Origin of the sequence: Algibacter sp. 2305UL17-15 (genome assembly GCF_040720935.1) — a bacterium.
Lineage (GTDB): Bacteria > Bacteroidota > Bacteroidia > Flavobacteriales > Flavobacteriaceae > Jejuia.
Window position 1 is genome coordinate 57,672 of the sequence record NZ_JBFDAE010000010.1, and the last position, 112,010, is coordinate 169,681.

The 112,010-nt window shown below is 32.9% G+C and carries 95 protein-coding genes, 1 tRNA gene, 1 other RNA gene and 1 pseudogene (1 of these 98 only partly in view); 48 read left to right on the forward strand and 50 right to left on the reverse strand.

Going from position 1 to position 112,010, the window contains the following annotated elements; translation table 11 throughout:
* Nucleotides 1–604, reverse strand: the 5' portion of a protein-coding gene (locus ABXQ82_RS12075) for a proline dehydrogenase family protein (protein ID WP_367059798.1). 572 nt of this gene lie to the left of the window's left edge; the window shows 604 of its 1,176 coding nt (coding positions 1–604); its start codon is at nucleotides 602–604; the stop codon falls past the left edge of the window.
* Nucleotides 605–697: 93 nt separating this feature from the next.
* Between ABXQ82_RS12075 and aroB the strand changes: the two genes are divergently transcribed.
* Complete coding sequence (gene aroB / locus ABXQ82_RS12080) at nucleotides 698–1,765, forward strand: 3-dehydroquinate synthase (protein ID WP_367059801.1); 1,068 nt, start codon at nucleotides 698–700, stop codon at nucleotides 1,763–1,765.
* Between the two features lie 130 nt (nucleotides 1,766–1,895).
* Here aroB and ABXQ82_RS12085 read toward each other — a convergent pair whose 3' ends face one another.
* From ABXQ82_RS12085 to ABXQ82_RS12105, 5 genes are all read right to left on the reverse strand, one after another.
* Nucleotides 1,896–4,289, reverse strand: coding sequence for a polysaccharide biosynthesis tyrosine autokinase (locus tag ABXQ82_RS12085; protein WP_367059804.1), 2,394 nt, complete (start codon nucleotides 4,287–4,289; stop codon nucleotides 1,896–1,898).
* 4 nt (nucleotides 4,290–4,293) lie between these two features.
* The gene (locus tag ABXQ82_RS12090; RefSeq protein WP_367059807.1) at nucleotides 4,294–5,070 is read right to left on the reverse strand and encodes a polysaccharide biosynthesis/export family protein; all 777 of its coding nucleotides are present in this window, start codon (nucleotides 5,068–5,070) and stop codon (nucleotides 4,294–4,296) included.
* Between the two features lie 147 nt (nucleotides 5,071–5,217).
* Complete coding sequence (locus tag ABXQ82_RS12095) at nucleotides 5,218–7,176, reverse strand: nucleoside-diphosphate sugar epimerase/dehydratase (RefSeq protein ID WP_367059810.1); 1,959 nt, start codon at nucleotides 7,174–7,176, stop codon at nucleotides 5,218–5,220.
* On the reverse strand, nucleotides 7,173–8,303 hold the full coding sequence (locus tag ABXQ82_RS12100) for an aminotransferase class I/II-fold pyridoxal phosphate-dependent enzyme (protein WP_367059812.1): 1,131 nt from the start codon (nucleotides 8,301–8,303) through the stop codon (nucleotides 7,173–7,175). Before ABXQ82_RS12100 ends, ABXQ82_RS12095 begins: the two co-directional genes overlap by 4 nt.
* A 1,386-nt stretch (nucleotides 8,304–9,689) precedes the next feature.
* The gene (locus ABXQ82_RS12105; protein WP_367059815.1) at nucleotides 9,690–11,564 is read right to left on the reverse strand and encodes an Ig-like domain-containing protein; all 1,875 of its coding nucleotides are present in this window, start codon (nucleotides 11,562–11,564) and stop codon (nucleotides 9,690–9,692) included.
* Nucleotides 11,565–12,041: 477 nt separating this feature from the next.
* On the opposite strand from ABXQ82_RS12105, the gene ABXQ82_RS12110 reads away from it, so the two are divergent.
* The 8 genes from ABXQ82_RS12110 to ABXQ82_RS12145 all read left to right on the forward strand — a co-directional run bounded on the left by ABXQ82_RS12110 (nucleotide 12,042) and on the right by ABXQ82_RS12145 (nucleotide 21,779).
* A complete protein-coding gene (locus tag ABXQ82_RS12110; protein ID WP_367059818.1) occupies nucleotides 12,042–13,064 on the forward strand; it encodes an NAD-dependent epimerase in 1,023 nt (340 codons plus the stop codon).
* A 159-nt stretch (nucleotides 13,065–13,223) separates the two neighbouring features.
* Nucleotides 13,224–14,207, forward strand: a complete 984-nt coding sequence (locus ABXQ82_RS12115; RefSeq protein ID WP_367059820.1) for an SDR family oxidoreductase — start codon at nucleotides 13,224–13,226, stop codon at nucleotides 14,205–14,207.
* 277 nt (nucleotides 14,208–14,484) lie between these two features.
* Nucleotides 14,485–15,864: a nucleotide sugar dehydrogenase gene (locus ABXQ82_RS12120; RefSeq protein ID WP_367059823.1), complete on the forward strand. Its 1,380-nt coding sequence runs from the start codon at nucleotides 14,485–14,487 to the stop codon at nucleotides 15,862–15,864.
* Nucleotides 15,865–15,877: 13 nt separating this feature from the next.
* Nucleotides 15,878–17,158: a nucleotide sugar dehydrogenase gene (locus ABXQ82_RS12125; protein ID WP_367059826.1), complete on the forward strand. Its 1,281-nt coding sequence runs from the start codon at nucleotides 15,878–15,880 to the stop codon at nucleotides 17,156–17,158.
* A 29-nt stretch (nucleotides 17,159–17,187) separates the two neighbouring features.
* Complete coding sequence (locus ABXQ82_RS12130; protein ID WP_367059828.1) at nucleotides 17,188–18,636, forward strand: MBOAT family O-acyltransferase; 1,449 nt, start codon at nucleotides 17,188–17,190, stop codon at nucleotides 18,634–18,636.
* 10 nt (nucleotides 18,637–18,646) lie between these two features.
* Nucleotides 18,647–19,546 carry a hypothetical protein gene (locus ABXQ82_RS12135; protein ID WP_367059831.1) on the forward strand — a complete coding sequence of 300 codons (900 nt, stop codon included), beginning with the start codon at nucleotides 18,647–18,649 and terminating at the stop codon, nucleotides 19,544–19,546.
* A gap of 169 nt (nucleotides 19,547–19,715) precedes the next feature.
* Nucleotides 19,716–20,087: a diacylglycerol kinase family protein gene (locus ABXQ82_RS12140; RefSeq protein WP_367059834.1), complete on the forward strand. Its 372-nt coding sequence runs from the start codon at nucleotides 19,716–19,718 to the stop codon at nucleotides 20,085–20,087.
* A 6-nt stretch (nucleotides 20,088–20,093) separates the two neighbouring features.
* Nucleotides 20,094–21,779, forward strand: coding sequence for a sulfatase-like hydrolase/transferase (locus ABXQ82_RS12145; protein WP_367059837.1), 1,686 nt, complete (start codon nucleotides 20,094–20,096; stop codon nucleotides 21,777–21,779).
* A 36-nt stretch (nucleotides 21,780–21,815) separates the two neighbouring features.
* Here ABXQ82_RS12145 and ABXQ82_RS12150 read toward each other — a convergent pair whose 3' ends face one another.
* The gene (locus ABXQ82_RS12150; RefSeq protein WP_367059839.1) at nucleotides 21,816–22,697 is read right to left on the reverse strand and encodes a D-alanyl-lipoteichoic acid biosynthesis protein DltD; all 882 of its coding nucleotides are present in this window, start codon (nucleotides 22,695–22,697) and stop codon (nucleotides 21,816–21,818) included.
* Nucleotides 22,698–22,712: 15 nt separating this feature from the next.
* Nucleotides 22,713–24,155 (reverse strand): MBOAT family O-acyltransferase, encoded by a 1,443-nt coding sequence (locus ABXQ82_RS12155; protein WP_367059842.1) that lies wholly within the window; start codon nucleotides 24,153–24,155, stop codon nucleotides 22,713–22,715.
* Nucleotides 24,156–24,551: 396 nt separating this feature from the next.
* Between ABXQ82_RS12155 and ABXQ82_RS12160 the strand changes: the two genes are divergently transcribed.
* Genes ABXQ82_RS12160 through ABXQ82_RS12200 form a run of 9 tightly spaced genes read left to right on the forward strand, consistent with a single transcriptional unit; the run spans nucleotide 24,552 to nucleotide 36,366 of the window.
* Nucleotides 24,552–25,646 carry a glycosyltransferase family 4 protein gene (locus ABXQ82_RS12160; RefSeq protein WP_367059845.1) on the forward strand — a complete coding sequence of 365 codons (1,095 nt, stop codon included), beginning with the start codon at nucleotides 24,552–24,554 and terminating at the stop codon, nucleotides 25,644–25,646.
* 17 nt (nucleotides 25,647–25,663) lie between these two features.
* Nucleotides 25,664–27,004: a lipid II flippase MurJ gene (locus ABXQ82_RS12165; RefSeq protein ID WP_367059848.1), complete on the forward strand. Its 1,341-nt coding sequence runs from the start codon at nucleotides 25,664–25,666 to the stop codon at nucleotides 27,002–27,004.
* Nucleotides 27,001–28,137 carry an O-antigen ligase family protein gene (locus tag ABXQ82_RS12170; RefSeq protein WP_367059851.1) on the forward strand — a complete coding sequence of 379 codons (1,137 nt, stop codon included), beginning with the start codon at nucleotides 27,001–27,003 and terminating at the stop codon, nucleotides 28,135–28,137. Before ABXQ82_RS12165 ends, ABXQ82_RS12170 begins: the two co-directional genes overlap by 4 nt.
* A 5-nt stretch (nucleotides 28,138–28,142) precedes the next feature.
* Entirely contained in the window at nucleotides 28,143–29,231 is a 1,089-nt protein-coding gene (locus ABXQ82_RS12175; protein ID WP_367059854.1) for a glycosyltransferase, read from the forward strand.
* A 25-nt stretch (nucleotides 29,232–29,256) separates the two neighbouring features.
* Nucleotides 29,257–30,228, forward strand: a complete 972-nt coding sequence (locus tag ABXQ82_RS12180) for an ATP-grasp fold amidoligase family protein (RefSeq protein WP_367059857.1) — start codon at nucleotides 29,257–29,259, stop codon at nucleotides 30,226–30,228.
* Between the two features lie 24 nt (nucleotides 30,229–30,252).
* On the forward strand, nucleotides 30,253–32,109 hold the full coding sequence (gene asnB / locus ABXQ82_RS12185; RefSeq protein WP_367059860.1) for an asparagine synthase (glutamine-hydrolyzing): 1,857 nt from the start codon (nucleotides 30,253–30,255) through the stop codon (nucleotides 32,107–32,109).
* The gene (locus tag ABXQ82_RS12190) at nucleotides 32,084–33,277 is read left to right on the forward strand and encodes a glycosyltransferase (protein ID WP_367059863.1); all 1,194 of its coding nucleotides are present in this window, start codon (nucleotides 32,084–32,086) and stop codon (nucleotides 33,275–33,277) included. The genes asnB (ABXQ82_RS12185) and ABXQ82_RS12190 overlap by 26 nt, the downstream gene beginning before the upstream one ends.
* 11 nt (nucleotides 33,278–33,288) lie before the next feature.
* Nucleotides 33,289–35,187, forward strand: a complete 1,899-nt coding sequence (asnB, locus tag ABXQ82_RS12195; RefSeq protein ID WP_367059866.1) for an asparagine synthase (glutamine-hydrolyzing) — start codon at nucleotides 33,289–33,291, stop codon at nucleotides 35,185–35,187.
* Nucleotides 35,188–35,211: 24 nt separating this feature from the next.
* Complete coding sequence (locus ABXQ82_RS12200; RefSeq protein ID WP_367059869.1) at nucleotides 35,212–36,366, forward strand: glycosyltransferase family 4 protein; 1,155 nt, start codon at nucleotides 35,212–35,214, stop codon at nucleotides 36,364–36,366.
* A 55-nt stretch (nucleotides 36,367–36,421) separates the two neighbouring features.
* Here the strand turns inward: ABXQ82_RS12200 and ABXQ82_RS12205 are convergent, their stop codons facing one another.
* Nucleotides 36,422–37,447: a glycosyltransferase gene (locus ABXQ82_RS12205; RefSeq protein WP_367059872.1), complete on the reverse strand. Its 1,026-nt coding sequence runs from the start codon at nucleotides 37,445–37,447 to the stop codon at nucleotides 36,422–36,424.
* 741 nt (nucleotides 37,448–38,188) lie between these two features.
* On the opposite strand from ABXQ82_RS12205, the pseudogene ABXQ82_RS12210 reads away from it, so the two are divergent.
* Nucleotides 38,189–38,344 (forward strand): annotated as a pseudogene (locus ABXQ82_RS12210) (transposase); the annotation flags it as partial.
* A 459-nt stretch (nucleotides 38,345–38,803) separates the two neighbouring features.
* Here ABXQ82_RS12210 and ABXQ82_RS12215 read toward each other — a convergent pair.
* From ABXQ82_RS12215 to ABXQ82_RS12225, 3 genes are all read right to left on the reverse strand, one after another.
* Nucleotides 38,804–39,577, reverse strand: coding sequence for an SDR family oxidoreductase (locus ABXQ82_RS12215; protein ID WP_367059875.1), 774 nt, complete (start codon nucleotides 39,575–39,577; stop codon nucleotides 38,804–38,806).
* 147 nt (nucleotides 39,578–39,724) lie between these two features.
* Complete coding sequence (locus ABXQ82_RS12220) at nucleotides 39,725–41,014, reverse strand: carbamoyl-phosphate-synthetase (RefSeq protein WP_367059878.1); 1,290 nt, start codon at nucleotides 41,012–41,014, stop codon at nucleotides 39,725–39,727.
* Between the two features lie 313 nt (nucleotides 41,015–41,327).
* Entirely contained in the window at nucleotides 41,328–41,450 is a 123-nt protein-coding gene (locus ABXQ82_RS12225) for a hypothetical protein (protein ID WP_367060064.1), read from the reverse strand.
* Between the two features lie 199 nt (nucleotides 41,451–41,649).
* Between ABXQ82_RS12225 and rfbF the strand changes: the two genes are divergently transcribed.
* From rfbF to ABXQ82_RS12240, 3 genes are read left to right on the forward strand one after another with little or no spacing between them, the layout of a single operon-like run.
* The gene (rfbF, locus tag ABXQ82_RS12230) at nucleotides 41,650–42,417 is read left to right on the forward strand and encodes a glucose-1-phosphate cytidylyltransferase (RefSeq protein ID WP_367059881.1); all 768 of its coding nucleotides are present in this window, start codon (nucleotides 41,650–41,652) and stop codon (nucleotides 42,415–42,417) included.
* Nucleotides 42,411–43,466 (forward strand): CDP-glucose 4,6-dehydratase, encoded by a 1,056-nt coding sequence (gene rfbG / locus ABXQ82_RS12235; RefSeq protein WP_367059884.1) that lies wholly within the window; start codon nucleotides 42,411–42,413, stop codon nucleotides 43,464–43,466. Before rfbF ends, rfbG begins: the two co-directional genes overlap by 7 nt.
* A gap of 9 nt (nucleotides 43,467–43,475) precedes the next feature.
* Nucleotides 43,476–44,360, forward strand: a complete 885-nt coding sequence (locus ABXQ82_RS12240; RefSeq protein ID WP_367059887.1) for an NAD(P)-dependent oxidoreductase — start codon at nucleotides 43,476–43,478, stop codon at nucleotides 44,358–44,360.
* A gap of 87 nt (nucleotides 44,361–44,447) precedes the next feature.
* Here ABXQ82_RS12240 and ABXQ82_RS12245 read toward each other — a convergent pair whose 3' ends face one another.
* The 5 genes from ABXQ82_RS12245 to ABXQ82_RS12265 form a co-directional block, all read right to left on the reverse strand.
* Complete coding sequence (locus tag ABXQ82_RS12245) at nucleotides 44,448–45,662, reverse strand: glycosyltransferase family 2 protein (protein ID WP_367059890.1); 1,215 nt, start codon at nucleotides 45,660–45,662, stop codon at nucleotides 44,448–44,450.
* 8 nt (nucleotides 45,663–45,670) lie between these two features.
* The gene (locus ABXQ82_RS12250; protein WP_367059893.1) at nucleotides 45,671–46,480 is read right to left on the reverse strand and encodes an SMP-30/gluconolactonase/LRE family protein; all 810 of its coding nucleotides are present in this window, start codon (nucleotides 46,478–46,480) and stop codon (nucleotides 45,671–45,673) included.
* 13 nt (nucleotides 46,481–46,493) lie between these two features.
* Nucleotides 46,494–47,240, reverse strand: coding sequence for an SDR family oxidoreductase (locus tag ABXQ82_RS12255; RefSeq protein WP_367059896.1), 747 nt, complete (start codon nucleotides 47,238–47,240; stop codon nucleotides 46,494–46,496).
* A 317-nt stretch (nucleotides 47,241–47,557) separates the two neighbouring features.
* On the reverse strand, nucleotides 47,558–48,163 hold the full coding sequence (locus ABXQ82_RS12260; protein ID WP_367059899.1) for a sugar transferase: 606 nt from the start codon (nucleotides 48,161–48,163) through the stop codon (nucleotides 47,558–47,560).
* Between the two features lie 192 nt (nucleotides 48,164–48,355).
* On the reverse strand, nucleotides 48,356–48,847 hold the full coding sequence (locus ABXQ82_RS12265; RefSeq protein WP_367059902.1) for a hypothetical protein: 492 nt from the start codon (nucleotides 48,845–48,847) through the stop codon (nucleotides 48,356–48,358).
* A 326-nt stretch (nucleotides 48,848–49,173) separates the two neighbouring features.
* Here ABXQ82_RS12265 and ABXQ82_RS12270 point away from each other — a divergent pair, with 326 nt between their 5' ends.
* The 3 genes from ABXQ82_RS12270 to ABXQ82_RS12280 all read left to right on the forward strand — a co-directional run bounded on the left by ABXQ82_RS12270 (nucleotide 49,174) and on the right by ABXQ82_RS12280 (nucleotide 52,707).
* Nucleotides 49,174–50,025 (forward strand): aldo/keto reductase, encoded by an 852-nt coding sequence (locus ABXQ82_RS12270; RefSeq protein WP_367059905.1) that lies wholly within the window; start codon nucleotides 49,174–49,176, stop codon nucleotides 50,023–50,025.
* Between the two features lie 459 nt (nucleotides 50,026–50,484).
* The gene (locus tag ABXQ82_RS12275; protein WP_367059908.1) at nucleotides 50,485–51,168 is read left to right on the forward strand and encodes a sugar transferase; all 684 of its coding nucleotides are present in this window, start codon (nucleotides 50,485–50,487) and stop codon (nucleotides 51,166–51,168) included.
* Between the two features lie 492 nt (nucleotides 51,169–51,660).
* Nucleotides 51,661–52,707, forward strand: coding sequence for a peptidoglycan bridge formation glycyltransferase FemA/FemB family protein (locus tag ABXQ82_RS12280; protein WP_367059911.1), 1,047 nt, complete (start codon nucleotides 51,661–51,663; stop codon nucleotides 52,705–52,707).
* A gap of 200 nt (nucleotides 52,708–52,907) precedes the next feature.
* Here the strand turns inward: ABXQ82_RS12280 and ABXQ82_RS12285 are convergent, their stop codons facing one another.
* The gene (locus ABXQ82_RS12285) at nucleotides 52,908–53,387 is read right to left on the reverse strand and encodes a winged helix-turn-helix transcriptional regulator (RefSeq protein WP_367059914.1); all 480 of its coding nucleotides are present in this window, start codon (nucleotides 53,385–53,387) and stop codon (nucleotides 52,908–52,910) included.
* Nucleotides 53,388–53,457: 70 nt separating this feature from the next.
* Nucleotides 53,458–54,612, reverse strand: a complete 1,155-nt coding sequence (locus tag ABXQ82_RS12290) for a M14 family zinc carboxypeptidase (protein ID WP_367059917.1) — start codon at nucleotides 54,610–54,612, stop codon at nucleotides 53,458–53,460.
* A gap of 292 nt (nucleotides 54,613–54,904) precedes the next feature.
* Here ABXQ82_RS12290 and ABXQ82_RS12295 point away from each other — a divergent pair, with 292 nt between their 5' ends.
* Both ABXQ82_RS12295 and ABXQ82_RS12300 read left to right on the forward strand, forming a co-directional pair.
* Nucleotides 54,905–55,276 carry a helix-turn-helix transcriptional regulator gene (locus tag ABXQ82_RS12295; protein WP_367059920.1) on the forward strand — a complete coding sequence of 124 codons (372 nt, stop codon included), beginning with the start codon at nucleotides 54,905–54,907 and terminating at the stop codon, nucleotides 55,274–55,276.
* Nucleotides 55,277–55,314: 38 nt separating this feature from the next.
* On the forward strand, nucleotides 55,315–55,695 hold the full coding sequence (locus ABXQ82_RS12300) for a DNA topoisomerase IV (protein WP_367059923.1): 381 nt from the start codon (nucleotides 55,315–55,317) through the stop codon (nucleotides 55,693–55,695).
* A gap of 165 nt (nucleotides 55,696–55,860) precedes the next feature.
* Here ABXQ82_RS12300 and ABXQ82_RS12305 read toward each other — a convergent pair whose 3' ends face one another.
* Both ABXQ82_RS12305 and ABXQ82_RS12310 read right to left on the reverse strand, forming a co-directional pair.
* Complete coding sequence (locus ABXQ82_RS12305; RefSeq protein WP_367059926.1) at nucleotides 55,861–56,361, reverse strand: hydrolase; 501 nt, start codon at nucleotides 56,359–56,361, stop codon at nucleotides 55,861–55,863.
* 108 nt (nucleotides 56,362–56,469) lie between these two features.
* Nucleotides 56,470–57,231 carry an MBL fold metallo-hydrolase gene (locus tag ABXQ82_RS12310; RefSeq protein WP_367059929.1) on the reverse strand — a complete coding sequence of 254 codons (762 nt, stop codon included), beginning with the start codon at nucleotides 57,229–57,231 and terminating at the stop codon, nucleotides 56,470–56,472.
* 94 nt (nucleotides 57,232–57,325) lie between these two features.
* Between ABXQ82_RS12310 and ABXQ82_RS12315 the strand changes: the two genes are divergently transcribed.
* The gene (locus tag ABXQ82_RS12315) at nucleotides 57,326–58,807 is read left to right on the forward strand and encodes a TonB-dependent receptor (RefSeq protein WP_367059932.1); all 1,482 of its coding nucleotides are present in this window, start codon (nucleotides 57,326–57,328) and stop codon (nucleotides 58,805–58,807) included.
* Between the two features lie 149 nt (nucleotides 58,808–58,956).
* On the opposite strand, the gene bcp is transcribed toward ABXQ82_RS12315, so the two are convergent.
* Nucleotides 58,957–59,412: a thioredoxin-dependent thiol peroxidase gene (gene bcp / locus ABXQ82_RS12320; RefSeq protein WP_367059935.1), complete on the reverse strand. Its 456-nt coding sequence runs from the start codon at nucleotides 59,410–59,412 to the stop codon at nucleotides 58,957–58,959.
* Nucleotides 59,413–59,561: 149 nt separating this feature from the next.
* On the opposite strand from bcp, the gene nth reads away from it, so the two are divergent.
* The gene (gene nth, locus ABXQ82_RS12325; protein ID WP_367059938.1) at nucleotides 59,562–60,221 is read left to right on the forward strand and encodes an endonuclease III; all 660 of its coding nucleotides are present in this window, start codon (nucleotides 59,562–59,564) and stop codon (nucleotides 60,219–60,221) included.
* 26 nt (nucleotides 60,222–60,247) lie between these two features.
* Here the strand turns inward: nth and ABXQ82_RS12330 are convergent, their stop codons facing one another.
* The gene (locus ABXQ82_RS12330; protein ID WP_367059941.1) at nucleotides 60,248–60,394 is read right to left on the reverse strand and encodes a hypothetical protein; all 147 of its coding nucleotides are present in this window, start codon (nucleotides 60,392–60,394) and stop codon (nucleotides 60,248–60,250) included.
* A gap of 57 nt (nucleotides 60,395–60,451) precedes the next feature.
* Nucleotides 60,452–61,036, reverse strand: coding sequence for a sigma-70 family RNA polymerase sigma factor (locus tag ABXQ82_RS12335; RefSeq protein ID WP_367059944.1), 585 nt, complete (start codon nucleotides 61,034–61,036; stop codon nucleotides 60,452–60,454).
* Between the two features lie 236 nt (nucleotides 61,037–61,272).
* Here ABXQ82_RS12335 and uvrA point away from each other — a divergent pair, with 236 nt between their 5' ends.
* Nucleotides 61,273–64,056 carry an excinuclease ABC subunit UvrA gene (gene uvrA, locus ABXQ82_RS12340; protein WP_367059947.1) on the forward strand — a complete coding sequence of 928 codons (2,784 nt, stop codon included), beginning with the start codon at nucleotides 61,273–61,275 and terminating at the stop codon, nucleotides 64,054–64,056.
* Between the two features lie 277 nt (nucleotides 64,057–64,333).
* On the opposite strand, the gene ABXQ82_RS12345 is transcribed toward uvrA, so the two are convergent.
* Entirely contained in the window at nucleotides 64,334–64,912 is a 579-nt protein-coding gene (locus ABXQ82_RS12345; protein ID WP_367059950.1) for an outer membrane beta-barrel protein, read from the reverse strand.
* Nucleotides 64,913–65,123: 211 nt separating this feature from the next.
* Between ABXQ82_RS12345 and ABXQ82_RS12350 the strand changes: the two genes are divergently transcribed.
* Complete coding sequence (locus tag ABXQ82_RS12350; protein ID WP_367059953.1) at nucleotides 65,124–65,831, forward strand: hypothetical protein; 708 nt, start codon at nucleotides 65,124–65,126, stop codon at nucleotides 65,829–65,831.
* Nucleotides 65,832–65,895: 64 nt separating this feature from the next.
* Here ABXQ82_RS12350 and ABXQ82_RS12355 read toward each other — a convergent pair whose 3' ends face one another.
* The gene (locus tag ABXQ82_RS12355; protein ID WP_367059956.1) at nucleotides 65,896–66,672 is read right to left on the reverse strand and encodes a T9SS type A sorting domain-containing protein; all 777 of its coding nucleotides are present in this window, start codon (nucleotides 66,670–66,672) and stop codon (nucleotides 65,896–65,898) included.
* Between the two features lie 265 nt (nucleotides 66,673–66,937).
* Here ABXQ82_RS12355 and ABXQ82_RS12360 point away from each other — a divergent pair, with 265 nt between their 5' ends.
* Nucleotides 66,938–67,450, forward strand: a complete 513-nt coding sequence (locus ABXQ82_RS12360) for a hypothetical protein (protein ID WP_367059958.1) — start codon at nucleotides 66,938–66,940, stop codon at nucleotides 67,448–67,450.
* Between the two features lie 634 nt (nucleotides 67,451–68,084).
* Here the strand turns inward: ABXQ82_RS12360 and ABXQ82_RS12365 are convergent.
* A complete protein-coding gene (locus ABXQ82_RS12365; RefSeq protein ID WP_367059960.1) occupies nucleotides 68,085–68,423 on the reverse strand; it encodes a DUF4870 domain-containing protein in 339 nt (112 codons plus the stop codon).
* 195 nt (nucleotides 68,424–68,618) lie between these two features.
* On the reverse strand, nucleotides 68,619–69,461 hold the full coding sequence (locus ABXQ82_RS12370) for a universal stress protein (RefSeq protein WP_367059962.1): 843 nt from the start codon (nucleotides 69,459–69,461) through the stop codon (nucleotides 68,619–68,621).
* A 209-nt stretch (nucleotides 69,462–69,670) separates the two neighbouring features.
* On the opposite strand from ABXQ82_RS12370, the gene ABXQ82_RS12375 reads away from it, so the two are divergent.
* The 4 genes from ABXQ82_RS12375 to ABXQ82_RS12390 all read left to right on the forward strand — a co-directional run bounded on the left by ABXQ82_RS12375 (nucleotide 69,671) and on the right by ABXQ82_RS12390 (nucleotide 72,982).
* Nucleotides 69,671–70,426 (forward strand): DUF3108 domain-containing protein, encoded by a 756-nt coding sequence (locus ABXQ82_RS12375; RefSeq protein ID WP_367059964.1) that lies wholly within the window; start codon nucleotides 69,671–69,673, stop codon nucleotides 70,424–70,426.
* A gap of 12 nt (nucleotides 70,427–70,438) precedes the next feature.
* Nucleotides 70,439–70,780, forward strand: a complete 342-nt coding sequence (locus tag ABXQ82_RS12380; protein ID WP_367059966.1) for an FUSC family protein — start codon at nucleotides 70,439–70,441, stop codon at nucleotides 70,778–70,780.
* Nucleotides 70,781–70,900: 120 nt separating this feature from the next.
* Nucleotides 70,901–71,950, forward strand: a complete 1,050-nt coding sequence (locus ABXQ82_RS12385) for a M28 family peptidase (protein ID WP_367059969.1) — start codon at nucleotides 70,901–70,903, stop codon at nucleotides 71,948–71,950.
* 18 nt (nucleotides 71,951–71,968) lie between these two features.
* On the forward strand, nucleotides 71,969–72,982 hold the full coding sequence (locus tag ABXQ82_RS12390) for a M28 family metallopeptidase (RefSeq protein WP_367059972.1): 1,014 nt from the start codon (nucleotides 71,969–71,971) through the stop codon (nucleotides 72,980–72,982).
* Between the two features lie 7 nt (nucleotides 72,983–72,989).
* Here ABXQ82_RS12390 and ABXQ82_RS12395 read toward each other — a convergent pair whose 3' ends face one another.
* The 3 genes from ABXQ82_RS12395 to bshB1 all read right to left on the reverse strand — a co-directional run bounded on the left by ABXQ82_RS12395 (nucleotide 72,990) and on the right by bshB1 (nucleotide 74,778).
* The gene (locus ABXQ82_RS12395) at nucleotides 72,990–73,379 is read right to left on the reverse strand and encodes a hypothetical protein (protein WP_367059975.1); all 390 of its coding nucleotides are present in this window, start codon (nucleotides 73,377–73,379) and stop codon (nucleotides 72,990–72,992) included.
* 74 nt (nucleotides 73,380–73,453) lie between these two features.
* Nucleotides 73,454–73,529 (reverse strand) — tRNA-His (locus ABXQ82_RS12400).
* 532 nt (nucleotides 73,530–74,061) lie between these two features.
* On the reverse strand, nucleotides 74,062–74,778 hold the full coding sequence (gene bshB1, locus ABXQ82_RS12405) for a bacillithiol biosynthesis deacetylase BshB1 (protein ID WP_367059978.1): 717 nt from the start codon (nucleotides 74,776–74,778) through the stop codon (nucleotides 74,062–74,064).
* Nucleotides 74,779–75,123: 345 nt separating this feature from the next.
* Here bshB1 and ABXQ82_RS12410 point away from each other — a divergent pair, with 345 nt between their 5' ends.
* Both ABXQ82_RS12410 and pckA read left to right on the forward strand, forming a co-directional pair.
* Nucleotides 75,124–76,953, forward strand: a complete 1,830-nt coding sequence (locus ABXQ82_RS12410; protein WP_367059981.1) for an SLC13 family permease — start codon at nucleotides 75,124–75,126, stop codon at nucleotides 76,951–76,953.
* Between the two features lie 34 nt (nucleotides 76,954–76,987).
* A complete protein-coding gene (gene pckA / locus ABXQ82_RS12415; protein ID WP_367059984.1) occupies nucleotides 76,988–78,619 on the forward strand; it encodes a phosphoenolpyruvate carboxykinase (ATP) in 1,632 nt (543 codons plus the stop codon).
* 200 nt (nucleotides 78,620–78,819) lie between these two features.
* Here pckA and pyrF read toward each other — a convergent pair whose 3' ends face one another.
* Together pyrF and prfA are read right to left on the reverse strand one after the other, a co-directional pair.
* Nucleotides 78,820–79,632 carry an orotidine-5'-phosphate decarboxylase gene (pyrF, locus tag ABXQ82_RS12420; RefSeq protein ID WP_367059987.1) on the reverse strand — a complete coding sequence of 271 codons (813 nt, stop codon included), beginning with the start codon at nucleotides 79,630–79,632 and terminating at the stop codon, nucleotides 78,820–78,822.
* A gap of 126 nt (nucleotides 79,633–79,758) precedes the next feature.
* Nucleotides 79,759–80,835, reverse strand: coding sequence for a peptide chain release factor 1 (prfA, locus tag ABXQ82_RS12425; protein ID WP_367059990.1), 1,077 nt, complete (start codon nucleotides 80,833–80,835; stop codon nucleotides 79,759–79,761).
* Between the two features lie 451 nt (nucleotides 80,836–81,286).
* Between prfA and ABXQ82_RS12430 the strand changes: the two genes are divergently transcribed.
* Entirely contained in the window at nucleotides 81,287–81,898 is a 612-nt protein-coding gene (locus ABXQ82_RS12430) for an ABC transporter ATP-binding protein (RefSeq protein WP_367060066.1), read from the forward strand.
* Between the two features lie 378 nt (nucleotides 81,899–82,276).
* Here ABXQ82_RS12430 and ABXQ82_RS12435 read toward each other — a convergent pair whose 3' ends face one another.
* The 4 genes from ABXQ82_RS12435 to ABXQ82_RS12450 all read right to left on the reverse strand — a co-directional run bounded on the left by ABXQ82_RS12435 (nucleotide 82,277) and on the right by ABXQ82_RS12450 (nucleotide 89,872).
* Nucleotides 82,277–84,832 (reverse strand): adenosylcobalamin-dependent ribonucleoside-diphosphate reductase, encoded by a 2,556-nt coding sequence (locus tag ABXQ82_RS12435; protein ID WP_367059993.1) that lies wholly within the window; start codon nucleotides 84,830–84,832, stop codon nucleotides 82,277–82,279.
* A 186-nt stretch (nucleotides 84,833–85,018) separates the two neighbouring features.
* Entirely contained in the window at nucleotides 85,019–85,975 is a 957-nt protein-coding gene (locus tag ABXQ82_RS12440; RefSeq protein WP_367059996.1) for a DUF3078 domain-containing protein, read from the reverse strand.
* A gap of 76 nt (nucleotides 85,976–86,051) precedes the next feature.
* On the reverse strand, nucleotides 86,052–87,230 hold the full coding sequence (locus ABXQ82_RS12445; RefSeq protein WP_367059999.1) for an AIR synthase related protein: 1,179 nt from the start codon (nucleotides 87,228–87,230) through the stop codon (nucleotides 86,052–86,054).
* A gap of 455 nt (nucleotides 87,231–87,685) precedes the next feature.
* On the reverse strand, nucleotides 87,686–89,872 hold the full coding sequence (locus ABXQ82_RS12450; RefSeq protein ID WP_367060002.1) for a glutamine synthetase III: 2,187 nt from the start codon (nucleotides 89,870–89,872) through the stop codon (nucleotides 87,686–87,688).
* Between the two features lie 259 nt (nucleotides 89,873–90,131).
* On the opposite strand from ABXQ82_RS12450, the gene ABXQ82_RS12455 reads away from it, so the two are divergent.
* Complete coding sequence (locus ABXQ82_RS12455) at nucleotides 90,132–91,148, forward strand: glutamine synthetase beta-grasp domain-containing protein (protein ID WP_367060005.1); 1,017 nt, start codon at nucleotides 90,132–90,134, stop codon at nucleotides 91,146–91,148.
* A 389-nt stretch (nucleotides 91,149–91,537) separates the two neighbouring features.
* Here ABXQ82_RS12455 and ABXQ82_RS12460 read toward each other — a convergent pair whose 3' ends face one another.
* From ABXQ82_RS12460 to ABXQ82_RS12485, 6 genes are all read right to left on the reverse strand, one after another.
* On the reverse strand, nucleotides 91,538–92,089 hold the full coding sequence (locus ABXQ82_RS12460; protein ID WP_367060008.1) for a 1-acyl-sn-glycerol-3-phosphate acyltransferase: 552 nt from the start codon (nucleotides 92,087–92,089) through the stop codon (nucleotides 91,538–91,540).
* A 1-nt stretch (nucleotide 92,090) separates the two neighbouring features.
* A complete protein-coding gene (locus ABXQ82_RS12465; protein ID WP_367060011.1) occupies nucleotides 92,091–93,173 on the reverse strand; it encodes an iron-containing alcohol dehydrogenase family protein in 1,083 nt (360 codons plus the stop codon).
* Between the two features lie 98 nt (nucleotides 93,174–93,271).
* Nucleotides 93,272–93,976, reverse strand: coding sequence for an HAD family hydrolase (locus ABXQ82_RS12470; RefSeq protein WP_367060014.1), 705 nt, complete (start codon nucleotides 93,974–93,976; stop codon nucleotides 93,272–93,274).
* A gap of 42 nt (nucleotides 93,977–94,018) precedes the next feature.
* On the reverse strand, nucleotides 94,019–94,747 hold the full coding sequence (gene kdsB, locus ABXQ82_RS12475) for a 3-deoxy-manno-octulosonate cytidylyltransferase (protein WP_367060016.1): 729 nt from the start codon (nucleotides 94,745–94,747) through the stop codon (nucleotides 94,019–94,021).
* Nucleotides 94,748–94,800: 53 nt separating this feature from the next.
* The gene (locus tag ABXQ82_RS12480; protein WP_367060019.1) at nucleotides 94,801–95,361 is read right to left on the reverse strand and encodes a DUF4126 domain-containing protein; all 561 of its coding nucleotides are present in this window, start codon (nucleotides 95,359–95,361) and stop codon (nucleotides 94,801–94,803) included.
* Nucleotides 95,362–95,617: 256 nt separating this feature from the next.
* Nucleotides 95,618–97,045 (reverse strand): AAA family ATPase, encoded by a 1,428-nt coding sequence (locus ABXQ82_RS12485; RefSeq protein ID WP_367060022.1) that lies wholly within the window; start codon nucleotides 97,043–97,045, stop codon nucleotides 95,618–95,620.
* Between the two features lie 129 nt (nucleotides 97,046–97,174).
* On the opposite strand from ABXQ82_RS12485, the gene ABXQ82_RS12490 reads away from it, so the two are divergent.
* The 5 genes from ABXQ82_RS12490 (at nucleotide 97,175) to ABXQ82_RS12510 (ending at nucleotide 100,700) form a co-directional block, all read left to right on the forward strand.
* Nucleotides 97,175–97,912: a hypothetical protein gene (locus ABXQ82_RS12490; RefSeq protein ID WP_367060025.1), complete on the forward strand. Its 738-nt coding sequence runs from the start codon at nucleotides 97,175–97,177 to the stop codon at nucleotides 97,910–97,912.
* Nucleotides 97,899–98,711 (forward strand): DUF3822 family protein, encoded by an 813-nt coding sequence (locus tag ABXQ82_RS12495; protein ID WP_367060028.1) that lies wholly within the window; start codon nucleotides 97,899–97,901, stop codon nucleotides 98,709–98,711. Before ABXQ82_RS12490 ends, ABXQ82_RS12495 begins: the two co-directional genes overlap by 14 nt.
* A complete protein-coding gene (rsmD, locus tag ABXQ82_RS12500; RefSeq protein ID WP_367060031.1) occupies nucleotides 98,711–99,247 on the forward strand; it encodes a 16S rRNA (guanine(966)-N(2))-methyltransferase RsmD in 537 nt (178 codons plus the stop codon). Before ABXQ82_RS12495 ends, rsmD begins: the two co-directional genes overlap by 1 nt.
* 168 nt (nucleotides 99,248–99,415) lie before the next feature.
* On the forward strand, nucleotides 99,416–99,931 hold the full coding sequence (locus ABXQ82_RS12505; RefSeq protein WP_367060034.1) for a hypothetical protein: 516 nt from the start codon (nucleotides 99,416–99,418) through the stop codon (nucleotides 99,929–99,931).
* 28 nt (nucleotides 99,932–99,959) lie between these two features.
* Complete coding sequence (locus tag ABXQ82_RS12510; protein ID WP_367060036.1) at nucleotides 99,960–100,700, forward strand: hypothetical protein; 741 nt, start codon at nucleotides 99,960–99,962, stop codon at nucleotides 100,698–100,700.
* A gap of 69 nt (nucleotides 100,701–100,769) precedes the next feature.
* Here the strand turns inward: ABXQ82_RS12510 and rnpB are convergent.
* The 3 genes from rnpB to ABXQ82_RS12525 all read right to left on the reverse strand — a co-directional run bounded on the left by rnpB (nucleotide 100,770) and on the right by ABXQ82_RS12525 (nucleotide 102,588).
* An RNA gene (gene rnpB / locus ABXQ82_RS12515) (RNase P RNA component class A) lies at nucleotides 100,770–101,095 on the reverse strand.
* 361 nt (nucleotides 101,096–101,456) lie between these two features.
* Nucleotides 101,457–101,822, reverse strand: coding sequence for a DUF2200 domain-containing protein (locus tag ABXQ82_RS12520; RefSeq protein WP_367060038.1), 366 nt, complete (start codon nucleotides 101,820–101,822; stop codon nucleotides 101,457–101,459).
* 301 nt (nucleotides 101,823–102,123) lie between these two features.
* A complete protein-coding gene (locus ABXQ82_RS12525; RefSeq protein ID WP_367060040.1) occupies nucleotides 102,124–102,588 on the reverse strand; it encodes a hypothetical protein in 465 nt (154 codons plus the stop codon).
* A gap of 253 nt (nucleotides 102,589–102,841) precedes the next feature.
* Between ABXQ82_RS12525 and ABXQ82_RS12530 the strand changes: the two genes are divergently transcribed.
* Both ABXQ82_RS12530 and ABXQ82_RS12535 read left to right on the forward strand, forming a co-directional pair.
* On the forward strand, nucleotides 102,842–104,584 hold the full coding sequence (locus ABXQ82_RS12530; protein WP_367060043.1) for a DNA polymerase III subunit gamma/tau: 1,743 nt from the start codon (nucleotides 102,842–102,844) through the stop codon (nucleotides 104,582–104,584).
* 36 nt (nucleotides 104,585–104,620) lie between these two features.
* Nucleotides 104,621–105,202 (forward strand): tRNA-(ms[2]io[6]A)-hydroxylase, encoded by a 582-nt coding sequence (locus ABXQ82_RS12535; RefSeq protein WP_367060045.1) that lies wholly within the window; start codon nucleotides 104,621–104,623, stop codon nucleotides 105,200–105,202.
* Here ABXQ82_RS12535 and ABXQ82_RS12540 read toward each other — a convergent pair.
* The 4 genes from ABXQ82_RS12540 to ABXQ82_RS12555 all read right to left on the reverse strand — a co-directional run bounded on the left by ABXQ82_RS12540 (nucleotide 105,199) and on the right by ABXQ82_RS12555 (nucleotide 109,433).
* Nucleotides 105,199–105,726 carry a porin family protein gene (locus tag ABXQ82_RS12540; protein WP_367060048.1) on the reverse strand — a complete coding sequence of 176 codons (528 nt, stop codon included), beginning with the start codon at nucleotides 105,724–105,726 and terminating at the stop codon, nucleotides 105,199–105,201. The two genes, ABXQ82_RS12535 and ABXQ82_RS12540, sit on opposite strands and share 4 nt — an antisense overlap.
* Nucleotides 105,727–105,825: 99 nt before the next feature.
* Nucleotides 105,826–106,731, reverse strand: a complete 906-nt coding sequence (locus tag ABXQ82_RS12545; RefSeq protein ID WP_367060050.1) for an exopolyphosphatase — start codon at nucleotides 106,729–106,731, stop codon at nucleotides 105,826–105,828.
* A gap of 1 nt (nucleotide 106,732) precedes the next feature.
* On the reverse strand, nucleotides 106,733–108,802 hold the full coding sequence (gene ppk1 / locus ABXQ82_RS12550) for a polyphosphate kinase 1 (protein ID WP_367060053.1): 2,070 nt from the start codon (nucleotides 108,800–108,802) through the stop codon (nucleotides 106,733–106,735).
* 145 nt (nucleotides 108,803–108,947) lie between these two features.
* A complete protein-coding gene (locus ABXQ82_RS12555; protein WP_367060055.1) occupies nucleotides 108,948–109,433 on the reverse strand; it encodes a histidine phosphatase family protein in 486 nt (161 codons plus the stop codon).
* A gap of 585 nt (nucleotides 109,434–110,018) precedes the next feature.
* Between ABXQ82_RS12555 and ABXQ82_RS12560 the strand changes: the two genes are divergently transcribed.
* Nucleotides 110,019–112,010, forward strand: a 1,992-nt coding sequence (locus tag ABXQ82_RS12560) for an Ig-like domain-containing protein (protein ID WP_367060057.1), incomplete at its 3' end; no start/stop codon positions are given.

Genomic DNA, 112,010 nt, shown 5'->3' on the forward strand with positions numbered 1-112,010 from the left:
TTTGCATCATTTGAGTTACTACTTCATCGGCAGCATCCTGATACCAACTCTCTTCGGCATCTATTAAAACCGCAACGTCGTGTGCTTTTGCTTTCCTACAAACTATATCAAAACGCTCAACTACTTTGTGCCATTCTGCCTTTTCATTTTCATCCAATGCTACGCCTTTGTTTTTCTTTTCAAATAATTTAAAACGACCAAAACCAGAGGGTTTAAAAACGGCTATAGGTATTGCATCCAGAGCTTTCGCAAAATCAATAATATTTAAAACAATGGACAGGGCATTATCAAATTCGGTTTCGCTTTCTTTTCCTTCAACCGAATAATCTAATACAGAACTAACACCTTTTTCATACATTTTGTCAATTACCAGCAAACAATCTTCTTCATTAATACCACCACAAAAATGATCAAAAACAGTAGAGCGGATCAAACCCTCAATTGGCAAATTGGCTTTTAACGCAAAGTTTGTTGCTGCTGTACCAATCTTAACAAGTGGTTCAATTGAAATCATTTTAAATAAAAAATAAGCGCGCTCCAATTCTGAATCACTCTTTAAACTAAAAGCAACCTCAGTATTGTTAAAGGTATCTCTGCTGATCATTTCATTATAATTTCAACAAAGATAATTATTGCCGAAGTATCATTTTTGTTAAAATCTCCTTAATTTCGCAGTCAATTTAATTGGACTTATTTTATGGATTCCATAACTGCAAACAACGGAATAATTCATTTTAACGAATTATGCTACACCTCGCTAAATAATCATATTAAAGAGAATAATTTCTCTAAAATTTTTATTCTAGTCGATACAAATACGCACGACTACTGCTTACCTCGGCTTTTAGGTAATTTAGAAAGTAATCTTGCTATTGAAATTATTGAGATTGAAGCAGGAGAAATCCATAAAACCATAGATACTTGTGTTGGAGTTTGGAATACGCTTTCTGAATTAGATGGAGATAGAAAAAGTCTGTTAATTAATATTGGTGGTGGGGTTGTAACAGATTTAGGTGGTTTTGTAGCTTCTACATTTAAACGTGGCATTGCATATATAAACATCCCAACTTCATTGCTGGCTATGGTTGATGCCTCCGTTGGAGGGAAAACAGGGGTAGATTTAGGTACTTTAAAAAACCAGATTGGGGTTATAAGCACACCAGATATTGTACTCATAGATACTCAATATTTAGATACGTTACCCCAAGAACAAATGCGTTCTGGGTTGGCAGAGATGTTAAAGCACGGTTTAATTACTGGAGATACGTATTGGAAAAAGTTTGAGAATTTATCAGATTTATCACTAACGGATTTAGATGATTTAATTTACGAATCGGTACTTATAAAGAAGGCTGTTGTAGATGAAGATCCTTTTGAAAGTGGTTTGAGAAAAACACTTAATTATGGGCATACCTTAGGACATGCCATTGAATCTTATTTTTTAAGCAACCCTAATAAAACTGACTTATTACATGGTGAAGCCATTGCTATCGGCATGATTTTGGCGAACTATATATCTACTAAATTAGTTGGTTTTCCTGAAGAAAAAACACATGATATCAAAAAATTATTTACTAAGTTTTATGGTAAAGTAGTCTTTGATAAAAACGACTATGCGCCAATAATAGAATTGCTTAAATATGATAAAAAGAATTCTCATGGTAATATAAATTTTGTTTTACTTGAAGATATTGGGATTACAAAAATTGATTGTTTGGTGGATGAGGAATTAATTCTGGAGGCTTTTGAGTATTACGCTATCTAAAAATGAATCTTTGAATTAATTTATAATTCTCATTAAAATATAAGTCTTATCAAAAAACAGAAAAACCAAAACATTGCTGTTCTGGTTTCCCCAATTACTTGTTCAAGTACAAAACTTAAAATCTTAATATTTAAGAAGATTTCTTTCTAAATCTCCTAAAAAAACCCTTCTTTTCAGGAGCGCCATAGTAGCCATATTTTGCACCATACCCAAAATTAGATTGGTTCACATCATTAACCACTAGCATCATACCGTTCAACTTATCATCTGCATACAGTTCTTTGGCAAAATTAAGCACTTTTTTCTCTGTGTAATCTGCTCTAGTAACGTATATAGTGTATCCCGCATATTGACTAAATAATAAAGTATCGGTAACTAACATTGAAGGCGCTGTATCAACTATGACATAATCATAGTCTTTTGATACTTTTTCAAACAATTCTTTCAATCTATCACTCATTAATAATTCAGCTGGGTTTGGTGGCACCTTACCTGAAATTAAGAGATCCAATTTAATATTATTTACTTCGTGTGATTTAATTACATTGTTCAACGAAATAGAATCATCAGACAAATATTCGGTTAAACCTATTTTTGCTATTTCCGATTTTTGAGCATCTAAAATAGTATGGGTTTGAGGATTTCTTACATCAGCACCAATTAAAAGTACTTTTTTACCAGTATTTGCAAAAGTAAGTGCCATATTTAAACTCACAAAAGATTTTCCTTCTCCATTGATTGTTGAAGTTGTAAAAATCACATTGCTATTTGGCTTTTTCACGTCCCGTCTTCTAACATAATCTAAGTTTGTTCTTACTATCCTGAAAGATTCTGATAATATTGATCTATCATTGCGCTCAACCAGCTTTTTATTACTTCCAGAGATTCTAGGAATTTCTCCTAGTACTGTTATGTTTTTTATTTCTTTTTCTAAATCTTCTTTATTATGAATTTTATTGTCAAGAACATTTTTAACATAGATGATTCCAAATGGAATACAGAGACCTACAATAAACCAAGTAAAATATATGATAATTATATTAGGGGCAACAGGTATATAGTTAGAATGCGCTCTATCAATAACTTTTGCATTTGGTTGCTTTGATATTTGCGAAATTGTTGCTTCCTCCCTTTTCTGTAACAAATAAAGATATAGTGATTCCTTAACACCCTGTTCTCTTTGAATATCCCTAGACTGTTTAACTTGACCAGGAACTGCATAAATCTTTGAATTGATTTTAGCAGCTTGATTTTCAAGGCTGTTAATTTTTAATCCAATTGTTTTACCCGAATTATTTAAACTTTGTCTTAAATTATTTTTTACATTTTTAATTTGTTGATTTAAATTAACAATAATTGGGTTCTTTTCATTAGAACTCTTTAAAAGCCTATCTCTTTCATCTAATAACTCATTGTATTTTTGTGCCATTGAATTAATTCCACCATCTGCTAAACCAACATTGGAAGGTATTCTATCAAAAGAATCGTCAACAACTAGTTTTTTCATGAAATTAACCATATTGTATTCAGTACGGCTTTGGGCTAATTCTTGTTCGGTTTGAGCATTTGTAGTTAAATAAATATCTGCTTCAGAAGTAATATTTGTTAGTTTGTTTCCCTTTTTAAAATTTTCAATTTGACTATCTACTTTAGCCAATTCAGAGTTTATATAATTGATCCTTTTGTTAATAAAATCAGTAGCGTAAGTTGATTTAAGGTTTTTTTCATCTACAGATGTTTGTATATATTCATCAACTAAAGTATTCAATATAGTTTTTGCTCTACGAGGAGATGCATCTTTAAGTGATAAATTTAGTACTTTAGAAAATTCACTAACAGGTTTTATTAAAATAGCTTTTTTATAATATTCAGCTACGATATCAACAGGAGTTATTTTTACATAGATGGTTTGACCTATTAAACTCTTAATATTTTTTGCTTTTGGGGTTAATACTATATCTCCAATAATTGTAGGTATATTTTCTCCGAAAGATTTATTAATACCTTCTTCATCATCTTCAAAAAAATATTTAAAAGCAGTATTAGAAGTTACCAAAATACTAAAGGTGAATTTCGCTTTATGAATTATAGAATCAGAAGCTATAAAACTTAATTTAATAGGTGATTCCTCATTAGGAAAAAACTGTGTATCATGAAATTGTCCTTTTGCAAAATGCTTAATATTAAGATTTAATTTTTTAATCACACCTGTCATTAATGTTCTTGATTGTAATAACTGAATCTCATCTTCAATCTGTATTTCACCAGATCCAGAAATTTGTCCCAAATCTTTAAGGATTGTTTCTGCAGGATTTGATGCACCTTCATCGGGCATCACCATGATTTTCGAATAAGCACTATAAATTGGAGTTGCGTACCTTACCTTAAAAAAAGCTATCGTTGAAGTTATAATAACGGATAAAACAAACCACTTCCAATATTTTAAATAACTTAAAAGTGCTTTTTTAAAATCGAAATCTTCAACAAAAGTATTTACTTTATTGTTTTTAGGTGCTTTAGACATAAAATTAATTTCTTGTTAATAAAATTATTGTCGAAGTAATAAGAATTGAAGCTATTGAGATAGTTGCATTAAGCCTTCCATCAAGAAATGATTCGCTAATAGCAGATTTATTGGGTTCTACATACACCAAATCATTCTGGGTAAGATAATAGACTGGTGAGTTAAATATTTCTTTATTAGTTAGGTCTATTCTTGTAAATGTTTTATTTCCATTGAAATCACGAATTACCATAACATTTTTTCTTCTAGCTTTAGATTTTAAATCTCCTGCTAAAGCAAGTGCCTGAAGCAAAGTTACCCGCTCTCCAGAAACTTCGTATATACCTGGTCTGTTAACCTCACCGTGAACAGATATTCTAAAATTCAATATTCTTATATTAACAATAGGGTCTTTTAAATAATCCGCAAGCTTTTCTTTAAAAAGATTTTTTGCCTCTTCTACTGTAAGACCAATAATTTTAACTTTACCCAAAACAGGGTAATCTATATTTCCTTGTATGTCCACTAGATAATCAATATATTCAAGACCCCCATTTTGAGACCTTCCTTTAAGAAGATTAAAAGGTTTAACCGCTTCTAAATCAAAGGTAGAAACATATATACTTACAATGTCATTTACTTTAAATCGAGGCTCGAAGGTGTCAGTATCCACTATGGTTTCAAAATCTTTAGCGTCTTGAAAATACACTACTTTTTTTCTGGATCCACATGAAGATAACAACAATGAAAAAACTATAAGACAACATAATGTGAATCTTTTTTTTGTAAAAAATGTATTCATTTCAATAATTTATTTGGGGCTATAAAACATGAGTTAAGAATTATTTTGAAATAATTTCCAAACTCCAAATCTAGTCAATATAATGCTAATATCATATTATTAGCATTATATTGACTTAAATTTATATTTATCTAAAAAATAATTTTTCTATATTGACTTGTATTCTATATTATTTGCAGAGTTATTTTCTCTAATACCTTTTGCTTTTTGATAGATTTTAACTCTTGAATCAAACTTCTCATATTCAGAGTTATTTGACTTATATTCAGGAATTAAAGTCTTCATCTTCATTACGATATTATTATTTTGAAAACGATTTGTAATACATAGTTCCTCAATTTGAGCTTTAATTTTATCGTATTCTAAATCACGCGTTTTACTTATCAATATCTTCTTGTGATACGTAGATAATGTATTTTCACCGTTCGCTAGAAGTTCTTCATAAAGCTTTTCTCCCGGTCTTAATCCTGTAATTTCAATATCAATATCTTCAGGGTATTTTAATCCTGACAGTTTAATCATATTTTTTGCAAGATCAAAAATCTTAACAGATTCTCCCATATCAAATATAAAAATCTCTCCTCCTTTACCCATAGTCCCTGCTTCTAGAACGAGACGAGAAGCTTCAGGAATAGTCATAAAATATCTAGTAATCTCCCTGTCTGTTAAAGTTAACGGACCACCTTTTTCTATTTGTTTCTTAAATAATGGAATAACAGATCCATTAGAACCTAATACATTACCAAAACGCGTTGTAATAAACTTAGTTTTGCTTTCTTTTTGTAAACAAGAAATATACATTTCTGCCATTCTTTTTGTTGCTCCCATTACACTTGTTGGGTTTACAGCTTTATCTGTTGAAACAAAAACAAACTTTTTGATATTATAGCGAGATGCTGTATCTGCTAATAACTTAGTTCCATTTACATTAATTTTAATCGCCTCATAGGGTGATTTTTCCATTAATGGCACATGTTTGTAAGCTGCTGCATGAAAAACCATTGTAGGCGCATGTTCTTGAAAAATACTATCAATTCGTAAACCATCTCTAATATCAGCTACAATTGCTACAAAATTCGTTTTGTTATTTCTAACTAATTCTTGTTGCAAATCGTAAAGAGCTGATTCTGCTTGATCTATTAAAACTAATTTTCTAGCATCAAAATTAGCCAATTGCTTTACCAATTCGCTACCAATAGAGCCAGCTGCACCGGTAACAACAATAGTTTCGCCATTAAACTCATTTAATAAATTAGGGTTATCTATACTAATTGGAGCTCGGCCTAATAAGTCTTCAACTTCAAACTTTTTAATTTGATTCGTATTTAATTCTCCATTAATCCAACTTTCAAATGGAGGTACTTTTTTAATCGTTATATCGTAATTAATTAAACTGTCCACAAGTGAAATTAACCTGCTTGAGTCTATACTTTGAGAAGCTATAATAATTTCATCAATACCATTGGCAGAAACAAAATCATGGTTTAGTTTTTCAAGTGTAAAAATCGGTGTTCCGTTAATTAACTTACCTTGTTTTTGCTCATTATCATCCATAAAACAAACTATGTTGTAGCTTACTTTAGTGTTGTTCAATAATGCATTGTAAGTGATAATTCCAGAATCTCCTGCACCATAAATGATAATGTTTTTAGTAGATAATAACTGAAACTTTAATTGCTTGTATAAAATTTTGAATAATAATCTAGATCCAGCTAAAGCAACAAAACTAAATAGTGCATGAGTAACAATAATTGACTTTGGAATTGTAAACTCAGGAATTAAATTTGTAACTCTATTTGTTAAAACGAATAAAATAGACAAAACGGCCATAGATACAACCGCCTTAAATACGTTCATAACATCTGTAAATCCAGTATGGCGAATAACACTTTTGAAAGAACCAACTGCTAAAAAGCTAATGGATGCAATAAAAAGAATCAAAGGAATCTGAATTGCTAATTGACTTGAATCAAAATCAAAAGTAAAGTTAAATCTTACACAATAAGCTAACACAAAAGTGCTTAAAATGATTGATAAATCAATACCAAAAACAAGCCATTTTGAGGCATATTTTTGTGAGTAGTGGGTAAAGTAGTTTTTTATCATGGGTTTGGGATTTTTGATATTATATTTGAAATTCTTTCTAATTCATTTAAAGTTAAGTTTGAGCCACTAGGTAAACACAGCCCTCTATCAAATAAATCTTCAGAAGTTCCATTACTAAAATGTAATTTATTTTTAAATACTGGTTGAACGTGCATTGGTTTCCAAAGGGGTCTTGATTCTATATCGTCTTTTAAAAGCTCCAGACGTATTTTTTCGCGCATCTCGAAAGAAGGTGTTAAAATACAAGTTATCCATCTGTTACTATAAAAACCGTTTGGCTCTTCTAAAAATTCTATATGCTCTAATTTTCCTAAATTTTCTTTATAAAACTCGAAATTTTTGCGTCTAGCATTAACTCTTTCATCTAAAACCTGCATTTGTCCCCTCCCAATACCGGCCAATACATTACTCATTCTGTAATTGTAACCAACTGTAGAATGCTCGTAGTGAGGTGCATTATCTCTAGCCTGTGTAGATAAAAATATAGCGCGCTTTTTATAATCTTCATTAGCGGCAACGAGCGCACCACCTCCCGAAGTTGTAATTATTTTATTTCCATTAAACGATAATATTCCTAGAGTACCTAAAGTGCTACAAGGCTGGTTGAAGTAATAACTACCAAATGCTTCGGCACTATCTTCTACAACCGGAATATTATATTTTTCTGCTATAGCGTTTATTTCTTTTGCTTTATACGGCATTCCATATAAATGAACCGCAATAATTGCCTTTGGCTTTTTATATTTTTCAATTCTATCTTTAATAGCTATCTCAAGAAGTTCTGGAGACATGTTCCAAGTTTCTTTTTCACTATCAATAAATACAGGTGTTGCTCCTAAATACATAATTGGATTTGCAGAAGCTGAAAACGTAAAACTCTGACATAATACTTCATCTCCTCTTGTTACATTAAGCAACTCTAATGCCAAATGTATTGAAGCAGTTCCAGAACTTAAGGCTGCAACGTGTTTGTTACCTCCAAGATAATTATTAATATCATTCTCGAAACCATCAACGTTAGGGCCAAGTGGCGCTATCCAATTGGTGTTAAACGCCTCTTCAACAAAACTGCGTTCTGTTCCTCCCATATGTGGAGACGATAAATATATTTTCGTTTTTGTAAGCATAAATTTTCAATCTATATTAAAAAACCAAATTATTTGGTCCAATATATTTCTCCAGCTTAATATTCGTATTGTTATGATTCCCCCAAATAGAAAAGAAGTCAAAATCAATAATTAATATTCAAAACTTTCAAAACTTTAATATGTAAAAGCTACTATATACAATCAATATCCTATTGAGGGAATAGAAAAGTTATATATTATTCACAATTACAGTTAAAATCAATATTTTGCTACTAATCAATTTAACTTTGTGTTTTACGGTGTAAATTTAATAATTGTTTTAATTGCACAGGTGTAGAATTTACATAATTCGCTAAAAGCATAATTAAAATCGGCTAACTGCATAGCGAATTATTTTGGTGGATAATCTTGACATATCGTCGATTGTTTCTACTTCAAAATATGCTTGAAATGGCAAACTTTTTAAGTAAAGCGCTATATATCATGTAAAAAACAAGTAATTAATTGATATCACTAAGATGAAGTAAAATTTTACGGTATAATTTTTCAGAAAAACACTTAGAATAACGCTAAGTCACTAGTGTCCACTAAAAAGACAAAAAGACCACTTCGTTACAAGACATAAGACGTAAGACTTTCCCAACTTGCTAAAAAAAAGCACGTTATAAAATATACCTATTGATTTTTTTGTAATATTCATTGAAATCGACACGACATCAAAAAAGGATATAAAGTGTTTTTTATCAAGTTTTTACATAGATTTCTTATTGATTTAAGTGGACACTAGCAACCCTAAGTGTATTTATAAAAAGTTTAGCAAACTATTAAATAGCCAGAAGGATTGTAAATAAACTAGTCGGGGCAAGCCCACGGGAATTAAAATTCCAAAAAAGAAAAAACTAAATTCCAAAAAGAAAAACGAGGCAAGCCTCGGGGTATTAAACCCTAAAAAATAAATAATCCCTAAATTATATTGGTGGACAAGTTTAAATTTTTCTCAACACTTCCAATATTCTTGTGCAATTTGCATTTAAGTTTTTCATAATTAAATTTTTTATGACTAAAACAAATTACTGGTTATCAGCAAAATGAACAACTTTTTTTATTCTAAATCATAATTCACAAGGGGTAATTTAAATTTCTTTTGTAACAGATCAATATAGAATAATTACTATTAGGGAAGAAAGAAAATAAAAAATATTGCGAATTGAAATACTTTCTAATTTCGGGAATATATTACTTCATAAAGAGAGTGAATATGTGCCATGTAGCACCACAAGTTATCAAAAAACTCGTTATACTACCAAAATTGTCTATCTACAAAAATACCATTGGCGTATTTATAAATACGCCAATGGTATTAATTGATTAGCATTTAGACAAAAAACTAAAAGAACTAACTTTTTAAATTTATCTACTTATCTACTAATATAAAAACTCCTCTAAATTAGTATAGCCATCTCCATCTTTATCTTCACTGCTATCATTGACATTTGGATCGAATCCCATAGAAACTTCCCATACATTTGGCATACCATCCTTGTCCGTATCATAACCTTCGGGGCGTGTGTTTCTTGGGGTAGCAGGAATAGAAACATTTGCTCTTCCAGATTTATCATAAAGATTTGCTGCCGACCCTGTTCTTTTTGCCGAACCATCGTCTTTTACTAAAGCAACCGCTTCTATATCTAAAGCATCTCTATAAAATCCAACTGAACCATCAGCATTTAGATATTGAGAAGCTCCTACCGTTGGTAACAATTCTGCTTTTAGGCTTTCATTATCTAAAATAGTTGGTGCTATTCCTTTTAAAGCTAGTTGAGAATTAGCGAGCCACCCTAACTTTACTGGTTTTGTTGCAGTTGATGGAAAGCTAGACCATGCAGAGCTTTCATCTGTATTTTCATCATAACCACTTAACGAATAAGCATTTAAAATATCTTGGTCTATATGATTATATCTACTCCAAATTTGGGGACTTGATGTACCGTTTCCTGTTGAAACTTTATGAATACCTTGACCGGTGCCACCTGAACTAGCTACAGTATTATTTCCCGATTGATAGTAATTACCTATTAAGTTTAAAGTAAAACTTTCCGAAGATACAGAGGCATCTAAACGCAATGTCCTATATCGCCAATTGTGTATTAAATTATTAATAACATCTAATTTTACAGCCCCATTTGTTTTTGGAAATCTATGACTTGTATTCGATATTACATTTCTTAATATGGAAAACTCTCCACTTCCGCTAGTAGGTGTTCCTCCTAAAAGTATTCCTGTTTTACATTCATAAAGTAAGCAATTTTGAATGGTTATATTTCCGTCATTTTGACTTGAATCAAAATCAATAGATTCATCACCACCCAAAGCAAAAGAACAATGGTCAATAATAACATTCGAGCATTGTGGCATTGTTATACAATCACCCGTTTGGCTTGCTGAACCGTTTCTAAACCTAATATTTTTAATTATTATATTATCAGCAAAACTAATATATATTCTAGAACCCGTAAGTGTTATTCCACCTTCTGGTGCTGTATGACCTGCAATGGTAAAATTACCAGAACCAGCACTTAAATTTGATGTGTGGTTTATTTCGCCAGAGACATCAAAAACAATAATCCTAGGATAAGTTTGGGCTAGAGCATCTCTTAAACTTCCTGGGCCACTATCGTTTAAGTTTGTTACATGAATAACTTCACCACCTCTACCACCAGTTGCGTTTGCTCCAGCTCCATAAGCAGTCGGAAATGCTTTTAATTCGGTTGCAATATCATCCACAATTTCCACAACTTCCTCAACGACTATAGTAACAATCGCCGTACTACAATTTTCAGGAGTAGCGGCATCACATAAAGTATATTCAAAAGAATCAATTCCAAAATAATCAGGATTTGGTGTATATAAGATAATATCATCCATCGGATTATCTGGAGTATTATTATCATTCAGGCTTAAAATACCATTAGCTGGATCAGTTCTTGATATTGTTGCTACACTTGTGAGATTTTTATCATTAATATGAACATCTAATTGTAGCTCTGTATTTTCAAGAGTTGTATAATTATCGGCAATAGCTTCAGGAGCTGGCAGCTGGTTTTCATCTTCATTATTTGGTTCTTCTTCTTCTTCTTCTTCTGGAATTTCTTCAATTAATAAATTTTCTTCAACAACATAAATCTCCTCATTATTGCATGAGGGTAAGAACAAGGCTAGAAATAGAAGGATAATCAAAACTTTAAAATTTGGAAGTAGGGTAAGCAATAATCGTAGGTTAAGCGGTAATAGGTTTTTCATTGTAAAGTATTTTATATTGGGGTTTGCAAATATACATACTTAAAAACGATTATTTCTGCATTTCATCGAAAAGCAGCTAATTTTTAACAAAAAAAAATTCATAAAGCGCTTTTTATCTAAAATAAACGCACTTCATCGAACCATATACGATTTTTAATAAAAAAAACCCTACATAAATTATTTCATCGATTTTTAAGTAATTAAGTCTATATACGTCAACTTTAAAATAAAAGACCACGATAATATAAATTTTATATCGAGTTATAAATATTGGGACATCTTAAAACAGTTAAGTAGTTGATTTATATATTATTAACTATTTATAATAACTCAAAATAAATTTAAATTTTCATAAAAAAAAGCAATAATTTGTTTTTTAACAATCATTTTTATCGATAAATAAAATCTTTAACACTTTTTAGCTTAATATCAATAAAATTTTCATCTTTGCTGCGCTATTAAACAATTTTAAATACTATGAAAATACTTGTTACTGGAGCCGCTGGATTTATTGGCTTTTACACATCAAAAATTTTATTAAATAACGGACATACTGTTGTTGGCCTTGATAATATTAATGACTATTACGACACCAATCTTAAGTTTGATAGGTTGAAGGAATTAGGTATAGATAATAACGAGGCTTCAGAATTTAACACGACATGCAAAAGTAAAACAGATAACAGTTTTTCATTTGTAAGAATGAATTTAGAGAATCGTGAAGCCCTTCCAAAGCTTTTTAAGACAGAAAATTTTGATGTAGTATGTAACCTAGCAGCACAAGCAGGCGTAAGATATAGTCTAGAAAACCCGGAGTCTTATGTAGATTCTAATTTAGTTGGTTTTCTAAATATTTTGGAGTGTTGTAGAAATTTTGATATAAAACATTTGGTTTACGCAAGCAGCTCTAGTGTTTATGGTTTAAACAAAAAAATACCTTTCTCAACTGATGATAATGTGGATAACCCAATCAGTTTATATGCTGCCACTAAGAAGAGTAACGAATTAATGGCGCATACTTATAGTCATTTATTCAAAATCCCAACAACAGGTCTGCGTTTCTTTACAGTATATGGCCCTTGGGGAAGACCAGATATGGCTATGTTTTTATTTACTGATGCCATAGTTAACAATAAACCTATAAAAGTTTTCAATTACGGTAAAATGGAACGTGATTTTACATTTATTGATGATATTGTTGAGGGCGTGGTTAGAATTCTTGAACACCCTAATAAAGAACGTATTGAAAAAAACGATTTATACAAAGTATATAATATAGGTAACAATAACTCTGTAAAGTTATTGGATTTTATAAAAGAGATAGAATTGAACCTTGAAACCGAAGCAGAAAAAAACATGCTTCCAATACAGCCAGGTGATGTTGAACGTACTTGGGCAAATGTGGACGATTTAATTAATGACTACGATTATAAACCAAATACCTCTATTAAACACGGTGTAAAAGCATTTGTTGACTGGTATAAAAATTATTACAAATAGTTTATAATTAGTTGAATACCTTCTTTTTATCGATTAAACTCATTTAAAATTTATTACAATGATTTTCATCGTAAAAAACATCAACTTAGTATAATAATCGTTAGTGTTTGAATATTTTTTCACATATTTGTGCCTGCTATTAAAATAAACCCAAATTGAATGCTACAAAATCTACAAAATAAAACCGTACTGGTTACTGGTGGAGCTGGTTTTATAGGCTCTAACCTATGTGAAACATTGCTTTTAAATAATATTAAAACTGTTTGCTTAGATAATTTTTCTACGGGTAAACGTGAAAACATAGCACCTTTTCTAAGTGACAAAAACTTTAAACTTGTTGAAGGCGATATTAGAAACCTTGAAGACTGCCATAAAGCCTGTAAAGGTGTTGATTACATATTACATGAAGCTGCTTTAGGATCGGTACCAAGATCAATTAACGACCCAATAACAACAAACGATGTTAATGTGTCTGGGTTTTTAAATATGCTTGTAGCCGCTCGTGATGCAAAAGTAAAACGTTTTGTTTATGCTGCTAGCTCATCAACTTATGGAGATCATGAAGCATTACCAAAAGTTGAAGACGTTATCGGAAAACCACTATCCCCCTACGCTATTACTAAATATGTAAATGAATTATATGCAGATATATTCCAGAAAGCTTATGGATTAGACACTATTGGTTTACGCTATTTTAACGTTTTTGGGAGACGACAAGACCCAGACGGTGCTTATGCTGCGGTAATCCCGCTTTTTGTAAAACAATTTATCAATCATGAATCTCCTATGATTAATGGAGACGGAAGCTATTCAAGAGATTTTACATATATAGATAATGTTGTTCAAATGAATATGTTGGCTATCACAACTAATAATAAAGCTGCAATGAACACAGTTTATAATGTAGCATATGGAGACAGAACGACATTATTAGAGTTGACAACATTATTAAAAGAACATCTTTCTGCATTTGATGGAGTTATCAAAAACATAGAGATAAAACATCGCGAAAATAGAGTTGGTGATATTCCTCATTCTCTAGCTTCTGTTGCTAAGGCAAAAAAATTATTAAACTATAACCCCAAATATAATATTAATGATGGTATAAAAGAGGCTATTAATTGGTATTGGAAAAACCTATAACAAAATTGTTCATTTTAAAAGTCTTTTATCCGATAAATGTACTCAACAATATTTAACAATATTATTAAAATAATCGACAAAACGCTTGTTTTATTCGATTAATTACATAGATTTGCGATATGGAATACAGGAAATGTAGGACATTAACCATTCAGAAATGATAATTATTATGGCAATTACTGTAAAAAACACAATCCTTAAATTATAAACTGAAATACAATATTTAATGACAGCATAGAAGATGCTATAAATTGGTATTGAAAACATTAACAATAACATGAAAGTAACAAAAATTTGTTGTATTGGAGCTGGTTACGTTGGCGGCCCTACAATGGCAGTTATCGCAAAGAAGAACCCAAACATTAAAGTAACAATCGTCGATATTAACCAAGCTAGAATTGATGCTTGGAATGATCCAGATGTTTCTAAGCTACCAATTTATGAACCTGGTTTAGCGAAAATAGTAGAAGAAACCAGAGGTAAAAACTTGTTTTTCTCTACTGAAATTGACAAAGCTATTAATGAGTCTGAAATGATTTTCATATCTGTAAACACCCCAACCAAAACGTATGGTAAAGGAAAAGGTATGGCTGCAGATTTAAAATATGTAGAACTTTGTGCTAGAAATATAGCAGAAGTTGCTAAAACTGATAAAATTGTAGTTGAAAAATCTACGTTACCAGTAAGAACAGCACAAGCGATTAAAAGCATCTTGGACAATACAGGTAGCGCTGTTAAATTTGATATTTTATCAAACCCTGAATTTTTAGCTGAAGGAACTGCCATTCAAGATTTATTAAATCCTGATCGTGTTTTAATTGGCGGAGAATCAGAAGACGCTATTGAAAGCTTAGCAACAATATATGGAAGTTGGGTTGCTCAAGAACAAATTTTAAGAACTAACGTTTGGTCTTCAGAATTATCTAAACTTACTGCTAATGCATTTTTAGCGCAACGGATTTCTTCAATTAACGCTATTTCAGAGTTATGCGAAAAAACAGAAGCTAATGTTGACGAAGTTGCAAAGGCAATAGGTATGGATTCTAGAATTGGGTCTAAATTTCTTAAATCATCAGTTGGTTTTGGTGGCTCATGTTTTCAAAAAGATATTTTAAACCTTGTTTATATAGCTCGTAGCTATAATCTACAGGCTGTTGCAGACTATTGGGAACAGGTTATCATATTGAACGATCATCAAAAAAGACGTTTTGCAGACAACTTAATAAGCAGACTTTACAATACTGTTTCTGGTAAAAAAATCGGAATGCTTGGTTGGGCTTTTAAGAAAGACACAAATGATACTAGAGAATCTGCAGCAATTTATGTTGCCGATCATTTATTAAATGAACAAGCTAATATTGCTGTTTATGATCCTAAAGTATCCAACGAAAAGATGCAATCAGACTTAAACTACTTAAACACAAGATCTGAAGAAGAAAACAGTAAATTAGTTCAAGCGACTGAAACTCCTTATGAAGCTTTAAAAGATGCGCATGCCGTAGCTATTATGACGGAATGGGATGAATTTAAAACTTATGATTGGAAAAAAATATATACAGACATGAAAAAACCTGCATTTATATTTGACGGCAGAAATATACTTGACAAATCAGAAATGGAAAAAATAGGTTTTGAATATTCTTCAATAGGTCAATAATGTATAACATATTATGAACAAAGATAAAATAGCAATTATAGGATTGGGATATGTAGGTTTACCACTAGCCCGCTTATTCGCCACAAAATATTCAGTTGTTGGTTTTGATATTAATGAGAAACGAATTTCAGAATTACAACAAGGAAAAGACGTTACTTTAGAAGTTGAAGATGACGTTTTAAAGGCAGTTCTAAAAGATAGTGCTGATTCTAGCAACGGTTTATATTGTTCTTCTCATATGGATGATATAAATGATTGCAACTATTATGTTGTAACGGTCCCTACCCCTATCGACAAAAATAACAGACCAGATTTAACACCTTTGTATAAATCTAGTGAAACTGTTGGAAAAGTACTTAAAAAAGGTGACATAGTTATTTATGAATCAACGGTATATCCTGGTGTAACTGAAGATGAATGTGTGCCCATTTTAGAAAAAATAAGCGGACTTACATTCAATTCAGACTTTTTTGCTGGATATTCTCCAGAGCGTATCAATCCCGGCGACAAAGAACATACTGTTGATAAAATTTTAAAAGTAACTGCTGGTTCTACTCCAGAAATAGGAGTAAAAGTAAACGACTTATATGCCAGTATAATTACTGCTGGCACTCACCTAGCGCCTACCATTAAAGTAGCTGAAGCTGCTAAAGTTATTGAAAACTCACAAAGAGATATCAATATTGCTTTCGTAAATGAGTTAGCCAAAATATTTAATTTAATGGGAATTAACACTCATGATGTTTTAGAAGCAGCAGGTACCAAATGGAATTTCCTTCCGTTTAAACCAGGTTTAGTTGGCGGACATTGTATTGGTGTTGACCCTTACTACTTGGCTCAAAAAGCCCAGGAAGTTGGGTACCATCCAGAAATTATTTTAGCTGGCAGACGCGTTAATGATAGTATGGGACAATATGTTGCTAGCGAAGTTGTGAAAATGATGTTAAAAAATGATCTAAAAGTTAATGGAGCAAAAATCCTGATGCTCGGAATTACGTTTAAAGAAAACTGTCCGGATGTTAGAAACACCAAAATAGTTGATGTTATAAAACATCTAAAAGAATACGGGCTTGATATCACTATCTATGATCCATGGGTAAATTCAGAAGAGGTTAAACATGAATACAACCTAGAAGCGACTAATTCTATTCCAAAAGACACTTTCGATACTATTATACTAGGTGTTTCACATTCTGAATTTGTTGATATGAACTTTGATGATTTATTAGTTGAAAATGGACTAATTTATGACGTTAAAGGGGTTATTAAAAATAGAGTGTCCGGTAGATTATAAGATAAATATTTTAATTAGAAAGATATAGTATGCTTTTCAATTCCTTTGAGTTTGTAATTTTCTTCTCTATTGTTTTTTTTATTTATTATAAATCTTATGATAATTTAAAATTTCAAAATATACTCTTATTAGTTTCCAGTTATGTTTTTTACGGCTGGTGGGATTGGAGGTTTCTTTCTTTAATCTTTATTAGTTCAATAAGCGACTATTTAATAGGAAAAGCAATTGATGATAATGATAATGATAAACAAAGAAAAAGACTTCTTATTTTAAGTTTATTTATCAACTTAGGCATACTTGGTTTTTTCAAATATTATAATTTCTTTACTGAATCTTTTACAGACTTTACTGCCTTGTTTGGATTTGAAGCCAACCCTTTCCTGCTCAATATCATTTTACCAGTTGGGATTAGCTTCTATACCTTTCAAACCATGAGCTATACAATAGACATCTACAGAAAGAAGATGCACGCTAATAAGAATTTATTAGAATTCATGACTTTCGTGTCGTTTTTTCCTCAATTAGTAGCAGGGCCAATTGAAAGGGCATCTCATTTATTACCTCAGTTTGGGAAGAAAAGAAAGTTTGATGCATATGAATTTAAAGAAGGTGCAAAGCAATCATTATGGGGGCTTTTCAAAAAAATAGTGGTTGCAGACAATTGTGCCTATTATGCAAATCAAATTTTTGAAAACTCAGATGCTTATCCTGGTAGTGTTTTAGCAATTGGTGTTCTTTTATTTGCTTTTCAAATCTATGGAGATTTTTCTGGGTATTCTGATATAGCAATAGGTATTTCTAGAATGATGGGAATAGATTTAATGCAAAATTTTAAATCGCCGTATTTAGCAGAAAATATTCAAGACTTTTGGAGACGTTGGCACATATCCTTATCTACTTGGTTTAGAGATTATGTATATATTCCTTTAGGAGGCAGTCAAGTAGATTCTAGCTTTAAAAGATCTTTAAATATCATAATTACCTTTACTGTTAGTGGGTTTTGGCATGGTGCAAACTGGACATTTGTTATATGGGGAGCGTTACACTCTCTATTTTATTTTATTCAAACCGCATATAGTCGAAACTTAAAAACAGTTAAAATTTTACCCGCTAATGTGGTTAAAGTCTTTAATATCTTAATCACATTTTTAGCAGTTACTTTTGCTTGGATATTTTTTAGAGCGGCATCTTTTTCTCATGCACTTAACTATATTTCAGAAATTGCTTCTAGCACCATATTAATCAACCCTATTAGCTACTTTAAAGATATGGGATCATCAATACAGCCCGTTATCATTGTTATTAGTTTAATTTATTTAAGTGTTTTTGAAATTTCTAATAGAGATGCTTCTTATTCCTTTCAAGTTGGTCATTACAAAACTCCAATCAAGGTATTAATATATTGCTCGTTACTATTGGCGTTAATATTTTTCAGAGCTACACACGGTCCTATTGATTTTATTTATTTCCAATTTTAAAAAGACTTTTATGAAAAGTATATTAATTAAAATAACACCATATTTAATTGTCTTTTTTGCCATTAATATATTTATTTATAAGACAAGCCATTTTTATAAACAAGAGCATAAATACTTAAATAGAATAGATTCTGTTATTAATTCTAAACCCAAGGTAGTATTTTTAGGGGATTCACATTCTGAATCAATAAGACATTTAAATTTATCCGAAAACATAGGAAATCTAGCATTTGGAGCAGATGGTATCAAGGAAATGTATATTAAAACCCTAATAATGGATAAATATAATCCAGAATTAGAATGCGTTTTCATTACTACAGAGCCTCAAATGTTTAACAATAGTATTTCTTCAAATAGCACATTCTTAAACAAGTACTTGCTAAAATTAAATGACCCAAAAGATATTTATGATAAGTCAAAACTTAATCTGATAACAGAAAAAATACCGTTGTTTAATGATGATTATTTAAGATATTTTTTAAATGCAACATATGCTAAATTTAGAAATATTGAAAAAAACAAAGCACCTATAGAATGGTCTAAGGCATCAGATTTAGAAAAAGAAGAAATAGCATCTAATACTGGAGTAACTGACCATAATTCGATAATGAAAAATGTTGAGGATTTAGAAATTTACAAAGAAATAGTAACTAAATTAAAATTAAAGAACATAAAGGTGATAGGTATTAGATTCCCTGTTAATAAACACTATTTAAATCAATGCAATACAGAAGATTTAGATAAAGTAAACCGTTTTATAGACGACTTAAATCTAGATTATAATTTAGATTATTCGTTAAAAATAAATAACGATTCATATTTTGAAAATGAAGACCATTTAAATAAAACAGGAATGGAAAAATTATCTCAATTAATATATAACGATACCGGTATCAAGCTTAATAAATAAGTTCGTTTTAGTAAAATTAAAAATTCAGAACCATAGTTTTTTGGCATATGAATTACCAAAGACAATAAATTTACCGTAAATATAAGAACTTGACAGAGTTGTTTTTATTAATTAAAAAAAATAAAATATTTTAGCTCAAATCAAATTAACAACTAACTAATAGAGACCTATGAATAATAAAAATGAACCTTTCATTATACACAGATATAAAAGCATTGGATATGCTTTTAAGGGTATGTTTTTGTTGTTAAAAACAGAATCTAGTATTCAAGTCCAATTTTCACTAGCTATCTTATTAACAATTGCAGGTTTTTATTTTGAAATTACATCTTTAGAGTGGATCATACAGATTTTTGCAATTGTATTAGTTATGAGCGTTGAGGCTTTAAACACGGGCTTGGAGAAAATCTGTGATTTTGTGCATGAAGATTTTGAAGTTCGTATTGGTTTTATTAAAGACATTGCTGCAGGGGCTGTGGCCATATCATCTTTAGGAGCTCTGTTAATTACTTTAATATTATATATTCCTAAATTTTTATAAACACGCATGAAACTACCCATAAAAAGCATCTTGATTTTAGCTTACTTTGCTAAAGACTTTGATGTCTATTTAGATCGTATATACTATTTTGGGCTCTCAGCTTCTGGAGCCATATACCTTTTCTTTTTCTTTTTATTGGTTCTGAGTGCTTTTATAGTTGCTCATATCAAAAATAATTATACGCGCATTATTCTCGGTAGCATTTTCTTTATCTGTGTAGTTGCTTTCGATTCTTATCAAAGAATTATGCTGGAACCATTTGATTATAACGCATATATAAACATGATTGATGCAGCTGGTGCAGCTGGAGAGGCATTCCAACAATATACAAAGTCGTACTTAATATCCATAGGGTTTGGATTATTATTGCTTCTGGGAATAATTTTAAAGCCCAATAAATGGACAGTCAATAAGTTATACTTAAAAGCTGTCCCCGCGGTATCATTCATATTATTTACCTATTTAATTTTCTATAAAGGTGGTAGTGGTGCTTTAGGCTTGCCTTCTTTTTATACCCCTCTATCCTATTCTTCACTAGTTCTATATGAACTATCACAAGATGATTTTGGAACTAGGGAAGACATTAGTATTGACCGGGAAAATGTTGAGATTGGGCATGATATCATTTTTATATTAGATGAAAGTGTTGTTGCAAATTATCTGGATATAAATAATTCTAACGGAGTTAATACATCCTTGAATAAAGCATATTCAAATCTAGATATCATAAATTATGGTTATGCTGCATCTATAGCCAACTGTAGTAACCCTTCCAACTTAACACTTAGGTATGGAGGTACTAGAGAGCGCTACAAAAAGATAATCTATTCTAAACCATCCATATGGCAATATGCACAAAATGCAGGTTTAAAAACCGTGTATATAGATGCTCAACGAACAGGAGGCGAACTGCAAAATGGCATGACAACCACCGAACAAAAAAATATTGATGAATTTATTCAATTTGACAATATTAGTATTCAAAATAGAGATCAAGAAGTTGCAAATGTATTGACAGATTTGATAAACAATGATACTCATGAGTTCGTTTTTATTAATAAAATCGGACTGCATTTCCCCATACATGATAAATATCCTGATGAGTTCCTTAAGTACAAACCTGCATTGCCCAGAGGAAAATGGCTGGACGTTGCTGATACTGGGTTAAGAACTGGCTTTAATGGTAGTCCAGAAGAATGGGTTCAATACCGAAATTCTTATAGAAATACTTTGGAATGGAACGTTGGTGAGTTTTTTACGAAAATTCTAAATAATGCAGACTTAAATAAATCTGTAATTATTTATACATCTGATCATGGGCAAGATCTCCATGAACGGAAAAATCCAGGCATTAATACACATTGTAGTGCAGATCCAACTATGGAGGAAGGTTTGGTGCCTCTTGTCATAATTCAAGGTGAAAATTTAAATACTTTGAATTGGGAAAAAACAATAAATGATAATAAAGACAAATCTAGCCATTATAATATTTTTCCAACATTATTAAAAATAATGAAATATGATAGTGTTGAAGTAGCAAAAGTATATGGAAACTCTTTAGATGTTAAAACAAATGATGAATTTACATTTAATAAATATTGGAATGCGAGGTTAGGTGTTGAACCTAGATGGAAAAAAATCAATCTAGATGAAATAGTTTCCCCTCCAATCAGTGATTTTTCTAAAGAATAAAAATCATTAAATTATAATCACTTTAAATAAAAGTGATTATTTGAATTTCATTTCTTTAATTACATGTCTAGTAAACAATTCTGCTCCCTCGGCATTAAGATGGTCCATGTCTTGAAAGCCTTTATCTGGCATATCGAATTCTGAAAAATCTAAATATTTAAAATCAGATAATTCTGAATTGTAAAACTTTTTTAATGTTTCAAATTCTTTTTCCCTAAATTTATTGTATTCTGGATGTACAGGTGTACTAATAAAAATAAGTTCGATATCATTTTCTTTACAAAAATTAACAATATTAAATAAATACTTCATCTCAACATTCGAATATTCAAGAGATCTATGGTACTTGTTGTTTTTAAAATGTTCAATATCTTTCAATAAACTATTTCTTTGAGAAGGATGGAATTTACCTAAATCCCTTTCTATAAGTTCTCCATTGAAAAGTAATTTTATGGAATATTTTGGAGATTCAATAATGCCTTGAATAACAGCAGAAGGGTTCGATTTAAATAAAAACATAAAATCTGATAGATCCATTAAGTCGGTGTAAATTCTAAATTTACTCTTAATATGAGCTGTGTTGAAAATCCACCTTTCTTCATATTCCAATAATAAATTATGATTAGATAATGCTAAAAGTAACGTATCAATCTGGGGATTCTCTTTTTTCATTTTTCTTATTTTCAAATAAGAATAAAAATAAGAATCAGCACTATGTGATAAATTTACACTATTCTTAAAAACGGTATCGTCTAAAGCATATTCAGTATGCGAATCTCCAAGTATTAAAACGTTTTGATCTTTTTCAACTTTATACCCATAATTATTAAGCAGTAAAGAATTGAAAAGAAGAGAACCTAGACATATTAACAAAAATAGTCCTAAATATTTAAAACAATTACTAACGAAATTTCTCATGATATAAATAAACTATTAGAATTGGAAATAGATAAAATCTTGTTGTGTACCTCCATACCAAAATATGGAAAAAAATATAATTACATAAAAACTCCAACGAAGGGATCTTGAGATATTAGAACTTTGCAATTCTAAAGCATGCTCTTTATCCCTTTGTAACCATTCAACAAAAACCAATGTAAAAATAAACGCTAATGTTATAAGCCAATTGTTTAAATCATCAGGAACAGCAAAAATTGACGTGCTAAAAAGCCCCTTTAAATAAAGTAAGGCGTCAGTAACTGTAGGAGCTCTAAAAAACACCCAAGCTACCATAGTGAGTAAAAATGTAAAAATGATTTGCCTAAACTCAAAGAAGTTTGGAAATAAACCTCCTTCTGCTACATTATTTGTATTTACTCTATTTTTTTTCAATAACATCACTGGAAGAAAATACAATGCATTTAAAAATCCCCAAATAATAAAAGTCCAATTCGCACCGTGCCAAAAGCCACTGACAAGAAATATCACAAATACATTTCTGATTTTTTTTGCCGCCCCTCCTTTGCTTCCTCCAAGAGGTATATAAACATAATCTCTAAACCAAGTAGATAAAGATATATGCCAACGCCTCCAAAACTCGGCAATATCTCTGGAAAAGTATGGGAAAGCAAAATTCCTCATCAAATTAAACCCAAACAATCTGGAAGTACCAATTGCAATATCAGAATATCCAGAAAAATCACCATAAATTTGAAAAGTAAAAAACAAAGCTCCAAATACTAAAGTACTAGCCGATTGATCAGGATAGTTATCAAATATCTGATTTGCAAATGTTGCGCAATTATCTGCTACCACTACTTTTTTAAACAAGCCCCAAAGAATTTGTCGCATGCCATCTATAGCATTAGAATAGATAAATTTTCGCTTTTTATAAAATTGTGGTAGTAAATTTGAAGCCCTTTCAATAGGACCAGCTACAAGCTGGGGAAAGAAACTAACAAAAGCAAGAAACGATACAATGTCTTTTGTGGGTTCCAACTTTTTCCTATAAACATCTATAGTATAACTAAGGGTTTGAAAAGTATAAAAACTAATTCCTACCGGTAAAATTATATTAAGCCCTTGAATGCTTATACTTTTTCCAAATAAACTAAATGCATCTACAAAATTGTCAAGGAAAAAATTATAATATTTAAAAAACCCCAAAAAACCTAGATTGACAAATAAACTTAAAAGTAATAGAGCTTTACGTTTCGTTTTATCTTCATACTTACTAAGCCCAATACCTATTGAATAATCTAACAAACTACTAAATACTATTAGCGATAAAAACCTATAATCCCACCAGCCATAAAATAAATAACTAGCAGCAATTATTAAAAGGTTTTGTAATTTTAAGTTCTTTTGAGTTACAAACCAATATAGAAAAAAAACTATAGGTAAAAAAATTGCAAAATCAATTGAATTAAACAGCATAAGAACTGAGTAGTTTTAAGTTATTCATTTACGAAGAAGAGCTAAATTCTATTAAAGCTTTCAAGCCGCAATATATAAAAATATCCTTTTTAATCCTTGCAATTATTATTATTATAGTACTGTAATTATGATGAATAAAATGGACAGTATTTTTTTAAAAAGACTTCTTTTCTATAACCCATTTATAAAATGCAGTTTTCATTAAACCTATTATTTAATATCTAAGAGACCTTAAACCGAAAATATTAATATATTGGCGAAAAAATAAGACTAAACTTGTCTCTTTTTTAATCTTTACAAAATATTATTGAACTAAGAATTCTTTTTAATAAATTATAGTCATAGTTTTACCGATTAATTATGTTTTTTATAAAAGAATACTGCCAATTATAATTTATGAATAAAAAGAAAATTTCTTTTGTTATAGGTGCGTTAACCGCAGGAGGGGCAGAAAGAGTTGTTACAACACTTTCTAATCAACTTTCAGAAAAATATGAAGTACACATTATATTATTAACAAAATGTGAGCCTTTTTACAAACTAAACAAAAGTGTTAAAATATTTTCTTGTAGAGAAGAGTTTCAACCTAGCGATGGCATAATTCAAGCGCTAAGAGCAAACTATTCTCTTTATAAAACCATAAGTAAGTACTTAAAGGACAATAAAATAGATTTAGCTATTGGTTTTATAACTAGCGTAAATATTTTAACTATTTTAGCATCCCGTAAAAACAACATACCATGTATCATTAGTGAACGAAATTATCCAAAAAAATCAAGTACTCAACTCCAATGGCGAATATTGAGAAAATTGTTATACAAAAAAGCAGATTTTTTAGTTGTTCAAACTGATAAAATAAAAGAGCAATTTGAACCTATAATTAAAAGTAATAAAATAATCATTTTAAAAAATCCTATCGCCCCTGAACTTACTGAAGCCCGTGATATCAATTTTAAAAAAGAGAATATTATTTTAAACATAGGTCGTTTAACAAATCAAAAAGCCCAAGATGTATTGATCAAAGCTTTTGCTAACATAAATAATGATAATTGGAAACTAATTGTAGTTGGAAAAGGAGAAAAACAAAAAGAATATGAAGAACTGATAAAATTACTGAAATTAGAAAGTAAAGTGAATTTATTGGGTCAAACAAAAGACATTGCCCATTTTTATAATAAATCAAAAATTTTTGCCTTCACATCCATTTTTGAAGGCTCTCCAAATGCATTAATAGAAGCTATGCATTTTGGGCTTCCATGTGTTTCTACAGATTGCCCTACTGGTCCTTCGGAATTAATAACAGACGGTCATAATGGATATTTAATCCCTATTAATGACCAAGAACAACTAGAAGTACGTTTATCAAAACTAATAAACAATGAAAAGTTAAGAGAAAAATTTAGTATTAATGCGGTTAAAAGTGTTAAATCATTAGAAGCAGAACCTGTAACATTAGAGTGGATTCATTTATTTGAAAAATTATTAAATTAAGAAAAATAAGCCCCAAAATGAACTTTTTTGATTTAAAGAAACTTGTATTAACCTATTCAAAAAGTGCTGTACTAAAAAATATTCTTTTAGTTGGAGCTTTAACAGTACTGGTAAAGATAGTAGCCTTCTACAAAGAAACTGTTGTTGCCTCAGCTTTTGGCTTATCTGAACTACTAGACACCTTTTTCATTGCTATGCTTATTCCTGGTTTTATAAGCAATGTTTTTATAGGTGCCTTTGGAAGTGTTTTTATCCCAAATTATGTTAAAGCATCAAAATTAGATAATGATTTAAAAGCATTTCAAGCAACAGGGTTTTTAATTACTATTGTGGTTTCGACCCTTTTTACTATCATAGCAATACTGTTTACCGATACTTTTATTGAAACATTTTTTAGCGGTCATACAAAAACATACTATAGCTTAATAAAAATACAATTCTATTATATTGTTCCCTGTATTTTTATTTGGGGGTTAAACTCATTATTATCAGGTCTTTTACATATTAGTGGAGAATTTAAAACACCCACATTTATAGGAGTAATCACTCCAATATGCTTTTTAGTATGTATCACTTTTTTCAAAGAACAATTAGGGCAAAAAATTCTGGCTGTAAGTTTATTATTAGGTACTCTAATAGAGTTTCTATTTATATTATTAATTTCTTACAATAAGAAAATTATTAAATTATCAAAACCTAATTTTAAAAGTCCAGACATAAAAATAATGATGAAGCAAATTCCTGCTAAAGTCTCTTCTGGGTTTTTAACAGGGCTTATACCGGTTACCGACCAATATTTTGCTGCAAAACTAGCTATTGGTTCAATTGCCTCATTAAATTACGGACTGAAAATCCCTGCTTTTTTGACTTCGATATTAATAATTTCTATGGGTAAAGTTTTACTTCCGCATTTTTCCAAATTAGTTATTGAAGATAAAAAACTAGCTTTCGACAAACTATTTTTTGCTTTAAAACGCTTATTTATAGCTACTTCCTTAGCTGCGATATCTGTCATTTTAATATCACCGTGGTTGATTGAATTTTTATTTGAACGTGGGGAATTCACTAATAAAAACACCGAGATTGTTTCTCTTATACAAATTATTTTTTTAGTTTATGCACCATTTACAGTTTGTGGTATGGTAATAGTTAATTTTTTGACTAGCATAAACGAAAATAATTTTATGGCCAAAGTATCATTAATTGCAGTTATTTTAAATTTGGTGTTAGATTTTATTTTCATGAAATACTATGGCGTTTTTGGAATTGCATTATGTACCACTACTGTGTTTATTATTAGAGCCATCATATTATACAGATATACTTTAAAGCTTAAAAAACAACAACAATTAATTTGAAAAGAATACTAAGAATATTGATTTTAATTTTTATCATGTGGGGTTTCCCTACATTTGCGCTTTTTTATATAAGTATAGGGCTAGGTGCGATAACAAGTTATATAACAATACTTCTACTACTAGTTTATTTTGTGTTTTATGTCGATAATTACAGACAGCCACTATTGCCATTTATTTTTTTGGGCATTACATATTACACCATTTCTGGTCTCAACTTTTTGCCTACATACGGATTTGTAGAAGATTATCTTGTGTTTTTTATAAAATTCATCATAGTTGTTGTCTGTTGTACCGAAGTCGCAAAAGATTCAAAAATAGAAGAAATATTTATCGTTACCATTTTTGGCGCTTTAAGTATCGTTATACATGCGGTAGTTTTCCCTACTACTGATGCTACTTTTGGTGATTCTTATGGGAGGTTTAGTGGTTTTTATTTAAATCCTAATTACGCGGCAATTGTGAGTCTTGTTGGCTTTAGTTTAAGTTATGGAATAAAAAACGCTAAGCTAAAAATGATTGGTCAGCTTGTATTTTCATTTGCTGGAATATTAACCATGTCAAGATATTTTATTTTAATATGGGTACTCATTAATATTGCTGCTGCTATATCGAGTAGAAAAAATTTAGCAGCTCCTATTTTGGGAGCAATAGTACTTGCTTTTGTTTTATTGTCTGGCACATTAAAACTAAATACATCAAGATTTGAAGCACTAGAAAGTATATTTAGTGATGAAGTTAAAACTGAAACTATAAATGATGATAGTAGAACTGACACTTGGGCACAATTTACAGATATTATTTTGAGTAAACCCTTTTTAGGGAATGGTTTTCGTAATTTACAAGGACAAGGTTTTAGACTTAATACAGGAGTTCACAATTTATATTTATTAGTAATAGGTGAAGCTGGTATAATTGCTTTTGCTTTTTTAATATATATTATATTTTTTCTCATTACCAAAAGTATAAAATACTATCAATCTAACTTTTATTATATTTTTCTAACAATTACTGTAGCCACATCTTTTCTTGTAGGACATACATATTTCGAAAAATATTCAACTATATTTATCACAATTTTTGTATATCTAAAGTTATCGGATCTTGATAAGAAAAATAAACAATTATTAAAGTAACAGGAATGAACAGCCAAAAAACAAAAGTCATTTTCTTTTTGCCTTCCTTATCCGCAGGTGGAGCAGAACGCGTTATGTCTTATATTGCGCAACATATTAACAATCAAAAATATAACGTAACCTTGGCTGTGGTAGGTTTTGAAAAAGATAATGCTTTTGAGGTTCATAATATAGATGTGATATACCTAAATAAACCTCGGGTGTTAACTAGTTTAGTAGATTGTATTTTCTTAATTAAACGTTTAAAACCTAAAATTGTAATTAGTGTTTTAAATTTAAATACATATATGGGCTTTATTTCAATATTGTTCCCAAAATGCAAATTTATAGGGCGAATTGTTAATATAGGAAGTGTTTTAAAGCACCATCCTGAAAAAAGTAATAGATACTTTCCTTCTTTCTTAAATAAATACGGGGACAAGCGTTTAGATTATATTATTTGCCAATCGCAAGACATGTATAATGATGTTCTAAAACACTCTGGTTTTAAAAAAAGTAAGCTTGTTGTAATTAACAATCCAATTACTAAATCATTCGATGTTAAAAAAAATGTATCTCATCAAAGCCCAAATAGAACCTATAAATTTATTACTGTTGGCAGCCTAGAAAGAAGAAAAGGTCATTTGCGACTATTAAACGTTTTAAGTAAATTAAAAAACGTTAATTTCCAATATACAATAATTGGAAAAGGATCGCAAAAAGATACTATTTTCAGCAAAATAAAAGAACTTAATTTAGAAGATAAAATAACACATATCCCATATACAGATAAAGTTGCCAAATTTTTATCTGAAAGTGATTTTTTTCTTCAAGGATCTTTTGTCGAAGGGTTTCCTAACGCTCTTATAGAAACTTGTGCTGTTGGAACACCTGCTATTGCTTTTGAAGCTCCCGGTGGTATCAATGAAATTATTCAAGATAATGTCAATGGATTTATTGCGAATTCTGAAGAAGATTTTAAAAATAAAATTGATAAAGCCTTATCCAAGGCATGGGACCCTCAAATTGTACACGATTCTGTTTTTAAAAAATATAATTCCAATACTATTTTAGAAAAATACGAGTCATTATTTGATTCCTGTATTACCAAATAATCATTACCCAAATTTATTTTAAACAATGAAAAAAATATTAAAATTTTTCTACAAAAAAACGATAATAGGTAAATACTTAATTACAAAACTTATCAAGCTAAATGATTTTTATTTATTCTATATAAAACCAGAAAAAAAATATCTAACAGATAAATTTGAAGATAGTTTTGGTAGAAAAATAAACCTAGAAAACCCAATAACACTTAACGAAAAGATTATTTGGTTAAAGTTGTATGATAGAACACCATTACATACAACTTGCGCTGATAAATATGCCGTTCGAGAGTATATTATAGATAAAATTGGTGAAAAATATTTAGTGCCACTCCATTTTAAGACTGATGATCCTAAACAAATTATCCCTGAAAACTTACCAGACATACCTTTTATCATAAAAACAAATCACGATAGTGGGGGTGGAATAATTATTCATGACAAATATAAACCTGAAATAAATTGGAAAGTTATTAGAAAAGGGTTCAAGAAAAGAATGAAGGATAATTATTATTACAACTCCAAAGAATGGCAATATAAAAATATTAAACCCTGTATTATTGTTGAAAAATTACTTTTAAATAAGCAAGGCAACATACCTTTTGATTACAAAATTCATTGTTTTAATGGAAAAGCAAATATGATCCAGGTCGATATAGATAGAAATGCGGATAAACATTATAGAAATTGGTACAATACAAAATGGGAAAGAGAACCATATAAATGGACTTCAATAAAAGATGAGGGGAAAACTACAGAACCTTCAGACACAGAAGTAGATAAGCCAAAAACGCTGAACGAAATGATTACCTTATCTGAAAAGTTATCTCAAGATTTTTGTTATGTAAGAGTTGATTGGTATGATTTAGATGGAAAATTATATTTTGGCGAATTGACCTTCCATCATGATGGCGGTAATAGACCTATAATTCCTGAAAAATATGATAAAATATTAGGCCAGAAAGTAATACTCCCAAAAAAAAGTCAGGCGGCTCATAATTAAATATAAGAACAGAAATTATTCAGTATGTGTGGAATTTACGGTACAACTATAAAGTATTCAGATAATCAAATAAAGTCTAAACTTGAAAGGACAGCATATAGAGGCCCCGACAAAATGGGTTGGAACTCTTATAGCTACAATGATACTCATGTCACATTTGGACATAATAGGTTATCTATTATAGATTTAGACCCGAGATCAAATCAGCCCTTTAATTATCTAGATAAAATACAAATTGTTTTTAATGGAGAAATTTATAATTTTCAGGAATTAAGAAAAAGGTTATCACAAAAAGGTTATGTTTTTAATACCACCAGTGATACCGAAGTTATTTGCGCTGCATATTTAGAATTTGGCAAAAATTGTGTTGACCATCTAAATGGTATGTTTGCATTTGTTATTTATGATATTAATAAACAACAATTCTTTGGAGCAAGAGATAGACTCGGACAAAAACCATTCTACTATTATTTAAATGGTAAAGAGTTCGAGTTTTCTAGTCAAATTTCATCTATTCAACTCTTTAATGAAAAAAGGTTGACCATTTCAACCAATGCAATACGTGAGTATTTATCTTGGGGCACCATTCCAGACACCAATTCAATTTTTAACGAAATAAAAAAATTACAGGCTGGTCATTATTTTACCTATAATTTAAATACTGGCGAATTCCAAAACGAAGAATATTGGGATATCGATTATTTAGGTAAAAATAAATTTACTGGAACCTATGATGAAGCTACGTTAGAACTAGAGAAAATTGCTAAAGACGCAGTAAAAATGAGATTGTTTGCTGATGTTCCCGTAGGTGTTTTTCTTTCTGGAGGAGTAGATTCATCATTAATAGCAGCCTTAGCCACAAAAAGTACCAACGAAAAAATAAAAACGTTTTCTGTAAAGTTTAATGAAAAAGGATTTGATGAGAGTATTTATGCAAAGAAAGTTGCCGACCATTTAAATACAGATCATCATATCATTGAATGTAATTACAACGAAGGTATTGACCTCATTGATAATTTTCATCACTACTATGACGAGCCCTTCAATGACTCTTCTGCCATTCCTTCAATGTTGTTGGCAAAATACACAAAAAAGCACGTAACTGTTGCACTCTCTGGTGATGCAGGAGATGAGAGCTTTATTGGGTATCATAGATATAATTGGGTGAAATATATGAATAGTATTTATAAACTACCTAAACCTATTAGGCTTTTAGCAGCTAAAACTTTAAATGTTATGCCTAATTACAAGTTGAAGGTAATAGGCGGAGTGATACAAAACAAAAGTGTAAACGACGCTTATTTAAGCACTTTATATGGCCCAAAGTCTAATTGGTTTGAGTTTGAACAAACTAATGATTTTCAATTTGAAGAACTTAAGTACTTATTTCATGAAAATAAAAATGTATTTGAAAGAATTTCAGACTTTGATCTTAAAACCTATTTAAATTGGGATATCAACACAAAGGTAGATAGAGCTACTATGGCTTATTCTCTTGAAGCAAGGTCTCCTTTACTGGATTATAGGGTTGTTGAATTTGCAAGGTCCCTACCAACTGATTTTAAATTTCAGGATAAAAATCAAAAAAGAATTCTTAAAGATGTTTTGTACAAACATGTTCCTAAAGATATATTTGACCGGCCAAAAGCTGGTTTTACAATGCCTTTTAAGGAATGGTTTAAATCTGATTTAAAAGATTACGTTTTAACTGAATTAAGCTTTGAAAACTTAAGCGAGATTCCAGGAATAAAACCAAAAGAAGTCGTAAAAATGATTAACCAACATATGGATGGAAGTTGGAATCGTACCGAACTTATTTGGTCATTAATAATCTTAAGGCAATGGTTAAAAAATAATGGACAAGGATTTTCAATCAAATAATACAATTAAAGCAAAGTCTTTAGGTATTTTAATTTATTCATTATCTGGTGGTGGTGCAGAAAGAGCTGTTTCTCACCTCCTAGCCTATTGTATAGATAATAAAATTAAGGTACACCTTGTTTTGATGAACCCAACCATTAAATATCAAATACCTAGTGAAATCCAAATACATTACATAGAGCAATCCAGTCCTCATGAAAATGGTATTATCAAAACGTTAAAAATTCCTTTTTTGGCATACAAATATTCTAGACTTTTAAAGCGATTGGAAATCACTCACAGTTTAAGTTTTTTAACTAGGCCATCATTTATAAATATTATTTCGAGTAAACTCACAAGATACAGTTATAAGGTAATAACTAATGAACGTGCATTTCCAAGTCTTCAATATAGTTATCCAAGTTTTCAATCTTTTTTTAATAAAAAAATGATCCGTTTACTATATAAAAAATCTGATGTAGTAATATCGAATTCTCATGGAAACGCTAATGATTTAACAGAAAACTTTAGCGTACCGACCAATAAAATGAAGGTGATTCATAACCCAATAGATTTAGAAAAAATTGACAAAATAGAAGGATTAAATGATTTCTTTGATAGTAAAAAATTCAATATTGTAACCCTTGGTCGTTTGGATATTGGTAAAAACCATGGTATGCTCATAAATGCAATAAGCAAATTAAATGACCCAATATTAAGATTATACATATTTGGAGACGGAAATTTGAAAAAGGAGTTAGAATCTCAAATCAAGGAACTGAATTTAGAAAAACAAGTTATATTAGCTGGTTTTGACCCTAACCCTTATAAATATTTGAAAAAGGCCGACTTATTTATATTTGGCTCAAATCATGAAGGATTCCCTAATGTGTTACTTGAAGCCATGTCTTGTGGCCTGCCAATTTTAACTACAAATTGTCAATCTGGCCCAAGTGAAATCATGGAATTAAAAAACGTTGAAAATGATATCATGAAAACAGATTACGGCATCTTGGTACCTATTAAAAATGCTGAATTAATGGCAAAAGGAATCAACTATTTTATGTCTAACAAAGCATATCTAGATAGCTGTAAAACTAGTGTCTTAAAACGTGCAGAAGATTTTAGAAAAAATAAAATATTAAAAGAATATATAGATGTAATTAGTTTAACTGATTATACTAAATAAAAAGTAAACCCATGTGTGGAATTAACGGAATAATAAATAAAACAAGTTGTAGTGAAAACGAAATAACTGCAGCATTAACCAAAATGAATAATTTAATTATTCATAGAGGTCCTGATGAAGATGGTTTTATAGCTACCAAACAAGACAACTTTTCTTTAGGAATGGCAATGAGGAGGTTGTCCATTATAGATTTATCTACAGGAAAACAACCCATATATTCTGATGATAAAAAAATAGTCATTGTATTTAATGGTGAAATCTATAACTATAGGGAGCTCAAGTCAAAGTTGGAAGAATCAGGAACTGTATTTAAAACGAATAGTGATACTGAGGTTATTTTAAGGCTTTATGAAAAACATGGTGTTGAGTCATTTAAATGGCTAGATGGTATGTTCGGTTTCAGTATATATGATCAACATAAAAACAAGGTGTTTATAGCTAGAGATTTTTTCGGGGAAAAGCCGCTTTATTATACTAGCACAAGCAAACAGTTCATTTGGGCATCAGAATTAAAATCAATAGTTAATGTATTGGATTTTAAACCCGAAATATCAAAAAAGGGCGTGAATCTTTTTTTAAGGCTAACTTATATTCCTGCACCTTATTCCATATATGATAACATTTTTAAACTTGAAGCTAATCATTATATAGCGTATGATTTAAAAACCAATGCACATAAAGTTCACGAAATCTGTCAAGAAACGCTTCCTAAGGAAGAAAATATAAGTTTTGAGGATGCAAAAAAACATGTTAAGGATTTGGTTTACGAAAGTGTTAATAGCAGGTCTATTGCCGATGTGCCGTTAGGGACATTCTTATCCGGTGGTGTTGACTCATCAATAGTATCTCTTTGTCTTTCTCAATCTGCAACCAAAAAAATTGAAACATTTTCAATAGGTTTTAAAGAGGCAAAAATGGATGAAACGGCCAAATCTCAACTTGTTGCCAAAATGATTGGTAGTAACCATCACGAATTTAAAATTGGTGAAGACGATTTAAAAAACAATATTCATGAAATTTTATTAAACTTTGACGAACCATTTTCTGATACTGCTGCCCTACCCACTTATTTTGTTTCAAAAAAGACAAGAGATTATGTAAAAGTGGCATTAACCGGTGACGGTGGTGATGAAGTATTTGGAGGGTACAATAAATATTATGTTGGTAAAATGAATACACGCTACACCAATATTGTTCCCAAGCCTATTCATAACATATTATTAAACTCATCAAAATTTTTGCTAGCAACAAAAAATGATAATAGAGGAAAACGATTCAAAATAAAAAAAATGCTCAAATCTGTTAGTTATGAAGGCGATCAGTATTGGGATATTATTTCGTTAGCTAATACAGAAAAAGAATTATCCGAAATTTTAACACAACCCTATTACATAGATAATTTATATGGTGAGTATAAAGACACACTTTATAGTAATAAGGCTGAATCTTTAACAGAGTTTAGACATGTAGATAAGATTTTAAGTTTAGAAGGTGGTATGCTTGCAAAAGTTGATAGAACAAGTATGCAAAATTCTTTGGAATGTAGAGCGCCGTTTTTGAACAAAAAATTATGGGATTACACAAATACATTGCCAGAGAGCTATTTAATGAAAGGATGGAATAAAAAGCACATACTAAAAGAAGCCTTTAAAGATCAATTTCCTGATGAGTTTTTAGAAAAAAGTAAAAAAGGATTTGGATCTCCTGTCGGAAACTGGTTGAAATCTAGCTTAAAAAAAGAATTAGAATCATATATTGAACCTAATTATTTATCAAATCAAGGTATTTTTAACTTAGATATAATGATACCTTTAGTGCAAAATCATTTAGACAGCAAGCGCGATAATACGTTTAGGGTTTGGGCTTTTTATTGTTTCCAAAAATGGTACAGTAATATCTATTTAAACTAAAGCCATTATCTAAAACTATAAAACATGAACAATAAAAAAAGAATTTTGGTTTTGTCTTCATTGGACCATTCACTAATAAACTTTAGAGGCGACTTTATCAAAAGTCTCGTAAAAGAGGGTTATAAGGTTTATGCCGGTGCTCCCGAATTTGGTGAACAAAAACTTAAAGAACTTAAAGCCTTAGGAGCTATTCCCGTTAGCTATTACCTTCAAAGAACTGGTTTAAATCCCTTTAATGATTTAAAAACCATCTTTAACCTAAAAAAAATTATTAAAGAAAATAATATCGACTTAGTTTATTCATATACTGTTAAACCGGTTATATATGGCTCTATTGCAGCAAATATGAATAAAACCCCTGTTGTTTCTTTAATTACAGGCCTGGGATTTGCATTCACGGGTCTAACTTTTAAAGCTAGAACACTTCAAAGACTTAATGAGTTTTTATATAAATTGTCCATTAGAAAAAATAAGACAATTATTTTTCAAAATTCTGATGACTACCAATTGTTTTTGGATAGAAAAATAATATCAAAACATCAAAAAGTAGGTTTTGTAGGTGGTTCTGGTGTAAACCTAGAACAATTTAAAACTAGAGTCAATGAGAATTCAACAGATGTTATTAGTTTTATAATTGTTTCTAGATTAATAAAAGAAAAAGGTATCGAGCTTTATCTTAATGCAGCTCAAACGCTAAAAGTTAAATATCCTAAAGCAGAATTTCATGTTATAGGTGCGCCAGAAAATTCGCCTTCAGCTGTAGATTCAAAAAAATTAAATATGTTAAATGATGATGGAACAATAGTTTATCATGGCCCTCAAAACAATATTCCTCAGCATTTATATAAAAGGGATATTTTTGTGCTTCCAACTTATTATAGAGAAGGCGTTCCAAGATCTATACTAGAAGCTTTATCTGTTGGTTTACCTGTAATAACAACAAACACCCCTGGTTGTAAAGAAACTGTAATTAATAAAAAAAATGGTTTCTTAATTGAACCTCAAAACTTAGATAAGTTAATTGAGGCTATGGAATATTTCCTTATAAACAAAGAGAGCATTAAGGAAATGGGAATAAATAGTAGAAATTATGCCAAGGAAAAATTTGATGTTAACATTATTAACAAAAATCTTTTGAAAATGATTAACAACATTTTAAATCCAACAACAGCACACTAAAAATAACCTAAGCTATTGATGATATCACTATTACCGAGTTTAACATTTTCTAATTCTAGGAGATAAGCCTCTTAAATTTTAAACTGGAAAAAAGCAAAGCCTTGTTATTAAAAATTGGTACGGCGGTCATATTATAAATACGACTTGTTTTATCTCCTCCTATTCCACCAAGTTTCTTATTTATTGGATAAACACCTAATTTGTTTAACCTACTTAATATCTTTTTTAAATCTTCAAAACATAAGCTATTACATTTAAAAGCTTTAATTAATATGGTAAACACATAAGATTGCTGTTTTCTTTTAAAACTTTTAACGGCTTTACCGTAACTAGTATGCGACTTATCAAGGGTATTCATCAATAAATTAAGTTCTTCTATAGCTACGACTAAATCAAAAATAAATTTTTTTAGATGAGTATTATCGGTGCTTGTAGTGACAGAATTTTCAACCCTCACAAACCTATGTACATCCATGTTTTTCTTTGCCACCCTATTAGCCTTGACAAAAATATTAGATGTAAAAATTGAATCCTCCACCATGAACTTGCGCTCTACAAACCTCAAGCCTATATCAATTAAAAAGTCTTTCTTAATTAAATACCACCAGACTTCATTCCTATAATCACATTCTCCAATAAATGTAATACCATCCATTACATTTAAAGAAAAATCGTTAACCACAGGAGTAGAAGATTCGATCTTAGCATCATCGGTTCTATAAATACTATTAAAGCCGAGAATTTCTAAATTATTTTTCTCTGCCAATTTTAAAAGAATGTTTAAAACATTTTCGGCCAGATAATCATCAGCATCTATAAAATAAATATATTCCCCCTTTGCAACGTCAATGCCTTTATTTCGAGCAGCACTCGGCCCCAGATTCTTCTGGTTAAAAAGGTGAATGTTTGAATATTTTTTCTTATAAATCTCAACAATGCTTGCACTAGAATCCGTGGAACCATCGTTAATAATAATTATTTCGTATTCATGTAACGAAACGTCCTGATTTATCAAGCTTAACAGGCAACGCTCTATAAATTGTTCCTTATTGTATAAGGGAATTACAATACTTAATTTCATCGGTTTAGAGTTTTATTTGGTTCTATTTTATTTTAGTGTTGATACTGGGTTTGAATCCTTGCTACTTGAGCTTTGTATCAATATATGTTGCGTTCCAATCTTTGAAAAACCCCAAGACAGAAAAAAACCTATACTTTTATCTAGTCAAAGAACATTGTAATCTTTAATCGAAAACAATTTCCCGCATGCTTGCATCGGGGTTTCCGCTGAAATTGTCATTCCCGTGAAAACGGGAATCAAAATAATAGAATTTCGGTTTTTGACCCTGAGGTCATAATGAAACCAGCGAAATACCTCTGTGACTCGCCCTAAGGATAGTTGGTTTCAAAAAATTCTTTATTTATGTTACTAAAATATAATGGTTTATGGCTTTGGGAAATGACCTGAATCAGTTTCAGCATTTTTTAGCTAATTTTTCACACCCATCTGAAAGACAGTAATTTAAAATAGCTTGGGAATCCCTTGTTTTAGGTTTGCACACTAAAAATCATTGATTTTGTGCCACGCTTGGATGCTTACTCGTTGTGCTGAAACCTATGGTGGTGATAAAGGATGTGGTAGCTATTAGGCCTATGGACAATTTATAGCTTTAACTTTCAAACGGTTCAATAAATACTTTACATTAAATGATGCTTTTACAGGAATTAGGTTTCACAGACCTTTATTTCAGATTAGGGACTTTCTCAAAGCCCTGTGCGTTCTACGATGGAAATTATTATTACCGGTCAGTTAGATCATTCGGCCAGAACGATTGCAGATTTATATAAAAAGCGTTGGGACATAGAACTGTTTTTTAAACCCATTAAGCAAAACTTACAAATCAAAACCTCTGTGGGCACTAGTGAAAATGCTGTAAAGCCACAGATATATGTTGCCCTAATATCCTATCTGCTACTTCAGCACACAGAAAGAACGGTAGCAAATAAAAACATACACATTCCTTTAATTTTGTGAAGAAAATCAGGTCTGCTTAAATTTTTATCTCACATTAGACTACGCCCGAAATCACGTATGTAAAGGGACTAATAGCCTTAGAGGAAGGCCACAAACGAAACAGACTTGTTTTCTGGATAATTCCCTTTCTTGTTTAAAATTACTGTAAAAGAAAAGGATGGTTTTTTGTGTTATACTAAATAGATAAATAAAGCATAGCCGAAGTTACGGTTTCTTTTTATGTTGAAGTAGAAAGCCCCTCCCTACCGGCGGACAGCAAAGGGCATTTTATTACGGTTATTCTATATGAGCGACGGTATAAATCCTAGAAATCCTTTTTATGTACAATACGGACTATTTAATGGGGATTGTAAAAACTTTCGGATGGCTCTATGTTCTTGGATAAGAGAATAAAACTGTTATTTATCTACCCAAATAACCGCCATCAACAGGTATTACGCACCCTGTTATATAATCGCTTGCTGATGAAGCCAATAATACGGTTAATCCTTTCAAATCCTCACCGCTACCCCATCTTTTCATTGGAACTCTCATGAACACTTCGTCAGTTCTTTTCTTATCATTAATTAACGCGGTGTTCAATTGTGTATCCATATATCCAGGGGCGATCGCATTGACACAAATTCCCTTAGCAGACCAATCGTTCGAAAGCGCTTTTGTTAATTGCCCAACCCCTCCTTTAGAGGCGGCATATGCAGGAATTGTAATCCCTCCTAAAACACTCATTATTGAAGCAATGTTTATAATTTTGCCTCCACCATTTTTCAACATGGTATTACCAGCATATTTGCAATAATAAAATGTTGCATCTAAATTGATAGCTATAACCTTGCTCCATTCTTCCTCAGGAAAATCTTCACTTGGATATCTTCTTTGAATACCTGCTGAATTTATTAAGATATCAACAGTACCACCGAGTATATCTAAAGCGTTTTTGTACGATTCTCTTATTTGTTCAATTTTGCTTACATCTGCTTTTATCGGACTTACGTTAAGACCGCTTTTTTTGAAATTCTCACATATATCAAATACACGATCATCAAAATCAATGACCACGGTTTGTGCTCCAGCTTGCGATATTGCCTCAACCATCGCTTTTCCAAGATCTCCTGCTCCACCTACAACGATCGCCTTTTTTCCAGTTAAACTAAATGCATCTAAAATATTTGCTGCCATACTTTTTGTTTTATGTTATCAACAACTCTCAATGGACTTTTATGATTTGTAAGAACTATAGTTTTATAAATTGTAAATCACAGTACTTACTTCTTAAAATCTTCCTTTAAGATATGTTGTTTTTTTTAATATTTAAATCGAACTTTTCTAATTAACAATATAATCTTTTTCATTCCAAGGTTTTAACCATTCTAAAATCATGTTTTCCCCATTTGAATCTAAAACCTTTAACGTGTTTTTAAAATTTTCGATGATTTGGTTGACTTCAATAATAGAATCTGCATTAACATAAATTCTATAAATAATCTGCCTTTCTGTCCCCAAAAATTCTTCCTTAACCGTATCACCAACTTTAAATCGTTCAACAACAAAAACTACATTTTCATTAGATTTTATGTCATTAATACCTTCAACTTTATCAATTTCACCAGCTTTTAATAGAATCCAAATTGAGCTGGCAGATTTACCTCTAAACTTGTAATCATTTTTCTCTGGAAAATCATCGTCCCCAAAAACACCGGTAAATGCATAGTTAATGAGCATTTTTCTATGATCAAACCCATTTATAGCCTCAAGATGAATATGAGGTGCTTCCCCCTGTAATCTAAATCCTGGGTCATAAATATAGAACTCATCGTTTTCAACAAAAAACTGAATACAGAGTACCCCGGCCTTTATATTTAAGCCTTCAAACATTGTACATAATTTGGGGTGAACCTCTTTTACGAAACTGTCTGTATATTTAGAAGGATATACGGTACCTAGTGCTATAGGGCTGGAATCGCCTTGTAATCTTGTAAGCTGCCTGTCAAAAGTTGCTGAAAGATAAGGAATGCCATTTCTAAAAGTATAATACACTGCCATATCATCACAGTTTGTATCCATATATTTTTCCACTAAAACCACTCCTTTTTTGGAATATTTTAAGGCTGTTTCTACCGTGGCAATATAATCTTCTTCATCCCTACAAATCTTCACACCAACGCCCCCTCCGCTATCTACTGGCTTAACTATCAGGGGATAACTAATGTTTTGAGGTTTTTTAATTTCAGAATCGTTTGTTAAATAAATTCCAGGAATATCTTGAATATCATACTTTTCACAATAACGCTTAAATCCGTCTTTACTGCAAAATGCCTCTACGGCCTTCTCTGTAGCATAACAAGGAAAATTCAGTTTCTCACAAATTTCCCGATAAGGTTTTACTAGAATGTCGGCTACTCCAACTAAAACTGCATCTACTTTTCTTTCCTTGGCTACACTAACAATTTTATCGATATCAAAACCATCTATGTCGTGGGTCTCAGAGGCTCTTTTTTTTGCAGGGGCATTGGGATTTGGATCGATAACAATGGTATAAATACCCATAGACTCCGCAATATCTACCAAAACCCCTGTTTCAGGATTTCCGCCAAGTATTATTAGTTTTTTTTGCATAAACTATTATTTATTAATTTGTTGTTAACTCAAAATGAAAGGGTTATTGAACGAAAAAAAACTTTGACCAAACTAGTTCGTTGTTCATGGGTTGGGGCCTCTGCTTGTTGAGACTCACAAAGTATTCTAAAATCTTCCAATACCATGGTCGTATTTTTCGACAAAGATAGTTATTGTTTAAATTATATGAATAGAACACAGTCTTATTTTTTCTATGGTTTAAACTATTGATTTAACGATGCACTATTATTACCATCCGAAAGGTTGGTTTTAAAAAAAGCTGAAATCAGTTTTATGAAGGCCTTATAACCGATCAACAATTTGCTCTGAAATTCTTTGATATATACGAAAACAAACGATGTTCTATTTTGTTCCATTTAGGCGTTACGGTTTCTATTCTTTTTTTGACCAGTAAGTATCTAAATATCAGTATAATTGATCATAAGTAGCTGGTACACGTACATTTCATGCTGAAGTACAACGTGTGGCCACAAAGCTTTTTTTTCAAAAAAAGGAAGTGAATGGATGAATTGTTATTAAAAGTAAGTAAATTTGCATTAATCATGCTATGGTATAAATTGTTAAATTTATGCATAGATTAACCTATAAATTAATTTTTAATTTTTTTCTACAAAATGAAAGTTTTATTATTAGCAGGTGGACTTGGAACACGAATTTCTGAAGAAACGCATCTGAAGCCAAAGCCCATGGTTGAAATTGGAGGAAAACCAATTTTATGGCACATTATGAAAATGTATTCCCATTACGGTTTTAATGAATTTGTGGTCCTCTTGGGGTACAAGGGATATGTGGTCAAAGAGTTTTTCGCCAATTACTTTATGCACAATTCCGATGTTACTGTGGATTTGGCAGAAAATAAAATAACAATTCATGACAATAAGTCAGAACCTTGGAAGATTACGCTTCTAGATACCGGAATGCATAGTATGACCGGTGGGAGGATCCTTAGAGCCAAAAAGTATATTGGAGATGAGCCCTTTATGCTTACCTATGGAGATGGAGTATCTGATGTAAATATTAAGGCCTTAGAAGAATACCATCGAAGTCATTCAGGTTGTATAACCATGACTTCTGTTCAGCCTGACGGGAGATTTGGTTCCCTTAAAATGGATGGAGACCGTATTAGTCAATTTTTGGAGAAGCCTAAAGGTGACGGGGGTTGGATTAATGGTGGTTTTTTTGTTTGTGAACCTAAAGTTTTAGAATATTTAGATGGAGATGCAACCATTTTCGAAAGAAAACCTTTAGAAAGGATGGCAGAGGACAAAGAACTCTATTCTTTTAAACACACAGGTTTTTGGAAACCAATGGATACACTAAGAGATAAAAATCAACTAGAGGAAATGTGGGCCAACAATACAGCAAAATGGAAAACATGGTAGCATATGGTGATTTTTTTAAGGGGAAAAGAGTTTTTTTAACAGGACATACGGGTTTTAAAGGTTCATGGATGACGCTTTTGCTTCAGTCCCTTGGAGCAGAAGTAACAGGTTATGCACTTTCTCCCGAACAAGAACAAAACATATTCGATTATGCTGGTTTGGATAAAAAAATGTCTTCTCATATAGGCGACATACAGGATTTATCTGCTTTACAGGACGCAATGAAAAATGCTGATCCCGAAATAGTAATCCATATGGCTGCCCAACCACTAGTTATCGAATCCTATAAAAACCCTGTACATACTTATGGGACAAATGTTATGGGAACGGTGAATTTACTTGAAATAGTTCGCCAATTACCCAATGTAGCTGTTTGTCTTAATATCACCACGGATAAGGTTTACAAAAATAACGAATGGCTTTGGGGATATCGTGAAACAGATACTTTGGGGGGGCATGATCCCTATTCCAATAGTAAGGCTTGTTCCGAATTGGTTACCCAATCGTATCGCGATTCTTTTTTTACCGATTCCAATACCGTTATTGCTACGGCAAGGGCGGGAAATGTTATTGGAGGTGGAGATTGGGCAGATAATAGGCTGGTTCCCGATTTCATTAGGGCTATCCAATCTGGAGAGCAAGTGGTGATAAGAAGTCCAAAAGCTGTGAGACCTTGGCAGCATGTCCTTGATTGTCTAGGCGGATACTTACATCTCATTTGGCAATTATCAACAAACAAAAAACTGGCATCGAGTTATAATTTCGGTCCAGAGAATGACAATATTAGATCTGTTGAATCCCTTATAGATAAAGTCTGTAAGGCTTGGGGTAATTCAGCTTCATATAGAATTGAAGGCAACGACGCTTTTCATGAAGCAGGTTTGTTGCGATTGGATATTTCTATAGCCAGACAGGAATTGGGGTGGCAACCTAAGTGGGGAATGGATAAAACCGTAACACAAATTGTAGATTGGTACAAAGCATTTTCTGAGGGTCAAGATGCCTTGGGACTTTGCCAAAAGCAAATAAACGAATTCCTTCAACATTAATTTGATATCGTGAAGCAATCCCTTTTTATTACTGGGGCCGATGGCTTTTTGGGTCATCACCTAGTCCAACAATTGTCGAAAACCTACACCATTATTGGTTTAGTGAGATCTCCTCAAAATCTGAAACGCTTAAAAGCTGAACAGATAACGCTATATAGTACCAATGACCCTTTAGACGAAGTTTTTGACAGATACCGACCTATCGGAATTGTGCACACAGCAACCAAATATGGGAGAACTGATGAACCTGTACCCGGCTTACTTGATGTAAATGTTGATTTGCCAGTACATTTGCTAGAACTGTCCCAAAAATACAATTCCAAAGTATTCATTAATATCGGTAGTTTTATCACACAAGGCAAAGGGTATAATTATTTGCAGGATTACGCACTATCCAAAAAACAATGTTCCCAATGGCTTCAACTTATAGCCAATAAAAACGATACTTGTAAAGTCATCGACTTTACTTTATACCACCCCTTTGGTCCTGGGGATTCTGATTCTAAGTTCGTCAGCAATATGGTAAGAGCCATAAAAGAAAGAACCTCTTTTATAGACTTGACCCCTGGGGAGCAAAAAAGAGACTTTATCTATGTGGGCGATGTGGTGAATGCTATTGAATTGGCTTTAAACCGGTCTGCTGATTTGCAAACACCCTATACTCAAACAGATTTGGGTACAGGCTCATCCCATACGCTACGTTATTTTCTAGAAACTCTTAAGAAAGTGTCCGGAAATACCGAAACTGAACTTCGATTTGGAAAATTGCCCTATCGGGAAAACGAGATTATGGAAGCAAAAGCTGCTCCCGACTTACTTGTCTCTTGGGGCTGGAAACCTAATTATACCTTAGACCAAGGCCTTTTGCTTACCTTAGATCAAACGATAATCTAGGTTCGTCACCCTACTACCCTTTTCTAATACTGTTCAATATCCTGTTCAGTTCACTCTGCAAAATATCGAAATTATCAACTACTCCTTTTAGTCGTTGTCAAAACCTAATTGTTGCAACAGTTGACAGATTTCTTTTTCATCCGTATTGATTTGCACTATCTTTTTGGGGTCAGTTCCCATAAGTGCCAATTCTGCATGAATCGATTTAAAAACAGATGGATTGGTTGTGGCTATTATTAAAAAGTCATACTCGGCGTTGATAATGGAGCTAGGAGGATTAACAAAATTATCGCCAATATTCAGTTCATGGAAATCAATATCTATCCATTTGACAATTTGAAAAAAATTGCTTTTGCTAATCGATGATATAAGATGCCGTCCAAAAGAACCTGAACTGTAAACAATAACTTTGGAGTTCTTTTTTGTTTTTAAAAAAGGATTGAAAATAATATTTCCCGAGGCATCATGGATTAATCCTCCTGATCTTACCAAGATTAAGGAGTAAAGATAATATAGTATCTGTGTATTTAAGTTATCCTTATCAAGGAAAGGGCTTAATTTTAGTTCTAGAAAATTTTTCAACAGCCCCAATCTGTAATATTCTATTGTTGAGTTTTTAATGGATTTCAGAATGGAATCATGTCGTTGCCTGTAGTAATAAAGTGGTATTCTACTTATTGTAAGTTTTTTTGAAATAGATAAATAAGTATAGGTAATGGCAGCGTCCTCTCCCATTACAATTTCTCCGGGAACCTCAAATAACACTTCATTGAGCAACTCCCTTTTGAACAGTTTGCTCCATACATAGGTAGATATTTCGTGTTCACAAAAAGTACCATTATACATGGCTTTTGGAAGTATCGAATTTTTAATTTCAGGTTCCTCAAAAACACCAGTATAAGAGGGCTTTATTGTTTCAATTTTCCCGTCGAACTCCCTGAAATGTCCCGTCACAACGAGGTCGGACTCATTAACTTCAGCAAGTTTGAATAAAATATCAAGATAAAACTTATCTACCCAATCATCACCATCAATATAAGCGACATACTTACCCTTGGCGTTCTTAAGCCCTTCTTTTCTACCACTCAAAAGTTGTCCGTGTTCTTTGTGGATTACTTTAATCCGGTTGTCCTTACTTGCATATTCGTCGCAAATTTGAGGGCAATTGTCAGGGCTTCCATTGTCAACCAAAATCAGTTCAAAATCAGTAAAAGATTGGTCTAAAATGCTGTCAATACATTGAGGAAGATAAGCCTCTATCTTATATATGGGTACAATAACACTAATACTAACTTCATTCATAATCACAGTTAATTTAATTCAATATAAAAAAGCCCACCTCCGTACATATCATCTTTGGAAGACTTTGCAGTTGTTACATATAGGTTTAAATGATTGTCAATACAGCAGGATGTTACGTTTGGGCATGGCAATTTTCGCTCCTCTATTTTTCGACCATTTTCGGGATTCCATCGAGATACACGCCCTCCTCCCCATTCTGCAATCCATAACATGCCCTCATGGTCCATGCACATACCATCGGGACTTCCCTCTCCATTAAACGCTATCACGTAAGACTCAAATAATACATCCCCGTTTTTCATATCATAGGCATATTTGGCCACTTTCTTGGTGGGGGTATCAATGAAGTAAAGACTGCTGCCATCTTGTGAAAATGCCAGACCGTTGGAAATGGTCGTGTTCTCAATGATAACCTTGTGTTTTCCTTCTGAATATGAAAAGACCTTTCCTATGTTATCCTTGACTTCGGGAAATCCCATCGTTCCAATGATAAACCTTCCTTCGGGGTCTTTGATACCATCGTTATATCTAACGGAATTTGCTATATCAATTTGAAAAGAAAATTGCTTTTGCATGGTGTTGAAATCTATTTCAAAAAAACCATTTTTAGAGGCGACCATGATTCTTTTCCTATCCAACAAGAAAACACAACTCACGGGTGAATCTAATTTTACGCTCAAAATCTCCCTAGTAGATGGATTGTAACAAAAGACCAAGTAATCAAAAATAGATACAAAATAAAGGAGCTTTTCCTTGTGGTCAAAAACAGGGCCTTCTAAAAGTTCAGAATTAAGGTGAAAAATAAGTGACGGATTCATATATGCATACTAATTAAATATAATGTCCTCCGGTGATTCTTAATAACGAACCAGTTGTCATCGCCGATTCATCAGAAATTAAATGCATTACTGCCGGTATTGGGTCAAATTTATTTAACAAACGTCCCATAGGAATAATATTGCCTGCAATAGTATTCAATTCTTCTTCACTTACACCCTCTTCAGCTCTTAATTGAAGTTCTCCTTCGGTGTTAGTCCAACCCATTACCACATAATTTGATCTAATTCCATATTTTGCATAATGATGTGCAATATGATTTGACAGCGTATAAAGAGTACTTTTAGTAAGCGCATATGGCGCTCTATCAATATCACCATAATCCATATGAGGAGATCCAAAGAAAATGATTGAACCTACTTTAGATTTCATCATAGATTTTAAGACATGTTTTAACAAGAAAAATGGAGCTTTAAGATTAATGTTAAAAGCACTGTCGTAAATGTCCTCTTCGGTATCAATGATAGATGAAATAGGTGTTATTCCCGCATATAAAACTAATGCGTCTATTTTTCCGAATTTTTTTATGGTCTGTGTGTAATAATTTTCAATTTCCTGGATGCTATTCAGGTCAATCTTATGAAAATAAAGCTCATTTGCTGATTGTAATGATCGTATGATTTTAGTACCTTCATCAAGGTTTCTTCCACAAAAAGACACATTGTAACCTTTTTTTAAGCAGGATTTCAGTATCTCGTTACCAACACCCTTGGTCCCTCCTAAAATCATTACTGTTTTCATAGATGTGTAATTTTCTGGTTTTAATTTGTACTACTGCCCAAATCTAATTATTTATTACTAGGTTCAAAATTTTTTCCCCACATAATTGAAATAATATCGTTTAATGTACTAATGGGCGTAATAATCCTATGGTTTAAGCGATAAGAACTTGGTTGATTTTTAATGTTTATTCATTTTTAGGGTATAGCCAGCCCTGTCTACCGACAGGCAGGCGGCAGGCTGGTACCCCAAGGCTTGCCTCGTTTTTCTTTTTTGGAGTTTAGTTGTTGGTTTTTTTTGAATTTTAATACATCGTGGGCTTGCCCTGAGGTGTTTTATTAAGAGTTTCCATCCCAAAGACTAAACGAAGCTTGTTCAATGGAGGACATTGCCTCACGATTGAATATTTTTTGAATAGTTTTCAACAAGATTCTTAAATCGTTATAGAAACTTAAATGATCAACATACCATACGTCATGAGCAAATCGTTCGTTCCATGACAAGGCAGTACGACCATTTACTTGCGCCCATCCAGTAATACCTGGTTTGACCATATGTCTTCTTGCTTGTTCTTTGTTATATAACGGCAGGTATTCAATTAATAGCGGCCTAGGGCCAATGAGTGACATATCACCTTTCAAAACATTGACCAGCTGCAACAGTTCATCTAAGGAAGTCTTTCGAATAAATGCACCAACTTTTGTAATACGCTGCTCTTGATTAATTAATTCACTTTCATTGTTTTTAGGGTCTCTCATGGTCTTGAACTTTATGATGGTGAATATTTTTGTGTTTTTCCCAGGTCTCTTTTGGAAGAAGAACGGTTTGCCTCCATTGGCAAATAACAGTAGAATGATTAATGTAACAATCACAGGTGATAATAAAATCAACGCCACAAGCGATATTGAAAAGTCTAAAATTCTTTTAAAAAACTTTTTGTACATAACGAATTAATCATTTTAGTAATGGCTTCTTTTATAAAGCCTTCAAGATTTTGATATTTAAAGTCTTAAAAATTGATTTTAGCAAAACCTATAGCCTATTTAACTAGCGTTGAAGCCTGTGTACAAACTAACTTCACTATATTCTTAATTAACCCAATTATCGATTAGAACTATTTAAAAAAAAGAAATAATCTAAGGGAATTGCTGAAATTTCTTGTACCTATCCGGAACCGGAAATTCTCGTGTCACACCGTGCCAAAACATGTTTACAATCCACCATCTGTCTTGGTAGTAGGCCAACTGAATACTTTTCACATCTTGTTTGTAAGGTTTGTTGTTTGCCATATCTTCCTTGCTATGGAAAGCTTCGCAATGACTAAATGCATGACCAATGTTTGCATAAGTCTCTACCACCCTACCTATTTCTCTTTCGTAAAAAGCGGTTTCTCGAGTATTGTCAAACCAAAAGCCAATACGTTCAACGTAATCATTTGGGTGTATCCATTGGAGTCTTACATTACTGTTTATATCCTTTTCATAACCGATTTTGTAGGCTTGAGGATGAAATAAAAATCTAAAGAAATCCCAGTCTCTTTTTTCACCTGGCTCACCACCTAGACATGCATAAAATGCTGTTATTAAGTCGTCTATAGTTTGTACACTTTTCAAATATTCTTCTTTCATTTAAATTTGTTATTTCGGTTAAAGTTTTATTTAAATCAATCAAATATACCAACTCATATGAATTGGAGCAACTAAAGCGTATAAAATTAGGGCCATTATTTTAAAAGCTCCAGTTCCACAAGTCCTTATTCGACTAATAGCCTTTCTATAAACAGGAGATGGCCCCTATGGATTAGGCAAAAAAGTATTATCTTCGATGCTTCAAATTTATCAATTTACCTAAATTGATGAAAATTATCGAGACCTACTGGCCTTTGCTGCCAATTTTGGTCTCAATTACAGTCTGAATTCTGAAGATTGGATTTATGAACTTAAAAAAAAATGAGATGAAGCATAAAATTTCCGATATATCTGGCACTTTCACCTTGAACAATGGCGTGAAAATGCCCTATTTAGGTCTTGGAACATACATGCCAAAGGACAGTCAGGAAGTAACCAATTCTGTGCGATTCGCATTAGATAACGGATATCGACTTATAGATACGGCCGCTATTTATAGAAACGAAAACGATGTTAGATTGGGAATAGAAGCAAGTAGCGTACCAAGGGAAGAAGTTTTTGTCTCGAGTAAAGTCTGGAATAGTGACCAAGGTTATGACAAAACCATCAAAGCTTTCGAAAAGAGTCTTGCAAATCTCCAGATGGATTACCTGGACCTTTATCTAGTCCATTGGCCAGTAGTTGGAGAATATAAAGAAACTTGGCGAGCACTGGAGGAATTATACAAACAGGGAAAAATACGGGCAATAGGTGTATGTAATTTTTTGAAGCACCAATTAGAGGATTTAATGGAAGATGCAGAAGTGATTCCCATGGTAAATCAAATGGAATTTCATCCATACCTAGTGCAACAGGAATTGATTGATTTTTGCCAACTACATCATATCCAATATGAGGCTTGGTCTCCTTTAATGGAAGGAAAGGTTTTCGAGTTACCTGAATTCCAAAAATTAGCGAAAAAGTATGGTAAAAGCATTGCTCAAATTGTATTGAGATACGATTTACAAAAAGGTGTGGTTACCATTCCAAAATCTTCAAAAGAGAAACGCATTATTGCTAACGCCGATTTATTTGATTTTGAACTATCCGAAGCGGACATGGACTTTATTGACGCCATGGATCGTAACCATCGTTTTGGCCCGAACCCGGACAACTTTGAATGGTCTTATATTCTGTAAAAAAAAAGGCTTGAATTTCAGCATCAGCGAAAGGTCTTCAACATACAGAACAACGACTTCAACTGGAGAACGATGCTCCATTTGAAGAAAACACCGTCTGCCTGTCCAAATTTAAACCCTTTGAGGATTACTTGCGGATTTTGTATTTAGCCATCTCACGAAAATTAAATACTAAGGCTTTATCCCCCTGTATTTACAGGCTGTTTAAGGATCGAGAACTTGGAAAGACCATATAATCTCTTTAAAAATTTTCAAATCGAAAACATGCTGTAAAACAATAATTTGTGCTTGATACACCCCTCGTTCATTTTAGACAAATTTAAAAAGCAGAGAATGGCTAAATAGCTAATATATATCCTATAAATTGGGTTTTTTGTCGTCTAAACTGGCAGCGGTCAAATTATTTGTTTTTATTTGTAGAAATAAACAAGCCTAATTTATTCCTAAATCCATTACCTGATGTCCAACAATTTATACGCTACTTATTTCAAACGCCTTTTTGACTTCGCTGCTTCTTTATTGGGAGTTCTGGTCCTATCTCCTTTATTGATCATTATAACTATCGTTCTTTGGATTGACTTTAAGGGCTCTCCCTTTTTCTTGCAAGAACGTCCAGGCAAGGACGAAAAAATCTTTAAGATCATCAAGTTCAAGACCATGAAAGACCCGAAAAACAACGAAAGCGAATTAATTAATCAAGCACAGCGTATTACGAAAATCGGCACTTTTGTACGAAAAGCTTCCTTAGACGAACTGTTACAACTGGTCAATGTCATCAAAGGAGACATGAGCTTGGTAGGCCCTAGGCCGCTTGTGATCCAATATCTCCCGTATTACAATGAAACGGAACAAAAAAGACACCTAGTTAAGCCCGGTATCACGGGGCTGGCACAAGTAATGGGCCGCAATAGCCTTGCATGGGAGGAGCGGTTTTTATTGGACGTCGAGTATGTCGAAAACTTGAGCTTAGCACTCGATGTAAAAATCCTGTATAAAACTGTGCTGAAAATGTTATCAAAATCGGATGTTGTCATCGACCAAGATGAACACTTGGACATCTTCGACGTTTACCGAAGAAAACAGTGGGAAGCCGATAAAGCTCTTAAAAGCCCAAAAATGGAACACAACCATCCGAAAGTTTAGTTTTCAAGAAGACCTGAGGACCCTGTATTTTAGATTTTCGTTTTTAATTATCAAAATCGAAGACATAAGTAAGACCTGGTATTTCTGGTTGGACACAAGTAAATAATCATAATGCTATTTATTGGGATAATAACTTTATCAAGCAAAAACATCTTTCATTGGTCAAAGTAGATGACTATAACTCGCCCCGATTTATGCATCGCTATAAATGTTGGTTCGAATGCTACTTTAGGCAAAACCACCATATGCCTTCATATACTTTTTATAATAACTTGATCTCTGCAATTGGATAACTCGTTAACATTGATAATGGGTTACGTAATTTGTGTTTTTTAATTTAAAATTCAACTTTCTTAGATGAAATGAAATAGGGTTAATATAAAACCTACATATAGATTATATAAAACAAAAAGCTATGTGTTTCTATAATTTAATTATTATATTAAACAAAAAAAATTGCATTATGCGAGTATTTAATACAATTCGTAGAAGTTGAGTATTGCGGTCATAGAACATAAGAAAGACTGGAATGATTTTCTGTCTTTAGTTGAAGCCCATGATTGTTACCACACATATGATTATCATCAGCTATCTAAATCCCCTTCAGATGCTGCTGTATTGATTAAGTATGTTGAGGACGATGTAATTATCGGTTTACCTCTATTGATAAGGGAAATAAACGGCACGAAATTTTATGATGCCATTTCGGTATATGGTTATTCTGGACCAATCAGCAAAGGTATTTCATCAAATTTTAGTTTTAAAAACTACAAAGAAGCTTTAATGATGTTTTTTAAAACAAAAAATATCATTAGTGTTTTCGTGAGGTTAAATCCTTATTTACCCTATCAAAACATTGTTTTTCATAGTTTTGGGGAGCTTACCTATCTCGGTAAAGTTGTAAACATAAACCTTAGCTTAAGCTTAGAAAAACAAAGGCACAAATACCATAGAAGACTTAAAAACCAAGTTAACAAAGCGTATAGGGAATGTACTATAAAACCCGTTAAAAACTTTGAAGATTTTCAAATTTTCAAAAAAATATACTTTGAAAATATGGATCGTGTGAACGCAAAACAGTTCTACTATTTTGATGATATATATTTTAAAAGTATAACTAATGCCAAAGACTTTAAAACTTCTATAAAATTAGCATTTGATAACGCAACGGGAACGCCTGTTGCTGGATGTTTGTTCATTATGGTTAATGATATAGTGCAATACCACTTATCAGCAGCTTCAAAAGATTTTTTGCATTTGAACGCCACTAAATTATTAATTGATACTATGCGACTTGAAGCCACCGAAAAGGGTTATAAAAACTTTAATTTGGGTGGTGGATTGGGTGCTAATGAAAATGATTCTCTTTTTAGATTTAAATCGTCATTTTCAGATGAGTTCCGTCACTTCTTTATTTGGAAGTTGATTGTAAACAAAAGCAAGTACAATAAATTATGCAAGCAAAACAAAGTCATAAATAACACTAGTGGTTTTTTCCCTTTGTACAGGTATGAAGAATTCAATAAGCCATTACTTTAGCCAAAGATATCTTAATTACTCCTTAAAAACACATTTCATATTGAATCAGCTTTCTTATACAGCTTAGTTAAAATCTTTATTCAGATAAATTATTTAAAGCATGGACTGAAAACATAGGCCTAATAGCTTTGGAAACTTATTTTTCAAAAAAAAGCCCCTAAAAAAGGAGCTTTAAATTTATAAGGGAAAATATCATGTATTTACATCTCATTAAAGATGGAATGCATCAATCGTTTTTTGTCGTTTATGCTTTCTTCCAAAGAAATCATGGTTTCAGTACGATACACACCTTCTATTTCATCAAGTTTAAAGATAACCTCTTTAGCATGTTCTGTGTTCCTTCCTCTAATTTTACAGAAAATATTAAATTTCCCTGTAGTAATGTGGGCTACGGTTACAAAAGGAATTTCGTTAATACGCTCTAAAACAAACTGAGTTTGTGACGTATTGTTCAAATAAACCCCGACATAGGCTATAAAGGAATATCCTAATTTTTTATAATCAAGCGTTAATGACGAACCTCTAATAATACCAGATTCTTCCATTTTTTTTACACGAACATGTACTGTTCCTGCCGAAATTAAAAGTTTTTTTGCAATATCCGTAAAAGGAATTCTTGTATTGTCAATTAACATATCAAGAATTTGATGATCGATTTCGTCTAATTTTATTTTCGCCATAATTAACTTTTCTTAAATAAAAACCAAAAATACTACATTTTCACTAAAGATTACGCATATTTAATGCATTTTATTTTGAAAATAATGCGATTTCTTCATTATTCAATTTCACGAAAACGTTTTCGTAATCAATTTTCAATAGTTCATCATCAATAGTTGAAACCACGCCCCCACTAGCATCAATCTCCCGATGAGCGAAGTAATTGGGCAGGTTTTCAAGTTTTTTAACAATCGGTATAAATATGACCTCCCGCCCCATTAAACGCTCTTCAAATTGAATAGCAATATCAATAGTTTTTCTATCATTCACATCAAGCTTTGCATTTCTAATAATGACATCAAAAAAGAGTTTTCCGTTTTCAGGGATATCAAAGTAGGCTTTGTGATTGCTGCCATCAACTTCATTTTTAGCTATATAATATAAAGACGTTAAATATGAAATGTATATCAATTTACGCGTTTTCTCGCGCGCATAATCATTTGGAAAATGCCCCGCTTCAAACAAAATTGTTGGTACATTTTCACTTTGAAACGTATCTCCAACACAATTTAAATTAAAAGCATCATCATATACTCCTACTTGATTTGGTATGAATCCTTGCAATGTATTATTCATTTCAGCAATAATCTCCATGGCTATTTTTCTGGTAGGCGTCACAGTACACGCTTCGTCCTGTGCTGGTGCCAAAAATGATACCGTAGCCGATTTATTAGTGCTCCCTGCGCTAAAAATGGTGCGTTGCCCATGTAAATTATAGCAATAGTCTGGTTTAAACGCTTCAAATGCTTCTCTTAAAACTCTACTTTCTGGCTGAGACCGGTCTTGTGCATCCCTGTTTAAATCTACTTTATTTGCATTTATACGCGTATAGGCTTTTGCGCCATCAGGATTTAAAATGGGGATAATTAAAATGGTACAAGATTTTAAAATAGTATCTGTAAGAACGCTACCAGCAATACATGTGTTTAAAAAATCAAAAATTGCCTTTGTTGTTGTAGATTCATTACCGTGCATTTGCGACCACATTAAAATCTTTTTATTTCCAGTTCCAATTTTTATGGAATAGATAGCATCGTCTAAAACAGATTTTCCAACAACGTTTACATCCGCAAATTTTTTCAAATTAGGAAGTAGAGGCGCAATATTTTCATTGGTAATATACCGATGAAATAAGGTTGATTCTTTATGCTTTTGAAATAAGGATTGTTGCTCTTTAGCTGTCATAAATTATAATTAAAATACAAATGTAAACATTTACATTTTTACAATTGTAAACAGGGTTTTTAAGTAGTTTTGTACACAATTATAAACAGATTTGATGGAATATTCGGTAATTCAAATCGCATAAATTATCGAATATATTATTTAAAATATAAAGTATTATAATTCAGATATTTAAAACTTATTATTTAAATATATCGTTGACTAATATTATAAATATTTTTCATTATTAATATCAAAATTAAGACGAAATTATTACATTTGTAAAGCAAATCAGCCCCAAACATAATTTACAATGATAAACAGCGAGGATTTCATAAAACGGCTTCAAAAAATCATAGAATACTACGGGGAATCCGCCTCTTCCTTCGCTGAAAAAATAGGCGTGCAACGCTCAAGCATTTCACATATTTTAAGCGGTAGAAATAAACCCAGTTTGGAATTTGTATTGAAAATTTTAAATACGTTCCCTGAAGTAGAATTGTATTGGCTGTTAAATGGCAAAGGTTCTTTTCCCAAAAAAAAAGTTTCCGAAACCACACCTTCCGCCCTTCCAAAATCCAATGCGATTGAAAAGCAAAAGGACAGTAAAAAATCAAATGAAAAGAAAATTGACCGGATTGTGATTTTTTATTCTGATGGAAGTTTTGAAAATTTCGAGAAATAAGCAGTTAGTTTCATAGTTTTGCAAAAAAACTAAGCTAAATGAAAAAATTTATAATTATTTTATTCGCTATAACATTAACATCATGCTATGAATCTGAACGCAATTGCAAAGCCTACAAAACTGGGACATTTTACAGCGAAACGACAATTGATGGGGTTTTATACAAATCTGAATTCAACAGGTCTGAAACACTTCAAGTTGAAACCTATAACAACCATATAGATTCTTCGGAAGTACGGTGGATCAACGATTGTGAAGCTGTCTTTAGAACCATTAACCCAAAAAACATGACAGAACAAAAAGATATTCATTTTAAAATACTCACCACAACAGACTCCTCGTACACCTACGAATACTCTTATGTAGGCAAGACACAAAAAGAAAAAGGAATTGCTTATTCAGTAGGCAGTATTCAGTAAACAGTTTTCAGTAGGCCGTATTCAGTAAACAGTTTTCAGTCTTCAGTAATGTGTCTATATTTTATAATCATCCAAACTTCTCCACCAAAGCGAAAACTACCCGTCATCCGTCTTCCGTCTCCCGTCACCCGTCTTCCGTCACCCGTCTTCCGTCATAGCCCTCCGTTAATCAAAAGGGTACAAAAACGATTCTACCATTTCAAAATCAACAGTCCTATCCTTATTAACGTAGTATTTCACAAAAACTTCTCCCCAATATTCCCCATCTGAAAAATCGGCTATTATCCATTTGTGGTTCAATAATTTAACCGTGTTTATTAAAATTTTCCTACCTTCAGAAGACGCGTAAGGCACTAAGGGATGCTGACCTTTCACTTCATTAGTGGAGTATATTTCATCTTTAACATAAGGCATCAAATTATCTACATCATAACCTTCTCTTTCAAAATAACTTAGGGCATCTTCGTTTTTCTCTAAATTGAAATGCGCTTGACTTGAAATTTCAGCATTCAATTTTAAAATAGAATCTTTATATGTTTCAACTTTAAGGGTAGCGTTTTTCAGTTTTAAATCCTGATCTTCAAAAATACGCTTTGCACTCACATATTGGAACAATACCAATAATATCGAAAACACGAACAAATACATAAAAATTTTCTGTTTCATCTATTTTTAATTTTATAACAATCTATTATTTAATAATTCAATTACGCCCGGTATTACTTGACTTCAATTGCTAAATGCCCACTTGCCCGACGGTAGTCAGGTTATGGGCTAAATAGTGATTTCTAAATTATCGTACCCCAAAAACACGTTTTCAGGCAATTGGCGTTCAACTTCTTCATGAAAACCCAGCATATGACTTATATGGGTTAAATAAGCGCGCTCCGGATTCACCTTCTTTATAAACTCCAAAGCTTCCTCTAAATTAAAATGCGAATAATGAGATTCTAAACGCAATGCATTAATCACGAGTACTTTTACGTTTTTAATCTTTTCAACCTCTTCATCTTCAACTGTTTTCATATCTGTCAAATAAGCAAAATCATTAAAGAGGTAGCCAAAAACCTGTAATTCCATGTGCAACCCTTTTACCGGTACAACATCAATCCCCCCAATTGCAAACGGTTTATTTTTAATTTTATGGATTAAAACTGAAGGAGCTCCTGGATACTTATTTTTAGTGGAAAAAATATAATCAAACCTCTTTTTTAAAGATTTCAACACACGTTTGTGCGCATAAATCGAAATTGCGCCTTGCTTAAAATAAAAGGGCCTTATATCGTCCAACCCCAAAACATGGTCTGAATGTTCATGCGTAAACAAAATGCCATCAACTTTTTCGCATCCACAACGCAGCATTTGCTGTCTAAAATCTGGCCCACAATCAATTACATAACTATGATGACCCCATTCAATTAAAACTGAAGTCCTTAAACGCTTGTCCTTAGGGTTCAAACTTAAACATACGGGGTGCTTGCTCCCAATTACGGGGATGCCTTGAGATGTGCCAGTACCAAGAAAAGTAACCTTCAAAACGCTTAATTTTACAACAAAAATAGGTTATTTTTTTGTTTACCCTCCTTATTTAATATCTTTACCCTAAATTGTTACTAACCTATAATAGTTTATGGAAATTAGCATTCAAGGCGATAAAGAATTTGATGATATTCCTTCATTAAAATCAAAGGCACTTAAGATAAATTTAAACGAAAATATTTACGGCACATTTGCCGAAATTGGTGCTGGTCAAGAAACTGCTAGACATTTTTTTAGAGCCGGCGGGGCTTCTGGAACAATAGCCAAGGCAATGTCTGCTTACGACAAGGATTTTAGTGACGCCATTTACGGCATTGAAGACGACAGGCGCTACGTAACCGAATCTAGGTTGCGAAAAATGCTCACACATGAAATGGACCTCATGGAAAAGCGCATTACTCGCGATAAGCAACCCAATAAAATATTCTTTGCCTACGCCAATACCGTAGCAACCATAGATTTTGCGAAACAATTTAAAGGACACGGTTGGGTTGGTATAAAATATCAAGTTGAAGCAGGTGCAGATTATAACGAAATTATTTTACACATCCGTTTTAAGGAAACCGATGCAAGATTACAGCAGGAAACCTTAGGCGTTTTAGGCACAAACCTAATTTATGGCGCTTTCTATAAATATAATGAACCCAAGAGGTTATTGCGCTACCTATATGACCATTTAGACAAAGACCAACTTGAGATTGATACTATAAATTTTTCAGGACCAGTTTTCAAGAATATCGACAACCGACTAATGAGTTTGCAGTTGGTTAAAAACGGCATGACGGATGCCGTAATGTTTGGGCCCGACGGCACCAATGTTCTACCAGCTAAAATGTTTTATAAGAAAAATATTTTAGCACTTCGCGGAAGTTTTAGACCCGTAACGAGAGTAAACATGGCGATGTATGAGAAATCTTATGAAATGTTTATCAAAGAGAATAAGGTTGATGTAGATAAAACGGTTGTTGTTTTCGAAATTACATTATCAAATTTACGTGCCGAAGGAAAAATTGACGAACAGGATTTTATAGATAGAGCAGATTTATTATGCGCTCTAGGACAATCTGTTATGATAACCAACTTTCAAGAATACTTTAGGGTTGTTGAATACTTCTCTAACTACACAAAAGCCAGAATGGGCCTCGCTATGGGCGTGAGCAATTTGGTGGATATTTTTGATGAGAAGTACTATCGCCATATTAGCGGCGGAATTCTGGAAGCCTTTGGTAAATTATTCTTTAAAGACCTAAAGGTATATTTATATCCAATGTTCGACCCTAAAACTGGAGAACTTATTAATAGTGAAAATTTAAAAGTGTATCCACGTATGAAGGAATTGTATAAATTCTTTAAATACAATGGAAAAGTAATTGACATAACCGATTACGATGAGAGCATTATGAATATTTTCTCAAGAGAGGCACTAGAAATGATTGAAAATGGCGAACCAGGTTGGGAAAAGATGCTTCCTGAAGGTACTGCGGATTTAATAAAAGATTTTAGGTTATTTGGCTACACCCGAAGACCTTTAAAACCATTGACTTTAAAGAGGAGAACTATTAATAAGAAGTAAAATTCCAAAACAGATAAATAACTAAATTCCAAATAGAGCTTGTCTGAAAATCAAATTTAGCTTAAATTTCGTATTGATTGCACCCCATAGCTATATGTATCTGGAGCGCCTAGTTTGACAAACACTACTAACTTTTTTTTAAAAATTCCTTATGAATCTAGTATCTGAGCCGTATGTGCTTTCGTTTTTACTTTCGTAATTACATCTTCGACTACTCCAGTTTCATCAATAATAAAAGTGATTCTATGTATCCCATCATATTCTCTACCCATAAACTTTTTAGGCCCCCAAACTCCAAAAGCATTAATTACAGCTTTATCCGTATCTGCCAAAAGTGGATATTTAAATCCGTATTTCTTTTTAAAATTAGATTGTCGTTTTGCACTATCAGCACTTACACCCAAAATCTCATAGCCTTGAGATTGAAAACGCTCAAAATTATCATTTAAATTACAAGCTTCTACAGTACAACCAGGTGTGCTAGCTTTTGGATAAAAGAAAACTACTAGCCTTTTGCCTTTATAATCGCTTAACTGAACCGTATTTCCTTGCTCGTCCAGAGCTTTAAAATTTGGCGCCTTATCTCCTGCTTTCAATGTTGTCATATTTCCAATCTTTTTTTGATGTGATACTTTCGTGTGTTACTACTTATTGTTTTTGAAAAGTTACCCGTAACACCCTACAATCATTTTTATGTTTGACTATATTTTGGTCATGGATGTTTCATAACTTTGTTTTGTAAAAATACAACCGAATGACCAAACAAGAAAGTGTTGACTTCATTATTAAAACTTTAAACGAGTTATATCCAGAAATACCGATTCCTCTAGACCACAAAGACCCTTACACACTGCTTATTGCGGTTTTAATGTCTGCACAAAGTACCGATGTTCGCGTAAACAAGATAACACCATTACTTTTTGAAAAAGCGGACAACCCGTACGATATGGTTAAGCTTTCGGTTGAAGAAATTAGAGAGATTATAAAACCTGTTGGCTTATCCCCAATGAAAAGCAAAGGCATTTACGGTTTATCAAAAATTTTGATTGAAAAGCATGATGGCGAAGTACCAAAAACGTATGAAGCATTGGAAGAATTACCGGCAGTTGGTCATAAAACAGCTGCAGTAGTCTTATCCCAAGCCTTTGGAATCCCTGCTTTTCCCGTAGATACGCATATTCATAGATTGATGTATCGCTGGAATTTAACCAATGGTAAAAACGTGGTGCAAACAGAAAAAGACGCCAAACGCTTGTTTCCAAAGGAATTATGGAATGATTTACATTTACAGATGATTTGGTACGGACGCGAATATTCCCCCGCTAGAGGATGGAATTTGGAAAAGGATGTAATTACTAAGACTGTTGGGCGGAAATCGGTTTTGGATGATTATTATAAAAAGAAAAAATCCTGATTTTGAATCAGGATTTTTTTCTAATATTAGTTTAGAAGCATATCATACTTCTCATGTTTGCCTTCTACAACCTTATAAGCCTTTGAGTAATTCAATAGAAACTCAATGGTTTCCTTTTTAGGCTTTAAGTTTTTGGTTTTTTCAAATGAATTTTCAGAGTAAATTTTTGCCATTTCATTAATTTAAGGGTTAATTCAAACTAATAACGCAGCAAACTCAATAATATTGTATTAGTTGGTCAACACAATATTATGCTTCTCAATTATCTTTCGTAAATTAATCAATGCGTAGCGCATTCTGCCCAATGCCGTATTGATGCTAACGCCTGTTCGTTCAGATATTTCCTTAAAACTCATGTCTTGATAAATACGCATCATCAACACTTCTTTTTGATCTTCAGGAAGCTCATCTACCAAGCGTCTTACATCATGTTCAACCTGATCTTTTATCATGCTTTTTTCAGCATTTAAGGTGTTATCGCTCAATACAGAGAAAATACTAAACTCTCCTGCATTGTCAAACTTTGGCATCCTATTGCTTTTTCTAAAAAAGTCAATCACCAAGTTATGGGCAATTCGCATGACCCATGGCAAAAATTTACCTTCTTCATTATAAGCTCCTCGTTTTAAAGTACGTATCACTTTAATAAACGTATCCTGAAAAATATCTTCAGCGATATCCTTATCATATACTTTGGAGTAAATAAAACTGTAAATTCTTTGTTTGTGCCTAATAACAAGGGTTTCTAATGCACTTTCCTGTCCTTGAATGTAGTTGCTAACCAATATAGCATCGGTAATAAGTTCTCGTTGCATAATATTTACTTTTAATGCTTCGAAGTATATCTTCGTAGCTTGGGGTTATTTAATTTTAAAAGTAATAGTATGCTATATAGAAGTGTTTTTGAGGTTATTACGAGTTCAAATATAACAACAATCATTCCTAAAAAGCAAAAAATAATAACTTTTTTTAACAATTTACTTAACAACCCTTCATTTTTTATGCTCACTTACTTATGGTATCTTTGCAAAATTATTCTCTTTTAAAGCCTATGAATACTGCAATTACCGAAGTAAACCCAAAAGAAAACATCATCATAAAAGGTGCGAGATTACACAACCTAAAAAATATTGATGTGGTAATACCCAGAAACAAATTAGTGGTTATTACCGGTTTATCAGGCTCCGGGAAGTCCAGTTTAGCTTTCGATACGCTTTATGCTGAAGGCCAAAGGCGTTATGTAGAAAGTCTTTCCAGTTATGCCCGACAGTTTTTAGGGCGCCTAAACAAACCTAAAGTTGATTATATAAAAGGAATCGCCCCAGCCATCGCCATCGAGCAAAAGGTAAATTCTACAAACCCACGTTCTACGGTAGGAACAACTACCGAAATTTATGATTATTTAAAATTATTGTTTGCTAGAATTGGTAGAACCTACTCGCCCATTTCTGGAGAGGAAGTGAAAAAAAACACGGTTGCTGATGTTTTAGAATACATTTTCAAGTTTCCTGAAGGCGAAAAACTATTGCTCCTTGCTCCTATTTATTTAGAAGAAGGTCGGACCATGGAAGACAAACTCAAAACCTTGCACCAACAAGGTTACGCTAGGATTAAAGTAAATGATGCGGTGTTGCGGATAGATGAGATAAATTCAACTTCAAAAAAAGACACCTTTCAATTGGTGGTTGACAGGGTGATTACCAAAAACGAAGACGATTTTAAAAACCGATTAGCAGATGCCATACAAACAACATTTTTTGAAGGTAAAGGTGAATGCATTATAGAAAGCTTAACCGATACTAAACAACGTGTTTTTAGTAATAAATTTGAATTGGATGACCTGTTATTTTTAGAACCTAGTCCGCATTTATTCAGTTTTAACAATCCTTATGGCGCGTGTCCAAAATGCGAAGGTTACGGAGATATTATAGGTATTGATGAAGATTTAGTGATTCCAAACACAGGGCTTTCGGTGTATGAAAGTGCCATTTTTCCTTGGCGGGGCGAAAGCATGAGTTGGTATAAAGACCAATTGGTCAATAATTCCCATAAATTCGATTTTCCTATCCATAAACCATATTTTGAATTAACCGAAGCTCAAAAAGAACTCGTTTGGACTGGAAATCAACACTTTGAAGGTTTAAATTCATTTTTTGCTGAATTAGAATCTAAAGCCTATAAAATCCAAAACCGCGTGATGTTATCGCGATACCGCGGAAAAACGAAATGCAAAACCTGTAACGGCAAGCGATTAAGGCCTGAGGCCAATTATGTAAAAATAAATGGCATTACCATAACAGACTTGGTTGAAATGCCCATTAATAAGCTCATTCAGTTTTTTAGAGAACTGGAACTTAACGACCATGATACTCAAATAGCGAATCGTTTATTAAAGGAAATCAATAATAGACTGTCATATTTGGCCAACGTAGGCTTGGATTATTTGACTTTAAACCGAAAATCCAATACATTATCTGGCGGCGAAAGCCAGCGCATAAATTTAGCAACATCCCTAGGAAGCAGCTTGGTAGGCTCTATGTATATTCTAGATGAACCCAGTATTGGCTTGCACCCGAAAGATACCGAACGTTTAATTTCAGTCTTAAAATCGTTGCGGGATTTAGGGAATACCGTTATTGTAGTGGAGCATGATGAAGACATTATGAAAGCCGCCGATAGCATCATAGATATTGGCCCTGAAGCTGGAACTTTTGGCGGACATGTAGTGGCCTCAGGAACGTATCAAGATATTCTGGCGTCAGATTCCTTGACCGCAAAATATTTAAATGAAGATTTAAAAATTGAGGTTCCAAAAACGCGACGGACTTCAAAATATTATGTGGCTATAAAAGGTGCAAGAGAAAACAATTTAAAAAATATCGATGTGCGTTTTCCATTAGGTGTTCTTACCGTAATTACAGGGGTTTCTGGAAGCGGGAAAAGCACTTTGGTAAAAAAGATTTTATTTCCTGCATTACAAAAAGCATTGACCGACTTTGGCGATAAACCCGGTCAGTTTTCGGCTTTAGAAGGCAATTACGGTAACGTAAGTCATATAGAATTTGTAGATCAAAACCCTATCGGAAGGTCCTCCCGTTCCAATCCTGTGACTTATATTAAGGCTTATGATGATATTCGTGCGCTCTATTCGAAACAAAAACTAAGCAAGATTAGAAACTACCAAGCAAAACATTTTTCGTTTAACGTAGATGGCGGACGCTGTGAGACTTGTAAGGGCGAAGGTGAAGTAACCATTGAAATGCAATTTATGGCAGATGTGCATTTAGAATGTGAAACCTGTAAAGGCAAACGCTTTAAAAAAGAAGTGCTTGAAGTTGCATTTACCGGCAAAACCATAGATGATATTTTAAACCTTACCATTGATGATGCTGTTGCTTTTTTTGAAGCTACAGCACAAACTAAAATAAAAACCAAATTGCAACCACTTCAAGATGTTGGTTTAGGCTATGTGACTTTAGGACAAAGCTCCTCTACTCTTTCTGGTGGCGAAGCTCAGCGCATTAAACTGGCATCATTTTTAGGAAAAGGAAACACCAAAAGCAAAGCCCTTTTTATTTTTGACGAACCTACTACAGGATTGCATTTTCACGACATTCAAAAGTTATTAAAATCGTTTAATGCTTTAATAGTAAAAGGTCATTCTATAATAGTTGTAGAGCATAATTTAGAATTGATTAAATGTGCCGATTATATTATTGACCTTGGCCCTACAGGTGGGGAATATGGTGGAAACTTAGTTGCAACCGGAACTCCAGAAGAAATTGTTAAGATTAAAACTTCTGAAACTGGGAAATATTTAAAAGAGAAGATTTGAAGTAAGTTGCAGTTCCAATAGCTATCTGGAGCAGTCACAGTTAACAGTCTCACTCAAACGGAAAAAAACTTTTTCCGTTTCCGAAACGAGCTTCGAGGTACCAGCCTACTGCCTGCCTGTCGGCAGACAGGGTTGGCAGGTTAAACCTGAGATCCCGCTAAAAAGCGGGATTAGTTCCACCATCAAAACTTAATGCGCTACGCTTTTAAGTTTTGGGTTTCACTAAAAAAACGGCAGCAATATAGCCACCGTCAATGTATTTATTTCAAACAACAATTTAGAACTTATATCCAACTCCTATTTGAAAACCACTTAATTTTACAGAACTGTTCCCAGCGTTTTCCAGCAAATTAGTTAAGCCAAAGCCATATCTCGCATTAATATTAATTTTTTCGGCAACATCGTAAGCAGCTCCAATGTCTATTCCAAAATTTAGAGATTTAAAACCATCTCCAGCATCCAAAAGGTAACCTATATTAGGCCCTGCAAGAGCATTAATTTTATCGGCAACTTCATATTTTGCCAATATCGGTACTTGAATTTGATTAAAATCCTTAATCATAACAAAATCAATCTCTGGCTGTATCTCAAGCTTGTCCATCAATTCAATATCGGTAAAGTAAATCCCAATAAAAAAACCGGATTTTGACGTGCTGTTGGAAACATTTAGAGAGTTTGAGGCAGATGATTTAGCATTAGAAGACTTTTGAGCTTCAGCATTCACGTTCACGCCGCTGCTGCCGTTTGAAGAATAAGAAAAACTTTCAGATCCGTTATGATAACCGCCTCTAATGGCACAGGAAGTAAACAATAAAACGGTAAAACTAAATGAAATTAAGGTGTTAAAATTTTTCATGATTAGAAAGGTATTGGTTAGTTCACATAAAAATATAAAATAACCAACTAACAACCAAATAGTTACGGTTAGCCCTAGAAATCACAACAACCTAGATATCAAAATCTGATGATGAACCATTTACATATTTGGCACGCATATTGAAAACTTAATTCAATAAGGAAAGCCGAATAGCTAAAACATTCGGAATTAATAATTAAATCCTAAGATTATGAAAAGAGTATTACTAGTATTTACAAGTATGTTAATAGGATTAACAACTGTATCAGCAACAGAACTGAACCACCAAACGCAAACAAATACATTTGAAATCAAAAAAAATTACCACTACGCACAGCCCATAATATTTATGGAACGTGGTATTGAGTTTTTAATTTTCCCTGACGGAAGTTTTGATTTTAACACGAATGTCAATAACAACTATCGCAGCACTACTAATTATAGACGTAGCTCTAGAAGAAGTACTATAAATAGGTTTTACCATAGACCAAACGCAAGAATGAATTACAACCCTGGCAATAGAGGTGTTTACATTTCTCGAGATAGAAACGGAACCATAAGACGTATTGGTAATGTGTTTTTAAATTATGACAGACATGGACGACTTACCCGTGTCGGCTCTATTTTTATGAATTACAGCCGTGGCAAACATTCAAGTTTAAAACGTGTTGGAGGATTACAGGTGGATTATAACCGATGGGGCGACATTGAATATCTAAACGGTCAAGTAAATCATTTTTATAGAGATTACTGTAATTTTTGTGGCGTTCAGTCTTGTGGTATAACACATGACTTTGAAACTAAGAAAAAACACGGACAGAAACATAGGAATCGTAATGATGACATTTACCAAAATAACGACAATTATTATTACTATAAAGGTAATGGGAAAGTGAAGAAACACAAAAGAAAAAAATAGGAGGCATAAAAAAGGGTGGCTAAAAAGCCACCCTTAATACTTAAAAAGTTCTTTTTAAGTTTATTTATTGTTTGATGAATTTACTAACTCCAGAGTCAGTAGCAACAAAATACATACCTGCTGTTAATTCAGATACATCTAAGCTTCTTTGAGTAGCTTTAACTTCTTTTATAAGTGCACCAGTTACATTTAGTACTTTATAAGATTCAGTTTTAACATCTTTTCCAAAATAAATAACATCCTTTACAGGGTTTGGATACATGTTTATAGAAGACGTATTAAATTTAGTTGTGCTTAGAGTAGCAGATGTAGATTGTGTTAAATCATCTATGTAATAGGTACCTCCATTTTTATCAAAGAAAAAATCAAAACGTCCAATATAACCATCAGGTTCTCCCGATAAATCAAATTCTACTTCAAACCATTCATTTAATGTCACTCCAGAAAATGTTTGAGCCTGAGGATTAGTATCACTACCTCCAACCCAAGGTCTAATATTTATTGTAAAATCAGTTTTATTAGTAGATAAAACTTTAAGTTTTAAGAATTTACCATCAACTGCATTCAAAGTAATTCCCCCTGAACCAAATTGAAAAATTGGATAAGCCCATGGCTTAGCACCTACTTCTTCTAAATCTCTAACACAATTAGCACTCGTGTTTATTCCTGTAGTAACAGGGTTTGGCTCCCAAGAACCTATCATCTTTGGAGTTGCAGCTGGCCCATTGTTATCAATAAGATAATCATTAACTGATGGAGCCGCTTCAAAATCTTGCGAAAATTGCGCATAAGAAAATGTTGTTACTACTGAAAGTAAAAATAATAATGTAATTTTTTTCATAATATAAAATTGTTTTAGTTAATAATGATTCAAAAGTATATCATGTCTATTACTCTTTGGCAAACAAATGATTCGAAGTGTGAAACAAATGGTTTTGAAAGCTTTTTAAGTTATTTTGGCAGGTGTTTAAGAGTGGTGAACCCCTTATTGATGCTATACTGTTTGACAAAATAAAAAAACAAAAATCTTAATGGCTATTTTACTTCAATGATGACATTTTAAATTTCATGCGATGATTAGGTAAATAACTTAAAAACTAGTCCAAATGAAAAATCTTAAAAAAGTATGTATGCTATTCATCGCTCTCGCACTAATGGGTTGTAGCAAAGATGAAAACAATGACAATCCCGCAGATAATGCACAATTTACCGCAGCAATAAATGGTGGCACATTTACCGATTATAGTGCTAAGCTTGGTTTCTATAATGCTGAAAAAGGCATAGGCGAAAACACGCTTGTAATCTCCATTACCGATGAAAACAACAATATTATCCGCATTTTTTTGAACGGTACTGGGGGTTTGGGTAACGGCACCATTAAAAAAATTGGCAATGTAGATTCCAATAATTTTTCGACTAATGTTACCATTCGTGACCAAGCAGCACAAGTAACCTATTCTTCTACAAGTGGGAGCATAACCATTACTGATAGTAGAGCAAATCCAGCCGATTCAGGGTATCATTTAATTTCTGCAAGCTTTAACGTTACCACTTCTACCAATACGGGAACAGACGTTACAATGACCGGAACATTAAGCAATATGGAGTATTTAAACTAAATTTCCTGTAACCTTACAACACAAAAAGAGGCTGTCTAAAAAGTCAATATGTATTCTAAACGTCATATTGAACGCCCGACTGCCGGACGGACAGGCAGTCGAAATACTTTGATTTTCAAAATATTAAAACTTCGACTTGAGCCTGTCTTGAGCGGAGTCGAAAGGCTCAGTTTGACAAGAATTCAATACTTTTTAGACAGCCTTCTTGGTTTATCTCTTACTAAATATACTAACTAACCTGTTGTGCATTTTGAGAAAATTTTGTCAGTTTGAGTGAATTTTGCGATTGAAACGAGCAAAATTTGTATCGAGAATAAAAATTTTCGTTTTAGAAAATCTGTTCTCGATACAAAATTCTTTCAGAATTTCACTCGAACTGACATTTGTCTATTAAAAAGGGCCAAAATGCACAACGGGTTAACTAAATAAAATTAAGAGGAGATAATTCTATTTCATATTAATACATGACAAAAATGAAACATATATCTTAATTTTTGTTTGTTAATTAATTTGCAATCTTGAATTGATTTCAGACCCTTCAGGTTTTTTAAACCTGAAGGGTCTTATTTTTAGCAATATAATCTTCGCTTAACAACGACTAAACTATTTTCGTCATGTATTAAACTATTTCTTATTAATTTATAAAATTAATGCTCAGTGGGTATGTTGGAGTTTCGCCATTGCTAGCTTTTATAGCATTTATGATTGGGAATAGTATTGAAAAAACCCCTAAAACCACAAAGCCTAATAGCCCTAAACCGAATACTAAAATTAATGGCACACATATTAAACAGTAAACAATTAAACTCAATTGAAAGTTGATGATGTTTTTACCGTGTTCGTCCATTTCGTAAACCTTTTCTTTTTGTGTAAGCCATAGCACTAAGGGCAATAATAAACTCCCAAAACCAGTTACTAAAGTGATTAACTGACTTAAATGCATGATGACTAAAAGTTGCTTGTTTGTTTTCATGATGATTAATTATTGATCGATACCCATTTGACGCATAGAAATTAAAAATGTTACACGATTGAAAAGATTTGTTATTAGCGGAATTTATTAATTAAGCCTTCTTTCTATGTTTTTATTATGATGATCTTCAAATCGTTAGGACTTATTGAAAAGTGCTGGTTTGATTTTAATGGAGTTTCAATTTTTAAAAAAAACTTATTGGCTTAGTTGCATAACCAATAATGGAATGTCAATTTTAAAAGCAAATCTTTCTACCAAATGTGTTGTAAATAAACGCTCTAAAAAGGAATGCTTCTTATTCATAATTGCCAACATATCTATATTATTGCTTTCAATATAATCGTGAACCACATTAAACATATCTTCTTTTGTTGTGTCTATATATTCATGTCTAGGTTGACTAAAATGTTTGTTAAAAAAGTCTATGTTACCATCGGCATCATATACTAAATGATATTGATCTACAAGATGGAAGATTTGCAATGAAGATGAATTCATAATCATTATTTCTTTTAAAACTTCCAATTCTTCTATTTTAAACAGTTTAGAATTTGTGGTAGCAAAGGCAAGATGATCCACATTTTTAAAGCTGCATTCATTGGGGATCGCCAAAACGGGCTTTATACAGCGTTGCATTACCTTAACTGTATTACTTCCAAAAAGTACTTTTTCTAAGCTCGAAGCACCTTTAGTACCCATAACTATTAAATCTATGTCGTGATTTTCACAGGTTTGGTTTATGGCATGAATAAAATTATCATAATTTACAATTGAATGAAATTCATGACCACTAGTATCAAACTCTTCATTAATTGTTGAAATTATATTGCGAATAGATTTTTCAGCAGCATTTATTAATGTTTTATAAATAGTTGTGGATGAATTTACTACCATCATGTCGTCTGTAATAAAAGAAGATGTTTTCTGTACATTTAGTATATAAAATTGACACTTCTCTCCTTTTAGAAATTCTATAGCATAACTAATAGCGTTTATTGAATTTTTTGAAAAGTCTGTAGGTAATAATATGTTTTTCATGGTGACACAAAATTAATTACCTAGTAAACATATACTTAATAAAGATTAAAAACTATGACATAAATCAGTTAAACAAATACTTCAAATAAGAATAATAAATTAGCATAAAACTTTTATGCATTGTATTTTCGGCACAATAAATGCTTAACATTTCGTTATTATACCAAATGATTTTGAAGTTTGTTTGGTACTAACATAAAACAACTTATATGAAGCGTATTTTTATTGCTCTAATCTTTTTAGCGTCTTTTATTGCAAATGCTCAAAATACCGCTGTAGGTGCTGGCGAAAAGTTAGTATATTCTGCGTCTTACAACATGTCTGGCATACTTACAGATATTGCGCAGGTTACACTTGCGACTACCAATATAAAGACTTCTAAAGCTACGTTGTTACGTTTAAAATGTACCGCGTTAACATATAGCAGATGGGATAGCTTTTTTGAAATAAGAGACCTATACGAAAGCTATGTCAATCCAAAAACCCTAACCCCTTATTTGTACAAACGTGATATTAACGAAGGTGGTTATTACAAGGCTATGAAATATACTTATAGCCATAAAACGAATACAGTTAAAACAGTACAGACGAAGAAAAATAACTGGGTTGAGAATAAAACCATAAAGATTAGTTCTGGCACAAAAGACATTGTTTCTACATTATATAATATAAGATTGATTGATTTTGAATCTATGCAAGTTGGCGCAACCCAGACGCTTACCATACTTTTTGATAGAGAAGAAACCAAAGCACAAATCACCTATTTAGGAAAAGAAACGATAAATACCGCCATTGGAAATAAAAATTGTTATAAACTAAAAATAAGCAGTAGTCAATCTAGCGCACTTAAAGGCGACGTATGGCTTACTGCCGATGCCAACAAAATAATGGTTTACGGGAAATTTAAAATCCCTGTTGGTAACGGGGAACTTAAAATAAAATCAGCTACGGGATTAAAAAACTAACACTACACTATCATGAAACAACTTTTTACAGTACTTGCCTTAATTACATCAATCTTGGCTATTATTCTATCTGTATTACCAGTATCTAATCTGGCTATATTTCCAGCAATAGCAGCTTTGGTTTTTGGATTAATTGCTTTCTATTTATCCAAAAAAACAGGGCAGGTAAAAAAGATTATTCAGTTTACATTTTTCCTTACCGTAATATCTTTGAGCATTACTACCTACAAAGCTATTTTCAACAAAACAGAGGTTGGAAACACCGAAACCTTGGATGAAAAAGAAGCAGAATCTAAAGAAGAAGCCATCGAAGAATTAGAGGAGCTTGACTTAGATGATATTAGTATAGAATAGTTGTCGGTTATTTACGCTTTTTCATATCTTTGTCTCGTTTTAACTTAAACGAGCATAGAGTTTTCCACCCTAACAAAACTTTTAATTGCGAGTTGCTTTTGACTTATACCCAAAAACCGCATGAAAATTTTTTGCATTCTATCAATAATTTCCCTTCTGGGGACTTGTGCCTCTCCAAAATATACTGCAAGAATTGACAATTTAAAGAAAAGCATCAAAATAGTAGATAGCACTCTGGTCAAAACATATGCTGAAACTATTACTTCGGATGAGTTGAGTTCCATGTTGTACAAGTTTGCCTCTAAAGAATTTCAAGGGCGCAGAGTTGGTGAACCAGGGCAAAAATTGGCAGCAAATTTTTTAAAGTCTTATTATATATCTCAAAATATTAAATCACCATTAGGGACAACAGACTATTTTCAAGGCATCTCTAAATCCTTTTTTTTCAATGAAGCAGGTGCATCCGAAAATGTTTTGGCATACATTGAAGGTTCCGAACATCCAGAAGAGGTCGTTATTATTTCTGCGCATTTAGACCATTTAGGGGTTGAAGATGGTGACATTCATTATGGTGCCGATGATGATGGCTCTGGTACTGTAGCCATCTTAGAAATTGCTGAAGCTTTTAAAACCGCCACTAAAAATGGACACAGACCAAAGCGTAGTATTATGTTCATGCACTTTACCGCTGAAGAAATTGGTAAACGAGGCTCGGAGTTTTATGTTAAAAACCCTGTTTTTCCTTTAGAAAATACAGTCGCCAATTTAAATATTGATATGATTGGTCGCGTGGATAGAAGACATACTAAAAATAAGAATTATATTTACCTCATTGGTGCAGACAGGTTGAGTAAAGAATTGCATTATGTTTCCGAAAAGGTCAGAAACACCTATGTAGATATCGATTTAGATTATAGATACAATGCTTTGAACGACAGAAATCAGTACTATACACGATCTGACCATTATAATTTTGCAAAGCATGATATTCCTGTGATTTTTTATTTTAATGGCGAACATGAAGATTATCATAAAGCTTCTGACACACCAGATAAAATAGATTATAAATTACTAGAAAAGCGTACCAAGTTAATTTTTGCCACCACATGGCAATTGGCAAATCAAAAACATCGTATTGTTTTAGATGAAAACAATGCGTTTTTAAACTAGTTAAGTAAAAGATACCCCATGAAAAAGACAACTTTAATGTTATCCCTTTTATATATAGTTTTAGGATGCAGCAGTATTTCTCAAAATAAAAAATCACAAAAAACCGCAAACCCTGATGATTATGCTAAAACCATAACTTCCAAAGAGTTAAAGGAATTACTATTTACCTATGCTTCTGACGACTTTGAAGGCAGGGAAACTGGAGAACCTGGACAAAAAAAAGCTATAGAGTTTATAAAAGACAACTACGTAAGTAATAAGATTGAATCCCCTATAGCTAAGGATGATTATTTTCAGGAAATCCCAAAAGACTACTTTAATGGTAAAGCAGACAATGCTTCGGAAAACGTAATAGCTTATATAAAAGGGAGCGAAAAACCAGAAGAGGTTTTAATAATTTCTGCGCATTTAGACCATATTGGTATTTCAGGTGACGGACAAATTAATAATGGCGCAGATGATGACGGCTCTGGTACTGTGGCCATTTTAGAAATTGCCGAAGCCTTTAAGGCAGCAGTTAAAGATGGTTTTACACCTAAACGAACTATTGTTTTTTTGCATGTTACCGGTGAAGAAATGGGTTTATTTGGTTCTAGATATTATGCAGATGAAGACCCAATATTTCCATTAAAAAACACCATAACCAATTTAAATATTGATATGATTGGTCGTGTTGATAAAGACCACGAGGGCAAAGAAAATTATGTCTATTTAATAGGTTCCGATAGATTGAGCAAAGAGTTGCACGCGGTTTCTGATTCCATCAACAAAGCCACCGTAAACATTAATTTAGATTATAAATTTAATGCCGAAAACGATCCTAACCGTTTTTATTACCGCTCAGACCATTACAATTTCGCAAAACATAATATCCCCGTTATTTTTTATTTTAATGGTGTGCATGATGATTATCACAAACCAAGCGATACGCCAGATAAGATTAATTATGAGTTCTTAGAAACGCGTGCAAGATTGGTTTTTTATACCGCTTGGGAATTGGCTAATAGGGATAAGCGGGTTAAGGTGGACTAGGTTTTTTTTACTCTAAAATATAATCAGCACTAACAAACTCAATTGGTTCTATAGGAAACAATAAAGGATTATCATCAATAACATTATACGATAATACGCAAGAACTATTAGCAGCGATAGTTCCACATTGCTCATTAGGTGTAAAAGTTGTAGTTGCACCTCCTCCTATTGTCAGAGTTATTTTAGGATATCCTTTTATTTCAAAGTTATTAGGATTAAAATACTCAATTTCATAAGATAAAGCATCTTCATTATTATCTGTCTGTTGTGTAAAAACAAAACTTAAAAGTTTGTAAGTAACAGCTTTAGGAGTCATATCCTCTTCTTCCAAATCATCTGGTGGGCAACTGAAAAATAAGAGTGTGAATAGTCCTATTAGAATTTTGGTAGATTTCATATAGTATTAAATTGGTGTTTTACAAAAAAGCCTTTCAATCCCGAAGCTTCGGGACTGAAAGGCTTTCTAATTTTGGGTGGAAGACCGGATTCGAACCGGCGACCCTTGGTACCACAAACCAATGCTCTAACCAACTGAGCTACAACCACCATAATATTTTATTCTGAAACTTTAAAAAAGTTTCTCAAAAGGATTGCTCTAACCATAATAGAGCAACCACCATGTAATATTTATTTTAAAACTTTAAAAAAGTTTCCCAAAAAGGATTGCTCTAACCATAATAGAGCAACCACCATGTAATATTTATTTTAAAACTTTAAAAAAGTTTCCCAAAAGGATTGCTCTAACCAAAGGAAGAACACACCATACATAATTTTATTCTGAAACTTTAAAAAAGTTTCTCAAAGTGAGTGCTCTAACCACAATTAAGACAACCACCATGTAATTTATTATAATAAACTTTAAAAAAGTTTTTACAAAAGGATTGCTCTAACCAACAGGAAGAACACACCATTTTTTTTATTTCCCGACTCTAAAAAAAGTTTTCAAAAGGAAAATTCTAAAACGTATTAGAACCACCATGTAATTTGCATTTTAAATGCGAGTGCAAATGTAACAGATTTAAAAAAGAATACAAACATTTTTTCAATTTTTTCAATCCTTTAGATTAAAAATATTTCATCTACTTCAAATCAAATAAACTATCAACTGCGGCATAACGTTCTACCGTAAAGCCTTCGGCATGGGACACACCAACTAAACGCCCTAAATCCCTTGCACGGTATATCACACTATCCGTAAAGTTTTTACTGGAAATTGGTGTTTCCGGGCCCTTACTTTTTTCATTATAAAATTGTGTTTCATAGGCTAAAACCGCTTCCATCTTCACATTAATAAATCCAGAAACATCTACAACTACATCTGGCTCTAAATTTTTCCATTGTATATAATGATACACATGTTTTGGTCGCCAAGATTTTTGGATAGTGCCATCATCTTCGGTTTCAATTTTAATCAATCCGCTTAAAAAACAAGCATCCCTTACCAAACTACTCCCCTTTCCATGATCTATATGTCTGTCATCTATGGCGTTACACAACACCATTTCTGGTTGGAATTTCCGAATCATTTTAATCAATGCCAATTGGTGCGCTTTATCATTTATAAAAAACCCATCAGCAAAACCCATATTCAGTCTTGTTGCAACACCTAAAATATTAGCCGCATTTGAAGATTCGGCTGCTCTAATTTCAGCAGTACCACGTGTACCTAATTCACCTTTGGTCAAATCTATAATACCTACTTTTTTACCATTGGCTATTTCTTTGGCTATGGTCGCCCCACAACCTAATTCTACATCATCTGGGTGTGCGCCTATGGCAAGTATATCTAATTTCATGTATTCGATTTTAAATTCAGTATTAAAAGAAATCTGCCGTAATCAAAATTCATATTTGACACATTTAAGGAAAAAAACATACATTTTTTCAATTTAATTTCATCTAAGACTTCCGTTTTGAGATAAAATTACAACTTTATTTAGCAACCTTTTAGCACGAAAGCGTTTTCGTATTTTCTTTTCGCATAACATGGGCTAAAAAATCAACAATAATATAAAAATAAAGTAACTAAATAAACCATGACATTCGTCATAATTATTCACGGTATTGCAACGTAATTTTACATAATAATAAAGAGAAAAACAAACCAAACTCTTTAACAACTAGAAATTATGATCTATTTAATGCTTACCATATTAGTAATAACAATTGCATTATTCGTCTGGGGAAAATTCACTCCAGATATCGTTGCTTTACTATCCATGATTAGCCTGTTTTTAACAGGCATTTTAAACGCAGAAGAAACCTTAAGCGGTTTTAGCAATCCAACTGTTATTATGATTGCCGCACTCTTTATTATTGGCGAAGGTTTATCTCAAACCGGATGGACAGCATTAGCAGGTAGAAAATTTGTGGAGTGGGCAGGAAAAAGTATTCCTAAGCTATTGGTTATTGTAACATTGGGTTCTGGGATTTTATCTGGTTTTGTAAGTAATACGGGAACTGTGGCTACATTAATGCCTTTAACTATTTCTTCTGCTTGGAGCATTGGTACTTTGCCTTCTAAAATGTTGATGCCTGTGGCTTTTGGATCTAATACTGGTGGCTTATTGACCTTAACCGGAACACCTCCAAACATTATTGCAAGTAATGCACTTGTAGAAGCGGGTCATGAAGGGTTCTCTTTCTTTGAATTTGGACTTATTGGGTTACCATTACTTATTGTCGCTTTATTATATTTTAGATATTTAGGCTACAAATTATTACCAAAAAACAAAACAAACAATAAACCTGTAGATATTGAAACCACCTTCCATAAATGGATTGAGGCTTATAAAATTGAAGGCGACTATTACAGACTCCGTATTCGTTCTATATCTCCTTTAATTGATACTAAAATAAGTGATTGGGATTTTGAGAAAGAATTCAATGTATCAATTCTTAGACTTAAAAGAAGACACCCAAATCCATTAAAAGGTATCCAACAGTTTGTGGAGTTTCCTGATAGACAAACAGAATTAAGATACCATGATATTATAACTGTAAAAGGTGATACCGAAGCTATAAATAGATTGATGATTAAATTCAGGTTAGGGCTGCTTCCTCTAGAACCTGTAACAGATGAATTAAGACACAACCTTATTAATCAAGAGGTTGGCATGACGGAAGTTATTGTAAACCCTAATTCTATACTTGTGGGCAGAAAATATAAACTGGGGGATTATTTTCAACGTTTCGGCATTCAATTATTGGCTGCATCAAGAAACAACAAACCTTTAACAGATAAGGAAATAACCGTAAAAGTTGGAGATTCATTCCTGCTTCGAGGGTCTTGGGAAAATATTGAAAGCTTAAAAGAGCAACATGAAAACTTGGTGATTTGTGGAAGTCCTGAAGGCATGGCCAAAAACATAGACAACCTAAATTCAAAATCTTATATCGCTTTAGGTGCTCTAGTATTGATGATTGTGCTACTCGTTTTTAACATGGTGCCAGGCTCTATCGCTGCTCTAATATGTGGAGGTATTGTATTGCTTACAGGTTGTGTACCAATGTCTAAAGCTTACAAAGGTATTAGCTGGATAAGTGTCGTAATGATTGCTGCGATGATACCTATGGGAATAGCGCTGCAAAAAACAGGAACTGCACAACTAGTGGCAAATGGTTTGGTAACCTACTTAGGCTCCATACATCCAGTAGTGCTTTTAGGAGGCATCTTTTTATTGACTACAACATTCAGTCAAGTTATCAATAACTCAGCCACAGCAGTTTTAATGGCACCAATTGCCATACTAGCAGCAAGTTCTTTAAACCTTTCTCCAGAACCATTTATGATAGTGGTGGCAATTAGTGCATCAACAGCCTTTTTAACACCTGTGGGCACCACAACAAACGCCATGGTAATGTCTGCTGGAGGCTACAAATTTATGGATTACCTAAAAGTAGGTGCTCCATTGCTATTTATGTTTTTTTTGATATCAATGATACTCGTGCCAATTATATGGCCATTTTAAATAAATATTAGTAAGAACCTTAAATTTAATCAAAATGAAAGATTCAGTAGCATTAAACAAAAATCAAGACTTAGGGCAGTACGGCCTAAAAGACGTTACTGTCAACTGGAACTTATCTCCAGAGGAATTACAAAAAATTACTATTGAAAAAGGAATGGGTAAAGAAACTGCAAACGGAACTTTAGCCATCAATACAGGCAAATTTACTGGACGTTCTCCTCAAGACCGTTTTTTAGTAAAAGATGATTATACTGCTAAAAAAGTGTGGTGGGGAAAAACAAATAAGCCTATTGCGCCAGATAATTTCAATAAATTAAAAAATGAAGTATTGAAATATCTTTCTGGTAAAGAAATTTACGCGAGAGACGGTTATGCATGTGCAGAACCAGAGTTTAAAACAAATATTAGAGCAGTAACAGAATTACCATGGTCTAACCTATTTGTTTACAATATGTTTTTAAGACCAAGCGAAAAAGAATTAGAAAACTTCAAAGAGGATTGGTTAATTCTTTGTGCTCCAGGATATGTATGTCCAAACCCAGAAGCTTATGGCATCCGTCAAGGTAATTTCTCAATCATCAACTTTACAGATAAAATAGCTTTAGTAGGTGGTTCAGCTTATACAGGCGAAATGAAAAAAGGTATTTTCTCTGCCCTAAATATGATTTTACCAGTAGAACATAATGTATTGCCAATGCATTGCTCTGCTAACGTTGGTAAAAAAGGAGATACTGCTATTTTCTTCGGATTATCTGGTACTGGTAAAACAACGCTTTCAGCAGATCCTGACAGAAAATTAATTGGTGATGACGAACATGGTTGGACAAAAGATAACACAATCTTTAACTTTGAAGGTGGGTGCTATGCAAAAGTGATTGACCTAACGGAAGAAAAAGAACCAGACATTTTTAGAGCTATAAAACCAGGTGCTTTACTTGAAAACGTAGTAATTAAAGACAATGGTGAAGTAGATTATAAAGATAGTAGCATTACGCAAAACACGCGTGTAAGCTACCCGATCTATCATATCGATAATATTCAAGAAACGCTTTATGCTAACAATCCTAAGAATATATTCTTCTTAACCTGTGATGCTTTTGGTGTATTACCTCCAGTATCTAAATTAACGCCAGGTCAAGCTGCATATCATTTTATCTCTGGATATACGGCAAAAGTTGCTGGAACAGAAGCTGGAATTACCGAGCCTGTACCCTCATTCTCTGCTTGTTTTGGAGAGCCATTTATGCCATTGCACCCAACAGTTTATGGTGAAATGTTGAGCAAAAAAATGACAGAAGCTGGTGTAAACGTTTGGTTGATTAACACAGGTTGGAGCGCAGGGCCTTACGGTGTTGGTTCTCGTATAAAATTAAAATATACAAGAGCAATGATTACCGCAATCTTAAACGGAGATTTAGACAATGTTGATTACGATCAAAACTTTATTTTCGGATTGCACATGCCTAAATACTGTCCAGGAGTACCAACTGAGATCTTAGACCCAATGAACACTTGGTTACAAAAAGGTGCTTATGTTGGTAAAGCTATTCATTTAGCACACTCATTCCACTTAAACTTTGAGAAATTTGCGCATCAAGCATCTCAACAAATTATTGAAGGTGGGCCGTTAATTGATGAACACCATCACTTACACGAACACTTTTAATCTAAAGAGAACTCCTCGACATTTTTGTCGAGGTTTCTTTTGAATTTGTCATTCCCGCGAAGGCGGGAATCTAAATAACATTTTCTGTTATTAGGTTCTTATTAACCGTAAAAGGAGCTCTTAATTGAGCTCCTTTTATATTTTAAAAATGAAGAATTCATCCGTGTGAATTCGTGCAATCCTTGTCATTTTTTTTTATTTTATTTCAATTCAAGAGCCATATCTCGTTGCAATGCTTTAGCTTTTTCAGCAGCGGCTTCTGCAAAACCCTCATCTTGAGACGCATAAATAATCCCTCTTGAAGAGTTAATTAAAAGCCCAACAGAACTATTCATGCCATATTGACAAACCTCTTGAAGGTTTCCTCCTTGTGCGCCAACACCTGGCACCAATAAAAAACTATCTGGAATAATTTGTCTTATATCTGCTAAATATTCAGCTTTGGTGGCGCCTACTACATACATTAAGTTTTCGGAGTTTCTCCAAGATTTAGAGGTTTCTAAAACGTGTTTATAAACCTCTTTGCCTTCAATAGTTTTCGTCTGAAAATCAAATGCACCTTGATTGGAAGTTAAAGCTAAAAGAATAGTATGTTTATCTTCAAAAGTCAAAAAAGGCTCTACTGAATCTTTCCCCATGTATGGCGCAACGGTTACAGAATCAAACGCTAAATCTTCAAAAAATGCTTTGGCATACATGGTACTGGTATTCCCGATATCGCCACGTTTCGCATCGGCAATCGTAAAAATTTCTGGATGCTTTTCGTTTAAATAATTAATGGTTTTTTCGAGAGATTTCCAGCCTTTTATGCCGTAAGCTTCGTAAAATGCCGTGTTTGGTTTATAAGCCACACACAAATGATGTGTTGCATCTATAATTGCTTTATTAAAAGCAAAAATTGGATCGTCTTCTTTTAAAAGATGTTTTGGGATTTTATTTAAATCTACATCCAATCCTATACATAGAAAGGACTGCTTTTTTTTGATTTCTGAAATGAGTTGGTTTGTTGTCATTCCTCCTTAATCCTCCAAAGGAGGAAACTGTTATATGATTACTCTTCTTAAAATCGAGATAATCAGTTAATAATTGTTTTTTATTCGTTTGAGTGTCTTTCCCTTCGGGAAAGAGTCAGATAGGGATTAAATCACATCATCATTAGCCTTTAACTTCTCCGTATTGTCAGCCAATTGTAATTCATCAATTATTTTTTGAATATCGCCATTTACAATGTTCTGTAAATCGTAAAGTGTCAATCCAATTCTATGGTCTGTTACACGCCCTTGCGAGTAATTATATGTTCTAATTTTAGCACTTCTATCGCCGCTAGTTACCATGGTACCTCGTAATGCAGCATCTTCCTCCATCTTTTTTGCCAGTTCTAAATCGTATAAACGAGAACGTAAAACCTTAAACGCTTTCTCTTTATTTTTATGTTGCGATTTTTGATCTTGACATTGCGCCACCAAACCAGTAGGCTCGTGCGTTAAACGCACCGCAGAATAGGTTGTGTTTACCGATTGCCCGCCAGGACCAGAGGAACAGAAAAAATCGATTCTCACGTCTTTCGGGTTTATTTCTACATCAAACTCCTCAGCTTCCGGAAATACCATAACCGTTGCTGCACTTGTATGTACACGCCCTTGGGTTTCGGTTTGTGGCACACGTTGTACACGGTGTACACCTGCTTCAAACTTCAGCGTGCCATAAACATCATTTCCTGTAACTTCAAATTGAATTTCCTTAAATCCGCCGTTGGTACCTTCGCTAAAATCTACAGTCTCTACTTTCCACCCTTTGCTTTCACAATATTTGGTGTACATTCTAAATAAATCGCCTGCAAAAATACTAGCTTCATCGCCTCCTGTTCCCGCACGTAATTCCACGACTGCATTTTTAGCATCTTCAGGATCTTTCGGAATCAATAATACTTTTATTTCATCTTCCAATTTTGAAATTCCCTCTTTCGCTTCATCATATTGCATTTTGGCCATTTCCACCATTTCTGGATCACTTCCGTCCGAAATAATTTCTTCAGCTTCTGCTAAATTATTGGTCAATTCAAGGTAAGCTTCACGCTTATCCATCAACAATCTTAAATCTTTATATTCCCTATTTAGCGCCACATAGCGTTTTTGGTCTGTGATAACATCCGGTTGGATAATCAAATCACTTACCTCATCAAAACGCTGCTTTACTATTTGTAATTTATCTAACATCTGCTTTTTTCAATTGGAAACCAAAAATACGATAATTTATGAATTTTAAGCAGTTCCAAGTCGCCCTTATAATTGAAAACAAAAAATATTCTGCATCTTTAAGCGTTAGTTAAGATACTATGCAACAGTTATCATCAATCTTTCTATTTTATCGGCCTTTTTTTGCATGGTCTTTTGGCGTAAATGTTATGCTATCGCTTTTAGGTTTTAGTTTGATATCATTATTTGTAGTAAAATTATTCCTTGTCGGTTTTTTATGGTATTTTACAAATGAAACGCAAGCGAAACGTAAATTGATTTTTTATAAAAATTTAGGTATATCAACGTTGAAGTTATTTTCAATTTTCTTTGTAATTGATGTGTTTTTGAGTTTGCCGTTTCTTTTAATTCTTAAGGAGTTTATATGATTTTTTAAATCGATAATGTTGAATTATACTTTAAAGAAAAACGAATTCTTAGTGGTGTTTATTTAAAAGCTGAAACAGGCAAAGTAACGGGAACATTAGGCAGTAATGGTTGTGGAAAAAGCCGCCTGCTAAATATTGCCTTCGGAAATTTAAAAGCTAAATACCAATTGGTTAGAGTTGACAGCAAACCTATTTTAAAACCTTTATATCAAACAAATCTTGCGGCACTTTTACCTCAAAGCAATTTTATTCCTAACCAAATGAAATTGAAATCTGCTTTCAATCATTTTAAAGTGAATTGGGACGATTTTATGAATAGATTTAAGGGGTTGCGAATTTCAAAAGACATACGGTTTAACAGGCTTTCTGGAGGGGAACGCCGTTTAATTGAAACGTATATTATTTTGAAGAGTGATAAAAAAATCATCTTTCTGGATGAACCTTTTTCGCATTTAGCACCACTTCATATTGAAACCATTAAAACTATTATTTCAGAAGAAAAACAAAGAAAGGTTATTGTGATTACCGATCATATGTTTCGTCATATTGTTGCTATTTCAGATTCCATTTATTTATTGAAAAATGGATGTACTAAATTGATTGATGAACTTTCAGAATTAGAAGATTATAGATATTTGAGTGCTGGGAGTCTTTAGCAAACACAGTCATTCATTAAATAACTTTTGAAAAACACACCCCTTAATCCCCTCTTTTTAGAAGGGAAACTCATACTCTAGAGTTTCCCTTATATTAAAAAAAATTCTGGTAATTTTTAAGAAAAAACAGGAATTATCTATTTGTTAAAAATCAGAAAAACAGTAACCAGAACACCCATTAATCTGCAATTATCCGCTCTTATTAGACGAAAACTTATGTACAACAGTTTCCCTCCTAAAAAGGAGGGATTAAGGGAGGTGTCTAGCCTATGTTTTAAAAAAACGTCATAATTTTCAAAATATTACATAAAAAAAGATACCAAAACAACACTTTCTGTGAATTTAATGACATCTTTTAATTTTAAAATACTTTAGAATTTACCCACACTTAGAAGAGCCACAATCACTACACGTTAAGCAGCCTTCTTGATAGATTAAATTTACAGATTCACAATTAGAGCAGGTTTGTCCTTTTGCTTGTGTGCCGTCTTCAACATAGCGCTTTAATGCTCGCCCTACTCCATTTTTCCATGTGTTTATAGATTCGCTATCCAGTTGTAAACTGTTAATTAAATCTACAATTTTATCAATTGGCATACCGTGTCTCAACGTACTTGAAATCAACTTTGCATAATTCCAAAACTCTGGGTCAAATTTATGAGATAATCCTTCAATAGTGGTTTTATAACCTCTGGTGTTTTTATATTGAAAATCGTATCGCGACGAACCATCTTCATTTCTATTCTTAATGATAACCCCTCTATTTACCCAGCGCGGAATTAAAATACCATCTTCATCATCTGCAAGTCCCGTAAATATTTCATAGGGTTTTTCATCAACCAACCCAATAAAAGCGATCCATTTTTCTTTACTATTTTGAAAACGGACCACATCTGCCTCTAATGTTTGCGGTCGTTTTTTAGGGAATACTGTTAAAATATTATTTTGCGCTTTTTCTTCTTTCTTTTCATCATTGGAAATTAAAACTCCAGAACGCGACCCATCTCTATAAACCGTAACGCCTTTACAACCAACTTCCCATGCTTTGATGTACAAATCGCCAACTAAATCTTCATTCGCATCATTTGGTAAATTAATAGTCACACTAATGGAATGGTCCACCCATTTTTGAATGGCACCTTGCATGCTCACTTTACTCAACCAATCTACATCATTTGAAGTTGCACCATAATAAGGCGATTTTTTTATCAAACCGTCCAATTCTTCTTGTGAAAAGTTTTTAGAAGTATCAATCCCATTTACTTCCATCCATTGTTTGAATTTATGATGGAACACCACATATTCCTCCCAAGAATCGCCAAGGTCATCTACAAAATCCACACGAACCTCTTTATCGTTTGGATTTACTTTTCTACGTCTTTTGTAAACTGGTAAAAACACAGGCTCAATGCCCGAAGTAGTTTGCGTCATCAAACTTGTTGTGCCTGTTGGCGCAATGGTCAACAATGCAATATTTCGTCTCCCATGTTCCAACATTTCGTAATACAACTTGCTATCGGCTTCTTTCAATCGTAAAATAAACGGATTGTCTTTTTCTCTATCAGAATCAAAAATTGAAAATGCGCCACGTTCTTTAGCTAAATTTACCGAACTTCTATAAGCTTCAATGGCAATTGTTTTATGCAATTCTACCGCAAAAGCATTTCCTTCTTTACTTCCGTAACGCAAACCTAAAGCCGCCAACATATCGCCTTCGGCAGTTATGCCAACACCTGTTCTACGTCCTTCATAAGCTTTCTTTCGTATGTTTAACCACAAATTACGTTCTACAGATTTTACTTCGTCTTGCTCTGGATCTTCATCAATTTTTTTAAGAATCACATCGATTTTTTCTAATTCTAAATCGATAATATCGTCCATGATACGTTGGGCATAGCCAACGTGTTCTTTAAATAATTCAAAATTAAAACTTGCTTTTTTTGTAAATGGTTCATCTACATATGAAAATAGATTGATGGCCAGTAAGCGACAAGAATCATAAGGACACAAAGGGATTTCTCCACACGGATTAGTAGATACCGTTTTATAACCCAAATCTGCATAACAATCTGGCACGGACTCTTTAGCTATGGTATCCCAAAATAAAACGCCTGGTTCAGCAGATTTCCATGCGTTATGCACTATTTTTTTCCACAGCCCATGAGCTTCAATGGTTTTTGTGAATTTAGGCGTATCGCTAAAAACCGGATATTTTTGAACGTATTCTGAACCTGATTTTACAGCTTTCATAAAGTTATCATCGATTCTTACAGAAACATTTGCTCCTGTAACTTTTCCAGCCTCTAATTTTGCATCTATAAAATCTTCCGCATCTGGGTGGTTGATTGATATCGATAACATTAAAGCGCCTCTCCTACCATCTTGTGCCACTTCTCTAGTTGAGTTAGAATACCGCTCCATGAAAGGCACGATTCCAGTTGAAGTCAATGCAGAATTCCTTACCATGGAACCTTTAGGTCGAATGTGTGACAAATCGTGACCAACACCACCGCGACGTTTCATTAACTGAACTTGCTCTTGGTCAATTTTTAGAATTCCGCCGTAAGAATCCGATGCGCCATCGTTTCCAATAACGAAACAATTTGACAAAGATGCTATTTGATATGGGTTACCAATTCCCGCCATAGGGCTCCCTTGAGGCACGATATATTTAAAATCTTTTATAAGGTCGAATACTTGTTGTTCACTTAAAGAATTTGGATATTTTTTTTCTATTCGTGCAATTTCTTTAGCAATACGATTGTGCATATCGTTTGGAGACGCTTCAAAAATATTCCCTTCAGAATCTTTTAGCGCATATTTATTAATCCATACGCGAGCTGCTAAATCGTCATTTTTAAAATATTTGAGAGAAGCTTCAAAGGCTTGATCTTGGGTATAAGATTTTGGCATTGTAGGTGTCTTTGTGTTCATTTTAATATTATACTATTTACGGATTACTTAGAAACCATAAAGCAACAAAAAATATTTCATTCTACACATAACAAAAATCATAAAGTTTACAACAAAAACATGTTAATAACTTGATTTTTAATTTATTAAGAATTTATCAACATTGAAAAGTTAACAAATTTATTTAAGAAGATTCAATTTATTTTTTTAGAAATCTACGGCAAAACCAATACCTAAAAACTGTTTCCATTGAATTTTTGCACCAGCTTCGTCAAACTCTCCCTCTACCGCGGTTGGCTCCAAACTTTTTACATCATCGTCATATTTTAAATGCGATTCTAATGTTGCTCTTACGAAGTTATTCACTTTAAAATCAAAATTTATCCTCCAATCTACATCAATATTTCCGAAGTTATTGATGTAATCTGAATACAAACTCAAAAGATTGGTTACGTTAATATTTTCCCCCAATTCCATGACATAGCTATTTGAAATCAAAATCCCGACTTCCCTACGTAAATTAGCACCTTCTCTAATCAAATTACCATTGCTATCAAAAACAGCAGGATCCACTCCAAACGAACCTGCGTTTGCCAAATCCTGATCTAGAACAAACGTTGCTTTAAGCGTTAAAGGCGATAGATAAAAGGAAAATTTTTCAATATTTTTTCCATACTCCACACCACCTCCAAAAAACAAGTAACCTGGCGCCATCAATCTAGAGATAGGATTATCTTTATCTGGATATTTATAGCCGTTTGCTAATTGGGTTCTGAAATTAAATCTAGCCGAATAAAACCATTTAGAGTCGTCTGTAGGCTGATATCCCAAATTAGAAGTGATTTCAAAAATATCATCTGTTTTACGAAGCTCTCTACTTTCTTGTTTGTTTAAACCATAACCAATTCTAGCCCTGTTGTTCCAAAAGAAGAATTTATCCTTGTAATTGGCATTATATTGATAGCCTAATAGTGCTGATATTGAATTAGTGCCTCCAGAATTCCAATTGGTAAAACTTACCTGACTTATATCCACACTAGCTTCTTGCCCCTCTTTCCATTGTGGACCATCGTAAACTTTGTTTTCTTTAATATAGAGGGAATCTGGTTGCGCATTACTAAACTGAATTGTAAATACAACAACTAGTAAAAGGAGTTTTTTCATGGTTCTGTCAGGTTGTTTTTTTGAAAAAAATTACTTTGCTCAAAAATCATTCCAAATACAAGTTAAAATGAAATTTCTAATACGTAAACTCCCCAAACTCGCCTTTTATTGTAAGCTTCTTTTTTTCTGAAGTTTCAACACGACCAACAATTTTTGCGTCAACATTAAAAGATTTAGAAATTGAAATAATATCGTCTGCCAATTCAGGAGACACGTACAATTCCATTCTGTGTCCGCAATTAAAAACTTGATACATCTCTTTCCAATCGGTTTTGGATTGTTCCTGGATCAATTGAAACAACGGCGGCACCGGAAACATATTATCTTTTACGATATGTAAGTTATTAATAAAATGCAAAATTTTAGTTTGAGCACCTCCCGAACAGTGAATCATACCATGAATAGCATCGCTGTTATATTTAGATAAAATGGATTTTATAATTGGTGCGTAGGTACGCGTTGGAGATAATACTAATTTCCCAGCATCTATTGGAGAATTTGGAACCGCATCGGTTAATTTCTTTTGTCCAGAATACACTAAATCACTTGGAACGGCTGCATCAAAACTCTCAGGATATTTTTTGGCTAAATAATTATGGAACACATCGTGTCTTGCAGATGTCAATCCGTTACTTCCCATACCGCCATTATATTCGTTTTCATAAGATGCTTGCCCGAAGGATTCTAAACCAACAATAACATCGCCTGCTTTTATGTTCGCATTATCAATAACATCGCTGCGTTTTAATCTCGCTGTAACCGTTGAATCTACAATTATAGTGCGGACTAAATCGCCAACATCGGCAGTTTCCCCACCTGTTGAATGTATGGTAACTCCAAACGATTTTAAATCTTCAAGCAATTCTTCTGTACCATTGATAATAGCTGATAAAACTTCGCCTGGAATTAAACTTTTATTTCTTCCAATGGTTGAAGACAACATGATATTATCGGTGGCACCAACACACAGTAAATCATCAATATTCATGATGAGTGCATCTTGCGCAATGCCTTTCCAAACTGAAAGATCTCCAGTTTCTTTCCAATACATATAAGCTAAAGCCGATTTTGTACCAGCACCATCGGCATGCATAATCAAACAATATTCCTCATCATTGGTTAAATAATCCGGTACTATTTTACAGAATGCCTTTGGAAACAATCCCTTATCTATATTTTTTATAGCGTTATGCACGTCTTCTTTGGATGCGGAAACACCTCTTTGTGCATAACGTTTTGAAACTTCTTGACTCATAATGTTGTATTGTGATGCAAAGTAAAGGAATATTTTAAAGATTCATGGGGTTTAATATGAATATGAAAAGGGTTTTATTAACGGGTTTTTAACTGGATTGGAATTGAGTAGGTTTTTCTTGATTCTGACACAATCACTAGAAGGTTAAATTATTTATTAGCCCCCTTGACTTACAAGAAAAACCAGCTAACTTTAGTTTATGTTCAATAAAAATAACAAAACGACTTTTATCAGCGGATCATCATCAACGAAGTGAACACTAACTAAAATTTTGATTTAGAACAGTATTTGTAACTCTAACTAAATTGGAAGCAAAATCAAACTGAGATTGCAGGTGTTCTTCATACAAAACAATATCCCGATAAATAAAAGACACAAATAAGCACATACCGCCTCTAAGCAAGAGCTTGTGTGGTAGCGATTGATGCGTGCAGGCAGGCTTCCAAAATAAAACACTAACGGATAAACAATAATTCCCTATACTTTGTTAATGGCCAAAGCTCATCGTCCACCAATAATTCCAACTTATCGCAATGGTAACGAATGTCGTCGAAAAATGGTTTTACTTTTTGGCAATAGGCTTCTGCTTTTTCTGAGATATCGGATAGGTTATTGGCGTTTTTCCGCTCGTCAATCATTTTGGTCACATTACTGTTTATACCGTCAATATGATCGGAAATTGCCCTGATTAAATTCATTTGTTCTTTTGCCAGCGCCTTATAATCTTTTTCAAAAATTTCCTTTAAGCCTTTAACGTTATCTATCAATATGTTTTGATATTTAACCGCAGTGGGGACGATATGATTTCTTGCGATATCTCCCAACACACGGCTTTCTATCTGGATGTGTTTGATGTAAGCTTCAATTTCCACCTCGTACCTTGCCTCTACTTCTATCTTGCTCATTACCTTCATATCTTCGAATAACGCAATGGTACTTTTGTTCAGCTTTACTTTAAGCGCTTCCGGTGTGGTTTTATTATTGCTTAAACCTCGCTTTTTGGATTCCTTTTCCCATGCTTCCCCATAGCCATTGCCTTCGAATAAAATATCTTTGGATGCTTTTATATACTCTCTTAAAACGTTAAAAACAGCTTCATCTTTTTTGAAATCCTTACCATCTACGAGTACATCTACTTCTGCCTTGAACTCTTTTAATTGTTTGGCTACGATGGTGTTTAAAACCGTCATTGGATTTCCGCAATTTGCCGTGGAACCTACGGCTCTAAACTCGAATTTATTACCTGTAAACGCAAATGGAGAAGTTCTGTTTCTATCTGTATTATCCAACAACACATCTGGTATTTTACCAACTACATTTAGCTTTAAATCGGTTTTTTCCTTTGGTGATAGTTTACCTTTTGTAACGCCTTCCAATTCTTGCAACACCTTGGTTAATTGCTCCCCAATAAATATGGAAATTATTGCTGGAGGTGCTTCATTCGCACCTAATCTATGGTCGTTACTTGCTGATGCTATTGATGCTCTTAGCAATTCTTCGTTTTCACAAACCGCTTTAATGGTATTGACAAAGAAGGTTAAAAACTGAAGATTACTCATGGGTGTCTTACCTGGTTTCAAAAGGTTTATTCCGGTATCGGTGGATAAAGACCAATTGTTATGCTTTCCTGAACCATTAATGTTTGCGAATGGTTTTTCGTGCAATAAGACTTTAAAATTATGTCTGGAAGCTACGCGCCCCATAACATCCATAAGTAGTGAATTATGATCTACTGCCAAATTCGCTTCTTCATAAATTGGCGCTAATTCAAATTGATTTGGAGCTACTTCATTATGACGGGTTTTTGCTGGAATGCCTAAAAGCATGCATTGGTTTTCTAAATCTCGCATAAAATTTAGTGCGCGATTTGGAATGGAACCGAAATAATGGTCATCTAATTGTTGTCCTTTAGCGGATGAATGTCCTAAAAGTGTTCTTCCTGTAAGTGTAATATCTGGTCTGCAAGCCACCAAATTTTTATCAATTAAAAAGTATTCTTGCTCCCATCCCATTGAAGATGTTACCTTTTTTACATTTTTATCAAAATACTTACACACATCTGTTGCGGCATTATCTATGGCATTAAGTGCTCTTAATAAAGGTGTTTTATAATCTAATGCTTCACCTGTATAAGCCACAAAAATGGTGGGAATACATAAAGTTGTTTCGTAAATAAAAGCAGGAGATGTGGGATCCCAAGCCGTATAGCCCCGTGCTTCAAAGGTGTTTCTAATACCTCCGCTAGGAAAACTTGAAGCATCAGGTTCTTGCTGCACTAACTGACTTCCTCCAAATTTTTCAATGGCACCTCCGTTCTCCAAGGTTTCAAAAAAAGCATCGTGTTTCTCGGCGGTTGTGCCCGTGAGTGGTTGAAACCAATGTGTATAATGTGTAACGCCTTTAGATAGTGCCCAATCTTTCATTGAAGACGCTACTTGATCGGCAACGTTTCTATTTATTTTATTGCCATCTTCAACCGCACTCATCACACCCTTAAATGCATCTCTTGTAAGATGCTGTCGCATTGTATTTGTATTAAATACGTTAGCACCAAATAACTCAGAGCGTCTTCCCTTTTCCTTGAAGGTCGTTGATTTGTAATTTATGGATTCTTTTAGTGCGTGAAATCTTAAAATTGCCATTAAAGATGAGTTTTAAATATTTTACAAAAATAATAGATAAGACTAAACGAAAGCCTAAAATTGTAATTTTTATCATTAACAATATTTCAATATATACATAAAAAACTATACTTTTTTTAAAATATGCCTTAAAAAAATAGGGTATAAATAAAAATAACATTAGGTTTTATGAAAACACCCCCGAATAATACAAAGTCTCTCAATAAAAATATATATTTGTGTTGAAAATTAAAAATAACACGTCAATAAATCATTAATTATGGCTAAAATCAAATTAGAATACCTTTGGTTAGATGGATACTTCCCAACTCAAAACTTGAGAAGTAAAACTAAAGTAGAGGAACATGAAAACTTTCAAGGAACAATTGAAGAATTAGGAAACTGGTCTTTTGACGGTTCTTCTACGCAACAAGCTTCAGGAGGAGCATCTGACTGTATTTTAAAACCAGTTGCTATCTATCCAGACCCTCAAAGAATCAACGGTTACTTAGTTATGAATGAAGTAATGAACGCTGATGGTACTCCACATGCGTCTAACGCACGTGCAACTATAGAAGATGATGATAACGATTTCTGGTTTGGATTTGAGCAAGAATACTTTATTATGAATACTAATACTGAATTACCTTTAGGATTCCCAAGAGGTGGTTATCCAGCTCCACAAGGTATGTACTACTGTTCAGTAGGAGGAAGACATACACATGGTCGAGATTTAGTAGAAGAGCATGCCAATTTATGTATTGATGCTGGATTAAACTTTGAAGGGATCAACCAAGAGGTTGCATCTGGACAATGGGAATACCAATTATTTGCAAAAGGCGCTAAAAAAGCAGGAGACGAAATATGGGTGTCTAGATATTTATTAGATCGTTTAACAGAAGGAAGAGGCATGTATATTGAGTACCACCCAAAACCATTAGGCGATACAGATTGGAATGGTTCTGGAATGCACGCTAACTTCTCTAACTCTATCTTAAGAACTTGTGGTTCTAAAGAAAAATATATTGAAATATGCGAAGCTTTCCGTCCTGTTGTAAAAGAACACATTGAGGTTTACGGTGAGTTTAACGACCAACGTTTAACTGGTAAGCACGAAACTGCCGCCATTAACGACTTCTCTTGGGGAGTTTCCGATAGAGGAGCGTCAATTCGTATTCCAATTATCGTTGTAGAAAAGGGATATAAAGGATGGTTAGAAGACCGTCGTCCTTCTTCAAATGCAGATCCATACAAAGTTGCAGCAAGAATTATTAAAACTGTTAAGCCAATTAAATAAGCTTTTTAGTGATACATATACCAAAGCCCGTCTAATTTATTAGACGGGCTTTTTTGTTTAAAATATTTATTTTATATGGATTTCCCAGTATCTTAGAAATTGCAAAAAGAAGGTGTTGATAGAGAAAAGTCGTAAAAGTTGGTTAAAAGACTGGTTTCAAACACAGATCCATCCAAAATTACTGGAAGAATTACAAAAACAGTTACGTCTGTTAAGGTCTAATCTATAACAAAAACTCAAAATAAAAAAAAAAGCCACTTCAATAAAATGGAGTAGCTTAATTTTGATAAGTGGTTTATGTTTCTTTTTAGGGACAAGTAATTGTTTACTTTATGTTTCATTAACCGTTACTTATTGAACCGCAAATTCCATGCCATAATTTAAAACAACTAAGAATATTCAGGAATTTTTCCTTTTACGTCTTTAAAAAAGTTGCGCATGTATTTAAAGTCTGCCTCAATGTCATCTGTTGGATAAAAAGGTTTTGAAAATGTATTTTTTTTATTTTCAAAGTCTAAAGTAAACATCACAATAGGCACTTTAGCTTCTTTAGCAATAAAATAGAATCCTGTACGCCACTTTTCCACTTTCTTTCTTGTCCCTTCAGGGGCTAGAGCTATTTTAAAAGTTTCATTTTCATCAAACAATTTTGCAATAGCTTGAACCTTGTTTTGTTTGTTTTGCCTATCGATCGGTCTTCCGCCCAAAGCCCTGAAAAAATATCCGAAAGGAAAAACAAATAACTCTTTTTTACCAATAAAATTAACGCTAACACCTAATACGGCCCGCACTAACACACCAATGTAGAAATCGTGCCAACTGGTATGCGGCGCAGCTATTAAAACTGCTTTTTTAATGTCGTTTTGTAGAATTTTGTAGTCTCCCCCAACCTGCCAACCTAATAATTTAAAATATATAAATCTAGCTAGCCATTGTCGCATACTACATTTTTAAGTAAAGTTCCCTAAGTTTTTTAGGTGTAATTGTTTTTTTCCAATTACTGCCAATAGCATTTTCCCAAAGTGGCTCCAAACCAAGCGCAATACCTATCATGATGTCAAAGTCTTCATCACTTAAATCTGCACATACGCCTTTTGGTAATTCAATATTATGTTCAATTACCATTTTTTTGAATAATGCAACATCCTTTGGATAAAATTCCTCTAAATGATTAAATACAATACAATTGCCAATACCGTGCTTAGTACCTAATAAGTATGATAAACCATAGCTAAGTGCATGGGCTACTCCTACTTGGGAATAGGCAATACTCATGCCTCCATGCCATGATGCCATCATTAATTTATCTTGAGCATCTTTTTTAGAAAGCTTTCCTTCCAAGTATATTTCTTTGCAAATACCATAAGCCATTTCTCCATAACTTTCGCTAAATGCGTTTAAAAATGTGCCGTTCAAAGATTCGACGCTATGAATAAAACAATCCATACCTGTGTAAAACCATTGTTGCTTGGGCACACCATTAACAAGTTCTGGATCTAAAACCACTTGATCAAAAGGTGTGAAATCTGAATTGATTCCCAATTTGCGTTTTGGACCTGTTAAAACAGTAGTTCTGGACACTTCTGCTCCAGTCCCTGAAATTGTAGGTATGCCAACATGATATACCGCTTTATTTTTAACCAAGTCCCAACCTTGATAATTTTCTGCACTACCTTCATTATTCAACATAATAGCAACTGCTTTCGCTAAATCTAAAACAGAGCCGCCTCCAATGCCGATAATTCCAGAAGGACTTTCTTTTGATGTTAGAATTATTTCTTCCACCAACGCATCAACTTGGGATGTTTTGGGTTCTTCTTCAGCAGAAACAAAAATTAATTTATCATCGTAAGATTTTGGTATTCTTGAGGTTAAAGCCCCGTCTGTTTTAAAAACATCGTCAACCAAAAAAATAAATGGTGCGTTTCTATTAAGGCGATTAGGGGCTAACAATTCCTCTAACTGATTGAAACTACCTCTGCCAAAAATAACTCTTGGCACCATTGGAAAGTTTTTATAATTCATGCAGCATATTTTCTTTTACAAAACGTAAAAATAGTATTATTTTAAAATTACTTATTTAAATTGCCTTGAAACTTTATAAATATCATGCTTTTTTTTAATTAAGACAATAATTTTAAAAGATCTCGCAATGTACTAATTGTTTTATAGTGTTTACCATTTGTCTCTTTTTCCGAAGCCATTTCGTGTGCCCAAGTAGTATGAAACGGCACATGAACTGCGCTTGCCTCTATATTAACCAATGGCAAAATATCTGATTTTAAAGAGTTCCCTACCATCAAAAACTCTTTGGGTGCTATCTCGAGGTGTTTTAACAGTTTAGAATAATTGGTTTCTTTTTTATCGCTCAATACCTCAATATGATGAAAATAGGATGTTAGTCCAGATTTTTCTAATTTTCGTTCTTGATCTAATAAATCGCCTTTAGTTGCTAAAATAAGTCTGTATTTTTTTGATAATTGCTCTAAAACGTCTTCGACACCATCTAATAATTCTACTGGTTTGTTGAGCATTTTCTTCCCTATATTAAGGATTTCTTCAATTTTTTCGTTTGAAATGGTATTGTTCGAAAGCTCTAAAGCACATTCTACCATAGACAATGTAAATGCTTTTACACCATAACCATACAGCGTTAAATTACCAATTTCTTTTTTAAACAGTTCTTGATCTATCTTATTTGGCGTTTCAAACTCAGACAATAATTTAGAGAACTCGGCTTCTGCTTCACGAAAATAGGTTTCGTTTACCCATAGTGTATCATCGGCGTCAAATCCAATTACTTTTATGTTTTTATAATTTTCTATCAATTACTTCTTTTATTTGGGTTACTGAAACAAGTTAGGCACAAGCTATTTCCATAACCTTTTGGCACGTTCTAAATCTTCGGGAGTATCAATTTCAACACCTTCAACATCAGTTTCTACCATTTTAATACGCTTTCCGTATTCCAAATACCTTAATTGTTCTAGCTTTTCGGAAGCCTCTAAAGTTTGCATGGGCAATCGGTAAAAATCTAAAATAGCTTGTTTCCTAAAGGCATAAACACCTTTATGCTTATAATATTTTGCACCAACATTTTTAGCTCGAGGATATGGAATTGGGCTCCGAGAGAAATACAGGGCAAAATCTGATTGATCTATAACAACTTTAACCGTATTTGGGTTATTTATTTCATCTTCATCTTTAATATGAACCATTAATGATGCTAAATCTACTTGCTTATCAACATCATTTTTAAAAACGGCAATCAATTTTTTTAAAGATTCTTTATCGGTAAAAGGTTCATCTCCCTGTACATTAATTACAACATCGATATCTAAATTTTCAACGGCTTCGGCTATTCTATCACTACCGCAATCATGCTCTTTTTTGCTCATCATAACTTTACCGCCATTGCTGGCAATTTCATTATAGATAATAGTGCTATCGGTAACCACAATAACATCGTCAAACAAATTTGTGGCAACAGTAGCCTGGTATGTGCGAAGAATTACTGTTTTTCCTCCTAAGTCTTGCATGAGTTTTCCAGGGAATCTGGATGCGGCGTAACGCGCAGGAATCATTGAAATTATTTTCATGTGCTTTATTTAATGCTGATTCAAAAATAGTTAAATATTATAGAACCTTCTTCTTACTTTCGTTTGAATCGGATAAATAACTTAAATATGAATAATAAAATGACAATAACCAAAATGATTGCCACAATGGGCAAGAATATTGAAATAGCCGACATGACTGCTGATGTTCCCGTTTCTAATGTTGAAACTACTGGATTTGCTAATCCTCCAGTTGTTGCTGTTGAAGCTAAACGTGTTGTTCCTGATGTTCCTGCTATGGCCGCCGCGGTTCCTCCACCGGCTATAATTGCTAAAGCCCATGTAATTACCGGACTTAAATCTGCAACCGTGGAAAGCATAACTGCTGTTCCTGCAAGTGCTGCCAATGGAACAGCAATACTATCTAATAAATTATCTACATATGGAATAAAATAGGCACAAACTTCTACCACAGTAGCAACACCAAGGGCAACAAGTGCTGGCATACTCCCAACCCATTCCCAAGATGCGTTAAGTTCCCAAAGATTAAAATAGGATGCTAAACTTAAAGCAAATAAAGGTAGAAATACCCTAAAACCGACCGAAGCCGATAAACCAATGCCTAAACAAATACTAATTAGTGTTTCTGGTGTCATTCCCCTAAATCCCCAAAAGAGGTTTTAATTTGTTAATCATTATTTAAACTAATCTACAAAGATTTTTTTAGTTCTCTTGCAAAGTCTAATTCTCTCGCAAAGTCGCACAGGCGCAAAAGAGTGAAAGCTAAAAAAGAACAATGCATATTAATCATACAACTTTTTACTGTTTACTGACTACTGCAACTGCTCCCGATAGCTATCGGGACTGCTACTGCCAACTGCCAACCGTGACTGAATACTGCGACTATCTTCATCATTCTTCAACAAAAAAATCATCCCTAAAGCCGATAAGATATAATTTTTCTTGAGCTCTTGTAACGGCTGTATAGAGCCATCTCAGGTAATCTACATCAATGCCGTTGAGTAAATACGGTTGTTCTACAAAAACGGTGTTCCATTGTCCGCCCTGAGATTTATGGCATGTAATGGCATATGAAAACTTTACTTGCAACGCATTAAAATGTTTGTTGCTTTTTACTTTTAAAAACTTCTTGTATTTACTGGTTTCATTTTCAAAATCTTTCATCACTTCTTGATACAATCTGTTGGAATCCTCATAAGATAATGAAGGTGTTTCCGCATCAATTGTATCGAGTAATAAAACGGTTTCAAAAGGCAGCATTTTAGGATAATCTACCATACGTATTTTTACTTCCGCAAAGCGAAACCCATATAATTCTGTAATGCTAAAAATCTCAAGGATTTCAATAATATCACCATTTGCAATAAAACCTGCTTCTGTTGTTGGCTTTATCCAAAAATAATTGTTCTTGACCACCATGAGGTAATCGCCCGAAGTCAGTTCGTGTTCATTAAATAAAATCCTGCTTCTAATTTGTTGATTGTACATGTTGGCACGCTTGTTGCTCCTCACAATAAAGGCGGTTTCCTCGTTGCCCAAATTGCTGTACGCATCGTTTATGGCATCCATAATTTCGTAACCATCTATCAATCTTACAATATCTTTAAATCCTTTCAAATCGAACTTAAACGTATCGAAAAACTGAGATTGAAGTGCCTCCCTTAAAATAGTAGCATTTGCCAGAATACCAGAATCTTGTTCTTGCCGAACTACTTCGTCCAATTCCATTTTGGTCACCTCCTTATTATAATTTAAGGCGAGTTTATTTTCGTCTAAAGCAGGACTTAAATCTAGTTTTACCGGTGGTAATTGTGCCGTATCGCCAATTAACAATAATTTACAATGGTGTCCGGAATACACATACTGCATTAAATCATCTAGAAGCGAACCGTTTTCAAATAATTTGGAATCTCCAGGAGTATCGGGAATCATCGAAGCTTCATCTACTATAAAAATGGTGTTTTTATGTTTATTGGGCTGTAACACAAATTTTACGCCGCCACTTGTACTTTTCTTCGGAAAATATATTTTTTTATGAATTGTAAACGCTTCCTTTTTTGAATAATTAGCAATGACTTTTGCTGCGCGACCCGTTGGCGCTAATAAAACGGCACTCTGTTTTGCTTTCCATAAATTATTGACTACCGTACTTACAATAGAGGTTTTACCAGTACCTGCATAGCCTTTAAGCAAATACAAGGTGTTTGGAGTTTTGTTAAAAATAAATTGCGAAAGTTGCTGCAAAACAATATCTTGCTTTATTGTTGGCTGAAATGGAAATTGGCTTTTTATAAGAGAATAAAATTCAGCTGACGTCATTAAATAGCATTACAAATTAGAAATTATTCAAATATAGAAATGATTTTTATCAAGATAGGTTTTAACCATTAAAAAAAAATTGTAGATTTGCGAAAGACCATTAACAAACTTTTAATTAAATAATAGACTATGTTGACATTTATTCTCGTAATAGTTGGTGTAATTTTGCTTACTATCGTTTTAGTAAAGCTAATTGATAAATTTATACCTTCAAAATTAAAACCAGTTTTGATTATTGCCCTATGGGTTTTAATTGCTTTCTTAGGTTACAAAACATTTATGTCTGTTTATAACCCTATTCTTTTTAACAAAGAAAAAGAGAAAAGATATGGCGTTGTAATTAAAAGTTTAGAAGATATTAGGGACGCACAATTGGCGCATAGAACAGTTACTGGAAGATTTGCCAGTGATTTTGATAAACTAGTAAAATTTATTGATACGGCCAAATTTACGTTAACTCAGCGTAGAGATTCTAGTGTTGTAGATAAAGAGCTTACAAAACGTTATGGAGGTGTTGAAACTTTCAAAGATATTGTTATCATAGATACTTTAGGATTTACGCCCGTAAAAGATTCTCTTTTCAAAAACTCTGATCGTTACAAAAAAATCATGAATGTTCCTGTTGGAAAAGAAGGCGAAAAGTTTGAATTGAAAGCTGGTTTTGTTGAGCAAAACGATTTACAAATACCTGTATTTGAAGCTTCAGTTAAAAAAGATGTGATTTTATACGATCAACCAAAAGATTTGGTGATGCAGGAAAAGCAAGTGATGTCTGTTGAAGGTGTAAACGGTGATGCGCTTAAAGTAGGTTCTATGGAAGAGGTTAAAACTACGGGAAACTGGCCTAAAGTTTATGGCACCGAATAATAAAAATTTAAAAATACTTTCCAATAAAAAATTGTCCATTCAAATTAGTTTGAGTGGACTTTCTTTTTGTATCCTACAATCAGACACAAACACCATTACCGCGCTTAAAGAATTTAAATTTGATAAGAAAATAAACCCTTTTGAAGCCTTAGACCATTTAAAACATTTGTTCTCTACTGAAAAACAGCTTCAAACTAATTTTGATGCCGTTTTAATTATCCACGAAAACGAGCTCTCTACGCTGGTACCAATGGCGCTTTTCAATAAAGACTATCTGGCCGATTATTTAAAGTTCAATTCAAAAATATTGCAATCAGATTTTATAAGTCATGATGTAATCCATAATAACGAAAGCGTTAATGTTTATGTGCCATACGTAAATATAAATAACTTTATTTATGAGAAGTTTGGCGAATTCACATTCAAGCACTTCTCTACTTTATTGTTAGAAAATATACTTGAAAAAGCAGACAATGGTAAGATGTATGTTCATGTTGCCGATAAACATTTTGAAATCATTATAATTTCCAACGGAAAATTAGCGCTATACAATACGTTTGAATATAAGAATGAAAAAGATTTTATATACTATATATTGTTTGCTGCGGAACAATTAAATTTAAACCCAGAAACTTTAAACTTGGTGTTGCTCGGGGCTATTAATGAAGACGACGAATTATATAAAATAGCATACCAATACATCAGAAACATCAATTTTGGAAGCAGAAACGACACTTACAAATACACCGAAACACCAACAACCAATCATTCTCACTATACTTTAATCCAGAGTTTTTAATGCGTATTATTTCAGGACAATTTAAAAGTAGAAAAATAGTAGCACCAAAAAACCTACCTGTCCGGCCTACTACAGATATGGCGAAAGAGTCTTTGTTCAATATTTTAAATAACAGCTATTATTTTGATGCTATTTCAGTTTTGGATTTATTCGCTGGTACAGGAAATATCAGTTATGAATTTGCATCAAGGGGCACAGAACACATCACTTGTGTAGATCAAGATTTTGGGTGTATAAAATTTATCAATCAAACTGCTGAAAATTTTGAAATGCCCATTGACACTATAAAAAGCGATGTTTTTAAATTTTTAGAAAAAACCAATTTAAAAGTAGATGTAGTCTTTGCTGACCCGCCATATAGTTTTACTGACGAGCAGTTTACTAAATTTACGGAGTTGGTATTTCAAAATGAATTACTATCTGAAGATGGTGTTTTAATTATTGAACATTCTAAACATACCGACCTTTCAAAAACGCCAAATTTTACATATCAAAAAAACTATGGTGGCTGCGTTTTTAGTTTTTTTGAAAAATAAAAAGTGGCCTGAGTAATACATAATTACTTTTTTTTTATTAAATTAGATTTCTCCTTAAGAGTCCCAGGCTCTATACATACTTCTCTCTTTAATTAAAAAAGAACGCTTCTTTTTTAAATTCTGTCTATGGTTTAATGTTAATACTAACTTTTAAAACCATATAACAAAATGAAAAAACTCTTTTTAGTTGTATTAGCAGTTATGCTATTCGCTGCTTGCGAAAACAAGCCCCAACGTTATTTTGCAGATTCTGCCGAAATTCAAACCCTAAAAGCTGGAATAACAGCATACGAAACTGGAGATTGGAACACCTGGAAAAGTCATTTTGCAGATACCGCGAAAATTTTTGTGAATTCTATTAAACCCATTAGCGTTGAAAAAAGAGCTAACGGACTAAAAGAAATGGCAAGTGCTATGGCTTCCTATGGATTTAACCATGATAAAGAGCATATTGAAATGGTGCTTGACAAAAAAGACGAAACCTGGGTTTACTATTGGGCGACACATAAAGCTAAAATTGCAGCAAATAATAAAGAATTAGTAATACCAGTTCACTTAGCTGTTAAATTTATTAATGGTAAAATAGTAGAAGAACACGTGTATTTTGATGGTACAACTATGAATGCTGAATTTGCTGCTTTGGCAGCAGCTAAAGCTGCTTCAGATGAAACAACTACGGAATAATAAATTAATTCACCAAAACCATAAATTTATGAAAACAATTAAAACAACCTTATTATTAGCATTTCTATGCTGCTTTGTTGCCAATCTTCAAGCACAACAAATGTTTCAAGTGCATCAAGACAATGTAAAGCCATCTATGTTGATGGAATATGAAAAAATAGCTAAAGAGTTTCAAGATGCAAGCGTAAAGCACAATTTACAAGCGTCTTGGGTAACTGCAATGAGAGACGATTTCACTTTTTATTACATCACTCCCATTGAAAACTTTGCAGAATTGGATAAACGTCCGTTTGCCGATATGGCCAAAGCCATGGGAGATAAATTTGGAGAAATGTTCGAGCGGTTCAATAAATGTTATGATTCTCATGGAACATACACCATGAGTAGTGTAAAAGATTTAAGCTATTCTGCTCCAGAAGGAACAGACATGTCCGATCAAAATTACCGTAAATGGATATTAATCTATTACAAACCTAAAAATGCTGCTAAGCTCAAAGAAGGCATGAAAGCAGTTAAAGACATGTTTACCGAAAAAGGATCTAAAGAATATTACAATGTTTACCATAGCGGTTTTGGCTCAATGGACAGTTATTATTTAGTATCTATATCAGCAAAAGATGAAGTTGATAGTGCACAAAGGCAAAATGCAAACAAAGAAGTTTTAGGACCAGACCGTATGGAAACATTCAATAAAGTTTTAAAATATGTACACAGATGGGAAGAACATGCAGGTTGGATGAGACCGGATTTATATTACTCACCTAAATAAAACATACCATAAGGCCAACCATTTTTTAATAGTAAACCCTTCTCAAATTTCTCGAGAAGGGTTTATTTATATGCAAGTAAACCTATAAGCCGAATTCTGTATCAAGCCAAGGCGTGACCCCTTATCATTTATCTGAGTGTGTTGTTACCAAAACACTTTAGCTGTTTACCCTCCAGCAATCAAGCGTGCCGCCTTCAAACGCTGGTTTACATAACATTGCACCACATAGAGTTTACCTGGTTTCACTACAGCATTACCTGTACATACTTTCTGTTGCACTTTTCCTAACCTCACGGTTGGTGGCCGTTAGCCACTATGTTGCACTACGGTGTTCGGACTTTCCTCCCGAGATACTGAAATAAATTCAGCACCCAGGCGATAAGGCGATTTACTTGTGTGCAAAATTACAATAAAAAGCACTAAAATCTAAATAAAAGTATTTTGGGCGTTACCGCGAAAAGCGGTCAGGCTTTCCACTATATCTTTTGCTTTTTGTCATTATTGCAAAGGCAGGAATCCATTTGTAAGCGTTTAGTTTTTCCTAAATTTTTCACATGTCATTAAAGAAGCAAAAGGATGCCGTTTCAATCCTTAACGCAATATTTGCCAGCCGATGTATTTAACCCAGAAGTCGTTTTGTGTTAACAGAGTTTCGTTTTCTAGTTACCGATAAGCTCCAGCTTAGTGGCGACATTATTTATTTTGAAGAATTTATTAACTCTTGGTAAAATCTTTTTAGACACAAGTTAAAGCAAATCATGCAACACGTAAAATTTTTTCCATTTTACGCCCCTTTGCCAACTCATCCACCAACTTGTCCAAATATCTAACTTGACGAGTTAAAGGAGTTTCTATGTCTTCAATTCTATAGCCACAAATTACACCAGTTATTAGGTTTGCATTTGGGTTTAGTTTCGCTTTTTTAAAGAATGTTTCAAACGTTACTTTTTCAGCAATTAGTTCCCCTTGTTTTTTTACGTTAAAACCTGTAAGCCATTCTATTACTTGTTGCAATTCCTTTTCTGTTCTTCCCTTATTTTCAACTTTAGTTACATAATGAGGATATACTGAAGCAAAGGTTAATTTTGCGATTTGTTCATCGTGGTTGTGTGGTTTCTTCATTTGAAATAATTTTTGAATTAAAATTTCAATTTATGTTATGAAGTTCGGTGTTTTTTATGATAATGCCAAAAAAAAATTGATTACTTGCTACCGCTAACTCTGTTTAGTGACGGTAATATTTTGTTTTTATGTACCGAAAGTCTTTTGATTAAGAAAAAAAAAAAAGAGATGCTTTTTAAATCTTATAATTACCATTTTTGTTGTCACTAAGCAAGAGCTTAGCGGTAGAGGGGCTTTATAAAAATACGTATACCTCTAGGTTAAGCCTAAAACCTCCGATTTTTTATAGGTTTTATTAGGATTAGTTATTTTTATATAGCGTCTTTAAATCAGAATGTAATTTTACAAGTTTGTTATTATTAAGTGAAAATAGATTGCTGCTGATTTCTTCAACCTCTTTATCATTTTCTAGAATTATTAACCTAAGCTTAACTATGAGCGTAAATAGTTTTTTCCCATTTTCAGATTTTAATTCTGATTTTAATGATTGTAATTTAACCTTCTTCGCTTTTGTTGCAAACACAGATTCTTTAATTATTTCAACCATTTCCAAAGAAGTATGCACATTTATTTCTCTAACCTTAGAGCTTGTCAATCCATTTATTACCATAGCCAAGCCCAATAATGGTCCTGCAAATGTCCAAATATCTGGAAAGATTTCATTTTTAAATAAATAAGCAAAAAAAGATAATAAACTGATTCCTAGTAAAAGGTTCATTAAAAGCAGTCCTTTTATCGGGAAATTATGTTTGTAAATATTTTTCATACTTAATAGCTTTTATAATTAACCCCAATGTTTCTTTGATAAAAAATCGTTAAAAATTTTTATCATTCGTTAAACGAAGTTATCGTTTTTTTTCTCACATACTCAAAAAAAAACATATTCATCTAAACGGCTCACATTTGTTAATAACTCCTATTAAATTCCAACTTCATTATTCCAATTTCTAAATTGAATTTTTAACTTTGTTATTCGTTCAATTAGCATCAAAAAAGATGCTGAACTAAATTCAGCAAAATTGGAACACTTTGTAGTATCGGCTAGAAAATACAGACCTCAAACGTTTAAAGACGTTGTTGGTCAGCAAGCTATTACAAACACTTTATTGAATGCTATTGAAAACAATCATTTAGCACAAGCCCTTTTATTTACGGGCCCTCGTGGTGTTGGCAAAACAACTTGCGCTCGTATTTTGGCTAAAATGATTAATAGTGATGGTACCGAAACCGAAGATGAAGATTTTGCGTTTAATATTTTTGAACTCGATGCTGCTTCTAACAATTCGGTAGATGATATTAGAAGTTTGACTGACCAAGTTCGGATTCCACCACAAGTTGGGAAATACAAAGTGTATATTATTGACGAGGTGCACATGCTCTCACAAGCTGCTTTTAATGCTTTTTTAAAGACATTGGAAGAACCACCAAAACATTGTATTTTCATTTTAGCCACAACAGAGAAGCATAAAATCATTCCAACAATTTTATCACGGTGCCAGATATTTGATTTTAAACGCATTACAGTAAAAGATGCCAAAGCATACTTAAAATACATTGCCAAAGAACAAGGTGTAACTGCCGAAGATGATGCACTACATATTATCGCCCAAAAAGCAGACGGCGCCATGCGAGATGCATTGTCTATTTTTGACCGTGTGGTCAGTTTTTCGGGTAAAGACCTCACTAGACAAGCAGTTACAGAGAATTTAAACGTTCTTGATTACGAAACTTATTTTACGAGTACAGACCTTATTTTAGAAAACAAAATTCCTGAATTGCTACTTCAGTTTAACAATACATTGTCTAAAGGGTTTGATGGACATCATTTTATTGCCGGATTAGCGTCTCATTTTAGGGATTTACTGGTAAGCCAGACTGAAAGCACCATTCAATTGCTAGAAGTTGGAGATCAAATAAAACAAAAGTATTTAGAGCAATCTAAAAAAGCCTCACAGGAATTTCTGCTCCAAGGGATTAATCTCGCCAACGATTGCGATTTAAAGTATAAAACCAGTAAAAATCAGCGCTTACTCGTAGAATTATGCCTTATGCAACTTGCCTCTATCACTTTTGATGGAGAAAAAAAAAATTCTAAATACTTTATAATACCTGCGTCTTACTTTCAGAAAAAAGGGATTACGCCTATTCCCGTTACAAAACCTTCGGTTGAAACAAAAACAGCAGTTAAAGAGACTTCGCAACCAACTAAAGCTACCGAAAAAGAACCTGTTGCGGCAAATGCAAAAGTTATAGAGCAATTTCAAGTAAAAGAGCCTATAAAAATTGATTTAAAACAAGATAGTAAACGTAAATCTGGTTTATCTTTAAGCAGTATTAGAGCAAAAAAAGAGCATCAAATAAAACAAATGGAAGTTGTTATTGATGAAACTAATTTGCCAACAGAAGCGTTTACTGAAGAAGAGTTTATTAAATTTTGGAATGAATTTACAGAAAAAACACAAAAAGAAGGTAAACATAATTTAGCTTCTATACTAGCCATAGATACTCCAAAAGTTAAAGGCACAACTGTACATCTCGAGTTTCCTAGCGAAACAAATAAAGTTGAATTGGAACGCCAACAGTATGATTTAATGGGGTTTTTAAGAAAATCTCTTAATAATTTTGACATTAGCCTTTCTATTGTTGTTAACGAAGCAGTAAGTAAAAAATATGTTTATACTGATCGCGACAAGTTTGAAAAGTTAAAAGAAAAAAACGAAGCTATAGAAAAACTACGCACCACTTTTGATTTAGATATTTAGACTTGTAATAGGAGGTGTTTGATAAAATAATTAATTATGCTAGGACTTAAATTACCAACAGACCCACGTTGGGTAAATATCGTAGAAAAAAATATTGAAGACATATTGACAGATCATGCGTTTTGTGAGCAAAAAGCAACGAGTACCGCTATTTCCTTGATTGTTAGTTTCCCAGAATACACAGAATTGGTTCAGGAAATGATTGCTTTGGTTAAAGAGGAAATCAGTCATTTTAAAATGGTTCATGATAAAATTATTGAACGCGGTTGGACTTTGGGACGAGACAGACGTGATGATTATGTGATTCAATTGCTGAAATTCTTCCCAAAAGGAGGTAGTAGAACCACGCAATTAGTACATCGCTTATTATATGCTGCATTAATCGAAGCCAGAAGTTGCGAGCGTTTTAGATTATTATCTGAAGAACTTAAAGAGAAAGAATTAGCCGATTTTTATAGAAATTTAATGGTAAGTGAAGCCAATCATTATACGATGTTTTTAGGATTCGCCAGAAAATATGGCAATAAAAAAGAAGTTGATACCAAATGGCAACAACTTCTTGATTATGAGGCTAAAATTATGTCTCAACTAGGAAATAAGGAAACCATCCATGGTTAGAACTGGTAACCTACACCCAACTGAATGTTAGTGTTTATGGCCTCGGCACTTAAAATATCATCAAAAATATTGGTGACACCATAGCTATATCTTACATCTACAAAAAGCATTTGATTTAACTTAAATTCTGCACCTGCAATTGCTGAATAATGAAAATTTTTCATGCCATCATTGGTTTTATGTGATTTTAAAGCTGCTTGTGGGCCTAATCCAAATTTCCATCTTTCGTTTAACCTGAATTTAAATAATACTGGCATTTGAATTAAATCTAATTGTAATTTTTCATCTTTAGCACCTTCTGGAGAAAACTGGAGTTCCGGCACAACAGAAACCGTATTGGACAATCTAAAATCGCCATAAGCCCCAATATAGAAACTGTTTCTATGTTTGTTGTTCGATGGTGATGTCTCTTTAAAATCCAAGTTGGATATGTTGTATCCCGCTCTAATACCATAAGTTCCGCTTTGAGAAAAGCCTTGATAAGATAAGCTAAGTAGAAAAGCTATGATTGCTAATTTTTTCATTTTTAATAGTTTTGGGTTTATATTCTAAACAAATATATCGGGGCTAATATACTATAAATTTAAAAAATAGTGTTTTTATAGATGGTAAATTGTAGAATTTTACTGTATGTTACTAGAAACAGTATTATAATATACACTTTTTATGATACCATCTGCTAGTCCTATTTTAGGTACATAAATATGTTTTGCACTGCTCCACTTCATGGCGGACAAATAAATTCTCATGGCAGGAATAATAACATCGGCCCTATCTTGATTTAATGACAATTCTGTGATTCTTTCTTCATATGAATAACTTTGAAGCGTATTGTAATAAGTAGTTAAGTAAAAGTAGGTCAAAGGTTTACCTAGCGTTTTACCAGAAACCTTAAATATTTTATTGATGTTTCCGCCAGAACCAATAACATTGATTTTTCCGTAGTGGCTCGTGTGGTCTTTGATCCATTTTTCCAATTCTAACCAAGCCTCTTTTTTTACCATATCATTAAGCAATCTTACCGTTCCAATTTTAAACGAACGAGATACTATTTGGTTGCCATTATCAATCACGGAAAACTCAGTACTTCCGCCACCTACATCAACGTAGAGATATACTTTATTAGGTTCTATAAATTTATTTAAGTCTGTCGCTGCAATTATTGCTGCTTCTTCTTCACCGTCAATAACATCTATACTTATTCCTGAATGATCTAAAATTGATTTAACTACCTCAGTACCGTTTTTTGATTCCCGCATAGCGGAAGTTGCGCAGGCTTTGTATTTTACAACCTTGTGGGATTTCATAAGTAGCTTAAACGCCAACATGGTATCCAAAAGTCTTTGCGTATTTTCTTTTGAAATTCTTTCCTTAATAAATACATCAGCACCCAAACGTATAGGCACCCTAACCAACGAGTTTTTTTTGAATACTACAGGCTTACCTTTTTCTTCTATTACATTTGATATCAATAACCTAACTGCATTTGAACCTATATCAATAGCAGCATATTTTTTAATTGAAAGCATATTAGTTTTTTAACTTTTCGAGGTAATAATCATATAAAGCAATCTGAGATCTTACTTTTGTATTATTATTTTTTCGATATTCGTTCTCATTTCCTGTATTTAATAATCTAGCTTTTACATTGTCACTCCAGCAGATGTTAAATGTATCAATAATTTCTCGTTTTATGTCTTCACTATAAATCGGACAACTTACTTCTACCCTATTTTCTATATTTCGGGTCATCCAATCGGCAGAGGAAATATACATTTTCACATGATCTCCCTTTCCAAAGATATAAAGTCTTGAATGTTCTAAAAACTTATCTACAACACTTATTACTTTAATATTTTCGCTCATACCTTTAATTCCTGGTATTAAACAACATATACCGCGAACAATCATATCTATTTTTACGCCCGAATTACTTGCTTCGTATAGTTTATCGACCATTTCATAGCTTGATAAACTATTCATTTTTAAGCGTATATAGCCTTGTTTTCCTTTTTTGCTTAATTCAATTTGTTCATCAATTAATGCAAAAACCCTCTTTTTGGTGTAATGCGGAGATACTATAAGATGTTTATAAGAATAGACCCTATAATTAGTTTCAAAGAAATTAAAAATTTTATTTACCTCTTTTAAAATAGGTTGGCTGGTTGTAAATAAGGTATAATCGGTATAAATTTTTGCTGTAGATTCATTAAAATTCCCTGTACTTATAAAACCGTAACGTTTTAACTTTTTACCTTCTTCACGTTCAACAACGCACATTTTACTGTGAACTTTTAATCCTGGAACACCGAAAATTAGGTTTACACCTTCTTTTTTCATCTGTTCTGCATACCTAATATTTGCTTCTTCATCAAACCTAGCTCGAAGTTCTATGGAAACCGTAACGGTTTTTCCATTAATGGCCGCATTGATTAATGAACTGGCTACGTGAGAAATTTGAGCTAATCTATAAATAGTGATTTTTATTGTTTTTACCTGAGGGTCTAGCGCTGCCTCCCTTAAAAACTTAACGATATAGGAAAATGTGTGATACGGTGCATGGACTAAGTAATCCTTGGTAGCAATAGCATCAAAAATACTGCTTTCTAAGCTTAAGCCTTTAACAGGCAATGCAGTAATTTTTTTATACAATAAATCGGTTCTTCCTAAACTAGGGAACCCCATATAATCTCTTTTATTATGATATCTGCCTCCTGGTATAATACTATCTGTATTATCTATACCCATTTTTTCCATCAAATACTCTAAGGTATCGTCATCAATAGTTTTATCATATATAAAGCGTACTGGTTCTCCTAATTCACGATGTTTTACACTATCTGAAATTTTTTCAACAAAACTCTTACTTAAATCACTATCAAAATCCAATTCGCCATCTCTAGTTATTTTAATCATGTGGGCAGAAATGGTTTCATAGTCAAAAATATTAAAGATATCACTTAAGCAATACCTTAATAAATCATCAATCATAATGATATGATTCTTACCATCATCTTTTTCCTTAGGAAGTTCAACAAAACGATTGACTGTTTTAGGTATTTCGATTAATGCAAACTGTTTACTTCCATCTTTCATTTGCATTTTTACTGCTAAATATGCTGCACTATCTTTAAGATTAGGTAATACTACAAGGTCGTTTAAAATAATAGTAACCAATGCAGTACTTACATTTTCGAAATAATATTGTTTTATAAAATCTATTTGAAGGTTATTGAGCTCTGTTTCATCAATAACAAAAATATTTTCTTTTATAAGCGTTTCATCAATGTCTTCTAATACTCTTAAACTTTCGGCTTGTTGTTTTATAACTATTTGTGTAATAATTTCTAACAACTCCTTAGCCCTTATACCCCCAAGTTCATTTTTACCACCTTTACCAGCTTCAACTATGCGTTTAACTGTAGCATATCGTACTTTAAAAAACTCATCTAAATTATTTGAAAAAATACCTAAAAAGCGTAATCGCTCTATTAAAGGCACACTAATATCTGATGCTTCTTGTAAAACTCTAGCATTAAATTGCAACCAACTAATTTCTCTATTAATATAACGTTTTTCTTCATATTCAGTCTTTGTCATTCCTAAGCAATTAAATTATAAAAACAAATATATTCTATTTAGCTTGAAAATGAATTTAGAGTGAATTAAAATTTTGGTTTAATTCTGAAGTAATGGAAACAATGACATAATAAAGTATAAAACTGCAATCCTCAAACATCAACTATTATTTAAGATCTCTTGGAAAAAGAGTGAAAATGGTTTTACCAGAAGCAATCTCTGACCATGTATCAGTTTGAAATGCAATAATAACAGTTCCGCAGGTAGGCACATTATCTATATAAGTATCTCCATAAGTATTTACAAAAGCAGTTATAGCATGATTATGACCAAAAACCATCAATTCGTTTACCGAATCATCACAATTTTTAATAACATTGACTAGATCTGAACCCGAAAAATCATAGAGTTTATGGTTATAACGAATGTTATCCTTATCAATATTAAGTTTTGGTAAAATGATGTTTGCAGTCAGTTTTGTACGCTCTGCATCACTTATCAACACTAAATCAATATTTAGCTTTTTTAATTTAAGCGCATCAGAAATTAAGCCAGCGTCAGTAATCCCTCTAGGGTTTAATGGGCGTTCATGGTCTATTACATCATGTTCCCATGACGATTTTGCATGCCTTATGAGTATCAATTTTTTCATTTATTTTCGATTAAAGGTAATTTTTATCGGTAAAATGTTGTTTTTATCGATTAAATTCAATTTATTTGTTGCTTAAAATTAAGTTAAATTGATTAAAATATGACCGAAATAGATAAAAATTAATGCTAATCATCAAGTTTTGAAGAACTTAGATATATATTAATCGATAAATGGCAGATAATGTCGCTCAACTAAAACAAGAATTCTCTTTGTCGATTAAATTAGTACTTCAACATATTTTTTTGAAAAGCATATGAGTTATACGTCTATTTGTTTTACCTATAAACACGAAAATAATGACCCCAAATCAAATTTCACTCGCTATGTTGGCTAAAATAGCCACCTCTACTACCCCTCTCAGTTTTCCCCTCAAAAGCTTAAGAATATTGCTATTAAGGAGTCATCACTACAATTGTGGCTGATTAATTAATTCAAAATTATAACCAAGATGGTTAATGATTAAGTATCGTTATGGAAAAAATAGTCATTTTATCGAAATACATTGTTTGTTCAACTTCAAGTAAAAATATTCTTGGAGCAAATGCAACCAAAGAAAATAATATATCATAATTCATTATGTACAATATGAAAAATAAATACAATTATCTTTCAGTCTTAAAAATAGCTAAAGCCTTATTGATAGCTTTAGTTATTATTGCACCTGGTATAGCCAAAGCACAAATAGGTCAACAAGAACCTTCTATACAGGCAGGAGTAACGTTTCAGTGGGTAGAACCTACTCAACCTAACAATACCGACCCTGCAACAATTCAATCTGTGACAGTAGGCACAACAGTTTATAATACATTTGTTGTACCTTCTAGTTATACGATGAATCAAGTTGGGCCAGACGGACATGGTTACAATAGAATATATGAAAATGGTGTGATAAACCCACCTGCAACTTCAATTAATCCTCTACAATGGGATCCTATTGCCTTAGATGCTTTCCAAGATAAAAACTTGAATCATTATTTCTCTTCTAACAAAAATGGTAGAGCATTTTGTTACGACCCAAATGATGCTGATGATGAATTTGCCGAGGCATTAATAACCGATGCACAAAGGCAAACTATAAGTTATTCTGAACCAATACCTTCTAATAGCGATGGTATTTTGGCTGTTACTGAGCGTGGAGGAAACAACTGTCTTTATATTGAAGTATATGGTTTCCCTGTAGGAGGCGGTCCTGAACAACTTCTAGGTAATACTTTTGTTAGAAATGATGGAAATTATACTGGTTGTACATTTGGTGCGCCAAATACAAATTCTGATTATTGGAAATCTGGACGCTGTAATGATAATGGACAAACTATAGGTATAGCCTTATTTTATTTAAATGAATTAGCACCTACCGGTTCTAATATTACAAAAATTGTATTTGTTGGCGCCTCTGTAGATCATGGTGATGGTAAATTCTTTTTATTACAAAAATATGTTGTTGACCAGCAAAATGAACCATGTTTAAATGAAACATATAATGGAGATTTACGAATAAAAAATAATGCTCCTGCTAATTCTACATACACTTTAACTTCTGGACCTACACCTGCCGCTGCAGGAAGCCTTACGTTAAACTCTAATGGAACATATACATATGTTCCTAATATTGGATACCCTGGATTTCCTGGAAATGTTACTTTTGAATATGAATTATGTTTGCCTCCACCTAACTCAACTGTATGTGATACTGGTGGGGTTACTTTAATGTATGTTGATTTACCCCCAGAACCAACATTTGATATAAATTGTGGTTTAGGTGATGATAATTTTACAATTACAGTAACCAGTCCTTTAAATACAGTAACTGACCCTAACCAATATGAATATTCCATTGATAATGGAGTTACTTATCAAACAGGTGTTGACTTTACAGGTTTATCTGAAGGATCTTATAGTTTAATGGTAAAAAGCACTTATACAACTTGTGTAAGAACATCTGCAACAAATCCTATAATTTTGGTTAATGATGATGAAGATCCTACAGGAACTGCTCCAAATGGTGTTGTTAATGTGAATTTATGTAGTGCCGATGCTCAAACTACTTATCCGTTTGATGGTCCAAGTATTCTTAGTAATTATAGCGATAATTGTAATGGTAATTTAACTATAAACCTAACAAATACAGATTTAAGTGGAGATAACTGTGGTTGGACACTTACTTATACATATGAAATCGTTGATGCCTCTAATAATAAATTAGAAGGAGAAACCATCACACATACCGGGTCCGACCAGGATGCGGCTACCGGTACAACTCCTTCGGGAACTACGGGCATAAACGCCTGTGCCAATGAAACTGAAATTGACACTATTGTTACGACCGCTACCGATATTGCCGACATTGAAGCTGATTATACGGATGACTGTGGAACGGTTACGGCTACCTTTGTGAGCCAGGCCATTTCCGGTGATGCCTGTGCATGGTCCTTGGAACGTACCTATAACATCTCTGATGGGTGTCCTGCCAATGACTTTACGGTAACCATCACCCATACCGGGTCCGACCAGGATGCGGCTACCGGTACAACCCCTACGGGAACTACGGGCATAAACGCCTGTGCCAATGAAACTGAA

Bases quoted from the DNA above. Each gene is read 5' to 3' on its own strand.
- aroB (WP_367059801.1), top strand. From the start codon at position 698: ATGGATTCCATAACTGCAAACAACGGAATAATTCATTTTAACGAATTA.
- ABXQ82_RS12085 (WP_367059804.1), bottom strand. From the start codon at position 4,289: ATGTCTAAAGCACCTAAAAACAATAAAGTAAATACTTTTGTTGAAGAT.
- ABXQ82_RS12090 (WP_367059807.1), bottom strand. From the start codon at position 5,070: ATGAATACATTTTTTACAAAAAAAAGATTCACATTATGTTGTCTTATA.
- ABXQ82_RS12095 (WP_367059810.1), bottom strand. From the start codon at position 7,176: ATGATAAAAAACTACTTTACCCACTACTCACAAAAATATGCCTCAAAA.
- ABXQ82_RS12100 (WP_367059812.1), bottom strand. From the start codon at position 8,303: ATGCTTACAAAAACGAAAATATATTTATCGTCTCCACATATGGGAGGA.
- ABXQ82_RS12105 (WP_367059815.1), bottom strand. From the start codon at position 11,564: ATGAAAAACCTATTACCGCTTAACCTACGATTATTGCTTACCCTACTT.
- ABXQ82_RS12110 (WP_367059818.1), top strand. From the start codon at position 12,042: ATGAAAATACTTGTTACTGGAGCCGCTGGATTTATTGGCTTTTACACA.
- ABXQ82_RS12115 (WP_367059820.1), top strand. From the start codon at position 13,224: ATGCTACAAAATCTACAAAATAAAACCGTACTGGTTACTGGTGGAGCT.
- ABXQ82_RS12120 (WP_367059823.1), top strand. From the start codon at position 14,485: ATGAAAGTAACAAAAATTTGTTGTATTGGAGCTGGTTACGTTGGCGGC.
- ABXQ82_RS12125 (WP_367059826.1), top strand. From the start codon at position 15,878: ATGAACAAAGATAAAATAGCAATTATAGGATTGGGATATGTAGGTTTA.
- ABXQ82_RS12130 (WP_367059828.1), top strand. From the start codon at position 17,188: ATGCTTTTCAATTCCTTTGAGTTTGTAATTTTCTTCTCTATTGTTTTT.
- ABXQ82_RS12135 (WP_367059831.1), top strand. From the start codon at position 18,647: ATGAAAAGTATATTAATTAAAATAACACCATATTTAATTGTCTTTTTT.
- ABXQ82_RS12140 (WP_367059834.1), top strand. From the start codon at position 19,716: ATGAATAATAAAAATGAACCTTTCATTATACACAGATATAAAAGCATT.
- ABXQ82_RS12145 (WP_367059837.1), top strand. From the start codon at position 20,094: ATGAAACTACCCATAAAAAGCATCTTGATTTTAGCTTACTTTGCTAAA.
- ABXQ82_RS12150 (WP_367059839.1), bottom strand. From the start codon at position 22,697: ATGAGAAATTTCGTTAGTAATTGTTTTAAATATTTAGGACTATTTTTG.
- ABXQ82_RS12155 (WP_367059842.1), bottom strand. From the start codon at position 24,155: ATGCTGTTTAATTCAATTGATTTTGCAATTTTTTTACCTATAGTTTTT.
- ABXQ82_RS12160 (WP_367059845.1), top strand. From the start codon at position 24,552: ATGAATAAAAAGAAAATTTCTTTTGTTATAGGTGCGTTAACCGCAGGA.
- ABXQ82_RS12165 (WP_367059848.1), top strand. From the start codon at position 25,664: ATGAACTTTTTTGATTTAAAGAAACTTGTATTAACCTATTCAAAAAGT.
- ABXQ82_RS12175 (WP_367059854.1), top strand. From the start codon at position 28,143: ATGAACAGCCAAAAAACAAAAGTCATTTTCTTTTTGCCTTCCTTATCC.
- ABXQ82_RS12180 (WP_367059857.1), top strand. From the start codon at position 29,257: ATGAAAAAAATATTAAAATTTTTCTACAAAAAAACGATAATAGGTAAA.
- asnB (WP_367059860.1), top strand. From the start codon at position 30,253: ATGTGTGGAATTTACGGTACAACTATAAAGTATTCAGATAATCAAATA.
- ABXQ82_RS12190 (WP_367059863.1), top strand. From the start codon at position 32,084: ATGGACAAGGATTTTCAATCAAATAATACAATTAAAGCAAAGTCTTTA.
- asnB (WP_367059866.1), top strand. From the start codon at position 33,289: ATGTGTGGAATTAACGGAATAATAAATAAAACAAGTTGTAGTGAAAAC.
- ABXQ82_RS12200 (WP_367059869.1), top strand. From the start codon at position 35,212: ATGAACAATAAAAAAAGAATTTTGGTTTTGTCTTCATTGGACCATTCA.
- ABXQ82_RS12205 (WP_367059872.1), bottom strand. From the start codon at position 37,447: ATGAAATTAAGTATTGTAATTCCCTTATACAATAAGGAACAATTTATA.
- ABXQ82_RS12215 (WP_367059875.1), bottom strand. From the start codon at position 39,577: ATGGCAGCAAATATTTTAGATGCATTTAGTTTAACTGGAAAAAAGGCG.
- ABXQ82_RS12220 (WP_367059878.1), bottom strand. From the start codon at position 41,014: ATGCAAAAAAAACTAATAATACTTGGCGGAAATCCTGAAACAGGGGTT.
- rfbF (WP_367059881.1), top strand. From the start codon at position 41,650: ATGAAAGTTTTATTATTAGCAGGTGGACTTGGAACACGAATTTCTGAA.
- rfbG (WP_367059884.1), top strand. From the start codon at position 42,411: ATGGTAGCATATGGTGATTTTTTTAAGGGGAAAAGAGTTTTTTTAACA.
- ABXQ82_RS12245 (WP_367059890.1), bottom strand. From the start codon at position 45,662: ATGAATGAAGTTAGTATTAGTGTTATTGTACCCATATATAAGATAGAG.
- ABXQ82_RS12250 (WP_367059893.1), bottom strand. From the start codon at position 46,480: ATGAATCCGTCACTTATTTTTCACCTTAATTCTGAACTTTTAGAAGGC.
- ABXQ82_RS12255 (WP_367059896.1), bottom strand. From the start codon at position 47,240: ATGAAAACAGTAATGATTTTAGGAGGGACCAAGGGTGTTGGTAACGAG.
- ABXQ82_RS12260 (WP_367059899.1), bottom strand. From the start codon at position 48,163: ATGTACAAAAAGTTTTTTAAAAGAATTTTAGACTTTTCAATATCGCTT.
- ABXQ82_RS12265 (WP_367059902.1), bottom strand. From the start codon at position 48,847: ATGAAAGAAGAATATTTGAAAAGTGTACAAACTATAGACGACTTAATA.
- ABXQ82_RS12270 (WP_367059905.1), top strand. From the start codon at position 49,174: ATGAAGCATAAAATTTCCGATATATCTGGCACTTTCACCTTGAACAAT.
- ABXQ82_RS12275 (WP_367059908.1), top strand. From the start codon at position 50,485: ATGTCCAACAATTTATACGCTACTTATTTCAAACGCCTTTTTGACTTC.
- ABXQ82_RS12285 (WP_367059914.1), bottom strand. From the start codon at position 53,387: ATGGCGAAAATAAAATTAGACGAAATCGATCATCAAATTCTTGATATG.
- ABXQ82_RS12290 (WP_367059917.1), bottom strand. From the start codon at position 54,612: ATGACAGCTAAAGAGCAACAATCCTTATTTCAAAAGCATAAAGAATCA.
- ABXQ82_RS12295 (WP_367059920.1), top strand. From the start codon at position 54,905: ATGATAAACAGCGAGGATTTCATAAAACGGCTTCAAAAAATCATAGAA.
- ABXQ82_RS12300 (WP_367059923.1), top strand. From the start codon at position 55,315: ATGAAAAAATTTATAATTATTTTATTCGCTATAACATTAACATCATGC.
- ABXQ82_RS12305 (WP_367059926.1), bottom strand. From the start codon at position 56,361: ATGAAACAGAAAATTTTTATGTATTTGTTCGTGTTTTCGATATTATTG.
- ABXQ82_RS12315 (WP_367059932.1), top strand. From the start codon at position 57,326: ATGGAAATTAGCATTCAAGGCGATAAAGAATTTGATGATATTCCTTCA.
- bcp (WP_367059935.1), bottom strand. From the start codon at position 59,412: ATGACAACATTGAAAGCAGGAGATAAGGCGCCAAATTTTAAAGCTCTG.
- nth (WP_367059938.1), top strand. From the start codon at position 59,562: ATGACCAAACAAGAAAGTGTTGACTTCATTATTAAAACTTTAAACGAG.
- ABXQ82_RS12330 (WP_367059941.1), bottom strand. From the start codon at position 60,394: ATGGCAAAAATTTACTCTGAAAATTCATTTGAAAAAACCAAAAACTTA.
- ABXQ82_RS12335 (WP_367059944.1), bottom strand. From the start codon at position 61,036: ATGCAACGAGAACTTATTACCGATGCTATATTGGTTAGCAACTACATT.
- uvrA (WP_367059947.1), top strand. From the start codon at position 61,273: ATGAATACTGCAATTACCGAAGTAAACCCAAAAGAAAACATCATCATA.
- ABXQ82_RS12345 (WP_367059950.1), bottom strand. From the start codon at position 64,912: ATGAAAAATTTTAACACCTTAATTTCATTTAGTTTTACCGTTTTATTG.
- ABXQ82_RS12350 (WP_367059953.1), top strand. From the start codon at position 65,124: ATGAAAAGAGTATTACTAGTATTTACAAGTATGTTAATAGGATTAACA.
- ABXQ82_RS12355 (WP_367059956.1), bottom strand. From the start codon at position 66,672: ATGAAAAAAATTACATTATTATTTTTACTTTCAGTAGTAACAACATTT.
- ABXQ82_RS12360 (WP_367059958.1), top strand. From the start codon at position 66,938: ATGAAAAATCTTAAAAAAGTATGTATGCTATTCATCGCTCTCGCACTA.
- ABXQ82_RS12365 (WP_367059960.1), bottom strand. From the start codon at position 68,423: ATGAAAACAAACAAGCAACTTTTAGTCATCATGCATTTAAGTCAGTTA.
- ABXQ82_RS12370 (WP_367059962.1), bottom strand. From the start codon at position 69,461: ATGAAAAACATATTATTACCTACAGACTTTTCAAAAAATTCAATAAAC.
- ABXQ82_RS12375 (WP_367059964.1), top strand. From the start codon at position 69,671: ATGAAGCGTATTTTTATTGCTCTAATCTTTTTAGCGTCTTTTATTGCA.
- ABXQ82_RS12380 (WP_367059966.1), top strand. From the start codon at position 70,439: ATGAAACAACTTTTTACAGTACTTGCCTTAATTACATCAATCTTGGCT.
- ABXQ82_RS12385 (WP_367059969.1), top strand. From the start codon at position 70,901: ATGAAAATTTTTTGCATTCTATCAATAATTTCCCTTCTGGGGACTTGT.
- ABXQ82_RS12390 (WP_367059972.1), top strand. From the start codon at position 71,969: ATGAAAAAGACAACTTTAATGTTATCCCTTTTATATATAGTTTTAGGA.
- ABXQ82_RS12395 (WP_367059975.1), bottom strand. From the start codon at position 73,379: ATGAAATCTACCAAAATTCTAATAGGACTATTCACACTCTTATTTTTC.
- bshB1 (WP_367059978.1), bottom strand. From the start codon at position 74,778: ATGAAATTAGATATACTTGCCATAGGCGCACACCCAGATGATGTAGAA.
- ABXQ82_RS12410 (WP_367059981.1), top strand. From the start codon at position 75,124: ATGCTTACCATATTAGTAATAACAATTGCATTATTCGTCTGGGGAAAA.
- pckA (WP_367059984.1), top strand. From the start codon at position 76,988: ATGAAAGATTCAGTAGCATTAAACAAAAATCAAGACTTAGGGCAGTAC.
- pyrF (WP_367059987.1), bottom strand. From the start codon at position 79,632: ATGACAACAAACCAACTCATTTCAGAAATCAAAAAAAAGCAGTCCTTT.
- prfA (WP_367059990.1), bottom strand. From the start codon at position 80,835: ATGTTAGATAAATTACAAATAGTAAAGCAGCGTTTTGATGAGGTAAGT.
- ABXQ82_RS12435 (WP_367059993.1), bottom strand. From the start codon at position 84,832: ATGAACACAAAGACACCTACAATGCCAAAATCTTATACCCAAGATCAA.
- ABXQ82_RS12440 (WP_367059996.1), bottom strand. From the start codon at position 85,975: ATGAAAAAACTCCTTTTACTAGTTGTTGTATTTACAATTCAGTTTAGT.
- ABXQ82_RS12445 (WP_367059999.1), bottom strand. From the start codon at position 87,230: ATGAGTCAAGAAGTTTCAAAACGTTATGCACAAAGAGGTGTTTCCGCA.
- ABXQ82_RS12450 (WP_367060002.1), bottom strand. From the start codon at position 89,872: ATGGCAATTTTAAGATTTCACGCACTAAAAGAATCCATAAATTACAAA.
- ABXQ82_RS12455 (WP_367060005.1), top strand. From the start codon at position 90,132: ATGGCTAAAATCAAATTAGAATACCTTTGGTTAGATGGATACTTCCCA.
- ABXQ82_RS12460 (WP_367060008.1), bottom strand. From the start codon at position 92,089: ATGCGACAATGGCTAGCTAGATTTATATATTTTAAATTATTAGGTTGG.
- ABXQ82_RS12465 (WP_367060011.1), bottom strand. From the start codon at position 93,173: ATGAATTATAAAAACTTTCCAATGGTGCCAAGAGTTATTTTTGGCAGA.
- kdsB (WP_367060016.1), bottom strand. From the start codon at position 94,747: ATGAAAATAATTTCAATGATTCCTGCGCGTTACGCCGCATCCAGATTC.
- ABXQ82_RS12480 (WP_367060019.1), bottom strand. From the start codon at position 95,361: ATGACACCAGAAACACTAATTAGTATTTGTTTAGGCATTGGTTTATCG.
- ABXQ82_RS12485 (WP_367060022.1), bottom strand. From the start codon at position 97,045: ATGACGTCAGCTGAATTTTATTCTCTTATAAAAAGCCAATTTCCATTT.
- ABXQ82_RS12490 (WP_367060025.1), top strand. From the start codon at position 97,175: ATGTTGACATTTATTCTCGTAATAGTTGGTGTAATTTTGCTTACTATC.
- ABXQ82_RS12495 (WP_367060028.1), top strand. From the start codon at position 97,899: ATGGCACCGAATAATAAAAATTTAAAAATACTTTCCAATAAAAAATTG.
- rsmD (WP_367060031.1), top strand. From the start codon at position 98,711: ATGCGTATTATTTCAGGACAATTTAAAAGTAGAAAAATAGTAGCACCA.
- ABXQ82_RS12505 (WP_367060034.1), top strand. From the start codon at position 99,416: ATGAAAAAACTCTTTTTAGTTGTATTAGCAGTTATGCTATTCGCTGCT.
- ABXQ82_RS12510 (WP_367060036.1), top strand. From the start codon at position 99,960: ATGAAAACAATTAAAACAACCTTATTATTAGCATTTCTATGCTGCTTT.
- ABXQ82_RS12520 (WP_367060038.1), bottom strand. From the start codon at position 101,822: ATGAAGAAACCACACAACCACGATGAACAAATCGCAAAATTAACCTTT.
- ABXQ82_RS12525 (WP_367060040.1), bottom strand. From the start codon at position 102,588: ATGAAAAATATTTACAAACATAATTTCCCGATAAAAGGACTGCTTTTA.
- ABXQ82_RS12535 (WP_367060045.1), top strand. From the start codon at position 104,621: ATGCTAGGACTTAAATTACCAACAGACCCACGTTGGGTAAATATCGTA.
- ABXQ82_RS12540 (WP_367060048.1), bottom strand. From the start codon at position 105,726: ATGAAAAAATTAGCAATCATAGCTTTTCTACTTAGCTTATCTTATCAA.
- ABXQ82_RS12545 (WP_367060050.1), bottom strand. From the start codon at position 106,731: ATGCTTTCAATTAAAAAATATGCTGCTATTGATATAGGTTCAAATGCA.
- ppk1 (WP_367060053.1), bottom strand. From the start codon at position 108,802: ATGACAAAGACTGAATATGAAGAAAAACGTTATATTAATAGAGAAATT.
- ABXQ82_RS12555 (WP_367060055.1), bottom strand. From the start codon at position 109,433: ATGAAAAAATTGATACTCATAAGGCATGCAAAATCGTCATGGGAACAT.